We start from the raw sequence: 115,343 nt of genomic DNA on the forward strand, positions 1-115,343 counted from the left end.
CGTACCTGGTCTTCCTGGCGCCGCCGTCCTGGGACGAGCTGGTCCGCCGGCTGGTCGGCCGGGGGACCGAGACCGAGGAGGAGCGCACCCGCCGGCTCGACACCGCGACGCGGGAGCTGGCCGCCGAGAGCGAGTTCGACACGACGGTGGTGAACCGCGACGTCGGCCGGGCGGTGGCGGACTTGGTAGCATTGCTGGGTCTGTAGTCCTACGGGCCCGGTTCGTCGTGCCCGCAGGACTTCCGCAGGCGCACTGCACACCCAAGCCAAAGGTTCACACTTGTCTGGAAACGTGATTGCCGAGGGGATCACCAACCCCCCGATCGACGAGCTCCTCACCCACTCCGACTCCAAGTACCGCCTGGTCCTGTTCGCGGCCAAGCGCGCGCGCCAGATCAACGCGTACTACTCCCAGCTCGGCGAGGGTCTGCTCGACCACGTCGGCCCGCTGGTGGAGACCGGTGTGCAGGAGAAGCCGCTGTCCATCGCGATGCGCGAGATCAACGCCGGCGTCCTCGCCTGCATCGACGAGAACCTCGAGGAGACCGAGCAGCCGGTCGCCGAGACCCCGACCTACGACAACCCCGCCTGACCGGTCCTCGTCCACCGCGATGAGCCGCGTCATCCTCGGTGTCGCCGGCGGGATCGCGGCGTACAAGGCCTGTGAGCTGCTCCGGCGGCTCCAGGCCGACGGTCACGACGTGACAGTGATCCCGACCGCGGCGGCGCTGGAGTTCGTCGGCGCCGCCACCTGGTCGGCTCTGTCGGGGAAGCCCGTGCACACGTCGGTCTTCGACGACGTGCACCAGGTGCCCCACGTCCGGCTCGGTCAGCAGGCCGACCTGGTCGTGGTCGCACCCGCCACCGCCGACCTGCTGGCCCGCGCCGCCTCCGGCCGGGCCGACGATCTGCTCGCCTCCACCTTGCTGACCGCGCACTGCCCGGTCGTCTTCGCCCCCGCGATGCACACCGAGATGTGGCTGCACGCCGCCACGCGGGCGAACGTCGCCACCCTGCGCTCGCGCGGCTGCGTGGTCATCGACCCCGACTCCGGACGGCTGACGGGTCCCGACTCGGGACCCGGGCGGTTGCCCGACCCCGCCGAGCTCGCGGCGGTCGCGGCGGCTGTCCTGAGCGATCCGTCGATCGCCCCCCGGGCCGCCGCCCAGGACCTGGCCGGGCTGCGGGTCGTGGTCAGCGCCGGTGGCACCCGTGAGCACCTCGACCCGGTCCGCTTCCTCGGCAACCGGTCCTCCGGGCTGATGGGCTGGGCCCTGGCCCGGGCGGCCGTGCTGCGCGGTGCCGAGGTCGACCTGGTCGCCGCCAACGTCACGCTGCCGGCCCCACCCGGCACCACCGTGCATCCCGTGACCTCGACCGCCGACCTCGCCGCGGCCATGGCCGAGCGGACGGCCTCCGCCGACCTGGTGGTGATGGCGGCCGCGCCGGCCGACTTCACCCCGACCGCCCGCAGCGACACCAAGATCAAGAAGGCCGGTGACGGCGGGCTGCACATCGACCTGGTGCAGACCACCGACGTGCTCGCCGCCCTGGTGCGGCACCGCTCGGACCCGCGGCAGGTGCTGATCGGCTTCGCCGCCGAGACCCCGACGGCGGACAGCCCGCTGCTGGAGCTCGGCCGGGCCAAGCTGGCCCGCAAGGGGTGCGACGTGCTGGTGCTGAACGAGGTCGGTGAGCACAAGGCGTTCGGCCGGCCCGACAACGAGATCGTGCTGCTCACCGCCGAGGGGGCCGACGGGCCGCACACGGGCAGCAAGGACCTTCTCGCGCATCTCATCTGGGACACGGGGCTGGCCCAGCGTTCCCACCGGTAGGTTGACCGGGGTCGTCGGGGACGCCGCCGACCCGTTGTCGAGAGCAGGATCCGAGGTATCACGATGGCAGGACGGTTGTTCACCTCCGAGTCGGTGACCGAGGGCCACCCGGACAAGATCGCCGACCAGATCAGCGACTCGGTGCTGGACGAGCTGCTCCGGCAGGACCCGAACAGCCGGGTCGCCGTGGAGACGCTGGTCACCACCGGTCTCGTCGTGGTGGCCGGCGAGGTGACCACCGAGGCGTACGCGGAGATCCCCACGATCGTCCGACGGCGGATCCTCGACATCGGCTACGACTCCTCGACCAAGGGCTTCGACGGGGCGTCGTGCGGGGTGTCGATCGCGATCGGCCAGCAGTCTCCCGACATCGCCCAGGGCGTCGACGACGCGTTCGAGAACCGCTCCGGTGAGTCCAAGGACGCCTACGACCACCAGGGCGCCGGCGACCAGGGTCTCATGTTCGGCTACGCCTGCAGCGAGACCGCGAGCCTGATGCCCCTGCCGATCGAGCTCGCCCACCGACTCGCCGAGCAGCTCTCGGCCGCCCGCAAGGACGGGACGATCCCGTACCTGCGTCCCGACGGCAAGACCCAGGTCACGGTGGAGTACGACGGCGAGCGGGCCGTCCGGCTGGACACCGTGGTGCTCTCCACCCAGCACGCCGCCGACATCGACCTGGCCAACCTGCTGACCCCGGACATCCGCAAGCACGTGGTGGAGCCGGTGCTCGACCGCTTCGACCTGGACACCTCCGACCACCGGCTGCTGGTCAACCCGACCGGTCGCTTCGAGATCGGCGGCCCGATGGGCGACGCCGGTCTGACCGGCCGGAAGATCATCGTCGACACCTACGGCGGCATGGCCCGGCACGGGGGCGGCGCCTTCTCCGGCAAGGACCCGTCGAAGGTCGACCGGAGTGCGGCGTACGCGATGCGCTGGGTGGCCAAGAACGTGGTTGCCGCCGGCCTGGCCGGACGCTGCGAGGTCCAGGTGGCGTACGCGATCGGCAAGGCGCACCCCGTCGGCTTCTACGTGGAGTGCTTCGGCACCGAGCGGGTGCCGGTGACCCAGATCCAGGACGCCGTGCTGGCCACCTTCGACCTGCGTCCGGCCGCCATCATCGCCGACCTCGACCTGAAGCGGCCCATCTACGCCCAGACAGCGGCGTACGGGCACTTCGGACGGGACCTGCCCGAGCTCACCTGGGAGCGCACCGACCGCGCCGAGGCCCTGGCCGCCGCCGTCAGGGGCTGACCGCCGCTCCACGCCGCAGGGCGGCGCGCAGCGACCTGGCCAGCACCGAGCCGACCAGCAGCCCCAGGGCGATGGCCCCGACCAGCTGCACCACCCCGAAGCCGGCCGAGGCCGCCCCCATCGGGCCCAGGGCGAGCTCGGTCACCGACAGCAGCCCGAGGCTGCCCGGCACGAGCATCCAGAACGCCGGCAGGAACAGCACCAGGCGAGGCAGCTGGGGCCGGACCAGCTCGACCAGGGCGGCGCCCAGACTGGCCGCCAGCCCGCCGAGGAACCCGCCCAGCTGGGCCCCGTAGAGCTGCTGACCGAGCGCCTGGGCACCGAAGGCGGCCAGCAGCACCAGCACCACCCAGGGCATCAGGGACAACCGGATGCTCTCCATCAGGCACAGCCCGGCGCTGACCAGCACCAGTCCCAGCGGCGCGGCCCACCAGCCGAGTCCGTCCACCCGGATGTTGCTCAACGCCTCCGGCGGCACCCGCAGCAGCGCCGCGGCGGCCAGGATGCCCAGCGCGAAGAGCAGCAGCTGGACGATGCCGTAGCCGACCCGGGAGACCCCGGCCACCATCGCACCGGCGGCGATCTCGGACAGCCCCGTGACCAGCACGGCTCCGGGCAGCAGGATGGCCAGCGGCGGCAGCAGGGTGCGGAGGGCGCCGTCGACCAAGCCGGCCGAGGCGGCACCGAACACCAGGCAGGCCACCACCAGCGCGGCCACACTGGGCAGCAGCGTGGCCAGGGCCCGGCTCCGGGCGCTCAGCCGGGCCAGACCCAGCACCAGCCCCGAGCCGATCGCGGTGAGGACCACGTTGGCCGCACCGGGCTGCAGGATCAGCCCGATGCCGACGGAGGCGATCACCCAGGCCAGCGCGGACAGCCACCCGGGGTAGCGCTGGGGCCGGCCGCGCAGCGACGTCAGCCGCGCGAGCGCCTGGGCCCGGTCGATCATCCCGGCCAGCAGCTGACCCCGGATCAGCCGGACCTCGTGCGCCTGGTCCAGCCGCAGCGACCCGTTGACCGTCTCGACCGTGGCCGGTTCGCCGGCGGCCAGCGCCAGGGTCACGCTGGTGGGGCCGGCGGCCACCTGCAGGTCCGGGTGCCCCAGCCGCCGCCCCACCGCGGCCAGCTCCTCGTCGATCTCGTGCACCGGCTGCCCGGTGGCGACCATGGCCACCGCCAGGTAGGTCAGCAGCAGCCGGTCGGCCTGCGGCTGGTCGGCGGGGTCGGGCAGGCCGGCGGGGTGGGACTGGTCGGGCTGGTCGGGCACGGCCCCACTCTGTCAGTCCAGCCACCCCGACCACGCCGACCACGTGCGTCAGCGGTGGAGTCGGGACCTGTCGGCGGCGGGTGCCATCATCGGCGGGTGCCCGAGACCCCGATCGTGACGCTGCCGGTGGCGCGGGTGGCGGTCGACGTGTCCCTGCCGCACCTGGATCGGCCCTTCGACTACCGGGTCGGGCCCGCCGAGGACGAGGCCGCGGTGCCCGGGGCACGGGTCCGGGTGCGGTTCGCCGGCCGGTTGCGGGACGGCTTCGTCCTCGAGCGGCTGGCCGCCAGCGACAGCGAGCGGGAGCTCAGCCCGCTGTCCAGGGTGACGTCCTCGGAGCCCGTGGTCACCCCCGAGATCGCGCGTCTGGTCCGGGCCGTGGCCGACCACTACGCCGGCTGCTTCGCCGACGTGCTGCGGCTGGCCGTCCCGCCCCGGCACGCGGCCACCGAGAAGGCGGAGCCGGCCCAGCGTCCGCCGCTGCCGGAGCTGGACCTGGCCGACGCCGGCGCGTGGGGGGAGTACGCGACGGGTCCGGCGCTGCTGGAGGCGCTGCGGCGCGGTGACCGACCCCGGGCGTACTGGCAGGTCGTCCCCGCCCACCACCGCAGCGGCGACTGGGCCGACGGGTTCGCGGCGGCGGCGCGGGCCACCGCGGACGGCGGCCGCGGGTCGGTGCTGGTGGTGCCGGACCAGCGCGACCTGGCCCGGCTCCGGGCTGCCTGCAACCGTGTGCTGGGACGCACCGGCTTCGTCGAACTCACGGCCGAGGCCGGACCGGCCGCCCGCTACCGGGCGTTCCTCGCCGCGCTGCGGGGGGATGTCCGGGTGGTGATCGGCAACCGGGCGGCCGCGTACGCACCGGTCCGGGATCTCGGTCTGGTCGCCGTCTGGGACGACGGTGACGACCTGCTGGCCGAGCAGCGTGCGCCCTACCCGCACACGCGGACGGTGCTGGCGCTGCGGGCCACCCAGCAGCAGTGCGCGTTCCTGGCCGCCGGCTACGGGCGCAGCTGCGAGGCCGAGCAGTGGGTGCAGCGCGGCTGGCTCCGGGAGCTGGCCGCCGACCGGACCCAGACCCGGCACACCGCCGCCCGGGTGCGGGCGGCGGTCGACTCCGACCTCGCGCTGGCCCGGGACCCGGCGGCCCGCTCGGCGCGGTTGCCGCACGAGGTGTTCGAGCTGGTCCGGGCGACCCTGCCGCAGGGTCCGGTGCTGTTCCAGGTGCCCCGCTCGGGCTACCTGGTCGCGCTGGTCTGTCAGGACTGCCGCGAGCCGGCCCGGTGCCGACGCTGCCACGGCCCGCTGCGGCAGCAGCAGCGCCAACAACGGCAGCGCGGCGCCGACGGTCGGGCGGCCGCGGTCGACCTCGGCTGCGTGTGGTGCGGGCTGCTGCACCCTGACTGGTCCTGCCCGATCTGTGAGAGCCGGTCGTTGCGCGCACCGGTGGTCGGAGCCGACCGGACCGCCGAGGAGCTCGGGCGCGCCTTCCCCAACACCGTGATCCGTCAGTCGTCGGGCAGCCAGGTGCTGCCGGAGGTGCCGGGCACACCCGCCCTCGTGGTCGCCACCCCCGGCGCGGAGCCGACCGCCGAGGGCGGGTACGCGGGGGCCGTCCTGCTGGACACCCAGCTGCTGCTGCTGCGGGTCGACCTGCGCGCTTCGGAGGAGGCCCTGCGCCGCTGGCTGGCCGTGGTGGCCCTGGTGCGACCGGGGGCCGACGGGGGTTCGGTGATCGCCGCCGGCGACAGCGCGGCGCGCGCCGTGCAGGCCCTGGTCCGGCTGGATCCGGCGGGCTTCGCGGCCCGCGAGCTGGCCGAGCGCGCCGAGGCGCACTTCCCGCCGGCGGCCAAGGTGGTGACCGTCGACGGCGCGGCCGGCACCCTGGCCGAGGTGGTCCAGCTCCTCCGCGCCCCCGAGCCGACCGAGGTCCTGGGCCCGGTGCCACTGCCGGGGGCGAGCCTGGCCGGCACCGAGGACCCCGTCGAGCGGCTCACCCTCCGCACCCCGCTGTCCACCGGGTCCGCACTGGTGCGCGCGCTCAAGGACGTCACCGCCGTGCGCAGCGCCAAGAAGAACGAGGGCGCACAACGGGTGCGAGTGGATCCGGTGGTGCTGGGCTGACTCCGTGGTGCTGGCTGGTCCGATGGTGCTGGCTGGTCCGATGGTGCTGGCTCGTCCGATGGTGCTGGCGGGGGTCGTCCGACGGCTACACTCCGGCCGGTGCGCATCGTCTTCGCCGGCACCCCTGAGGTCGCCCTGCCCAGCCTCGAGGCCCTGCTGGACTCCGACCACGAGGTGGTCGCCGTCCTCACCCGTCCCGACGCCCCGAGCGGGCGCGGCAAGAAGCTGACCCCGAGCCCCGTGGCCGCCCGCGCGGCCGAGCTGGGGATCGAGACCCTGAAGCCGGTCCGTCCGCGTGAGCCCGAGTTCCTGGACCGGCTGGCGGCGATCGCGCCGGACTGCTGTCCGGTGGTCGCCTACGGTGCGCTGCTGCCGCAGAACCTGCTGGACCTGGTTCCGCACGGCTTCATCAACCTGCACTTCTCGTTGCTCCCGGCCTGGCGCGGGGCGGCCCCGGTGCAGCACGCCGTGCTGGCCGGCGACGGGGTGACCGGGGCCACGACCTTCCGGATCGTCGCCGCCCTGGACGCCGGACCGGTCTTCGACACCGTGACCGAGCCGATCGGCCCCACCGACACCTCCGGTGACCTGCTGCAGCGGCTGTCGATCACCGGCGCCGCGCTGCTGGTGTCGACCCTGGACGGCATCGCCGACGGCAGTCTGACCCCCACCGAGCAGCCGGACGACGGCGTCACCCTGGCCCCCAAGATCAGCGTCGACGACGCCCGGCTCGACTGGACCCGACCGGCCGCCGAGCTCGACCGGGCGGTCCGGGGCTGCACCCCCGCGCCGGGCGCCTGGACGACCTTCCGCGGTGAGCGGCTGAAGATCGGCTCGGCGACTCCGGTGCCCGAGCACCCGGGGTCGCCGGGCGAGCTGACGGTGACCAAGCGCTCCGTGACGGTGGCCGCGGGCGAGGGCACTGGGCTGGAGCTCGGCCAGGTGCAGGCCCAGGGCAAGAAGCCGATGCCGGCTGCGGACTGGGCCCGCGGGCTCACCTTCACCACCACCGACGTCCTGGGCAGCTGAGGTGGCCGGCCGCCGACCGTCCGCTCGGCGGCGCACCGCCGACCCGGCCCGCCGGGCCGCCTTCGACGCCCTGCGCACCGTCCACGCCGACGACGCGTACGCCAACCTGGTCCTGCCGTCGCTGTTGACCCAGCGCCGGATCTCCGGTCGGGACGCGGCCTTCGCCACCGAGCTGCTGGCCGGGACGTGCCGGCTGGAGGGGACCTACGACCAGATCCTCGTCGCGGCCTCCGGACGCGCGCTCGGCTCGCTGCAGCCGGCCGTCGCCGACCTGCTCCGGCTGGGCTGCCACCAGCTGCTGGGCATGCGCGTGCCGACCCACGCGGCGGTGGCGGCCACGGTGGACCTGGCCGCGGCCACGGTGGGCGAGCGGGTGACCGGGCTGGTGAACGCGGTGCTGCGCAAGGTGGCGGCCCGCTCGTACGAGGAGTGGACCGACGACCTCGCCGTCGGACTGGACCCGGTCGACGCGCTCGCGTTGCGCACGGCCCATCCGCGCTGGATGGTGGAGGCCTACGCCGACCTGCTGCCCGCCGACGAGGTCGAGGACGCGCTGCTGGCCGACAACGTGTCCGCCCCGGTCAGCCTGGTCGTCCGTCCCGGTCTGGCCCGGGTGGACGATCTGCTCGACGCGGGTGCCGAGCCCGGGCGCTGGAGCCCCTACGCGGCGAGCTGGTCGGGCAACCCGTCCGACCTGGCCGCGGTCCGCGACGGGGTCGCCGGGGTGCAGGACGAGGGTTCGCAGCTGACCGCCTGGGGACTCAGCCGGGTCGCGTCCGGCCCGGACCTGGGCTGGTGGCTGGACCTGTGCGCCGGTCCGGGGGGCAAGTCCGCCCTGCTGGCCGGCCTGGCCGAGCGCGACGGGGCCCGGTTGCTGGCCGCGGAGCTGGCTCCGCACCGGGCCCGGCTGGTGGCCCAGGGGCTCCGCGCCTACCCCGACCCGCCCGCCGTGGTGGTGGCCGACGGCACCCGCCCGGCCTGGCGGGGCAGTGCCTTCGACCGGGTCCTGGCCGACGTGCCGTGCACCGGCCTCGGGGCGCTGCGACGGCGGTCGGAGTCCCGCTGGCGGCGGACGGCGGCCGACGTCGACCAGCTGCACCCGCTGCAGCGGAGCCTGCTCACGGCGGCGCTGGACGCGGCCGCGCCCGGCGGCGTCGTGGCGTACGTGACCTGCTCACCGCACCGGCGGGAGACCGCGGCGGTGGTCGGCGAGGTGCTGGCCGGGCGGGACGACGTCGAGGTCGTGCCCGCCGACGCGGTGCTGCCCGAGCTGCCGTCGGACGCGTTCGACGGTCCGTTCCTGCAGCTGTGGCCGCACCGGCACGGCACCGACGCGATGTTCGCCGCCTATCTGCGCCGAACGGCCTGAAACGTTTCTGCTCCGGCGGTGATCTGTGGCAGGCTTGTCTGCCGTGCGCATCCTCCAGGTCGGTTTAGGCGGTTTCGGACGGGACTGGGCGGCCCGGGTCATCCCCCAGGTGCCGGAGGTCGAGGTGGTGGGAACCGCCGACGTCTTCGCGGGCTCCCGGGAGCTGGCTCTCGCGGCCGGGCTGACCACGCCTGACCGCTGCTTCAGCTCCGTCGAGGAAGGGCTGGAAGCCACCGACCCGGACGCCGTCCTGGTCACGGCCAGCCTGATCGGCCACGTGCCGGCGGCGGAAGCCGCCCTCCGGAGCGGCCGTCACGTGCTGATCGAGAAGCCGTTCGCCCCCAGCGTGGCGGAGGCGGAGAACCTGGTCGCCCTGGCCGACCAGCAGCAGCGCGTCGTCGCCGTCAGCCAGAACTACCGGTTCTTCCCCGCCGTGCAGGCCGTCCGGCAGCTGGTGGCCGACCGCACGCTGGGTGACCTGCACGCCGTGGAGATCGACTTCCGTCAGTTCTCCGGCCGGGAGGGCATCGCGGGTCCGCACCACGCCCTGGCCGAGCCGCTGCTGGTGGACATGTCCATCCACCACTTCGACCTGCTGCGCTACGTGCTCGGTCGCGAGGTCACCGCGATCACCTGCCGGACCTGGGACCCCGAGTGGTCGCTGTTCACCGGTCCGTCGGAGGGGGTCGCCCTGATCGACTCCGGCGACGTGGTCACGTCGTACCGGGCCAGCTGGGTCAGCAGCGGCGCCAAGACCGCCTGGGCGGGGGAGTGGCGGATGGACTTCGCCGGCGGCGAGGTGTGGTGGACCAGCCGCGGCGACGGCCCCGAGGGCTGGAAGGCCGACCTGGTCACCGTGCGTCGGGGGCGCTTCCTGGAGACCCTCGAGCTGCCCGTCGTCGAGCGCGTCGACCGGGCAGGCAGTCTCACCGAGTTCGCGCAGGCCATCGCCGCGGGCCGGGAGCCGGGAGTCTCCGGTCGGAACAACCTCGGCAGCCTCGCCACCACGTACGCCGCTGTGGAGGCGGCGCAGACGCGAGCGACGGTGGAGCTCGCCGGCTGGCGCTGACCGCTAGGGTCGCCATCGTGACCAACCGGATCATGCCCAGCCTGCTGTCCGCGGACTTCGCCAACCTGCAGACCTCGATCGAGACCATCCCGGGCGCGGACGCGCTGCACGTGGACGTGATGGACTACCACTTCGTCCCGAACCTGACGATCGGTCTGCCGGTGATGGAGGCGATCCGTCGGATCACCGACAAGGTGCTCGACCTGCACCTGATGATCTCCGACCCCGACCGGTGGGCGCCGACCTACGCCGAGCAGGGCGCGGACTCGGTGACGTTCCACGTCGAAGCGGCCGCTGCCCCCGTCCGGCTGGCCCGCGAGCTGCGCAGCCGGGGCGCCCGGGCCGGCATGGCCCTCAAGCCGGCCACGCCGATCGAGCCGTACGCGGACCTGCTGCCGGAGCTGGACCTGGTGCTGATCATGACCGTCGAGCCCGGATTCGGGGGTCAGCAGTTCCTCGACCTCTGCCTGCCCAAGATCGAGCGGGCCCGAGCCCTGCTGGACCGCACCGGCGGCGACGTCTGGCTGCAGGTCGACGGCGGGGTGTCCGCCGAGACGATCGAGCGCTGTGCCGCTGCGGGGGCCGACTCGTTCGTGGCCGGCTCAGCGGTGTTCGGGGCCGACGATCCGGACGCGATGGTCGCCGAGCTGCGCAAGCTCGCCGACGCCGCTCGAGGACGACGGAGTCAGTCAGGCGCGCAGTGAACAGCGAGGGACGACGACACCGCCACTAGTTTCCCTGGCGCCGCTTGAGGTAGCGCTCGAACTCCGCCGCGATCGCGTCGCCGCTGGCCTCGGGCAGGTCGGCAGCGTCCTGCTGCTCCTCCAGCTGGGACACGTACTCCGCCACCTCGGTGTCCTCGGCCGCGAGCTCGTTCACGCCGCGCTCCCAGGCCCGGGCCAGCTCCGGCAGCTCGCCGAAGTCGAGCGGCACGTCCAGCAGGTGCTCCAGCTGGGACAGGATCGCCAGCGTCGCCTTGGGGCACGGCGGGTGCGACACGTAGTGCGGGATGGCCGCCCACACCGACATGGTGGGCAGCCCGGACCGGGCCAGCAGATCGGCCATCACCCCGACGATGCCGGTCGGTCCCTCGTAGGTGGACTCACCGATCCCGTACGTCTCCATCAGGGCGGCGTCGCGGGTGGTGGTGGTCACCGGCACCGGTCGGGTGTGCGGCGTGTCGGCCAACAGCGCCCCGAGCACGAACACCCGGGAGGGCCGGGCCGAGCGCAGGGCGGACGTGATCAACCCGCCGAACTGCCGCCAGCGGAGGTTCGGCTCGATGCCCTCGACCAGGATGAGGTCACGGTCACCGGCGAGCTGAGCGGTCTTGATCCGGGTCGTCGGCCAGGTGATCTCCCGCTCGCCGTCGACGGTCAACGTCACCTCGGGGCGGTTGACCTGGTAGTCGTAGAAGTCGTCGGGATCGAGCTCGAAGGCCAGCTCCGCCTGGTACGCCTCGGCGAGGTGCTCGACGGCGGCACTGGCCGCGTTGCCCGCATCGCTCCACCCGCTGAAGGCGGCGACGACCAGCGGGTCGCGCAGCCCGCGGAGTCCGGCGTTCAGCTGCTCGTTCGTGCCGGGCCCTGAATCGTTCATGACGAACACTGTAGACGCCGCCACCGACCGAGAACCGGGCTCGGCCGCCGGGCTCGCGGTCTATCCTCGTGGCGTGTCCGACCTGCGCAGCGAGCTGTCCCGACGCGTCGTCATCGGTGACGGTGCGATGGGGACGATGCTGCAGTCGTACGACCTGACGCTGGAGGACTTCGACGGCCTCGAGGGCTGCAACGAGATCCTCAGCGTGAAGCGGCCCGACGTGGTCCGGGCGATCCACGACGCCTACTTCGAGGTCGGCGTGGACTGCGTCGAGACGAACACCTTCGGGGCCAACCTGTCGGCCCTGAACGAGTACGACATCCCCGACCGGATCGGCGAGCTCGCGGAGGCGGCCGCCCGGATCGCCCGGGAGTCGGCCGACGCGTACAGCACCCCCGACCACCCACGCTGGGTCCTCGGCAGCGTCGGCCCGGGCACCAAGCTGCCCACGCTCGGCCACCTGCCGTACGCCGACCTGCGCGACGCGTACACCACCCAGGTCTCCGCCATGGTCGACGGCGGCATCGACGCCGTGCTGGTGGAGACGAGCCAGGACCTGCTGCAGACCAAGGCCGCCGTGCTGGGCGCCAAGCGGGCCATGCGGGCGGCGGGGGTGGACCTGCCGCTGATCGTGCACATCACCGTGGAGACGACCGGCACCATGCTGCTGGGCTCCGAGGTCGGCGCGGCGCTGACCGCGCTGGAGCCGCTCGGCATCGACTTCATCGGGCTGAACTGCGCGACCGGTCCGGCGGAGATGAGCGAGCACCTGCGCCACCTGGCCCGGCACGCCCAGATCGGGGTCAGCTGCATGCCCAACGCGGGACTGCCCCAGCTGACCTCGGACGGTGCGCACTACCCGCTGACCCCGGTGCAGCTGGCCGATGCGCTGGAGCAGTTCGTCGGCGAGTTCGGTCTCGGTCTGGTCGGCGGCTGCTGCGGCACCTCGCCCGAGCACCTGCGGCACGTGGTGGAGCGGCTGGGCAGGCACACGCCGGTGGATCGCACCCCCGTCCACGTCCCCGCCGCGGCGTCCCTCTACGCCGACGTGCCGTTCCGCCAGGACACCAGCTACCTGTCGATCGGGGAGCGCACCAACGCCAACGGCTCCAAGGCGTTCCGTGAGGCGCTGCTGGCCGAGCGCTGGGACGACTGCGTCGACATCGCCCGGGCCCAGATCCGCGACGGGGCGCACCTGCTGGACCTCAACATCGACTACGTCGGCCGTGACGGCGCCGCCGACATGAGCGAGCTGGCGTACCGGTTGGCCACGGCCTCGACGCTGCCGATCGTGCTGGACTCCACCGAGCCGCCCGTGCTGCAGGCCGGGCTGGAGCGACTCGGCGGCCGGGCGGTGATCAACTCGGTCAACTACGAGGACGGTGACGGGCCGACGTCGCGCTTCACCAAGATCATGGAGCTGGTGTCCGAGCACGGCGCCGCGGTGATGGCGCTGACCATCGACGAAGAGGGTCAGGCCCGGACGTGTGACTGGAAGGTGCGGGTCGCCGAGCGGCTGATCACCGACCTGACAAAGAACTGGGGGATGCGCACCTCCGACATCATCATCGACGCACTGACCTTCCCGATCGCCACCGGGCAGGAGGAGACGCGACGCGACGGGATCGAGACCATCGAGGCGATCCGGACGATCAAGGAGCGCTTCCCCGAGGTCCAGACCACCCTCGGTCTGTCCAACATCTCCTTCGGTCTCAACCCGGCCGCGCGGGTGGTGCTCAACTCGGTCTTCCTCAACGAGTGCATCGAGGCGGGTCTGGACTCCGCCATCGTGCACGCCGCCAAGATCATCCCGATGGCCCGGATCCCCGACGAGCAACGGGAGACCGCGCTCGACATGGTCTACGACCGGCGCCGCCCGGCCACCGAGGACGAGCCGGCGTACGACCCGCTGCAGCACTTCCTGGAGATCTTCGACGGGGTCACCACCGCCGACACCAAGGCCGAGCGCGCGGCCGAGCTGTTGAAGCTGCCCGTCAGCGAGCGGCTGCAGCGGCGGATCGTGGACGGCGAGGGCAAGGGTCTCACCGACGACCTCGAGCTCGCCCTGGCCGACGGCAAGCCGGCGCTGGAGATCATCAACACCGATCTGCTGGAGGGCATGAAGACCGTCGGCGTGCTGTTCGGCTCCGGCCAGATGCAGCTGCCCTTCGTGCTCCAGTCGGCCGAGGTGATGAAGACCGCTGTCGCCTACCTGGAGCCGCACCTGGAGAAGACCGACTCCGACGGCAAGGGGACCATCGTGCTGGCCACGGTCAAGGGCGACGTGCACGACATCGGCAAGAACCTCGTCGACATCATCCTCACCAACAACGGCTACACGGTGGTCAACCTCGGCATCAAGCAGCCCATCTCCACGATCCTGGAGGCCGCAGACGAGCACCGCGCCGACGCCATCGGGATGTCCGGTCTGCTGGTGAAGTCGACGGTGGTGATGCGGGAGAACCTCGAGGAGATGAACACCCGCGGGGTGGCGTCGTACCCGGTGTTCCTGGGCGGCGCGGCCCTGACCCGCGCGTACGTGGAGCAGGACCTGCGGGAGGTCTACGCCGGCGAGGTGCGCTACGCCCGTGACGCGTTCGAGGGTCTGCGGCTGATGGACGCGCTGATGGCGGTCAAGCGGGGTGAGGAGGGCGCGGCCCTGCCCGCGCCGCGCGAGCGACGGGTCAAGGCCAAGACCCCCGCGGCGGTCACCGAGGAGGGCCCGGAGCCGACCACCCGCTCCGACGTCGCGATCGACGTCGACGTCCCCACCCCGCCGTTCTGGGGTGACCGGATCGTCAAGGGCATCGCGCTGGCCGACGTGGCGGCGTACCTGGACGAGCGAGCCACGTTCATGGGCCAGTGGGGCCTGAAGGGGTCCCGACAGGGGCCGACGTACGAGGAGCTGATCGAGGTCGAGGGCCGGCCGCGGCTGCGGACCTGGCTGGACCGGATCCAGACCGAGGGCATCGCGGAGTTCGCCGTCGTGTACGGCTACTGGCCCTGCTACAGCGAGGGCAACGACCTGGTGGTCCTCGACCCGGGCGCCGAGGTCGGGGCGCCGGAGCGGCACCGGTTCACCTTCCCCCGGCAACGCCGCGGCCGGCACCTGTGCCTGGCCGACTTCTTCCGCTCCCGCGAGCTCGCGGCCGAGAAGGGGCCGGACGTGGTCGCCTTCCACCTGGTCACCATGGGGGCGGCGGTGGCCAAGGCGACAGCTGTGCTGTTCGAGAACAACGCCTACCGCGACTACCTGGAGCTGCACGGGCTGAGCGTGCAGCTCACCGAGGGCCTGGCCGAGATGTGGCACGACCGCGTCCGGGCCGACCTCGGCTTCGGCGCCGACAACGGCTCCATCGACGACATGATCCGCGACCAGGCCTACCGGGGCTCGCGCTACTCCTTCGGCTACCCGGCCTGCCCGGATCTGGAGGACCGGGCCAAGCTGGTCGACCTGCTGAAGCCGGAGCGGATCGGCGTCGAGCTGTCCGAGGAGCTGCAGCTGCACCCGGAGCAGTCCACCGACGCGCTGATCGTGCACCACCCGGAGGCGAAGTACTTCAACGCGCGGTGAGAGTGCGCGGTCCGATTCGTTCGTGACGGGAACCTGCACCTCACGCCACCCACCCCGGCGTGTCGGGCCCGATCACGGGCAGCCGCCTGGGCTTTCCGTCGGCAACGCGGAGAGCCGCCCGGGTGGCCCAGACGACGTAGTCGGGGTCCTCGGTCAGCATCCGCCAGGTGAACCGCAGCACCGTCCAGCCGGCCAGCACGAGGGCGTTCTGCCGCTCCCGGTCGGTCTCGAAGACGTCGGCCCGGTCGTGCGTCTCGCGGCCGTCGATCTCGCAGGCCAGCCGCTGCCGGACGAATGCGATGTCGAGGTAGTAGGTCGCCCAGTCCGGCACCGTGACCTTCAGGTTGCCCACCCACCCGGTGATCCCCGCCCGGCGGTAGACGCGGTGAGCCAGCCGCTCGGCCCGCGACCACGGCGCGGCCCGGGAGTCCAGCAGCACCCGCCAGCGCTCGGCGTTCCCACGCCGGTGCGGGGTCTGCTGCAGTGCGTCCCGGAGGCTGGCCAGGTCGGCCGCCTTCCGTCGCAGCGCGATGTCGATCGGGTCGGTGTCGTCCAGCGTGGCCAGCTCGACGGCGGTCAGCGGCGGCACGGTGAAGCCGAACGGTCCGCGCCGCTGGACCAGCTCGACCGGCACCCGCCGCTGCTCGAAGACGAACCCGGGCTGGGGCGCATGACGCTGCGGAGACGCCACCTGGAGGTCACCGACAGCGATCTCCGGCCAGTAGGACAGCGCGGCCGCGGCCCGTCCGGTGATGATCGCCCTGGGGTCCCAGCGTGACACCGCCACCACCCTGGTGAGCAGGTCGGTCGCGTTGCCCGGGTCGGCGTAGATGCCCGGGAGGGGCCGGACCAAGCGCCCGCCCACAGCGGCCCGGACCAGGGCGTTCTCCAGCGCCGGGTGCTCCCGCGCCACGATGACGCGCTCGTGGGCCAGGAGCTCTTCGATGATGTCGTCGTTTCTCACGTCCGCACACTGCGGACGCCGGACGGATTCGACCGGGGGTGCCGGACATCTGTGGACGACGGTGACGCGACCTGGTCTCCTGTGGACAACGACGGAAACCAGCGGTTCGCGGGCTCGCCCAGGCCCGACACGCCGGCTACCAACCCGAAGAGCGTCAGATTCCCGTCACGAACGAAGGCGCGGCCGCCGCAGCCGGTCGGACCAGAGGGCGGCGCGGGCGGCGTTGGCCCCGCCGGCACCGTGCACGGCACCGCCGGGGTGCGCCGAGGCCGACGCCAGGAAGAGCCCGCGGACCGGGGTGCCGGCCCGGCCGAGCCCCGGCACCGGCCGGAAGACCAGCTGCTGGTCCAGGGCCGAGGAGCCGCCCCCGACCGCCCCACCCACCAGGTTCGCGTCGCGCCGCTCCAGCTCCGTCGGGGACAGCACCCGTCGCGCCAGCACCCGCGCCCCGAAACCCGGCGCGTACGCCTCGAGCCGGGCCTGCATCCGGTCGGCGTACCGCTCGGCGTCGTCGCCGTCCCAGTCCCCGGTCAACCGGCCGCCGGCATCGCCGCGGACCCGCTGGGGGACGTGGGTGTACGCCCACAGGGACTCGGTGCCGGCGGGGGAGCGGGTGGGGTCGCTGGTGGTCATCTGCCCGATCAGCAGGAACGGGCTCTCCGGGATCAGGTCGGCGGCCAGCTGGCCCTCGTACGCACTCAGCTCGTCCAGGCTGTCGCACACGTGCACGGTGCCGGGGGCGTACGCCGGCTCGCCCCGCCAGGGCACCGGACCGGACAGGGCGAAGTCGACCTTGACCGTGGCCGGATCCATCCGGAAGCGGCGGACGCGGTCCAGGTGGCGCTGCGGCATGTCCTGCGGGCCGAGCAGGCGCTGGACCAGCTGGTGCACCCCGATCCCCGCGATCACGGCCCGGCGGGCCCGGACGGCGGTGCCGCCGATCACCACCCCGCAGGCCCGGCCCCGTTCGACCAGCACCCGGTCCACCGGCACCCCGGTGCTGACCAGGCCACCACGAGCCCGGAAACGCGCCGCCATCGCCTCGGTCAGGCGACCTGCACCGCCCTCGGGGACGGGGAAGCCGACCGTCTGGCCGAGCATGGCCAGCAGCAGCCCGATGACGCTCGATCCCGCACTGGTGGAGGCGAGGTCGGCGTGCGCCGCGTTCCCGGCGACCAGCATCCGGGCCCCCCGGCCCCCGAAGCCGTGGCCCGCCACGGGCGCGTCCAGGGTGTGCCGGGCGGGGGTCAGCAGCCGCTGCACGAAATCGAGGCCGCCGACGCGCGGCAGGGTCAGGGCGACCCGCAGACCGTGCCGGACGGGCGGCATCGGTGACAGCAGGGCGGCCACGAGCGCCGGCCCGATCCGCCGCCACTGCTCGACCAGGGCCAACCAGGCGTCGCCGTCACCCGGGTGCTCGCGGTCCAGCAGGGCCGCCGTCACTTCGACGTCGCGGTGCAGCAACGTCCACGAGCCGTCCGGCCAGGGGTGGCCCAGCACCGCGGGCGCCTGGCACCAGCGCAACCCGTACGCCTCCAGCCCGAGAGCGGTGATCACGGGGGAGGCGGCGGCCATCGGGTAGAAGGCGCTGAAGGTGTCGTGCACGAAGTCGGGGTGCACCTCGCGGTCGCTGCGCACGGCCCCGCCGAGATCGGTCTGGGCCTCGACCAGCAGCACCTCCCAGCCGGCGTCGGCCAGCCGGTTGGCGGCGACGAGGCCGTTCGGTCCGGCGCCGACCACGACGGCGTCCACCGTCGCGGGGACCGGGGCGATCATGGTCACACCCTCTCACCGGCCCGGACGGCGATCCCGGTTGCCCGGGGCTGCGAGAATGGCCGGGCCATGAACGACGTCGACCTCTCCGTGCCCGCGCCCGCCGCCCGCCCCCAGGCCGTCCTGTGGGACTTCGACGGCACCCTGGCCGACACGGAGCCGCTGTGGATCGCTGCGGAGTTCGAGGTGATCGAGGGGACGCTCGGCAAGTCGTGGTCGATGGCGCACGCCGAGCAGCTGGTGGGCAGCGACCTGATCGACTCGGCGTCCTACATCCTCGCCACCATCGGTCGCAGCGACCTGCCGCCCATCTGGATGGTCGAGCAGCTGCTGGGGCGGGTGGTCGCCCAGCTGAAGACCGCCGACGACCTGCCCTGGCGCCCGGGTGCCCTGGAGCTGCTCGCCGCCCTGCGCGCCGACGGGATGCCGTGCGCGCTCGTGTCGGCCTCCTACCGGGTGCTGCTCGACGCCGTGCTCGAGCGCCTGCCCGAGGGCTCGTTCGCCGTCTCCGTCGGGGGCGACGAGGTCACCCAGGGCAAGCCGCACCCGGAGCCGTACGAGCGCGCGTGCGCGCTCCTCGGGGTCGACGCCCGCTCGTGCGTGGTGCTGGAGGACTCGGCCACCGGTGCCCGGTCCGGCAACGCGGCCGGTGCCGTCGTGGTGGGCATCCCGCACGTGGTCGCCATCCCGCCCGCCCCACGCCGGGTCACGGTCCCGTCGCTGGACGGACTCGATCCGGACCGGCTCGCGACCCTGTTCACCCAGGCCGGTAGTGCGGCGTAAGCGGCGGGCGCCGGCCCGGCTGGGGACGGCGCTGATGGCCGTGCTGGCCGTGCTGGCCGTGCTGGCCGCCGGGTGCACCCCCTCCGACGTCGATCCCCAACCCGGGCCGTCGCAGAGCACGCCGACGGCGACGCCGCTGACCGTGCTCTCCACCGACCCCGTCCGACAGACCGACCCGGCCGCGATGACCGACCCGGGTTCGGTGGTCCTCTCGCTCAACGTGTTCCAGCGGCTGATGACGGCGGAGCCGGGTCAGGCCGTGCTGAAGCCCGACGCCGCCAAGGACTGCCTGTTCACCGCGGACACCGTCTACACCTGCACGCTGAACCCGAACCTGGTCTTCCACAACGGTCACGAGCTGACGTCCAGCGACGTGAAGTTCAGCATCCAGCGAGCCCTGCGCCTGGACGTGCCGGGCTCGTCCGCCCCGTTGCTGTCCACCCTGCGGCGGATCGACACCCCCGACCCGTCGACCGTCAGGTTCGTGCTGAGCCGCGTCGACACCCAGTTCGGCTGGGCCCTCGCCTCTCCGGCCGCGTCGATCGTGGACGAAGAGGTCTACGACGCCGACGAGGTGCGCCCGCGCGACCAGCCGATCGTCGGCTCCGGCCCCTTCGCCGTCACCAGCCTCGCCGACGACGAGCTCCGGTTGCAGCGGAACGCGACCTACGTCGGACGCACCCCGGCCCGGATGGACGTGGTGCTCTACCGGACGGTCGCCGACTCCGCGGCCCTGGAGGACGCGGTGAACACCGGCACGGCGGACGTGGTCTGGCGCGGTCTCAGTGCGGCCGCGATCACCCGCTACACCCGGCAGGTGACCGTCAACGGCGACGGCACCACCGACGCCGGCTACGGGATGCAGACGCAGACGGGCACCCGGGTGCTGATGCTGGCCTGGTCGGCGCAGGCGAAGCGGCGCACCGACGGGGACCTGCGTAACGCCATCGCGGTGTCGCTGCAGGGCGACCGGACGCTGGACTCCCTGGTGCCCGGCGGGATCCCCAACCACATCAGCGCCTTCCCGCTGGGGGGCAGCACCAAGCCCGACGTGACCTGGTCGAACCAGATCCGGCTCACCCTCGGCTACGACCCGACCATGCCCGACGGGCGCGACATCGCCACCCAGGTCCGGACCCGGCTGGAGGACAGCGGCGGGATGAGCGTGCGGCTGCGCGCCGTCGACCCCACCGCCGACGCCGATCCGCCCGATCTGATGGTGCTGGACCGCAAGGCCTGGACGTCGACGGGACTGGCGTGGCTGCAGCCCTATCTGCAGGCCCCGCTGCCGGCGAGCGCGGGCGACGTCGCCGAGCTGGAGCGCCAGTACCGGGGCGCGGGGATCGGCGAGGAGGCCGACGCCACGAGGGCGATGGCCAGCCTGCAGCGCCAGGCCGCCAGCGACCTGGTGCTGCTGCCGCTGACCCAGTCCGACGAGTACGTGTTCACCGCACCGAAGGTGGAGGTCCCGGCGAACTCGTTCGGGCCCGGGTGGCAGCTGGGATTGTGGGGGATGTTCCGTGCAGGATGAGACCGAGTTCGATCAGGACCCGCGGGCGTACGCCGGTGTGGGGTCGGGCCCGCTGCGGCCCGGGGAGCGGGTCACGCTGACCGACGCCAAGGGACGCAAGCACTCCGTGCTGCTGGCCGAGGGTGGGGTGTTCCACACCAGCAAGGGCGGCATCCCGCACGACGACCTGCTCGGGGGCCCCGAGGGCGTGGTGGTCCACTCCCACGGCGGCACCGCGTACCTGGCGCTGCGACCGCTGTTGGCCGACGTGACGGTGGCCATGCCCCGCGGCGCCGCCGTGGTCTACCCGAAGGACGCGGCCCAGATCGTCGGCGGGGCGGACGTCTTCCCCGGGGCCCGGGTGATCGAGGCCGGCGTCGGCTCGGGGGCTCTGACCATCTCCCTGCTGCGGGCCATCGGCCCCACCGGTCGGCTGATCTCGTACGAACGCCGCGACGACTTCGCCGCCATCGCCGCCACGAACGTGCAGAACTTCATCGGCGGTCCGCACCCGGGCTGGGACCTGCGGGTGGGCGACCTGGTGGAGCGACTGGCCGCCGACCCGCCGGGTCAGGTCGACCGGGTCGTGCTCGACATGCTCGCGCCGTGGGACTGCGTCGACGCCGTCGCCGAGGTGCTGGTGCCCGGCGGCGTGCTCTGCGCGTACGTGGCCACCACCACCCAGCTGGCCCGCACGGTGGAGACCATCCGCATCCACACGGGCTTCACCGAGCCGGAGGCGACGGAGTCGCTGGTCCGGGGGTGGCACGCCGAGGGGCTGGCCGTCCGACCGCAGCACGCCATGGTCGGCCACACCGGCTTCCTGATCTTCGCCCGGCGGCTGGCGCCCGGGGTCGTGGCCCCGGCCCGGCGGCGCCGCCCGGCGCCCGGCGCGTATGGCGAGGATTACACGGGACCGCGTGGTGATCGCGGGTAGGGTCATGCGTCTAGGAGGTGCTCGATGACATCGACCGACCGTCCCGACGACCGTGAGTCGACGCTGGCCCTGCTCCGCGCTGAGCTGGAGCGGATGCGGGAGCGTACGGCTTCCCACCCCCACGACATCGCCGTGCTGGAGAGACGCCTGGCCGACGCCCGGACCGACGCCCGCACCACCGCCGCCAACAACGAACGGCTCGCCGCCACGTTGCGGGAGGCCCGTGACCAGATCGTGTCGCTCAAGACCGAGGTGGACCGGCTCGCCCAGCCGCCGGCCAGCTTCGGCGTCTTCGTGGCCGAGGCGCCGGACAAGACCGCCGACATCTACACCTCCGGCCGCAAGATGCGGGTCAGCGTGAGTCCCGACGTGGAGCTGGACGGTCTCGAGCCCGGTCGCGAGCTGCTCATCAACGAGGCGCTGAACGTGGTCGGGGTCCAGGAGTTCACCGACGTCGGCGAGGTGGTGCTCCTGAAGGAGATCCTCGAGGACGGCGACCGGGCCCTGGTCATCGGGCACGGCGACGAGGAGCAGATCGTCCGGCTGGCGACCAGGCTGAAGCAGCAGCCGATCCGGTCCGGTGACTCGCTGCTGGTGGACCGCCGGGTGTCGTTCGCCTTCGAGCGGGTGCCCAAGCTGGAGGTCGAGGAGCTGGTGCTGGAGGAGGTGCCGGACATCGACTACTCGGTGATCGGCGGCCTCGGGAACCAGATCGAGGCCATCCGGGACGCGGTCGAGCTGCCGTTCCTGCACAAGGAGCTGTTCGCCGAGCACGAGCTCAAGGCGCCGAAGGGGATCCTGCTCTACGGTCCGCCCGGGTGCGGCAAGACCCTGATCGCCAAGGCCGTGGCCAACTCGCTGGCCCAGAAGGTCACCGAGCACACCGGTCAGGAAGGACGCAGCTTCTTCCTGAACATCAAGGGCCCAGAGCTGCTGAACAAGTACGTCGGTGAGACCGAGCGGCACATCCGCCTGGTCTTCCAGCGGGCCCGGGAGAAGGCGTCCGACGGGATGCCGGTGATCGTCTTCTTCGACGAGATGGACTCGCTGTTCCGGACCCGCGGCTCGGGGGTGTCCTCGGACGTGGAGAACACCATCGTGCCGCAGCTGCTGAGCGAGATCGACGGCGTCGAGGGACTCGACAACGTGATCATCATCGGCGCCTCCAACCGCGAGGACATGATCGACCCGGCCATCCTGCGACCGGGCCGGCTGGACGTGAAGATCAAGATCGAGCGCCCCGACGCCGAGGCCGCCCGGGAGATCTTCAGCAAGTACCTCACACCCACGCTTCCCTTGCACCACGAGGACCTGGACGAGTTCGGCGGCGATCGACAGGCCACCGTGCGGGGCATGATCGACCGCACCGTCGAGCGCATGTACGACGAGTCGGACGAGAACCAGTTCCTCGAGGTCACCTACGCCGGAGGCGACAAGGAGGTCCTCTACTTCAAGGACTTCAACTCCGGCGCGATGATCCAGAACATCGTCGACCGGGCCAAGAAGACCGCGATCAAGGACCTGCTCGACACGGGGGTCAAGGGCATCCGCGTCGGCCACCTGCTGCAGGCGTGCGTGGACGAGTTCGCCGAGAACGAGGACCTGCCCAACACCACCAACCCCGACGACTGGGCCAAGATCAGCGGCAAGAAGGGTGAGCGGATCGTGTTCATCCGGACCTTGATCAGCACGAAGAAGGGCAACCACCCCGGTCGCTCCATCGACACGGTCTCCAACACCGGGCAGTATCTCTAGAACCCAGAGCGCTGCTCGGTCGCGCTCTGGACGACTCGTTCGTCAGTTGCGGTTCGGGACGAAAAGCGTGTCCCGGACCGCGTCCTCCTGCACTCCTCGTCGCGCGACCTTCCGCTGCGCTGGGTCCATGGCAGTCCGAAGGTTGCGGGTTCCGCTGCTTTCGCTGAGGCTCCGGGCTTAGACCGAGGCGGTGCTGCGGGTGCGGGCGCGACGGATCAGGCGGAGGACTGTGCGCCAGCCGAGCAGGAAGACGGCGAGGACGATGGACGCCACGATGACGAAGGACCAGGCGGCGGTGTCGCCGGAGGCGACGCGCAGGAGCATGCCGAGGACCAGGGTGCCGGCCCAGACCGCCAGGCCCGGACGCCAGCCCGTCGGGTCACCACGGAGCCCGGCCACCACCTGGCAGACCGCGTGCCCGATGACAGCACCCGCCAGGAACGGCCAGGCGGTCCCGAGCACGCCGAGGAACGTGTCGGCCTCGTCGTGGCTGCTGCGACCCAGGATCGCGAACACCACGACGGCGACCACGTCGACCACCAGGGCGGGAAGTGCCTTCACGGCGTTGAAGACTACGCGCCCGGCGCGCCTCGGTGAACCGATTCAGAAAACTCGCCCAACTAGGCTGGCCCGATGACTGCCTCGGCCGGGTCGACACCCGGGTTGCCGCCGGTCCTGCGGGTGATGGGGATCGAGACCGAGTACGGGATCTCCGCCCTCGGTCAGGCGCCCGGCGAGGATCTGCACCCGATGCAGCTGTCCAACCACGTGGTGAAGGGCTACGGCTGGGCCACCACCGCCCAGCCGGCCGGCTGGGACTACGAGACCGAGACCCCGCTGCGGGACATCAGGGGGTACGAGATCAGTCGCCACCAGGCCCATCCCGACCAGCTCACCGACGCCGACCTGGGCATGGCGAACGTGATCTTGACCAACGGCGCGCGGCTCTACGTCGACCACGCGCACCCGGAGTACTCGGGGCCCGAGGTCACCAACGCCCTCGACGCGGTCCGCTACGACAAGGCGGGCGACGCGGTGATGGCGATCGCCGCGGAGCAGGCCGGCCAGAGCCTCGGCCGCCCGGTCCGGCTTTACAAGAACAACACCGACGGCAAGGGCGCCTCGTACGGGACGCACGAGAACTACCTGCTGGAGCGCAGCACGCCGTTCGACCGGGTGGTGACCCAGTTCACCGGGTTCCTGGTCTCCCGCCAGGTGGTCACCGGCGCCGGTCGCGTCGGGGTGGGCCAGTCCAGCCAGCAGGCGGGCTTCCAGATCAGCCAGCGCGCCGACTTCTTCGAGGCCGAGGTGGGCCTGGAGACGACCCTGAACCGGCCGATCATCAACACCCGCGACGAACCGCACGCGGACGCCGCCCGGCACCGCCGGCTGCACGTGATCACCGGCGACGCGAACCTGTCGGAGATCTCGACCTACCTGAAGGTCGGCACGGCGGCCTGGGTGCTGCGGGCCATCGAGGCCGGTCTGGTGCCGGCCACCGTCCGGGTCGACCAGCCCGTGCCGACGATGCGGGCGATCAGCCACGACCCGACCTGCCGTCACCTGCTGACGCTGGTCGACGGTCGCCGGATGACCGCCATGGACCTGCAGGAGACCTACCTCGAGGCGGCTCGGGCCTGCTTCGAGCTGCGGGCCGGCGACCTGCCCGAGCCGGCGCAGATCGAGGCCAAGGACCTGTTCACCCGCTGGCAGGACACGCTCGACGCCCTGCGCCGGGACCCGGCCGAGCTGGCCGACCAGCTCGACTGGGTGGCCAAGCTGCAGCTGATGGAGTCCTATCGCGACCGGGACGGCCTCGGCTGGGCCTCGCCGAAGCTGGCCCTGATCGACCTGCAGTACTGCGACGTCGACCCCCGGCGGAGTCTGTTCGCCGCCTTGGTGCGCAAGGGTCGGATGCGCCGGCTGATCACCGACGACGAGGTCGAGCGGGCGCGGCTGCAGCCGCCGACCGACACCCGGGCGTACTTCCGGGGCCGGGTGATGGAGAAGTACGGGCCCGCCGTGGTCGCCGCCTCCTGGGACTCGGTGATCTTCGAGGTGCCCGGCAAACCCGCGCTGCAACGGCTCCCGCTGCTCGACCCCCTGAAGGGCACCCGGGCCCAGGTCGGGGCGATCATCGACGCCAGCGCGGACGTGGTCGAGCTGTTCGAGAACCTGGACCGCTGACCGTCCGGGCCGCCGGGCGGCCCGCCCTCCCGCGACGGCCCGTCTCACTTCCCGATCCCTGTCAGACCGCCGCACTAGGCTGGGGACATCGGTCGACCGCCGACCTCATCGACGGTCGCAACAGCCCCATCGAGGCGCAGGAGGTGCGCGATGCCTGAGTCGGAGCAGAGCCGGAGCAGGACCCGTCAGTCGCAGACCGAGACCGACGAGGAGCTGACCCCCGCCGACACCGCCCACAAGGCCGAGCTGGACGCCGACGTGGACTCCCTGCTGGACGAGATCGACTCCGTCCTGGAGAGCAACGCCGAGGAGTTCGTGCGCTCCTTCGTGCAGAAGGGCGGGCAGTGACCGACCGTCTGACGCCCCCGCACGGCCACGCCCCGCTTCACGGCGCTGGTCTTCCGCCGGCCTTCCTCCAGGCCGGCACGTCCTCGTTCTCCGACTTCGCCGAAGCGGTCGCGCCCAATGTGCTGCCCGGCTCCCGCACCGGTGTCGGCGGCACCGTGCCCACAGACCTGGCGCCGCACGGCACGACGATCGTGGCCGCGACGTTCCCCGGTGGCGTCGTCGTCGCCGGCGACCGCCGGGCCACGATGGGCAACATGATCGCCCAGCGCGACATCGAGAAGGTCTACCCGGCCGACGAGTTCTCGATCATCGGCATCGCCGGGTCGGCCGGTCTGGCGGTGGAGATGGTGCGCCTGTTCCAGCTGGAGCTGGAGCACTACGAGAAGATCGAGGGCGCCCCGCTGTCCCTGGTCGGCAAGGCCAACCGGCTGGCCACGATGATCCGGCAGAACCTGGGGCTGGCCATGCAGGGTCTCGTCGTGGTCCCGCTCTTCGCCGGCTGGGACCTGGCCCGCGAGGAGGGACGGATCTTCTCCTACGACGCCACCGGCGGTCGCTACGAGGAGCAGGCCTTCTTCTCGGTCGGCTCCGGGTCGGTCTTCGCCCGCGGCTCGCTCAAGAAGCTCTACCGGCCCGACCTCACTGCCGCCGAGGCGGCGACCGCTGTCATCCAGGCGCTGTACGACGCGTCGGACGACGACTCGGCCACCGGCGGCCCGGACCTCACCCGGCGGATCTTCCCGATCGTGATGACCGCGACCGCCGTCGGCGTGCAGCGGGTGGCCGACGACCAGATCGCCGCCATCGTCGACCAGGTGGTCGCCGCCCGGATGCAGCGCCCCGACGGACCAGGAGCACCACTGCTGTGAGCATGCCGTTCTACGTCGCCCCCGAGCAGCAGATGAAGGACCGGGCGGACTTCGCCCGGAAGGGGATCGCCCGCGGTCGCTCGGTCATCGTGCTGCGCTACGCCGACGGCATCCTGTTCGTCGCCGAGAACCGGTCGCAGGCCCTGCACAAGGTGAGCGAGATCTACGACCGGCTCGGGTTCGCCGCGGTCGGTCGCTACAACGAGTTCGAGAACCTGCGGACCGCCGGCATCCGGTACGCGGACCTGCGCGGCTACAGCTACGACCGGACCGACGTCACCGGGCGGGGGCTGGCCAACGCGTACGCGCAGCTGCTGGGCACCATCTTCTCCTCCGGCGGCGAGAAGCCGTACGAGGTGGAGATCGTCGTCGCCGAGCTGGGTCCGACCGCGGAGACCGACCAGATCTACCGGCTGACCTACGACGGCTCGGTGGCCGACGAGAACGGCTACGCCGTGATGGGTGGCTCGGCCGAGGCGATCACCGAGACGGTCCGCGCGGGCTACCGGGCGGGCCTAGGGCTCGCCGCCGCCGTCCAGCTGGCCGTGCGGTCCCTCGCCACCGACGGCGGGCCCAACGCGGCCCCGCGCGAGCTGGGGGCCTCGGCCCTGGAGGTCGCCGTCCTCGACCGCAGCCGAGCCCTGCCGCGCAAGTTCCGGCGGATCAAGGGCGACTGGCTGACCCGGCTGCTCACCGACGGGACCGTCCCGCCCGATCCCGGCCCCGAGGCCCCGCCGGCCGTCCCGCCGGCCGAGCTGCACGAGACCGACCTCAGGCAGCCCGAGGGGTGACCACCGGCCGACCCGACCGGCCGGCGCCCCCCACGGACCACCCCCGCGTGATGGTGGTCGGGGTCGGCCTCATCGGTGCCTCCATCGGCAGCGCCCTGACCGCCCGGGGCTGGCCGGTCCACCTCCGCGACGCCAAGTCGAGCCACGCCCGGGTGGCGGAGACCCTCGGCTCCGGCTCGCTCACCCCGCCGCCGGTGGAGCACGTGGACCTCGTGGTGGTGGCGGTGCCGCCGCGGGCCCTGTCGGTCGTCGTCCGCGAGGCCCTGGAGACCTACCCGAACGCCACGGTCACCGACGTGGGCTCGGTCAAGGCGGAGGTGCTGGCCACCGTCTGGGGTCACCGCGACCTGCACCGCTACGTGGGCTCGCACCCGATGGCCGGCACCCAGCACTCCGGCCCGACCGGCGCCCGGGGCGACCTCTTCGCCGACCGGACCTGGGTGATCACCCCGCACCGGCGCTCCGACCCGGACGCCGTCCGCGCCGTCACCGCGCTGGCCCTGGCCTGTGGTGCCCGCACGGTGACCATGGACGTCGACGACCACGACGCCGCGGTGGCGCGCGTGTCGCACCTGCCGCACCTGATGTCGGTGCTGACCGCCGGCCACCTGACCACCGTCGGCGAGCAGGATCTGGCCCTGGCCGGTCCCGGGCTGCGCGACGTGACCCGGATCGCCGGCAGCGACCCGGGACTGTGGGAGCAGATCCTGACCGCCAACGCCACAGCGGTCCTGGCCGAGCTCCAGCAGGTGCGCGACGACCTCGCCGCCCTGATCGGCGCGATCGAGCAGGGAGCGGCCACCCCGCCGGACGGCCACCGCGACGCCGCAGCGCTGCGCACCCGCCTGGCCCGTGGGGTGGCCGGCACCCGACGGATCCCCGGCAAGCACGGAGCCCCTTCGGTCGCCTACCGTCAGGTGGTCATCGAGATCCCGGACGCCCCCGGTGCCCTGGCCCGGTTGTTCGCCGACGTCGACCGGGCCGGGGTCAACGTCGAGGACGTGACCATCGACCACGACCAGAACCGGCAGGTCGGCTACCTGGCGCTGTCGGTCGAGCCCGGGGCTGCCGCCGGGCTGTCCGACCTGATGACCGCCCAGGGATGGGACGTCCAGCCCTGACTCACCTCACTAGCGCCCGCACTCCGGCGCGTAGTGAGCAGCGAGTGAGGACGACCCCCTGGCGAGCGACCGCGAGCGAAGCGCCCGGCTCTCTCTGGACCGACGAGCGAGCAGACACGCTTTTCGTCTGCGAGCCGAGGAGGGAAGTGAGAGCCATCCGGCGCGTAGTGAGCAGCGAGTGAGGACGACACAGGCCCGGTAGTCTGGCGGGATGCCCGACCGTCATGCCCCTTCCGTTGCCCCCGAACGCCCTGAGGCGGTGACGACCCCGCTGGTGGTCGCGATCGACGGCCCGAGCGGGTCGGGCAAGTCGAGCACCGCGCGAGGAGTGGCACAGAAGCTCGGCCTCGCCTTCCTCGACACCGGCGCGATGTACCGCGCCGCCACCTGGCTGGTGCTGCACTCCGACGTCGAGGCGGGCGACACCGACGCCGTCGCCGCCCTGGTCGGGTCCGCCGACATCGCCATCGCGCTGGATCCCGCCCGGCCGACCATCAGCATCAACGGCACCGACGTCACCGAGGCGATCCGTGAGCCGGTCGTGTCCGCCGCAGTCAGCGCCGTGGCCACCAACCTCGCTGTCCGGGCCGACCTGGTCGCCCGGCAGCAGTCGATCATCGGCTCCGCCGCGCAGGGGATCGTGGCCGAGGGTCGCGACATCACCACCGTGGTGGCACCCGAGGCCCCCGTACGGGTGCTGCTGGTCGCCGATCCCCAGGCCCGGGTGGCGCGCCGCCAGGCCGAGCTGGGGGAGCGGGTGACCAGCTCCGAGGTGACCGACCAGGTGATCCGACGTGATCGGGACGACTCGACGGTGGCCCAGTTCACCGAGGCCGCCGACGGCGTGGTGGTCGTCGACTCCACCCACCTCACGCTGTCGGAGGTGATCGACCGGATCGCCGACCTGGCGCCGACGTCGCGACCGACCGTGTCGACCGGCGCGAGCTCCTCGGCGGTGTCCCGATGACCGCCGACGAGGTCGGCACCGCCACCCACGAGATCCCGCCGGTGGTCGCCGTGGTCGGCCGCCCGAACGTGGGCAAGTCGACGCTGGTGAACCGCATCCTCGGCCGCCGCGAGGCGGTCGTCCAGGACGTGCCCGGGGTGACACGGGACCGGGTGAGCTACGACGCGCTGTGGAACGGCCGCCAGTTCGTGGTGGTCGACACCGGGGGCTGGGCCTCGGACGCGACCGGGATGGCGGCCCAGATCGCCGGACAGGCCGAGATCGCCATCGAGCTGGCCGACGCCGTCGTGTTCGTGGTGGACGCCACCGTCGGCGTGATGGATGAGGACGAGGCCGTGGTCCGCGTCCTCCGGCGCAGCCAGAAGCCCGTGGTGCTCGCCGCCAACAAGGTCGACGACCCGCGGACCGAGGCCGAGGCGGCCAAGATGTGGAACCTGGGGCTGGGCGAGCCGTATGCGGTCTCGGCTCTGCACGGCCGGGGCAGCGGCGACCTGCTCGACGCCATCCTGGAGTCCCTGCCCACCGCCCCGAAGGAGACCGACGAGGAGGTCGGCGGTCCTCGTCGGGTCGCCATCGTCGGCAAGCCCAACGTCGGCAAGTCGAGCCTGCTGAACACCCTGGCCGGACGGCAGCGGGTGGTGGTCGACAACGCGGCGGGCACCACGGTGGACCCGGTCGACGAGCTCGTGGAGGTCAACGGCACCGTCTACCGCTTCATCGACACCGCGGGGATCCGCCGTCGGGTCAAGGAGGCGACGGGTCACGAGTACTACGCCAGTCTGCGCACGCACGGCGCGATCGAACGGGCCGAGGTCTGTGTCGTCGTCATCGACGCCAGCGAGCCCGTCACCGAGCAGGACCTGCGCATCCTCACCTCCGTGGAGGAGGCGGGTCGGGCCCTGCTGATCGCCTTCAACAAGTGGGACCTGACCGACGAGGAACGCCGCCGCTACCTGACCCGGGAGATCGAACGGGACCTCGTCCAGTTCGCCTGGTCGTCGCGGGTGAACATCTCCGCCGGGACCGGTCGGCACGTGGACCGGCTGCAGCCGGCCATCGACGAGGCGCTCGGGAACTGGGAGAAGCGGATCTCCACCGGCAAGCTGAACGCGTTCCTCGGTCGGATCGTGGCCGCCCACCCGCACCCGGTCCGGGGCGGGAAGCAGCCCCGCATCCTGTTCGGCACCCAGGCCCAGGCCGGTCCGCCCACCTTCATCCTGTTCACCTCGGGTCAGATCGAGGCCGGCTACCTCCGCTTCGTGGAGCGCCGGTTGCGGGAGGAGTTCGACTTCACCGGGACTCCTGTCCACCTGCAGGTGCGGGCGCGCGAGAAGAGGGGCAAGAAGAGCCGCTGACACCGGCGCGTTCTCGTCAGCGGTCGGGCAGGATGACCGCGTGAGCGACCCCACGGCGACGCAGCACGAGACCGATGACCAGCACGGCGTGGTCTTCCCCCGGGACGCGCAGGGCCGTCGCAGCACCACGGCCGTTGGTCGGGCGGTGGTCGCCGACGCCCTGCGTCCGGTCGATCCCGCCGGCGCCCGGGCCGCCGGGCAGGAGACCGCCTGGCGCAGCGACTACCTGGTGCACTTCCGGCGGCTGGTCGAGGCCGGCGTCGGGGGCGACGCGGTCACGATCGCCCGGGCCGGACTGGACAGCCTGACCTCCCGGCTGGTGTGTCGTCAGCACGACGGCGAGGTGCCGCTGGCCGACTGGCCGATCGACGACGAGCGTCCCGCCACGACCGAGGTGGTCGGGGCGGGGGAGCCCGAGCCTGCGCTCTCCCTGCCCTTCCGGGGTGGGCGCCTGCACGGCGATGCGCTGCGACGGCAGATCGACCGGTGGATCGTCGCCGGGGTGGTGGAGCCCTCCGTGGCCGACGCCGTCGGAGCCGTGCTGGACCACCCGGACTGGCTGCGCCTGGAGGGTCGGACGGTCGCGGTGCTCGGCGCCGGGGCCGAGATGGGACCCCTGGTGCCGATGCTCAGGTGGGGCGCCCGGGTGGCTGCGGTCGACCTGCCTCGGCCGGCGATCTGGACCCGGCTGCTGGACCAGGCGCACCGACGAGCCGGTCGCCTCCTGCTGCCGACGCTCGTCGAGGGGACGGCCGATCCCGGGACCGCCGGCGCCGACCTGCTGGCCGACGCACCGACCCTCGCAGCCTGGCTCGCCGAGGTGGCCGGCGCCGACCAGCTCGTGGTCGGCAACTACGTCTACGCCGACGGCGCGACCAACGTGCGCGTGGCGACGGCCGTGGACGTGCTGAGCACCCGGCTGCTGGCGGAGCGACCCGACACGGCGCTGGCGTTCCTGGCCACCCCCACCGACGTGTTCGCGGTGCCGTCGGCGGCGGTGCGGGCCTCCACCCGCGCGTACGACGACAGGTCCGGCACCGCCAAGCTGGTGGGGCGGCCGCTGCGCACCCTCAGCGGCGGCCGCTTGCTGCGTCGGTCCTACGTGGCGGGCGCCGACCCCGGCATCAACGACAGCCTGATCCCGCAGCAGGGCCCCAACTACGCGCTGGCCAAACGACTCCAGCGCTGGCGCGCGACGGTGGCCCGCCACGATGGCGGGCTGGTGTCCCTGAACGTGGCCCCGCCCACCCGGACCCGCTCCGTGGTCAAGAACCGAGCACTGGCGGCGGCGTACGCCGGGGCGCACCGGTTCGGGGTCGAGGTGTTCGAGCCGGCCACCGCGAACGTGCTGATGGCCGCTCTGCTCGTCCACGACCTGCACACCGGCGGCGGACCCGCTCACGCCGAGCCCTGGCAGGACGAGGCCTACGCGGCCGTGCACGGGGGTCTGTGGCGCACCGCGTACGCGCCCCGGAGCATCCTCGGGATGGCCGCACTGTTCGGTTGGGGCGCGGCGCGACGCTGACGGACGCCGTTGTGGACGTGATCGTCACCGATGTCGGAGACAACTGCGTCCGATAGCCCGTGACCACGGCGTGTTCGGATTCCGCCCTCGGCGGTTCGGCATAGTAGAGTTCCCCCTCGTGGCCGGGCCCGTCCGGACGGCCGCAGCGGGCTGTGGCGCAGCTTGGTAGCGCACGTGACTGGGGGTCACGGGGTCGCAGGTTCAAATCCTGTCAGCCCGACGTCGTGGTGTCTCAGGACATCGACAGGGGTCGGACCCACGAGTTGTGGGTTCGACCCTTCTTCCTGGGTGGTCCGGCCCGCGGGCACCAGGGCCGGAGCCGCCGTCGCCATCAGCACCTGCCGGCGGCGACCCTAGCTTCGCGCGGAGACCACGTGTGAGGACTTCGTCACGAGGCTCCGAAAGAGCTTGACCGACCTCGGCCCTGCTCCAGGTGGGTAGGAATCGGTGAGGTAGACGAGGACAGCACGCGTGTGGGACACCAGCACGATGGTGAGCACGATCGTGACCAGCCAGGTGGCGGACAGAAGCACGAAGGTCGGGCTCACCACACCGGTGGCGGTCCAGGACGCGACGACGGTCGGGGCCGCGATGACGATGAACATCACGAGCCAGCCGGTGAGGAGCAAGCCTCCGCCCAGGAGGTACCAGCCTTTCCGAGGGTCGCGCTCGGTCTTGGCGAGCGTCGAAGCCAAGAAGCCGAGGAGAGCAGCGACGCCGAAGATCGACGGGCCCCCCGCGAGCGTGATCAGGTCTTTGGCCACATCTGCCGTGCTCACTGAGAGCTCGCCGTGGGTAGTTTCGCGGCGGGGAACTCATCCCCTACGAGCAGGAGCCAAGGCCTGCTGGCTTCGCCGAGAACGACGTCGACGTGGATGCCAACCCGTTGAGCGGATGCGAGGAAAGCATCGCGACGATCTTCGGTGGTGAACTCGACGGCGGTTCCGACGAAGGTGTCCCCACGTCGGCGCCCGCGGTTCTTTGCGCCCGTGAGTGACCAGTCGATCGTCAGGTCGTCGGCATCGTCGCTGTAGGTTGCCAGGAGAGTCGTGCGCATGGATCTCGCCTGCGCTGCAGTCACCCTGAACAGGGCCTGGATCTCGAAGTCTTCGATGACGCGATGGAGTTGCCGGCTGATCTCGATCAGGACCGCTGACCTTTCGGCGGTCAGACTCGTCGGGACGGGTCCGACCTGCACGGTGCGAGCGAAGGCGTTCCGCTCCATGGCGGCGAGGTAGGCGGCGACGAGCGCCTTCGCGTCGGCGCGATAGCCGATGCGCCGCCCGACGACGTCCTCGAGGATCTGTCTTTCCTCAGCGCCCAGGCCTGCCATACCCGTGAAGATACTGTGGCCCGGAGATTGATACGTGCTCGGACGCTCGCGCACCACTGTGTCGCCGTGGAACCTCTATGACATCCCTCGGCCCAGGGGCCTAGGAACTCGACGAGCACAACGGAGAACGACTCACGTCAGACGATGGTGAAAGACATGAACGTCGAGGTCCTTGTGGCCCGGACGGCGGCTCAGCCATAGGTCAGCCCGGCGCCGTGGGGGAAGAGCGGGTCCTGACTGTCGTCGGCCACATCGGACTGCGAGGCGCGGACGGCCGCGGTCGAACGTGGGATCTCGAACGGCAGCCGACCCTGGGGGGCGACCGTCCCGGAGAGAACGTCGACGAGGGCGGCGGGCGAGGCGCCGACGTCGGTCAGGATCGCCGCCGCGAACTCGGTGAACGGGGTCAGGATCGCCGGCCGTTCGAGGTTGGCGTCGATCACCAGAGGAGCCACCGCGGCGATGGCCCGGAGCCGTGCCACCAGTCCCGGTCGGTACTCCAGCGAGCCCTGGTGGAAGAAACCCTCCAGGAAGAGGTCGTCGCGCGGGTCGAACGGGGCGGGCAGCCGGACCACGGCTACGTCCGCCTCGGCCGGGTCGGTGACGACCTCGCCGAGCCGGGCGGCCTCCTCGGCGGGCACTCCCTCGACGTAGACCGCCAGGGGCGTGGTCACCGGCAGGGTCGGGACGCCGTCCACGGTGCCGTTGTGCAGCAGCACCATCGACTCCGCCTGCGCGCGCAACCCGGCCCGCACGAAGTCCTCGCGCCCGATGACCTCGGTGGCCACGTCGGGATCCACGAACGGGTTGTCGAACAGACCCAGCTGGAACTTCACCAGCAGCAGCCGCCGGACGGACGCGTCCACCCTCTCGGGGCTGATCAGTCCCTGGTCGACAGCCTGCTGCAGCAGCTCGGTCCGGGCTTCACCGCCGAGCTGGTCGGCGCCCGCGTCGATGATCTTCACCAGCCGGTCCAGCTCGTCGAGGTGCTCCACACCCCAGGCCCGCGCCGGCAGGGGCCGGCCGAAGACGGTGGTGCCGGTGACCAGACCCCAGTCGGTGCAGATCACGCCGTCGAAACCGAGCTGCTCGCGCAGCAAACCGGTCAGGATCTGCCGGTTGAAGCCGAAGCCGACCTCCTCGACCGCCTCGCCGTCCAGCTCCAGACCGATCGGCATGCCGTAGTAGGGCATCAGCGCCGAGGTTCCGGCCTCGAGGGCCCGACGGAACGGCACCAGGTGGTCGTCGAACCGCCCTCCGGGATAGACCTGTTCCCGCCCGTACGGGAAGTGGGCATCCTCCCCGTCGAGCTGGGGACCGCCACCGGGGAAGTGCTTCGCCATGGTGGCCACCGAGGTCGGCCCGAGCCCACGGTCGAGCTGGAAGCCCTCGATGTAGGCCGCCGCCACCTCGGCGACGAACGAGCTGTCGTTGCCGAACGTGTGGAACTGCCGACCCCAGCGCGGCTCGGTGCCGAGGTCGATCTGGGGGTGCAACGAGGAACGGATGCCGACGGCCACGTACTCCTGGCGGGCGATCTCGGCGAACTCCCGGACGCGCTCGGGGTCGTCCAGGGCAGCCAGTCCGAGCGGCTCCGGCCAGGCCGACATCGCCCCGGCCGCGAACGCTGCGCCGCTGTTCTCGACGAACGAGTGGCGTGGGTCGGTGCTGACCGTCACCGGGATCGAGTGCGGGGTGGTGGCCGCCAGCTCCTGGAGGGCGTTGGACCACTCCGCGGACTCCCGGGGCGACGGCAGCGCGTGCACGTTGACGTGGTTGATGAGCTTGTCCAGCACCAGCCGCCGGGTCGAGGAGCGGGCCACCGCACCGTCGCCTTCCATCAGCGTGCCCTGGGGGCCCACCTCGATGATGTCGTGGAAGAAGAGGCCGACCTTCTCCGCCGGCGACAACCGGCCCAGCAGGTCCTCGGCCCGTTCGGCCGGCGTCAGGCGCGCGTCCTCGAACGGCGCCATCCGCTGATCATGGTCGAGATCCCGGAAGACGGTCCCGTCCTCGGCGGTCAGGGTCTTCAGCTGTGGCACAGGCATGTCGTCGTCCTTGTCGGGTGAGGATCTGAGGGGTTCGGCTGAGGATCTGAGCGGAGTGTCACCGTGATCCGAGGGTCGCCGCGATCTCGGTCTCCAGGGCGAACGCCGGTCCGATGGCGGGCTCGTGGTCGAAGATCGCGGCCAGCCGGTCCGGCCCCCAGGTCGGCCAGGGGGCCCGATGATCATGGATGAAGGCGACCCAGCCGCGGTGCATCAGGTCGGCCAGCTGCTGAGGGGGTTCCGGGTGGCAGGACTCCTTCACCTGCGGCGCGTCCAGCAGGTCCCAGGCGAACGGCAGCTCGGCGCAGTGGGCGGCCAGCCCGGTGTCGCGGTGTCGCAGGCGGAAGTCGTACACCCAGGTCGGCGCGTCCCCCCGCAGGTCAGCCCAGGTGACCAGGGGGACCCGGAAGGTGAGCTCGGTGATCAGCTGCGCCAGCACCGACGCCGGGCCGGCGGGGAGGTCCCCGTACGCCGTCAGGATCGGCTGCGTCAGGGGACCGAGGCGCGATGCCTCCAGCACGCGGACCAGGTCGCCGGTGGCCAGCAGCGGCGCGAGCTGGGGACCGGCGCCGGTGAACTCGTGCGCGGTCGTCCCGGTGATCACCGGGACGTCGGTGGCGACCCCGGCGGCCAGCGCCCCGGGCACGCTGCGGTCCAGGACGTCGCCGTCGACGTAGGGCAGGTAGGCCAGACCGACACCGCCGGTGGTGAGGATGCCGTCCACCGCCGCGGCCAGGTCGCTCGGGGGTGGTGCCACCGCGATCGTGTCCTGCAGATCGAGGATCTGGTCCTCGGTCAGCGTGGCCAGACCCGCCCGCGTCCAGGGCACGCCGGCGGCCTCCGCCAGTGCCCGGCCGTTGGCCTCGGCGACGGCGCGCGGCTGGACGTCCAGGGCCCCGGAGTGGCTGATGCCCGCCGCGAAGAGACCCCGGGCCCGGGGCGAGACCAGCAGGGCCCACACCGAGCCGCCCCCGGCGGACTGGCCGCCGATCGTCACCCGGTCCGGGTCGCCGCCGAAGTCGGCGATGTGGCGCCGCACCCAGCGCAGCGCCTCGATCTGGTCCAGCAGCCCGCGGTTGTGCGGGGCGTCGGGGATCCAGCCGAAGCCGTCGAAGCCCAACCGGTAGGACAGCGTCACCGTCACCACGCCGTCCCGGTTGAACGCCCGACCGTCGTACCACGGGCTGGCGGGGGACCCGGCCTTGTAGCCACCGCCGTGGATCCAGACGAAGACCGGCAACCGCGCGTCACGATCGCCGGGGGCGGGGGTGAACACGTCGACGTTCAGGGTGGCATCACCCGGGAGGGAGGGCTCTGGGATCGCGGTCACCTCGGCGAGCTGCCGCCGCTGGGCGGTGGGACCGTGCGCGGTCGCGTCCCGCACACCCGACCAGGTCCCGGCCGGGACGGGGACACCGAACCGGAGCGGTCCCACCGGCGGTTCGGCGAAGGGCAGTCCGAGGAAGGCGGCCGAGCGGGCGTACGGCCCGCCGGGTCCGGTGTCGCGCCAGACACCCCGGGCCGTGCCCTGGACGTAGCTGACGAGGGGATCGGAGACGTCGGTGCCAGTCATCGCTGGCAGCGTACCGGCCCCGGCCGTGCGCTGCAGGTCACACCAGATCAACATTGCGCACAACTGAATTGTGCGCAATCATTCAGACGTGACGACATCGCGGGTGGACGAGCTGATCTGCTTCGCGCTCTACTCGGCCGCCAACGCGACGACACAGGCCTACCGCCAGGTGCTCGGCCCGTGGGACCTGACCTACACCCAGTTCCTGGTGCTGGTCGTGCTCGCCGGGGACGCGCGAACGGTGTCGGTTATCGGCCAGGAGCTCGGTCTGGACTCGGGCACGCTGTCGCCCGTGCTCACACGGATGGAGAGCCGTGGGCTGGTGACCCGACGGCGTCGGGTCGACGACGAGCGATCGGTCACCGTCGCCCTCACCGAGGACGGTCGTCGTACGCACGACGCGGTGGCCGCAGCGGTCGGCTGCCTGACGCCGAGCTTCCTCGGCGCCGTCCCGGATCCGGCCGAGCTGATCCGTCAGCTCCAGGGCCTCACGCGGAACATGAAGCAGCTCACCCACGAGCGACGGGCGTCCTGACCGGGCCCGAACCGTCACACCGAGCACCATCACGTCGATCACGATCAAGATCACGACCACCACCATCACCACGCACGAGGAGAACACCATGGAGACCCTGTACACCGCTGAGGCCCTGTCGACCGGAGGCGGCCGCAACGGTCACGTCCGTTCCACCGACGGCCGCATCGACCTCGACCTGGCCACCCCCACGACGATGGGCGGCTCCGGTGCGGGCAGCAACCCCGAGCAGCTGTTCGCCTCGGGCTACGCGGCCTGCTTCCACGGGGCGCTGCAGGCCGTGGCCCGGGCCAAGAAGGTCGACATCCACGACTCGTCCGTCGGCGCCCTCGTGCACATCGGTCCGAACGGACAGGGTGGCTTCCAGCTGGGCGTCGAGCTCGAGGTCGTCCTCCCCGATGTCGACCCGACAGTGGCCCAGGAGCTGGCCGACGCCGCTCACCAGGTCTGCCCCTACTCCAACGCGACCCGCGGCAACATCGAGGTCAAGGTCAGCGTCTCCGACGACTGAGGACGGCCACCGGTGACCGGGGCGGGTGGCGGTGCGAGAGCACCGCTGCCCGCCCCGTCGCCATCCCCGGCGGCCACAGTGATCATCACCTCGGGTGATCAGACGACGAGACCGATGACCAGGGCGATGATGGCCAGGGCGGGCACGGTCAGCTGCTTGAGGGCCGCCGACGCCTTGGCCGGACTGGAGATCAGCAGCACCAGCCCGGCGGCCACCATCGACCCGGTGCCGACGAAGATCATTGTCAGGCCGACGGTCGGCTCACCGGCCGCGGTCGCCACGACCCCGATGAGGGTGATCACCGCCAGGAACAGGTTGTAGAAGCCCTGGTTGAAGGCCAGCTCCTTGAGGGGCTCGGCCTGCTCGGGCGAGCCGGTGCCGAAGGTGGCCCGCGCTCGCGCACCCGTCCAGGCGAGGGACTCGAGGAAGAAGATGTAGACGTGCACGCCGGCGGCGAGGCAGGCGAGGACGAGTCCGATGACGGTCACGCCAGAATGCTGCCATGCCGATCCTCCACAAGGACATGACGCTCTGCATCTCGCTGGCCGGCCGGCCGTCGAATCTGGGCACGCGCTTCCACAACTTCCTCTACGACGAGCTCGGTCTGCCGTTCGTCTACAAGGCGTTCACCACCGACGACCTCGAGGGGGCCGTCCGCGGCGTGCGAGCGCTGGGCATCCGCGGCTGCTCGGTGTCGATGCCGTACAAGGAGGACGTGATCGCCCTGATCGACGAGCTGGAGGAGTCGGCGGCCGCGATCGAGTCGGTCAACACGATCGTCAACGACGGTGGCCGGCTGTCCGGCTCCAACACCGACTACGAGGCCGTGGCCCAGCTGCTCACCGAGCAGGCCGTCGATCCGCGGTCGTCGGTGCTGGTCCGAGGCTCGGGCGGCATGGCCAAGGCGGTGGTCGCGGCCTTCCGTGGCTCGGGGTTCACGGACCTGACCGTGCTGGCCCGCAACGCCGACGCCGGGTCGGCGCTGGCTGAGAAGTACGGCTACCGGTGGCGGGACACGGAGCCGGCACCGGGCACCGCGGTGCTGGTCAACGTCACACCACTCGGCATGCACGGGTCCGACGCCGCCGCCCAGTCCTTCGACGACGAGCAGGTGGCCGCGGCCGAGGTCGTCTTCGACGTGGTCGCCTTCCCGGCCGAGACCCCGTTGATCACCGCCGGCCGGGCGGCCGGCAAGCAGGTGATCAGCGGCGCAGAGGTGATCGCTCTGCAGGCCGCCCGCCAGTTCGAGCGCTACACGGGGGTGGCGATCAGCCCCGAGCAGGTCGCCCGAGCCTCAGCCTTCTCCCGCCAGGAATGACGCGACTCCCGGGCGCCGAAGGGCACCCGGGAGTCGTCGACGAGGATCAGACCGTGGTCAGCGGGAGCGGACCCGGCGGCTGAAGCTGCTGGCGCTGTGACCCGAACCCGCAGCCGAGCCGGCGGCCGCAGGAGCGCGGTTGCCGTCCCGCGCGGGACGACGGCCACGGCCGGAGCTCTGTCCGCCCGACGCGGCGCCGCCCTGGCTGCCGGCGCCGCCGGCCCGCGGTGCCGACGCCGGTCCCGAGCGGGAGCGTCCGCCGGAGCGACGCCCGCCGCCGTTGCCCGCGCCGCGCCCGTTGCCACGACCGGAGGTGTCGGCCACCGGCGGGGCGATAGGAGCTTCGAAGACGCGCTCGCCGGCGGCGAGCTCCTGCAGGACTGGATGGGCGATGGTGTCCACCACGGTCATGGTCGGCTTGATGCCGGCGGCCCGGGTCAGCGCCCGGACGTCACGCACCTGCTCGTCGGTCATCAGCGTGACCACGGTGCCGGCCTTGCCCGCGCGGGCGGTCCGACCGGAGCGGTGCACGTACGCCTTGTGCTCGGCCGGCGGGTCGGCGTGCACGACCAGCTCGATGTCGTCGACGTGGATGCCGCGGGCGGCGATGTCGGTCGCCACCAGCGTCTGCACCTGGCCCGAGTGGAACGCGTCCATGCTGCGGGTCCGGGCGTTCTGGCTGAGGTTGCCGTGCAGCTCGGTGGCGCGGACGCCGCGGGCGTTGAGCTGCCGGGTCAGCGTCTTGGCCCGGGACTTGGTCCTGGTGAAGATCACGGTGCGACCCGGCGCCGCCGCCAGGTCGACCAGCACCTCGGTGCGGGTGCCGGCGCTGACGTGCAGGACGTGGTGCTCCATGCTGGCCACCGGTGCCTCGGCCGAGTCGGCCTGGTGGATCGCGGGCCGGGTGAGGAACTTGCGGACCAGACCGTCCACGCCGCTGTCGAGGGTGGCGGAGAAGAACATCCGCTGACCGTCCTTGGGCGTCTGCGACAGCAGCCGGGTGACCCCGGGCAGGAAGCCCAGGTCGGCCATGTGGTCGGCCTCGTCGAGGACGGTGATCTGGACCTGGTCGAGGCGGCAGTGGCCCTGCTTGACCAGGTCCTCCAGCCGGCCGGGGCAGGCCACGAGGACGTCGACGCCGCGACGCAGGGCGGCGACCTGGGGCTGCTGCCCGACACCACCGAAGATGGTCCGGCTGGTCAGCTTGGCCACTGCGGCCAGCGGCTGGAGCGCGGTGTCGATCTGCACGGCGAGCTCACGGGTCGGCGCGAGGATGACCGCGCGGGGCCGGTTGGGCTGCGGACGGCGACCGTCGGCGCTCAGCCGGGCCACCAGGGGGAGCAGGAACGCGTACGTCTTGCCGGAGCCGGTGCGACCGCGACCGAGGACGTCCCGGCCCCCGATGGCGTCGGCCAGGGTGGCGGCCTGGATGGGGGTGGGGGTGATGATGCCGCGGTCGGCGAGGACCTGGGACAGGCTCGCGGGCAGGCCGAGGCCGGTGAAGGTGGAACTGGACATGAAGGTGGTCACTCTCGTGGGTGTCTCACCGGATGAATCCGAACGTCGCGGTCGCCATCGACCACGCGAAGAAAACTGGGAGGGGAGGAGCGGAGCTCAACGTCACCGGCAGCGCGGGGTGAGACCAGTGCGCACTGCTGAGGTCCACTCTACGTCATCGCCGCTGCCGCCCCCGCATCCGCGCTCGCGGTGAGCCGCCGGTGGAGCCCGGACCGCGATGGGTGAGGATGAGGCGATCCCCGACCAGAGGAGTTCGTCGATGCCCACGGTGCCCACGGTGTTCGGAGCCGAGATCACGCTGCCCGCCATCGGGTTCGGCACCGGCGGCCTGTCCGGCGCGGCCGGCGTGGACGCGATCGGCCGGGCGCTCGAGGTCGGCTACCGGCTGCTCGACTCGGCGGTGAACTACGAGAACGAGGGCGCCGTGGGGCGTGCGGTACGGCAGTCGTCGGTCCCCCGGGAGGAGATCATCGTCACCTCCAAGCTCCCCGGCCGCCGGCACGGCTACGACGCAGCGATCGCGACCATCGAGGAGAGTCTCTACCGCACCGGACTCGACCACCTGGACCTCTACCTGATCCACTGGCCCAACCCACGGGTGGACCAGTACGTCGAGGCGTGGCAGGCGCTGATCACGGCGCGCGACCGGGGACTGGTGCGGGCGATCGGGGTGAGCAACTTCCTGCCCGAGCACCTCGACCGGCTGATCGACGAGACCGGTGTGACCCCGTCGGTCAACCAGGTCGAGCTGCACCCGTTCTTCCCGCAGACCGAGCAGCGGGCCGCCAACGCCGACCGGGGGATCATCACCCAGGCCTGGTGCCCGATCTACCGCGGTGGGGAGCTGCTCGACCACCTGCTGCTCCGGTCCATCGGCGACCGGCACGGTGTGTCGGCGGCGCAGGTCGTCCTGCGCTGGCACCTGCAGCTCGGCGTGGTGCCGATCCCCAAGTCGGCCGACGACGAGCGCCAGTACGAGAACCTCGACCTGTTCGGCTTCGCCCTGACCGACGAGGAGATGGTCCAGATCTCGGCCCTGGGACGCGAGGACGGCCGGTTGCGCGGACTCGACCCGGCGACCCACGAGGAGCTCTGAGGGCGCGAGCGACCCGCGGGGGAGCCCTGCCACCCGGGCGTTGCGGTGCCGGAGCGCACCGCCGCTGTCGACCGGCGATCAGCCGAGGGCGAACTCCGCCCGCACCTGCACGGGCCGCTGGGGATCCGGCTGCACCAACAGCGTCACCCCCCTCGCCCTGCCACGCACCGGAGGGAAGCCGGCCAGCTGGGTCTCGGCCGCCCGGAGCTCCTCGGCCGGTGCCTCGTGGCCGACCGTGAGGTGCGGCACGGGATCGGGGAACGCACCGCCGAACGGTGGGTACGACGGGAACGCGGTGTGCACCAGTCTCGTCAGCTCCCGGAACGGACGGTCCTCGTCGGGGGCCAGCCACAGGACCCGGTCGTCGAACCACGCCGTCCGGGCGAAGGTGTAGCCGAAGCCGGGAACCCCGGCGAAGAGGTCTCGCAGGGTCGCCAGCACCGTGGTGTCGATGGCCGACGGCGGCAGGAAGGGGTAGAGCACGGTCACGTGCGCGCCCACGCCCCAGGCGGCGTTGGCGTCCCATCGGCGGCGGAGGGGACCGACCACCCGCTCGGCCTCCGGCACCAGCACGACCAGACCGCTGGTCGGGACGTCGGGGAGCATGGGCGGCAGCGTACGGACACCGGCCTGCCGCGGGCGCGCGAGGGGCGATGATGTCGGCGTGAGTGCTCTGCAGGCCGCCCCGGCGACCCGTCGTCAGATCCGTCGCTGGCGTCGCTACCTCGCCGACGAACGGGCGGAGGCGTCCGTCTACCGCACCCTGTCCGGCCGCAAGGAGGGCACCGAGCACCAGATCCTCAGCGCCCTGGCCGAGGCCGAGGGCCGGCACGAGAACCACTGGCTCGACCTGTTGGGACCGGCGGCCGAACCTCCGCCGAGGACCAGCCTGCGGACCCGGATCATGGTCTTCCTGGCCGCCCACTTCGGCACCGTGTTCGTGCTGGCGCTGATGCAGCGGGCCGAGGGTCGGACACCGTACGACGACGATGCGGACGCCACCGACCAGATGGCCGCCGACGAGCGGATCCACGGCGAGGTGCTGCGTGGGCTGGCGGCGCGGGGTCGCGAGCAGCTGTCAGGGTCGTTCCGGGCTGCGGTGTTCGGGGCCAACGACGGTCTGGTCTCCAACCTCGCGCTGGTCCTCGGCATCGGAGCCACCGGGGTCTCGACCCAGACCGTGCTGTTCACCGGGGTCGCCGGTCTGCTGGCCGGGGCGCTGTCGATGGGCGCGGGGGAGTACGTCTCGGTCCGTTCGCAGCGGGAGCTGCTCCAGTCGACGCGTCCCGATCCGGGGGCGCAGGCCGCGCTGCCGCACCTCGATCTCGACGCCAACGAGCTCGCGCTGGTCTACCGGGCGCGGGGGATGGATCCGACCGCGGCGCAGGAACGGGCCGGTGCGGTGCTGGCCAGCCAGGTGCTGGACGCCGACTCGCCGGACGCCGCCGGCGTCGACCCGCACGAGGCGGTGGGCAACGCGTGGTCGGCGGCCCTGTCCAGCTTCTGCTTCTTCGCCTCGGGCGCGCTCATCCCGGTGCTGCCCTACCTGCTCGGCGCCACCGGACTGGTCGCCATCGCCGTCGCCGCCGTGCTGGTGGGTCTGGCCCTGCTGGGCACGGGCGCGGTGGTCGGTGTCCTCTCCGGCGCCTCGCCACTCAAGCGCGCGCTCCGCCAGCTGGCCATCGGCTACGGCGCCGCCGGGGCCACCTACCTGCTGGGCCTGGCCTTCGGGGCCTCGCTCGGCTGAGCCGCCCGAGCCGTCCGAGCCGCCCGTCGGCGGCTCAGCCGCCGCCGACCTCGGGTCGCCGGATCACGTACCCGTCGGCCGCGGCGATCACCGGCCAGCCCTTCAGGGTCTCCGCGGTGCGGCGGCTGAAGCCGCTCGCGGTGCTGAACCGGACGGAGATGACGGCGTCACCGGAGCGGTAGTACTCCAGGGCCAGCGCCTGCCAGTCCTCGTTCTTGCGCCGGGACTCCTGGTGGTACGGGCTGTCGACCAGGTAGTAGCTGTAGCCGCCCAGGTCCACCACGAAGCGACAGCCCCGGTCGATGTCGGTCTGCACCAGATCCATCTGGATCAGCGTCATCGGCCAGTCCGTGGTGGTGCAGCCACCGAAGTCGGCGGCCACCGTCCCCAGCTGCGCGCCCGGGAACTGCTTGTCGCCCAGATGGACATCACGGAGCGGCCAGGCCAGCACGAGCGTGCCGAGCACCGCCGACGCCGCCAGGGCGGGCGGCAACCACCGGACCGGACGGGTCCGGGCCATCACCACCGCCAGGGCCCCGCCGACCGTCAGGGCCATCGGCGCCGCCGTCAACCCCGCGTAGTGCAGGAACCACATCGGGGTGGTCATCACCAGCGCCCCGTGCGAGATCATCAACGCCGCGACCACGCGCAGCTCGGAGCGGAGCAGGCAGAGTGCTGTGGAACCGAGCACGATCAGCAGCACAGCCAGCAGCACGGCGGTCCACTGGCCGCCGGCCGCGCTCCAGCCGCGAACCCCCAGCACGTCGTCGAGGCGGCCCGGGACGGGCTCGATCGTCCGTCGCCGGCCCAGCTGGGCGACCACGACCATCCGCCACATCTCGCCCGGCGCCGTCAGGAAGAACGGCAGGCAGAGCGCCGTGCAGGACGCCAGGGCAGCACCGAGGGTGAGCGCGGCCGGCCGCCGGCCCCGCCGGGCGGCGACGGCCAGCACCACGACCAGGACGGCGACCACGCCCCAGATCTTCAGCGCCGGCGACAGCCCGAGCAGCGCCCCGGCCACCAGGTAGTGCCGGTCGCGGATCCCCGAACCAGAGCCGAGCAGCCGGGTGAGCACCAGCCCGAGCAGCAGGACGGTGGTGGCCGGAGCCTCCAGCAGGGTGGTGTGCTCGACGTACATCGCGCCGAACGACAGCGCGTAGAACAGCGCCGCCACCGCCGCGGCCACCCGGCTCAGCGGTCTCAGGGTCAGCCCACACAGCACCGCGTTCGCCCCGCCGAGCACGATCCAGGACAGCCGGGCCGCGGCCATCGCGTTCGGCTCTCCGACCCACCAGGACAAGGCGGCGAACGGGGCGAGGGCGAGCACCACCCCGGGCGGGTGGAGAAGCAGGAAGTCGCGGTACGGCAGCAACCCGTTGACCAGGCCCAGCGCCGCCGCGAAGTGCACGCCGTCGTCGTAGTTGCCCAGACCGTAGAGCCCGCTGCCGCGGAGGGTCCCACCCAGCCGGGCAGCGACCGCGAGCCCGAAGGCCGCGGCGAGAGCGCACGGGAACCACAGGTGCCGTCGGACGACGGGGCCGGCGTGATCGATCTCGCGGGCGATGGTCACGGTGTGTCCTCCCTGATGTCATGAGGACATACGTGCGACGAGCCTCGGAGGTTACCCGGGGCGGGTGGCCGATCGAAGAGAGACGCCGGGCCGGTATCTGAGCGACCGCCGGCGCCTCCTGTCGTCGTCGGGACCTGCCGGCGGTGGCGTGCCGACGCCTGGCCGGGTCGCGAGGTGGGTCGGATTTCTCGTTGCCGCGCAGCCACAGCAGGTCCACAGTAGGAACAGGCACGCCGTCGGGGTGGCGGCGCTCACACGAGGGGGCTCGGGTATGAGGATGGTCTACACGGTGCTGGCGTTCGCGGTCGCCGGCCTGGTGGTGGTGCAGGCGGCGGCGATCGCCTTTGCGGTGTTCGGGCTGAGCGCCTGGATCGAGCAGGGCGGCACGCTGGACGCGGCCGCCATGCAGAACGAGGTCACCTTCCCCGGTGTCGTCGGTTTCATGATCCACGGCATGTTCGGCTCCATGGTGATCCCGGCGGTGGCCCTGTTGCTGCTGATCAGCTCGTTCTTCGCCAGGACCGCGGGTGCGGTGCGGTGGGGGCTGATCGTGTTCGTGACCACGGCGGTGCAGGTGGCGCTCGGCATCTTCGCGCACGGCGTCCCGCAGCTCGGGATCCTGCACGGGATCCTGGCCCTGGTCCTCTTCGGCGCCGCCGTCATGGCCGGACTGCAGGGGCGGCGGAAGGGTGCGGCAGTGACGACCTCGGTCGGAGTCGAGACCGCCGCAGCTCCCGTCGCCCACGCCTGACCCGCTCACGCCGGTGGGTGCCCGCAGGACGACGGTGCTGCGGAGGTGGGTCCCGGTCCTGGCCACCGCGCTGGTGATCGCCCCGCTGGCCGTGCTCTGGCAGGCCAGCCGAGTCCCCTCGGCCTACTCGGTGATGGACATGGGCTACCTCGACCACGGCGGCGGTGCCCAGCCCGGGGCGTCGACGGCGAGCCATGCCGACCACGCCAGCCCGCACGTCGGTCACGTCCTGCGTCCGATCACCGACCTGGTCGTCGACCCCGCCCGGCGGGCCGACGTCCGCGTCGACCTCACCGCCGCAGCAGCGACGGTCGAGGTCGGGGACCAGCGGCTGGCCGGCTTCACGCTCAACGGCGCCACACCGGGGCCGACGATCACTGCGGCCGAGGGCCAGCTGGTCGAGGTGCGGCTGCACAACGCCTCGGTGGCCGAGGGTGTCAGCCTCCACTGGCACGGAGTCGATGTGCCCAACGCGATGGACGGGGTCGCGGGCGTGACCCAGGACGCGGTGCCGGTGGGTGGCAGCTTCACCTACCGGTTCGTGGCCGACCGGGCGGGCAGCTTCTGGTACCACTCGCACCAGGTGTCGGACCCCCAGGTGCGGGGTGGGCTCTTCGGGGGACTGGTCATCCTGCCCCGAGGCCAGCGCAGCGGTCCCCACGATGTTCTCGCCCTGGCCCACACGTACGGCGCTGTCCGCACCGTCAACGGCCGACCGGGTGACCTCACGGTGCCGGCGGCGCCCGGTGAGGTCGTGCGGGTGCGGGTGGTCAACACCGACAACGCGCCGATGCCGCTGTGGACGGACGCGCCGTACCGGCTGCTGGCCGTCGACGGGTCGCCGGTGCACGAGCCGACTGCCGTCCGGGACCAGGGTCTGCTGCTGACCGCCGGCGGGCGCCTCGACGTCGAGGTCACGGCGCCGGCCGTCGGAGCGACCCGGTGGCAGCTCAGCCGGGGCACGGCCGTGGTGATCGGCACGGGCGACGGAGGCGGGCCACCGCCCCAGCCCGTCACCTCCCTGGACCTGCTGACCTACGGCACCCCGGCGCCGGCGGGCTTCGAGCCCGGCGACGCGGTCCGTCACTTCGCCTACCGGATCGGACGGCGTCCTGGTTTCGTGAAGGGTCGTCCCGGGCTCTTCTGGTCGGTCAACGGTCACCTCTACCCGAACGTGCCGATGTACGTGGTGCGGGAGGGCGAGGTGGTGACCATGAGGATCGAGAACTCCAGCGGGCAGGTGCACCCGATGCACCTGCACGGTCACCGGGCCCTGGTGCTGAGCCGCAACGGGGTCGCGGCGACCGGCAGCCCCTGGTGGGTGGACTCACTCGACGTGGCGGACGGCCAGACGTACGAGATCGCCTTCCTGGCCGACAACCCGGGGGTGTGGATGGACCACTGTCACAACCTGCAGCACGCCGCCGACGGCATGGTCGCCCATCTGATGTACGAGGGCTGGGACACCCCGTTCCGGATCGGTGGTGAGCGGCCCAACCGACCGGAGTGATTCCTGTCGACGGCGCACAATAGAACTCGACTCACCGATGGCCGGGGAGCGACACGCCGACTCCGATAACGAAAAGTCTCGACCCTTACTCAACCTGAGCAACAACTAACACTCTCGTAACAGTTGTATCTATGTCGGCGGGTCGACTAGTCTCCGGCGCAGCGCGTGCATCCATCGCACGACCGGGGGGCAAGACCATCAAGGCCGAGGTGCAAGTCACCGCGGTCCGTTCGAGGAGTGTCATGCTTCGTCGCCGTCTCATTGCCCTGTCCGTGAGCCCTGTGCTGGCTCTGGGTCTGGTGTCCGCCGCGCAGCCCGCCGGGGCCGTCAGCACCCCGTCGTCGATCAGCAACGTGGTGGCCGTGCCCGGGGCCAAACCCGGGGAGGTGCGCTTCAGCTGGAGCACCTCGGGCAGCCACACCGACTACTTCCTGCTGGAGACCGGTCTCACCGCGTTCAGCAAGTCCAGCGACTCGTCGCTGCCCACATCGGGCCGCAACGCCAAGACCTTCGTCATCTCCGCGGGGGCGCGGTCCTACACGCTGACCGCGGCCCAGGCCGCCAGCGCGGGGGCTCCGCTCGGTTCGGCCAACTACCTCTACTACCGCCTCTTCGCGGTCAACAAGGAGGGGTCGAAGACGGTCACCAAGGCGTACCCCAACCTGCAGGCGGTGATGCCGCAGGCCCTGGGCACCGACCAGTCCCGGAGCGGGACGGACCTGCGGGTCGCCACCTTCAACGTCAGGACCGTCAAGGCCACCAAGGACAAGCGGAACTGGCTGCTGCGGGTCGACGACGTGGCCAAGGAGATCCTCACCTCGCGTGCTGGGGTGGTCCTGCTCCAGGAGATCTCCCCCGGGCGCGCGGACGGCAAGGGCGGGTCCACCGCCAAGGTCGGCCGCCAGACCACCACGCTGCTGGCCCAGCTCGCCAAGCAGGGCGGCAAGTCGTACGACTACCGGATGAACCGGACCACCCTGCTGGTGAAGACCGGGGAGAAGCGCGGCACCCAGGGCGGTCGGGTGCTCTACGACAACAAGCGCTACAAGATGCTCAGCTCGTGCCCGGAGAAGACCGGCAAGACGACGTACAACGCGTCCTGCTCGTTCGCCCTGCCCATCGCCTCCGGGGACAGCGAAAGCAAGCGTCGCCGCGGCAGCTACGCGCTGCTGCAGAACCGCAAGACAGGCCAGAAGTTCTGGGCCTTCTCGGCGCACCTGGACGAGCGGCACAGCTCGAGCAAGACCACCGGGGCCAAGTACGACAAGCTGCGTGGCGACCAGGCGCGCTACCTGGTGAGCCTGATCAACAGACTGAACACCAAGAAGTACCCGGTGGTGTTCGGCGCCGACATCAACACCTGGCAGAGCGACAAGTCCGGCTACTCCGGGCACAACGTCCTGGTCGCCGGCGGCTTCTACGACACCGCCGCCGCGAAGGTGAAGGTCAACGCCGACTACAACACCTCCAACGGCTTCGCGACCACGCTCGGCCGCTCGTCCCACGGCTACGGACCGCACCTCGACGTGGTGATGGTGCAGCGCGGCAAGGGCGGCGCCGACCGCTGGGTCAACATGCTGCAGAACCCGGATGCGGACCGTCCGTCCGACCACAACCTGGTGTGGGCGGACGTCAGGATCTGAGTCAGGTCGAGTAGCAGGCCTGGTCGGCGCGTGGTGCCTGTCGGACGATGCGGAGGGCGAGGCCGGTAACCTTTGCAGTCAGCCCGGCCGAGCCTTCTCGACCTCCTCGCGCAGCTCGGGTGCGAGGTAGGCGGCGAACGTCGCCGTCAGGTGGTTGACGTCGCGGTAGACGAGCAGGTTCCCGACGATGATCGGACACGTACGGGTGTCACACAGCGCGGGAGTCAGGTCCACGTACGCGGCACCGGCCGACACCGTGACGGTCCTCTCCGCCATCGTGAGCGTCGGATCTCGAGCCGATGCGGGGTCTCCGGCGCAAGGCCTGGTGTCCTGGACGTGGCTCGAGAGACAGATTGGCGGGGCGGTCGGGAACCGCGGTGTGTCGGCCACCACGAGCACGGAGCTCCCCGCCGCCAGAACCTGATCGATGGTGCGTCGCAGCCCAACGCTCCACTCGTTCCTGCGGTCGGCGCCGGTGGCGCCGCTGGCAAGCGGGTGAAAGGCGTACGACGACACGACCACGAGATCAGCGGGTGCCGATGTCAACGTCGCCAGCACCTTGGTCCGCCATGTGTCGCAGGTGGCATAGGGCTGGTTGTTGAGGGAGATGGTGACTGAAGCGGCCGGGCAGGAACTTTTCGTGTAGCTGGCGATCGCCAGGTCGCCGTCTTCCCGAGAGAGGCGCTCGAGGGCCGGCAGCCATTGAGCCGCGTGGGAATCCCCGAAGACGGCGACCCGGAACGCCCCGTTCACATCCCCGAAGCGGCAGTCCTGGACTTCGGTGCTGAGCGTGTCCAGGTGGCATCCAGGGCGGTCGTACACGCCCGGGACGTCGCGCTCGACGGCGGTCAGCGCAGGTGTCAGGTTCGTCGGCACCTCCGTCGTGGCCACCGGGGGGTGCGCCGGACGATCGGGGGTGCGGGCGCTTCGCCCCCCGCCGTGATCGTCCGGCTACTGGACCAGGTGAGTCCGGCGACCGCGCCGAGAGTCATGAGCACGGTAGCCAGCGCGGCCGCGATCAGAGTCAGCCGTGGTGGCCGTGACGTGAGCCCTCGCGGCGAACGCGTGGGCTCTTCGACGAAGCGGTGGAGCAACCACCCTGCGGGCACCGCCAGCACGATGCCCAGACCGAGGCGCTGCCAGAGCGGAAGGCCCCCGACTCCTCCCGGCACCGACATGGACGGCAGCGCGAGCAGGGGCCAGTGGACGAGGTAGAGGGCGTAGGACATCAGACCGATGCGCTGAACCGGTTCGATCGACAGCAGCTTGGTAGGTCCGAGCGGTCCACGGACGGAACCGAAGTAGATGACGGCAGCGGTCCCGAGGACCGGTACGGCGGCCGCGGTACCGGGGAAGACGGTACGCCCGTCGAACATGACGGCGGCGGCGACCACAGCGAGCAGACCGACCCAACCACCGGCCACGACGATCCATCGGGGTGCCCGGGGCGGGCGATCAAGGACCAGCGCAGCGACAAGACCGCCCACCAGGAGCTCCCACGCTCGGGTCGGCAGCCAGAAGAAGGCGAGCGGTTGGTTCCAGGGCGTGGCGATGAGACCGAGGACGAAGCTGGTCACGGCGAGTCCGGCGATTCCCGCCACGACCAGGGCGCGCCGCCCACGCGCCAACAGGACCAGACCCAGCAGAGCCAGCGGCCACAGAAGATAGAACTGTTCCTCGACGCCCAGAGACCAGTAGTGCTGAAAGGGCGAGGCGGCGTGATCGGCGAGGTAGTCGGTGTCCTGGGCGGCGAACCAGAGGTTGGGCACGTACAGGGCCGTGGCGATGGCCGCCTTGAACTGCCCGGCCAGCGACAACGGAGGAGCGAAGATCGGCAGGGCCAGGGCGGTGAGCGTGAGCACGACGAGCGCAGCCGGCAGGATGCGGCGGGCCCGCCGGGCATAGAAGTCAGCGAAATGAGGGCGCCCGTCGCGCTCGATCGAGGTGAGCAGGTGGCCGGTGATGAGAAAGCCGGAGATCACAAAGAAGACGTCCACGCCGACGTAGCCGCCGCTGAACGGAACCACGCCCGCGTGGTACAGGAGCACCAGACCGACAGCAACCGCTCGGAGACCCTGCACGTCAGGCCGGAAGGAACCGGACCGACTCGCCCCGGCCTGCCGCGTCGTCTTCGAGTGCTCCAGCGTCCTCATCCGTTGGCGAGGGCGGCTGGACCTTCTTCGCGACGGATGTCGATGATGTGTCCGGTCTGCCCGGACAGCAGCACATCGAGGGACTGCTTCGCCACCTCGGGCGAGGACAGCAGGGTGCCGGGCGGCTCCGCGCCGAACGCCTTCGTCCTCATCGGGGTCCCGGTGCGTTCGGGGTTGATGCAGTTGACCCGGACCCCGGTGCCCGCCCACTCGTCGGCCAGCGCCTGGGTCAGGTTCACCACGGCGGCCTTGGCCGAGGAGTAGAGGGAGTAGCCCGAACGTCCGCGGGTGTAGGACGACGACGTGAAGAGCAGCAGCGAACCCTGGGTCTCCACCAGGTGAGGGTAGAACTCCTGGGCGATGAAGATCGGCGCCAGATAGTTCACCTCGGTAGCCGCGTAGATCGTCTCCTCAGTCGACTCCGCCAGCTCGCCCCGGGGGAGCACTCCGGCGGTGTTGACGACGAAGTCGATCCGACCGGTCTCGGCCAGCACCTCACGGCAGGCGGCGACAACGTCCTCGCGACGCTGGACGTGGGTGTTGGTGGCGGAGCGCGAGAACGTCTTCACCGTCGCGCCGTAGGACCTGGCCAGGTCGGCGATGTCCCCGCCGATCCCGTACGACCCACCGAAGACGACGAATGTCTTGCCCTCAAGACGCTCGTGGTAGTCCTGCTCGGACAGCGGGGCGGGGTGGTCGGCGGAGGTCAGCTGGAAGAGCTTGTCGGCGATGTAGACGTCGATCGGCTCGGTGACCTTCATGTTGCGCTCGTGTCCCTGGACGACGGCGATGGGCACCTCGGGCAGGTAGCGCAGGACGACCGTGCAGTCGTCGGTGGCCTGGAAGTCGGGATCCTCGGCCGCCTTGGCGTACGCGGCCCGGATGGTGGAGAGCCGGAACGACTGCGGGGTCTGCCCCCGACGGAGCAGGTGCCGGGGCAGGACGTCGGTCATCCGCGGTTTCCCGTCCTCGCCGGAGACGGCGTCCACCTGGATCACCGTGTCGGCCGAGGGGATGGCGGTGTCGACGGCCTGGTAGGTCTCCAGCGCCTCCACGTTTGCGGCGATGATCGTCTGGGAGACCAGCGGCCGGACGGCGTCGTGCAGCAGCACGTTGCAGTCGTCCTCGCCCAGCGCAGATAGTGCGAGCGCGGTGGTGTCGTTCCGGGTGGCGCCCGGACCGCCGGCGCCCTCGAGGATATGGGTGACCTTGTCGTAGTCGCCCTTCTTGACCACGGCACGCACGTCGTCGAGGTAGCCGGGAGCCATCATCACGATGATCTCGTCGATCAGCGGTGAGGCCTGCATCGTCGCGATGGTGTGCTCGATGATGGGCTTTCCGGCGATCTTGATCAGCTGCTTCGGGATGTTCAGACCGACTCGGGTGCCGGTACCCCCGGCCAGGATCACGGCGACATTACGCAGGCGAGACACGCGCGGAATTCTAGTTGTTCACGTGCTGTCGCGCCGGTCTGACATGCGGCCCTTGGTGACGAAGGCGCACGCAATGGCCGACGGCCGCTGATGCGATGGGTTTCACAGCACTGCGCGGACGATCGGCACATCGCGTCACTGCACACGCCCTGGCCCCGTGCAGCGTCGGTGCGGCAAGGGCCCGAAGATAGTGGTTCCGCCCCGAACGAGAACGAGAGCGCACACGTCAGCGCGGCAGGTCGATCTCGGTCGCCAGGAACTGGCCCATCAGGCGCGAGTACTCCTGCGACATGTGTGACCGGTCTCGGAAGACGGGGATACCGCCGACCTGCGCATAGCAGGTCCGGCGGTCACAGAACGACTCGGTGAGATCGACGACGTCGACTCCCTCGACCCCGTCGTCGACAAGTGCTCGAGCCGTCGCTGCCTGGATGTCGGGGGTGAGCGCCTCCGAGCGTGGCCAGTTGCACGCCGTCGCATCTGCTTCAGCTTCGAGGCAACTCGGGACCGACCGCTGCGGCGTGGGTGTGTCCCGGACGACGTGCACACGCTTGCCCTGCTCGAGCAGTGGCCGCCACACCTCGGTGAACCCGTCCGAGGCAGGGTCAGCGAGCTCCTGGCCGTCTGGCACGGACTGCCAGGTGTAGGAGCTGCTGAATGCGCTCGTCACCACGTCGCGGATATCGGTGTCCTGTCGAAGTCGCTGCATCACGTCCTGGCGCCACCGCTCGCACGACAGCTGGCGAGCGTCGCTGGTCTCGCTGGCCAACACGCGGCGAGCCTGAGTCAGCGGGCAGCCGCTCTTGGCGTAGATCCGTACCGAGAAGCCCTCGGCCCTGCCCTGCGCGTCCATAGCATCGCGCCACATGCCTGCATGTGAGTCGCCGACCAGGGCGACGGTGGCCTTCCCACCAGGTTGGCCGACAACACAGTCGAGCACGGTGACCATGGTCAGGTTGGTCTGGCAGTCGAACAGTCGCGCAGCCGAGGCCTGGGCCTTCAGGGACTCAGGCGCCACGAGCGTGCGGGCCCCCTCGACGCCGCCGCACGCCGCGGGATCCGCGAGGGCTCGCGGGCCAAGACATGGATCGCCACTCTCGAGGACAGATACAGCAGCCGCGTCCGCTAGATCGAGACGTTTCTGGTGGACGGCGCTCGTGACGCCCACCCCACCAACGACGAACGCCATCCCGACGACTGCGAACACGTAGGCCCGGCGGGGGCTGGCGGCGAGCATCGGTCGCTGGCGCAGAGGGTCTTCGACGTAGGTCTTCGACACCCAGGCGAGCACGACCGTGGCCGCGAGGATCGCCACCTTCTGCAGCAGTGTCAGCGAAGACCCGGTCACAGCAGGAACGAGCACGATCAGCGGCCAGTGAATGAGGTAGACCGAATACGAGATGTCGCCGACGAAGGTCGCAGGACGCCGGGCCAGCCACCAGCCGGCAGTACGAGGTCCACCGTGACCGGCGAGGATAACGGCCACCGTCCCGAGCACGGGGACCAAAGCGATCCACCCGGGGAAGGCGCTGCTGTCGGTGTAGGACCAGCCGGCCCACAGCATGGCCACCACACCGAGCCAGCCGAGGGCGATTCGGGCTCGAGCCCCCAGCCGGACGGTGACGAGCGCGGCCACCGCTCCGGCGGAGAACTCCCAGGCTCGGGTGAACGTGGACAGATAAGCGATCGGCTGATCCTGACTGGTGGCGTACACGGACCAGGTGAGGGACACCAGGCCGAGGAGGCCGAGACCGACGAGCAAGATACGTCGTCGTTCTTCCGGTGAGGTCGCCGGGGATCGCCTTCCGGCCAGGGCGGTGCTCCGCCGGTACGCCCATCGCTGGAACTGCAGCAGACCGACGATGAGCAGCGGCCAGACGAGGTAGAACTGCTCCTCCACCGACAGCGACCAGTAGTGCTGGGCGACGGTCGGCACGTTGTCGGCCGCCATGTAGTCGACGGCGGCGGCGGCAAGGGCCCAGTTCTCGACGTACAGGGCGCTGGCCACAACCTGGCGGAACGTTGTCGCCCACTGAGTGGACGGGAGCCACAGAATGACGGCGACCGACGACAGTGCCAGCACCAGCAGGCTGGCTGGAAGCAGGCGGCGGATGCGTCGGGCCCAGAATCGGGTCACCTGCAAGCGGCCGGAGACGGCCGACTCTCGGAAGATGTGCGAGGTGATCAAGAAACCTGAGATGACGAAGAAGACGTCGACCCCGACGAATCCGCCGGTGAGCCGGTTCGGCCACAGGTGATAGAAGACCACCAGCCCCACCGCCAGCGCTCGCAAACCCTGGACCTCGGGACGGAAGGGCGTCTCGGTCGCCGCTTCGGCAGAACTCACCGCATCGGGCCCCCAACGAGCGCGCTCGACAAGAGGTCGGACAGCGGTGCTCATCCCGGCTGAGTTTACCAGCGCGGGGCGGCCGGTTGGTCGCCTGCTCCGGCTGTGCATAGGCGTCGATACACTGAGGCGGGCCTCGTCGGGGGCGACACGGAAGTGGCTTGAGGGCGGAGGACCGACGGTGCGGGAGAGGGTACGTCGGCTCACCTCTGCGCTGGTCTCTCGGATCAGCCGCAACCGACAGCTCGGTCCGTCGGGGGTCTCGGCGCCGGAGCCGCCGAACGACAGCCCTCTGCTCAGTGTGGTCGTCGTCGGCGTCGGCTCCGCCGCAGCTCAGCACCTCGCCGAGTGCATGGACAGCCTGAAGCGGCAGAAGTTGCGACGTCTCGAGATCATCTTGGTGGCGGACGCGCTCGGCGCAAGCAGCCCTGAAGTGGGTGTCTTCGCGGCTCGAGATCCGCGGGTGGTGGTGCTCACGGCACCGTCGGTGACCGTGGGAGCCGCACGGAACGCCGGGGCTGCGGGCGCAACCGCTCCGTACCTCGCCTTCCTGGACGCGGCCGACACCGTCCCGGCCGACGGTTACCAGCTCCTGGTGGATGTGCTGACGCTCACCGGGTCGGACTTCGCGGCCGGTGCCGTCCGTCGAGACCGGAACGGCCGCCGCTCCACCCCGGCCTGGAGCAGCTCAGCGCACCGGGAGCCACGGCTGGCCACAACGGTCGAGGCGACACCCGTGGCCCTGCAGGATCTGTTCCTGGGCAACCGGGTCTTCCGTCGCGACTTCTGGCGTGACGCGGTGGGTCCGGTGCCGTTGGTCGTCTTCGACGACAGGGTGCCGAGACCTTTCTGGAACGAGCGGATGGCCCCGTACGGCGAGGGCGTCGCCTACGACGACCACGTCCCGGCCCTGGCGGCCTCGCTGCGGGCCAGCACCTTCGACCTCATCACGCCGGTCACCTGCATCTGGCGGGTGAGTGAGCGCGCCGGGCACGTTGGCACCAGCCCGGAAGAGCTCGGTGAGCTGACGGCACGCGCGACCGTCCTGCACGAGGCTCGTCAGCTCGTCGAGGCGCAGGGCACCGCACGCGCCGCCTCCGCCTGGACCGCCCGGGTGCTGGGAGTCGAGCTGCCGGTTCTCGTCCGTCACGCTCTGGCGGCGGGCGACACCTATCGATCGATCGTCAGTGGGGAGGCCACGGACCTCCTCGCCCGGGCCGATGCATCCGCGTTGGCCAGCACACCGGTCGACCGCAAGCTCCTGGTGGCGCTCGCCGCGGCCGGTCGCTGGGACGAGGCCGACCGGCTGCTCGAGACCGTCCGCCTGGACGGGCCTATCCCGCCGACCTCAGTCGTCGACGGTCGCGTGTACGCCGACCTGCCGTTCGGCTCCGGGTTCGCGTCAGAGCTCTACGAGCTGAGCCAGGATCAGACCCGGTTGGCTGTGGTGATCGACGGCGTCAGCTGGGACCGGGCCGGCACGTTGACGATCGACGGCTTCGCTCTCGTCCGCGGTGTCGATCAGGAGGATGCCTGTCCGGACGTTGAGATCGTGCTGGTCCCGGTGGGGGACAGCGAGGACATCATCCGGCTCGATGTCGCACCGCGGGCCGCTCCCGATGCGACCCTCTGGGCCGACCATCCCTGGCAGTCCTACGACCGGGCCGGTTTCCGCGTCCACGTCCCGGCGACCGCGATCCACCCGACGGAGCCCGCTGGGCCTCGCTCGGCTGCGCGCCGGTGGCAGCTCCGGGTCAGGGTGCGGGTGCGCGACGTGGAGCGCGAGGGTGTGGCGCGAACCCTGACCCGGTTCGGCACCGCGGACAGGATGCCGTCCTCGCCGGTCACCGATCCGTTCGATCCCTGGCGCATCTTCCCCTCGTTCGACGATGACGAGGGCTTCACCCTCCAGGTCCGATCCGACGTGGCGCGGGCGGTCACCCTGGCGTCGACGCCGGACGGCGCTCTGTCCGGTGTGATCCGACTTTTGAGTCCGCTGACGAAGGCGCCGGCTGGCGTGGCGCTGGCGGACGCTCGCGGCAGCGACTGGGCGCCCGTGATCGAGGGTGCCGATGGCACCTTCGCCTTCAGCTTCGCCACGCCACCCACCGGACCTGGCACCCGTAGCCTGCGGCTGATCACCGAGCGCGGCCGAGCTCATCGGGTCGGCTGGCCCCAGGACGACACGACTCCGCCGCTCGTGCGCGCCGGTGACCGTGATCCCGGCTGGCAGCGGTCCCCACGGGGCAACGTCCAGGTGCTGGCTCCCCGGCCACGCTGCCAGCTCCAGGGCATCGAGCTGACGGGCGAGCATCTCCGGCTGACGGTGACGACCGAACAGCTGACCGCGGCTGACCTGCAGACCGCCGCGTTGGTCACGTCGGTCACGACGATCGCGGCGAGCAGCGTCGAAGGGCAGGACGGTCGCTGGCTGATCGAGTTCGCCCTGAGCGCTCCCGCTTGGCCGCGGGGGTCCGTCCGTCCGCTCCCCAGCGGCCGGTACGACCTGACGGTGCAGCGGGGCGGTCGGGCGTTGGCGGTCACGGCCGGGATCGAGCTGCTGAATCGGCTGCCGATCGAGCAGCTCGGCGCGTGGCACGGTCTGACCGTCCACCGAGCCCCCCGCTCCACCAGGATCCACCTCAGCGTGCGCGCACCGCTCGCCGAGGGCGAACGAGCCCGAGTGGATCAGCACCGGCTGCAGCGGCGGTACGCCGGCACCGAGCACGAGCTGGTCGAACAGGCTTTCTTCCAGTGCTACCGAGGCGAGTCCGTGACCGACAGCCAGCTGGCGCTCCACACAGAGCTGCGCCGGCGGGACGCAGCGGTGGAGGTGGTCTGGGGGATCGCCGACTGGTCGGTCGAGCTACCGGACGGGGCACGGGGCGTCATCGTCGGTAGCCGCGAGTGGTACGAAGCCCTAGGGTCCTCGCGGTACCTGTGCAGCAACATCGAGTTCGACCGCTTCCTCCGCCGCCGACCGCACCAGCGCTACCTGCAGACGTTCCACGGCTACCCCTTCAAGTCGATGGGCATCCCTTTCTGGCGCAGCAAGGGCTTCAGCGAGCGCGCGATCTCCGAGGAGTGCGACCGGCGGAACCGGGCCTGGACCTCGATCGTGGTGCCGGCGCCCTTCTGCGTGGACCTGTACCGCGAGTGCTACCGCTACGAGGGCGAGATCCTGGTGACGGGCTACCCCCGCGATGACGCGCTGGTGCGACCCGATCCCGGAGTCCGTGACCAGGTGCTGACCCGCCTCGGGGTCCCCGCGGGACGACGGGTCGTGCTCTACGCACCGACGTGGCGCGAGTCCGACGCCATCACCGCTCGCAAGGCCAAGCTGTTCGACGAGCTGGAGGTCGATCGCCTGGCCGACGCGCTCGGAGCCGATCACACCATCCTGCTCCGCGGTCACACCCGTACCCGGCACACCAGCGGCGCCGGGCCGGCTGGCCGCGCCGAGATCCTCGACGTCACCCGCTACCCCGAGATCAACGACCTCATCCTGGCGGCCGACGTGGCCGTCCTGGACTACTCGTCCCTGCGCTTCGACTGGCTGCTCACCGGCAAGCCTGTGCTCTTCTTCGTGCCAGACCTGGAGTCCTACCTCGCTCAGCGGACGGCGTTGTTCGACTTCGGCCCCACCGCCCCCGGACCCCTGCTGGGGACCACCGCCGAGGTGATCGACGCGTTGCGCGACCTCGAGCGGGTCTCGGCCGCGTTCGTCGCGCAGCGGACCGAGGCCAACGCGCGGTTCAATGCCTTGAACGACGGGTTCGCGGCCGCCCGCGTCGCGGACGCGTTCTTCGCCGATACGGTCTCGACCAGCGACTGATCCCGAGCAACCAAGCCCGACCGAGAGTGAGACAAGCAGTGTCAGCAGTCATCAAGCCCACCGCCCAAGTGGCCGACAGTGCGACCCTCGGGGAGGGCACCACAGTTTGGGAGCTCGCCCAGGTGCGCGAGGACGCCGTCCTGGGGGAGGGCTGCATCATCGGCCGCGGTGCCTACGTCGGCACCGGCGTGCAGATCGGCGACAACGTCAAGCTGCAGAACTACGCGCTCGTGTACGAGCCTGCGGTCCTGGGTGACGGCGTCTTCGTCGGACCGGCGGTGGTGCTGACCAACGACCTCAACCCGCGCAGCGTGGATCCGTCGGGGCGGCGGAAGTCCGGGCACGACTGGGAAGCCGTCGGCGTGACGGTGGAGACAGGAGCGTCCCTGGGCGCTCGCTCGGTGTGCGTGGCTCCGGTCCGCATCGGCCGATGGGCCATGGTGGCTGCCGGCGCCGTGGTGACCAAGGACGTGCCGGACCACGCCCTCGTCGTGGGTGTCCCGGCTCGCCAGATCGGCTGGGTGGGACGGGCCGGCGTACGACTCACGGAGTCCGGCGACGAGTGGACCTGCCCGCAGACCGGCGAGCGCTACCTGACCGGTGAGGGCAGCGGGCTCGAGTTGGTGACGTCCGACTGACGCCGGCTGCCCTGCGGAGATGCCTCGGGCCGCCGCCGGGTCAGCCGCCGATGACCACCCGTCGCACGTCGGTCCAGGCGGCCGGGTCGGTCACCCGACGACCGTCGACGAGGGTCCGCACCCCTGGCACGTCCGCCGGCTTCAGGGTGCGGTACTCCGCGTGGTCCGCCTGGATCACGGCCGCGTCCACCGGTCCGCCGTCCCAGCCGGGCAGGCCCAGAGCCTCCAGCTCGGAGGCGGTGTAGAGCGGGTCGGTCACGGCCACCGAGGCGCCGCGCGCCAGCAGCTCCGTCACGGTCGGGAACACCCCGGAGAAGGCCGTCTCCTTCACGCCGCCCCGGTAGGCGGCGCCCAGCACGAGGACCCGCGCTCCGGTGAGGTCACCGTGGGCAGCGGCGAGCAGGTCGACAGCGTAAACGGGCATCGCCCCGTTGGCGGCCCGCGCGGCCTGGACCACCGTCGCGTCCGGGTCGTTCCAGAGATAGATCTGGGGGTAGATCGGGATGCAGTGCCCCCCGACGGCGATACCTGGCCGGTGGATGTGGCTGTACGGCTGGGAGTTGCAGGCCTCGATGACCTTGAGGACGTCGACGCCGATGGTGTCGGCGAACCGGGCGAACTGGTTGGCCAGGCCGATGTTGACGTCGCGGTAGGTGGTCTCGGCCAGCTTGGCCATCTCCGCCGCCTCGGAGGAGCCGAGGTTCCACACGCCGTTCGGCCGGGGCAGGTCGTCGCGCTCGTCGAAGTCCAGCACCGCCTCGTAGAACTCCTCGGCGTGAACCCCCGAGGGCTCGTCGATGCCGCCGACGAGCTTGGGGTACTTGCGCAGGTCCGCAAACACCCGTCCGGTGAGCACCCGCTCCGGGCTGAAGGCCAGGTGAAAGTCGCTGCCGGCTTTGAGACCGGAGGCCTCTTCGAGCATCGGTGCCCACCGGGTCCGGGTCGTTCCCACTGGGAGCGTCGTCTCGTAGCTGACCAAGGTCCCCGGTGTGAGACCGGCGCCGATCGACCTGGTTGCCGCATCCATCCAGCCGAAGTCGGGGACCGCGTGCGCGTCTACAAACAGCGGGACGACTACGACCACCGCCTCGGCGGAAGCCACAGCCGTGGTGGTGTCGGTCGTCGCCGCCAGCAGTCCGGCTCCGACCACCTCGGCGAGTGCTTCCTCGAGCCCCGCCTCGTTCGGGAACGGCGCGACCCCGGCATTGACCAGCTCGACGGTCCGCATGTCCACGTCACAACCGATCACCTGGTGACCCTTGCGAGCGAACTGGACCGCCAGCGGAAGTCCGATCTTTCCCAGTGCTACGACGCAGATCTGCATCAGTGCTCACTCCTCAAGGCGGTGGATGGTGGTGCTTCGCGCGGCGACCGCGTCCGGCTCCCGGCGTAGACGTCTCGTCCAGGCGCGGACTGCCCGCGCGACCGGCAGCCGCTCGATGGACAGGACGAGCGCGCCGGTCCGGTCGGACCGCAGAGTCGTCTGCCAGACGTGTAGGGCGGATCTCACGATCCGCTGCTGACCGCGGTCTCCTGCCGGGACGGGGAGGTCGTAGCAGCCAGTCGTCACTGGGACCCTGAGACGCACGGAGTACCGCTGCTCTCCCTCGTCGATGCGAGTGGTACGGAGAGTCGGCACGAGCGGCAGCCGGACGGCGAACTCCGAGGCGGTGCCGTCGTCGCCCGCGGTCAGCGTCGCGGCGACCTCGGCCGGCGGGTCGGGCTCGTCGGTGAGAATGCGCGTTCCTGGGGGCCCGTCCCGGTCGTCGGCGAGCGGCATCAATGCAAGCCGCAGACCGTCAGCCCGATCGGTGGTCAGCCCGATCCGACCCACCAGCTCCAGCTCGTCGGCGATGACCTGGGCTGCGGTCAGCTCCAGGGAGGCAGCCAGGTAAAGGTGCGGCTTGCCAGGACTGAACACGTACCATCGCGGGTCGACCGACCAGGACCCGAGACCCGGTGACCACAGGTGGACGACGCCATCCCGCACCGCCAACGGTGGTTTGCGATGCATTCTCTGGTAGCCGACCACCTTGAGAAGCAACTCCAGTTGCCCCGTCTGCGCCAGCCGGAGCCGGAGCCGAGTCCGAGGTCCGAGACGTGCGTCCAGACCGGGGGTGTCGTAGAGCTCGAACAAGGCAGTCACGCTGGTCAGTAGATCGTATTGCTCGGTCCCAGCGAGGGTGGGTAGATCGCGGGTCAGCAGCTTGCTGATCTCCCAGGTGAAGTGACGGGTGTAGACGGCATCGCGGAGCGGACCCGGCTCGACCACGTCGGCGATGTGGGCCATCACGTCAGCGATGTCGGCCAGTCGCGTACGCCAGTCCATGGTGTAGGTGATGTTGCTGGCGTCGTCGCGCTTGACGGCGTGGTAGTACACCTGATCATTGAGCACCGAGACCCGTCGAGCGTGGATCAACGCCTCGACTGTGAAGGGCTGGTCGCTGCCGACTCGCAGATCGAGGGCGTACCTGATCTGGTGCTCGTCCAGCAACGAGCGGCGGAAGAGCTTCGTGTTCGACAGCGCGTAGGGCAGCGGAGAATCGAGAAAAGTGATGTCTCGGCGAGTGCGACGGTACATCCGCTGATCCACGAACCGGCCGCTCTCCCCACGCATCGTGCCGAAGATGACGTCGGACCCCCAGGCGTCACCCCGGTCCACCAGACGAGCCAGGGACGTGGGGGACAGGTAGTCGTCTGCTCCGAGGAAGTAGACCCAGCGTCCGGTGGCCAGCTCGAGGCCACGGTTGCAGGGCAGCGCAGGCCCACCTGAGTTGGGCTGGTGCAGGACGGTGAAGACGTCCGGGCAGGCGGCGGCGACGTCGTCGAGCAGGTCGCCGCCCCCGTCAGAGGATCCGTCGTCGACGGCGACAACCTGGAGGCGGTCGAGCCCGATGGTCTGGCCCAGGACCGAGTCCAGACACCGCCGGAGGTAAGGCATCGCGTTGTAGACCGGGATGACCACCGTCACGTCGGGAGCCGTCCGGTCCGGGTCGGGCTCGCTCACACCGACATCAGCGACTCGTCGAGATGGTCACGCCCTGATCCGCGGAAGCCAGGATCGCCGTCGAGATCTCGACCGTCCGCAGTCCTTCACGAAGCGTGACGATGTCGTCGCTGGTGCCCAGCAGCGCGTCGCGAAAGTGCTCGTGCTCGACCATCAGCGGTTCGCGGCGGGGGATCGCGAACCGGGTGACATCGCCCTCGGACACGCCACGGAAGTTGCGGACAGCCTCCCACTCGCTGCTGACGGCGCCGTTGGCGTAGAACGAGAGGTCGGCGGTGAGGGTGTCGGCGACGAACGCGCCCCGCGCCCCGGTGACCACCGTCTGGCGCTCCTTGAGCGGGCTCAGCCAGTTCACGAGGTGGTTGGCCACGCTGCCGTCGGAGAGCTCGGCCACCACGGCGACCAGGTCCTCGTGCGCGCGTCCGCTCCGTCGTGACGTCTGCGCCGCGACCGAGACGTAGTCCTGCTTGGTCACCCAGGCGGTGAGGTCGATGTCGTGGGTGGCCAGGTCCTTGACGACGCCGACGTCGGCGATCCGGGCGGGGAACGGGCCCTGGCGCCGGGTCACCACCTGGTAGACCTCACCAAGGTCACCGTTGGCCAACCGTGACTTCAGGCTGCGCAGGGCTGGGTTGTAGCGCTCGATGTGACCGACACCGGCCACCAGTCCCTCCGCCTCGAACGCCTCCGCGAGTCGTCTAGCAGCCTCGTCGGAGTGGGCCAGCGGCTTCTCGATCAGCGCGGACACCCCGGCGGCGGCCAGCTGTAGGCCGACCTCCTCGTGCAGTCCGGTCGGGCAGGCGACCACCGCGTAGTCGATGCCCAGAGCGATCAGCTCCTCGACCGTCCGGACCACCGGGGCCGAGCTGTGGGCGCTGCCCTCGATCATCGGGTCGGCGATGCCGACCAGATCGACACCGGCGAGCTGACCCAGCACGCGGGCGTGGTTCCGCCCCATCGAGCCCAGGCCGATCATCCCGGCTCGCAGGTGAGCGCCGCTCACGCCCGGCTCCCGACGGCAGCAGCCACGGACCCGACGATGCGGTCGATGTCGCTCTCGCCCAGGGCGGGGTGCACCGGCAGTGACAGAGCCTCCGCCGCCGCCCGCTCGGTCTCCGGAAGATCCCAGCGCGGGTCCGGCGCCCCGTCGGCAAGGAACGGACTCAGCCGGTGCACCGGGGTCGGGTAGTAGACGGCGTTGCCGATGCCCAGCTCGGTCAGCTTCGCCGAGACGGCATCGCGGTCGTGGGGCACCCGGATCGTGTACTGGTGGTAGACGTGTCGCAACCCCTCGCCCACCAGGGGCACCACGACCCCGTCGATCTCGGCCAGGCCGGCGTCGAGGGCGGCCGCGTTGGCCCGGCGCTGCTCGGTCCACCCGTGCAGGCGCTGCAGCTGGGACCGTCCGATGGCGGCTGCCACGTCGGTGAGTCGGGTGTTCGTGCCCACGACCTCGTTGGCGTACCGCTGCTCCATCCCCTGGTTCCGGAGCAGCCGGAGCTGCCGGGCGAGCTCGGCGTCGTCGGTGCTCACCATGCCACCCTCGAGCGAGTGCATGTTCTTGGTGGGGTAGAAGCTGAAGCAGCCCGCCTTGCCCCAGGAACCGACGGGGCGATCGCCGATCGCCGCTCCGTGGGCCTGCGCGGCATCCTCGACAATGGCCAGCCCGTGCCGGTCGGCGATCGCGGTCAGGGTGACCAGATCGGCGGGCAACCCGTAGAGGTGGACGGGCATGATCGCGGCCGTGCGCGGTCCCACCAGCGCCTCGACCGCCGCGGGGTCGAGGTTGAACGAGTCGCGCCGGATGTCGGCGAAGACGGGCTCCGCACCGACCAGTCGGACGGCGTTGGCGGTGGCGGCGAAGGTGAAGGACGGTACTATCACCTCGTCACCGGGGCCGAGCCCGAGCGCCAGCAGAGAGAGATGGAGCGCCGAAGTGCCGGAGTTGACCGCGACGCAGTGCGCGGCTCCGGTCACCGGGGCGAACTCCTCCTCGAAGGCCTTCACCTCGGGGCCCTGCACTACCATGCCGCTGCGCAGCACGCGCACGGCCGCCTCGATGTCGGCCTCGGAGATCTCCGGCTTGGCCGCCGGGATGCGCGCGAGATCCTGAGTTGTCATCACTTCTCCTCCATCAGACGTGCGTAGACAGCATCGAGTCGATCCGCCGCCGCGTCCCAGGTCCAGCCGTCCAGGAGACCAGGTGCCCCGTACGCCTGCCGGTAGCGAGCGGGGTCCGCGAGCACGGCAGACACGGCAGTGGCGAACGATGCCACATCATCAGCGACGAACACCTCACCTTGCCCGGTCTGTCGCACCATCGCCGACATCGCCTTCACGTCGCTGACCACGATCGGCAGCCGGGCGTGAGAGTACTCGTAGAACTTGGTGATCAACGAGATCTCGTGGTTCGGGTAGTGCTGGATCGGGATCAGGCCCACGTCGGCGCTGGACAGGAACGCAACGATCTGATCGACCTCGACGTACGGCAGCAGATGGAGGCGGTCGTCGACGCCGAGCGTGGCGGCGAGGGCCCGGAGCTCGAGAACGTGAGGATCGGTGTGCTTGGCCTGCGATATCACCAGCGCGAGATGCACGTCGGGCAGCCGCCGGAGTGCTTCGACCGCAGTCATCAGCCCGCGGGCAGGGTTCACGGCGCCGCTGTAGACCAGCAGCGGCTGTTCGGACGTCAGTCTGCATGACCGCCGGACGCTCGGCTCGTCGGCGTGGGTCAGGTCAACGGGCGTCACGGCGAGCTGCGGCGTGTTCGGTACCACCGTGGGCTGGGTGGTCAACCCGTGCTCGGCCACCAGCAGGTCGGCCAGGTCCCCGGACACGGTCACCACCGCATCCGCCGAGGACACGAACTCCTGCTCCAACGCCACCTGCGCGCGGTGCCACCGGGGGTGGGTGTTCCAGGGACGGATGCCGGGCAGGAACTCGTGCGCGTCCCACACGAGCCGGACCTCGCGACCTTGCGCGCGGGCCCGCAGCTTGGCCCGAGCACCCACTGACAGCATCCGGAAGTCGTTGGCGTGGATGAGGTCGGGCCGGAGCTTGTCGATCACCGGACCGTAGGCCAGCTCCCACTCCCAGAGCCCGGGATCCAGCACGCGCCACGAACGAGAGCCCAGCACCGCGCCCCAGACGCCGGTGGTGAAGCGGTCCAGGAGAGTAGTCATCGACTTCCGTCGCGCGAGCAGCTCGGTCGTCCGCCGCACCCGCAACCGGGTCCAACGACGCTGTCCGGCCAGCAGGACGCGCAGCGTCCACAGCCGACCCGCGGCCCACGGCCGAGCGACGCCCGACGGCGGATCCGCAACCAGGGCAGCGCGGGCGGTACGAACGTCGACCGCCTTCGCCTTCATCAGCTGCTCGCGAAAGGCGGCCTGGGCAGGGCGGGAGTAGGCCAGCGGCGACCGGAACCGGCCACTCCGCCGGGCGTCGTGCCGTCGCGACAGCACTTTGTCGACCTCGAGCAGTCGCACCTGGGCGTCGCCGATGCGCCAGCGACGCTTCGTCCCGGCGCGTTGCTGGCCGAGCAGGATGACGTCCCAGCCGTGAGCAGCAGCGGATCGAGCTTGCTTCTGCACCCGCGAGTCGGCAACCACATTGTTGTCGACCAGCATTACGACCCGACCGCGAGGAGCCATGTCGTCGGTGCTGCCGTCGCCTTCGGGTCGGACGCCACCGTCAGACTCCCCGGACAGCCCACAAGCCGACGGGGTGAACGTCACGCTGAAATCTCCTGAGCAAAGCGGCGATGTTGCCGGGGCCGACAACGACCGTCACATTACTATCGTGCAGGCCGTAGACCGCTGAACGACAGCACCGCTGTCGCTCACTTCGCTAGGAGTCACCCTTGTCCTCCCGCCCTCCGCGTCTCGCGGTGATCGTCGCGAACGGCATCACCGGCGACTCACGGGTCCAAAAGATCGCCCTGTCCGCCGCCCACGACGGCTGGGAAGTGCTATTGATCGGCCGCTCGCTGACCGCGAAGCTCCAGCGATCGCGCATCGGCGAGGTGAAGGTGGTTCGTGTGCCCGTCGGAAACGACATGATCCGGGCAGAGAATCAACGCCGCAAGAGCGGCACGGGGATCTTGCAACCGGGAGCAGCCTTCCCTCGCGGAGCAGAGGCCTGGCAGGCGACCTACGAATCGCGCGGTCGGATGCGTTCGGAGCGGGTCAGCCGGCTCGGCGAAGTTGGAGGTCCATTGGCCTCGGCCGCGCGCCTGGGCTTGCGGGGGGTGTCGTACCTCGATCGGATGTCTCATCGGGCCCGCAGCAAAGCGGCTACCTGGGATCTCGAGCGGCTGCCAGACCCGACGCAGCCGGTCGGCGACTGGCGCCACGACCAACCGAACCTGGTGGACCTCGACCTGGCGTTCGGGCCTGTCATCGAACGGTTTCGTCCGGACGTCATCCACGTGAACGACATCACCATGCTGAACACGGGGGCCATCGCCGCCGCGCGCCTGCGGCGTCGGGGCCACCCGGTCAAGTGGATCTATGACGCGCACGAGTATGTCGCCGGGGTCGACTGGCCGACGGCGCGGACCATGAGTGCGTATCCGCAGCTCGAGCGCGAGTTCATCCGGCGGGCGGACGCAGTGGTGACGGTGTCGCCCGAGATCGCCGAGATCATCCGCGACGACCACGGGCTACCGGCAACGCCGTTGGTAGTGCGCAACACGCCCGTACGCGAAGCTGTCGGCCGAGGAACCGGAGTATCGGTGCGTGCGGCCGCCGAACTCACCGATGAGACACCGCTCATGGTCTACTCGGGCTACATCCACGCGGAACGTGGTCTAGACACCGCGATCGATGCACTGCCCCTGATGCCTGAGGTGCACCTCGCCATCGTGGCTGATCAGAACAACGCGCTCCTGGCGAAGCTCCTACGTCAGGCGAACAGGGTGGGGGTTGCCGATCGTGTGCACCCGGTGCCCTATGTCGCGCCGCAGGACGTGGCTGACTATCTCGCTTCGGCGGATCTCGGCATCATCTGTTCCAAGAAGACGATCAACTACGAGCTGTCGCTGCCAACCAAGTTGGCTGAGTACCTGCACGCTGGGCTCCCCGTGGTGGTCAGCGACGTCAAGACGCTCAGCGCCTACGTGCGACAGCACAAGATCGGCGACGTGTTCGAGGCGGGAGATCCGGGGTCCTTCGTAGACGCGGTACGTTCCGTGCTGAGCGACCGAGTGGCCGCCAAAGCCAACATCACCAACGATATCCTGGACGATCTGTCCTGGGAGCATCAGACGGTCGGGTTGCTGGCGCTCTATCGGAGTCTCAGTGGCTTGGAGCCGACCCCCCGCCCAGAGCTGGGCTGGGACGTCTCGGAGACCGTGCGTCCGCCGCGGCGACCGACGGCCTCCGTCGGCCGAGACCCCTCTATTGGCGACGATCTCCCCTGGCGTCCGCTGGGCAACACCAGGATCAAGCTCGGGCTGGGTATGGCCAACAGCGCGGGCCAACTGGCGGCCTTGGCGCAGGCCGTCACGACAGCGGACCTGAATGTCTCGGCCGAGGTGCTCACCCGGAGTAGCGGTCACGGCTTCGGGTACCCCTCGGATGTGTACGTTTCGAGCAAGGCGCTCCGCACGCTCAACGTGCAACTCGATCTGGTGAGACGGGTGCTCCCGCGGTACACCCACTATCTCTGCGACGCGTTCACCCCGGTCTTCGGGCAGCTCAACGGTTCTAGCATCTCAGGTGACCTGCCCGCGTTGGCCAAGGCGGGAATCAAGACAGGCCTGCTGTGCCACGGCTCCGAGATCCGGGACCCGGACCGGCACCTTGAGCGGATGCCGTACTCGCACTTCCGGCAGGCGCCGGCGGATGTGCTCCAGTCGCTGAGAAAGCAGGCACACGACAACGCCAAGATCATCGATGAGGTCGAACTCCCCGTCTTCGTGACGACTCCAGACCTGTTGGCCGACGTCCCCCGAGCGACCTGGATCCCACTCGTGGTGGATGTCGACGCCTGGAACAGCGATCAGCCGGTCCTGGCACGATCGCGCCCAGTCGTGCTGCACGCACCTTCCAAGCGATGGACTAAGGGCACTGATCTCTTCTTGGCTGATCTGGAGGAAATGGACTCTCGCGGTCTCATCGAGCTCCGGGTGATCGAGGGTGTGCCGTGGGCTGAGATGCGGGACGAGGTGAAGTCCGCCGACATAGTGGTCGACCAGGTCGCCATCGGCTCCTACGGCACGCTGGCCTGTGAGGCGATGGCGGCAGGCAGGCCGGTGGTGGCTCATCTGACGGATACCGTGATTGCTGCCTTCGACGGCCCGCCTCCGCTCGTGAACACGGATCCCACAGGGGTCAGGGCCACGATCGAACGACTGCTCGATGACCGGCCAGGAACCGCGGAGATCGGAAGGCAAGCGCGCGACTTCGCCCGCCGAGTGCACGACGGCCGTCGGAGTGCAGAGATCCTGCTGCCGTTCCTTCAGGAGTGATGGCCGCCGGCCGGGTCGACATGCGGACGAGTGGGGACACGATTCAATATCGTCAGCATCCGAGGAGAAGCCCTCAAATGCCGTGAGGCGAGGTCACTACGTGAGGGCTACATGGCTCTCAAGTTCCCGGACCACGGCCTCGGCAGCTCGTCCTGTCCCATAGGGGGCGGCAGCCGTCTCCGGACACGATCGCGTCGGCGTGTCCAACCATTCCTGATGTCCGAGCAGGTGCGGGTCCGGTACCAAGGAGTTCCAGCCCTCCCGTACGGTCTCAGACCACTCGGTCTCCGTCCGCAGGGTCGTGCACGGGCGGCGCAGCAGGAAAGCCTCTTTCTGGAGTCCACCGGAGTCGGTCACCACCCCGGAGCTCCCGAGCACGGCAGCAACCAGTTCCCGGTACGGAAGAGGTCGCTCGATGGTGATCGAACCGCGCTCGAGCACGACCCCTGCCGCGGCCGCTCGCGCAAGCAGGCGAGGGTGTGCAAGCAACCGAACCGACAACGGCAGCTCGGCGAGGGCAGAGACCAGATCCTCGAGCCGACGTGGGTCGTCGGTGTTGTCCGGTCGGTGCATCGTGGCAAGCAGGTACGGCTGATCGCTGGCCGGGACCTCGTCGGCCTCGAGCACCTGATCGCGGACACGGAAACACACGTCGACCATGACGTCACCGACGAGGCGCGTTCGAGCCACCAGGCCCTCGCGCTCGAGGTGACCCACAGCGATGTCGGAAGGCGCGAGAAGCAGGTCGGCGGCGTGGTCGGTGACGACACGATTGTGTTCTTCGGGCATCCGCCGATTGAACGAGCGCAGCCCGGCCTCGAGATGCGCCACCGGAAGATGTTGCTTCACCGCCGAGAGCGTGGCTGCCAGGGTCGAGTTCGTGTCACCGTAAACCAGCACCCAGTTCGGCTGCTGGGCTTCCAGAATGGGATCGAGCGCAGTCAGCATGGCACCGGTCTGGCTGCCGTGACTGCCTGATCCGATTCCGAGATGCACCTCGGCTGCTGGAATGTCCAGACCACTGAAGAACACGTCGGACAGATCAGGGTCGTAATGCTGACCGGTGTGAACGATGACGTGCTCATGCGACGTGCCGGCCAGTGCGGCAGCGATGGGAGCCAACTTCACGAACTGTGGTCGAGCCCCGACCACACTGAGAACCTTCATACTCACACTCCAAGATCTTGTCGACCGGGCGGTACCCGGGCCCGGGTGACCCGACACCGGTCCTAGTTTCGGGTGCCCGGCACGGTATCAATCCCTCGCCGCGCCAGATCCGATCAGCCGAGCGTGTCGGTAGACCCAATCCGGGCCCGAGGTGCGTCCTCAGGTCTATCGTGCGTTGCACCGTTCACCGGGGGTGCTGCATGGACTACTCATACAAGGACTACTGGCGCGATTTGCACGAGCGTGCCGACCTCAGTACGGTCGGCCACTCTGCGCTGCCACCGAACATCAACAAGTGGATCTACCGATCGCTTCGGAGGAACCTCCGCCACTTCGTCAGACGTCATGGCCTCATCGGTGGCGCCGGTGGCCGACTCTTGGAGGTCGGAGTCGGAACTGGCTACTGGGTTGACTTCTGGACCGGACTCGGTTGGACCGTGGACGGGTGCGATCTCGTTCCGTCCGCGATCACCCGTCTCCGTGCAGCACGCCCAGGATCTCGCTTCTGGGTTGCGGACGTCAGCGCCGAAGCGGGAATCCTCGCCGACTCGGGCGGTGCGGCCTACGACCTGGTGACGGTCCTCAGTGTTCTGCTGCATGTGACACGCGATGATGCCTTCGAACAAGCGCTCGCTAATGTTGCCGCCGCCACCAAGCCCGGCGGTCATCTCCTTCTCATGGAGCCGGCACTGACTGTCAAGAAGACGCAATCACCATTCGATCCGACTCGTAGCTCCAGGGCGCGGGTTGTACGCACGTACGTCACGCCGCTCCGGAAGGCGGGGTTCGAACTGATTGCCCTCGAGGCTACGACAGTCCTGGCTGCGAATCCGATCGAGGGCGGGTCGCCCCGCCGCCGAGCGGTCTACGGCAGGTGGTGGCAGATCGTGTCGGCAACGCGGCAGCGTCCGGGCCTCGCCCGATTCGTCGGCCCGGCGATGTACATCGGCGATGCGCTGCTGATGCGAACCAAAGACATGCCGACGTCGAAGCTCCTGCTGTTCCGGAAGACTGAGGCGGTCACCTAGGTACGCAGGATCGATGCTGCATCACGTGAGGACCTGACCCTAGATGTCCGTCGGAGGAGAGAGGAAGACCTCTAGACTCGGGCCGCCCGAAGGGCTTCCGAACACGTTCCCACCGCGAGGACCCGACTGATCCATGGCTGACCCCGAGCAGACCCAGGCGTACCGGTTGATCGTCAGTGAGCTGGCGGTGGACCTCACTGCCATCGCCGCTGGAGCGACGGGCTTGGGGACGCTGCTGCTCGGTGCTCGAATCCCGGGACTGGTCTTGCTCGTGATCACCCTGGTGGCGATCATCGTCCGGGAGGTCTGGCGCGGCCGTGAGGCGGTCCCGCCGGGCTGGCAGCTGGGACTCGTCCTCGTTCCCCGGACCCTGCTGGTGGTCGGAGTCGCGATCGCCCTGACCCCGCCCCGTGCGCCCACTTCCGCAGGCCTCGCGGCCGGGATCGGTGCTGCCTTGCTGGTGGCCGTGCTGGCCAGCGAGCCGGTGCTGCGGCGGGCCGCCAGCCATCGGGTCCGCTTCGTCGCCCATCTACCCGGGGTCCCGGCCGATCGCCCGCAACGAGACCTGGTCACGCCGACCATCGGCGCCAACCTGGCAGCGGCGGGCGCCGGCTGGCTCCTCGCCCTGCTGGGCGTCTCGCCGTGGTGGTGGACGGTGCTCTGCGTCGTGGCGCTGGTCCCGGCGGCAGTGCTGGCTCTCGACGGTCGACGCAAGATCCTGGAATCGCGCCGGCTGCGGGACAGCGTGCCCTCCGCCGTGGCCGCGTACGCGCCGGAGTTCGTGGTCTACACCTCCAGACCAGACGACGCGTCTTACCAGATCACCATGTGGCTGCCGTACCTGCAGCGGGCAGGACGGCGGTTCGTGATCATCACCCGTGACCGGGTGCCGGCCGAGGCCCTCGCCGGTCTGACCGACGTACCGGTGATCGAGTCCCGGCGGATCTCCGACCTCGACCCCATGGTCGTACCGTCGCTGCGGGCCGCGTTCTACGTCAACGCCTCCTCCGGCAACGGCGCCTTCGTCCGGTACCACCAGCTGACTCACGTGTACCTGGGCCATGGTGACTCCGACAAGCCACCGTCGTACAACCCGACGCACGCCATGTACGACCAGGTGTTCGCCGCCGGTCCCGCAGCCACGCGCCGCTACGCCGCCCACGGGGTGCGGATCCCGCCGGAGAAGTTCCGCGTGGTCGGGCGCCCGCAGGCCGAGGACGTCACGCCGGCGACCCGCGCCATCAGCGAGGCCGAGCAGCCGGTGGTGCTCTACGCACCCACCTGGAAGGGCCACGTCGAGGAGACGATGCTCTACTCCCTGCCGGTGGGGGAGACGATCGTGTCGGCTCTGCTGGCCCGGGGTGCGTCGGTGATCTTCCGGGCCCATCCGTTCAGCTACGAGGACCCGACCGACGCGGCGACCATAGTGAGGATCCAGTCGCTGCTCGCCGCCGACGCCGCCCGCAGCGGTCGCCCGCACCGCTGGGGGCCGGCAGCCGAATCCGAGCTCGGCGTGCTGGACTGCATGAACATCTCCGACGCGATGGTCACCGACGTCTCCAGTGTGGTGTCGGACTACCTGTTCTCCGGCAAGCCCTTCGCGATGATCGCCGTGCCGTCGGAACCGGAAGCGTTCCGCGGCGAGTACCCCGTCTCCCGCGCCTCGTACGTCGTCCGGGGCGACCTCGCCGACCTCGAACCGACGCTGGACCAGATGCTCGGGGCGGATCCCGTCGCTCCGGAGCGTCTGGCCACCCGCTCGGACTACCTCGGTGACTTCCCGGCCGAGACGTACGCCGACGCGTTCGTGAACGCGGTGCGCGAGGTCGCCACGCAGCACGCCGGCGGCTCCGGTCCGGCCGACGACGAGGAGGTGCGCGACGCCTCGGAGTCCGAGATCTCGGGAACTGGCGAGCCGGACGCCGAGGACGCCCCCACCGCTGAGGTGCGGGCGGGGCTGGCGACACGGCTGGCCGGCTACCGACGCGCCCTCGAGTCGATCGTGCTCAACCTGGCTGGCACCGGGTTCGCTCTGATCGCTCTGCTCTGTGCCCTGGTCGGAGCACCGGTCCTCCTGGTGGGTCTCCTCGGGCTGGCCGGTCTGGTCATCGGCTTCGCAGCATCACGCAAGGACCTGGGCGACCGAGCCCGGTGGGAGCGCCTGCTGGGACGGGCCGGGGTCACCCGGGCCGTGCTCCTCGGGCTGCTGCTCGTCGTCGCCCACCGAGAGGAGTCGGGTCTCGTCGTCGTCGTCGCCGTCGTCATGCTGACCGCAGCGTTGGTGGCGGAGAGCTTCATCGCCCGTTGCTGGGGTCGGCTGGGGCTGGAGGTCCGCGACTTCCCCCAGGTGGAGGCCGAGGTGACGGAGAAGCTCCCCCGGGGGTGGGTCATGGTCAGCGGCACCGGCGCGCTCGCCCTCGGCCTGGTCTTCATCACCCTCGGACTCCCGGCGCTGATCACCGGGTTGCTCGCCCTCGCCGCCTTCGTGATCGCCGTCGAGGCCCTGACCCGTGGTCTCACCCGAGCGGGTCTCGTGGTCAGCGCCGACGAGCGGCTCCCCGCCGCTCTGCGGGCGTACGCTCCGGAGTTCGTCGTCTACTTCTCCTCCACGGTGGGGGCCGCTTACCAGGTCGACATGTGGCTGCCGTACTTCCAGCGCATCGGTCGGCCCTACATCTTCGTGACCCGCACCGTTCCCATGCTGCGCGAGATCGCCCAGATCACCGCTGCTGCAGGTGTGCAGGTGCCGATCATCTTCCGACCCACGCTGCGGAGTGTGGAGGAGATCGTGGTGCCGTCCCTGAGCACGGCCTTCTACGTCAACAACGCAGCCAGGAACAGCCACCTGGTCGAGCGGCGCGAGCTGACCCACGTCTGGCTCAACCACGGCGACTCGGAAAAGCCCGCCTGCTACAACCCCGTGCACGCGATCTACGACCTGCTGTTCGCCGCCGGTCAGGCTGGCGTCGACCGCTACGCCCGTCACGGCGTGACCATCCCGATGGAGAAGTTCCGGGTGGTGGGCCGGCCGCAGGTCGAGGTCATCACGCCGGCCCGTAGGCCGGTCGAGGCAGCGCAGCCACCGACCGTCCTGTACGCCCCGACGTGGCAGGGACCGTTCTCGGACAGCCGGGTTTTCTCACTGCCTTTGGGACGCCAGATCGTCGAGGCGCTGCTGACGCGCGGCGCCCGGGTGGTGTTCCGGGCGCACCCCTTCAACTACCGCTACCGGGAGTGCGTGGCCATGATCGAGGAGATCGGCCGGATCCTCGCCGCCGACCGGGCAGCGACGGGGCGCGACCACGTGTGGGGCGCGGCAGCGGAGCAGGAGATGACGGTGGAGGACTGCTTCAACGTCTCGGACGCGATGATCTCCGACGTGTCCGCAGTCGTCTCCGACTACCTGCGCTCGGACAAGCCGTTCGCGATCGTCTCGGTCGGCCGGACTCCCGACCAGCTGCTGGCCGAAGCCCCCGCGGCGCGGGCCGCCTACGTCCTCCAAGAGGACCTGAGCAACCTCGCCGACGTCTGCGACAAGCTGCTGGGCGTTGACCCTCTGGCCGACGTACGTCAGGAGACGAAGGTCTACTACCTGGGTGACTTCCCGGAGCCGTACGCAGACGGCTTCCTCGACGCGGCTCGCGCCGTGGTCGACCGTCGTGACGGCATCTCGACCGGCCTCTGACGTCGTTCCGCGGGCGGCGTCAGAGGCGCGTCAGTCGAACCCCAGCCAGCCCGCCCAGACCCCGGCCTGCGGCCCGACGTCCAGCTGACGACCGTCCAGCTCGGTGACCGCGACCACCCCGCTCAGGCTGCTCGTCCAGACCACCGACCGCGCCGCAACCAGGTCCGCCGGCGTCAGCGGCGTGATCTCGATCGGCACGCCATGGTCTGCCACGACGTCCAGCAGAGCTCGCCGGGTCACGCCGGGCAGCAGGTCCTCGCCAGCGGGAGGTGTCCGCCAGACGTCGTCGGCGCCCAGGACGGCCAGGTTCCCGCGGCTGGTCTCGGCCAACCGGCCGGACGCGTCCAGGAAGTAAGGCAGCGCGGGTTCGGTCTGCTCCTCGGCGGCGGACAGCTCGGTGCGGTCGGCCCACTTGTGCCGCCACGCGACCACGCTGCGGGCGGCCAGGGCGAGGGTGCAGCTGGCCAGCCGGGGCCCCAGCAGTCGGGCGCTCACGGCGACCTCTACGCCATCGAGGCCGGCTGGCCGGACCACCACCCGCACCGCCGACCGCGCCTCGCCGGCCCGCTCCTGGGCGGCCGCGGTCACCCGGGCCGGCAGATCGTCGGGCAGGTCGACGTCGTACAGCTCCCGCACCGAACGGGACAGCCGGGCCAGGTGGTCGGCCAGCCGCAGCGGACGCCCGTGCTGGGCCAGGATGCTCTCGAAGACACCGCCGGCCAGCAGCTCCGGCGGCACCGGGGCGGGCCGGTCGTGCAGCCCGGCCACCAGTGCCGACCCGGCGGCCCGGGCCAGCGGCTCGGCCTTGTGCAGGCACTCCCACCACTCCCGGACCGGCACGCTGTCCACCGTGATCCCGCCACCGACACCGAGTTCGACCGCTCCTTCGGAGGCCTCGAAGGTGCGGATCAGCACACTGAGCTCGGCCCGGCCGTCGGGTGTCAACAGCCCGGCGGCTCCGGTGTAGGCCCCGCGCGGCTGCCGCTCCTCCACGGCGATGGCCCGCACGGCGCTCGACTTCGGTGCCCCGGTCACCGAACCGGGCGGGAAGGTGGCCGCCAGCAGGTCCGCCGCCGCCACCCCGGGGGCCAGCTCGCCGGTCACGGTGGAGACCAGGTGCCACACCCCCGGGTGCGGCCGAACCTCCAGCAGACCGGTCACGGCCACGCTGCCCGGCGTGCACACCCGCGACAGGTCGTTGCGCATCAGGTCGGTGATCATGACGTTCTCGGCCGCGTCCTTGGCCGAACGCCGCAGCCGCGAACCGTCGGGATCCTCGCTGCGCTTGGTCGTTCCCTTGATCGGCGAGGTCGTGACCCGGCCATGCTGCAGGGTCACGAACCGCTCCGGACTGAGACTGATCAAGCTCGTCCCGGCGCCTGTGGGCAGAGAAGCACCGTACGCCGGCCGGGTCGCGCTGACGGTCCGGACGAACAGCTCCAGCGGCTCCACCAGCAGCTCGCCGGTCAGCCGGGTGCACAGGTTGAGCTGGTAGACCTCGCCCGCCCGGATCCGTCCGATCACCCGTTCCACCCCGGCCAGCTGCTCGTCGGCGGCGGCGACAGGTGAGCCGCCGACCGGGGCGAGGGGACCGATCGCGGGTTCGCTCGGGACCGGCCTCAGACCCTGGCCCGCCTGCTCCAGGGCCGCCTGCTCCAGGGCCGCCCGGGCGCGCACGAGAGCGGCGGCAGTGGCGTCCTCGCGTCCGGTCAGACCGAGGCTCTCGAACACCCAGGTCCCGTCCGGACGACCCCGCAGCACGGCGTCGGCGAAGGCCAGCCACGACGTCCCGGGGTCGTAGCCCAGCGCGACGAACCAGCCGCCGCCGACGCTGACGGTGAGCGGGCGGCTCAGGTGGGGCCAGGTGCGCAGCGGGTCCCAGCAGTCGGCGGCGCTCAGCCCATCCCGTTCGACCAGGGGATCGACGGCGATGATCACCTCGTCACCGAGCCAGGATCCCCAGAGCACGATCGGCCGACTCCCGGTGCCGTAGGCGGAGATCAACGTCGCCGGATCGAGACGAGGCCGGTCTGCCCCCGGATCGCTCGCCGGGGTCAGCTCGATCGCGTACGGCTGCCCGCGCGCCGTCCGCAGCCGGTCGAGCTCAGGCCAGTCCGGCAAGGACTCAGGCCAGTCCGGCAAGACTCGCCACGACCCGGTCCGCGCTGCCGCCCAGGCCGTACCGCTCGGTCAGCGCGGCGAAGCCGTCGGCGTCGACAGGGGCGGTGGGCAGCCGCAGCTCGTCGACCTGAACCCCGAGGTCGATGTCGGTGGCCACCCGCACCACCGTCGGCGCCACGGCCAGGTAGTCGATGGCCTGACCGAGCTTGGACCGCACGCTCGGGCTGATCGCGGTCGACGACTCGCTGGCCGCGGCCAGGATGTCGTCGAGACCGCCGTAGGAGTTGATCAACGACGCGGCCGTCTTCTCCCCGATCCCGGCCACGCCGGGCAGACCGTCCGAGGCGTCCCCGCGCAGCACGGCGAAGTCCACGTAGTGCGCCGCCGGGATCTGGTACTTCGCCCGCACCCAGGCGTCATCGACCCGTTCGTGCTTGCCCACACCGCGGGCGATGTAGAGCACCCGGACCTCGCGGTCGTCGTCGACCACCTGGAACAGGTCACGGTCGCCGGTGACCACGTCGACCGGCATCGTCGCCGTGGCGGCGAGGGTGCCGATCACGTCGTCGGCCTCGTAGCCGTCCGCGCCGACCACGGCCAGCCCCAGGGCCCGCAGCACGTCGACGATCACCGGCACCTGCACGGCGAGGTCGTCGGGCGCTTGCTCTCCCGCCGTCGAGGCCGAGGACGCCATCTCGTCGACGACGGTGTCGCCGGCCCCGGCCACCCGGTGCGCCTTGTAGCTGGGGATCAGCTCGACCCGCCACTCCGGTCGCCAGTCGTTGTCCCAGCAGCAGACCAGGTGGGTCGGCTGGTAGGTCTCGACCAGTCGGGCGATGAAGTCCAGCAGCCCACGGACCGCGTTGACCGGTGTGCCGTCGGGAGCCCGGAAGCTGTCGGGCACCCCGAAGAAGGCCCGGAAGTACAACGACGCCGTATCAAGAAGCAACAATCTTTGCGATGCCACGAGGAGATCCTGGCACGATACGTGCCATGGAGCCCTTGGACCGCCGCATTCTCTCGCTTCTCGCGCGCGACGGCCGGATGTCCTACACCGACATCGGCAAGGAGACCGGCCTGTCCACCTCCGCGGCGCAGCAGCGCGTACGACGGTTGGAGCAGCGCGGCGTGATCAAGGGCTACCGCGCCGTGCTGGACCCGGCGCAGCTCGGTCAGCTGGTCACCGCGTTCGTGGCCATCAAGCCGTTCGACCCGAGTCAGGCCGACGACGCGCCCGACCGGCTGCAGCACATCGAGGAGATCATCTCCTGCTACTCGGTGGCGGGGGAGCCGAGCTACCTGCTCAAGGTGCAGGTGTCGACGATGGCGGCCCTGGAGTCGCTGCTGGCCCGGATCCGCGGCGAGGCGAAGTGCTCGACGCACACCACCACGGTGCTGTCCACCGCGTACGAGAACCGCCCCGAGATCATCTGAGCATCAGCACGTACGGCGTTTCGGGCTAGTGACCTGGTGGCGAGGTCTAGAAGATACGCCGCAGGACGGGAGTGCGCCGCGCGACCAAGCTGATCAGGAACGAGACCACGACGACGGCAACGTACATGAGGGTCTTGGCCACGGGGGCCGGATCGGCATAGAAATCAGGGAACGTCACCCGGATGACGGCGATGACCAGCAGATGCACAAGAAACACCCCGAATGTCGCCTCGCCGAGTGCCCGCAGGGCGAACTGGACCTGGCTGGAGGGGCTGCGGCGAGCACACAGGTCCACCACGCACACGAAGAGGCAGATCGAGCAGATCATCACGAGCGCACCCAGATAGCTGACCGGCGACAGAGCCTGAAGGAGCCGAGGATCCGGGCGAGCGGTGTACTGCCAGATCTGCGCGGCTAGCAGGAGGATCGCCAGCGTCCCGGTCCAGATCCAGCGATGTGACCGGCTCGAGGCCTCACGCCACGCGTAGCCGGCCACGAACAGACCGACGTACGAGACCCACATGGTCAAGGCTCCGTCGGACCGCGGCCGGGGAGTCCCGAGCAGGGCAGTCACTCCCGGAACAGCGATGACGGTCGCCGTCCAGGCGCACGCAGCAAGGGCTGTGACTCGTGCGCGCGTGGCGCCTCCGCCGGCGAGGAACGCAGCGAGCACCGGAGCCACGCAGTAGAGGCCGAGGATCAGCCACAGGAAGTACAGGGCGGTGTAGACCCTGGCGTCGACGAAGTTCACGAATACCGCTGCGGGCTCGAGACGACCTCCCAGGAGCAGCCAGCGCACCCCGAACAGGTAGACCAGGTGCCAGACGACGAGGGCCGGCAGCAACCTCAGCACCCGGCGACGCAAGAAGGGTCCCGGTCCAGCAGCATGGGTGCGCGGGCCGAGCAGCAAGGCCCCGCTGATCATGACGAAGATCGGTACGCACCAGATGCTGCCGATATCGAGGATGACGCCGAAGTACCAGGTGGCTGTGCCCTGAAGTCCCTTCTCGCCGAGGATGAGCCCGAAGACGTGGACGGCGACGACGCCGAGGATCGCCATGATCCGCAACACATCGAGGTCCCAGCGATAGCTCTTGGGAGGCTGGACCGACGAGGGTGGGGGCGACTCGGACACCGAGCGCAGCCTAATGCCTGTCGGCGGTTTGGCGGGCAGGCGAAACGCTCTGATTGATCGCGGCGCCTGAAGTCGGCTCGATCGAGGGACTGACCAGCCCAGGCTTGCTCCGGGCCCACGACGGCGTCATTCCCGGTTCGACGACGGGCGGCAGCCTGCATTCCCGCCGGATCGCCACACCTGAGTGATTCGATGCCAACTCTGGCCGGTCTCGGGCGGCTTCCACTGCATCGGTGGCGCCGCCGTCCCTGGACCGTCTCGTCCTCGCTGCCGCCTTTGAGCTCGGGACCGCGGCCCGTACATGAACGTGATCAACCTAGGCTCACCCTTCGCTGACCCCCACACCAGCGCGAGCGCCCCGGGATCCCGTTGTCCCCGATAGCGTTGTCAGGTGCGAGGTGAGCAGGCGAGCCGGCGAGCCGTCTGCCGGGTGCTCAGACCGTCGCTCAGCAGCTGGAGCACCGCTAACGCGACCGGTCAACCCCAGGTCCTGGCCCTTACACGGGGTGGAACCCGAACGGCCCTGCAGCGCCACGGTCTGGCGGTCCAGCGTAACCCGGGACCACAGGACGTAGGGCGCGACCGCCAGGTCGTCGTCGTCGAAGGGCCGCCGGTCCGCGCCGCCACGAAAGACTGACCGCCGACCCTGGTCCGGCCCCAGCTCGGTCTCGTTCACCGTGAAGGTCTCCTGAGCCGCATCAGCACCCGGTCGACCGGCATCGCGGTGAGCGCTTCGCGGAGCCAGGTCAAGACGTCGTCCAACCAGTCACCACCTGCGACGTCGAAGCCGTCCCGGTAGACCTCCGACTTGATCAGGACCCTTCTGAGCCAGGTGACCGCAATTCTTCAGGATCCGCATCTACGGGATGCCCGAGGCTGGGGCGATGACACGACGCGCACTGGTGACCGGGGTGGGACGGCTGCGGGGGATCGGCGCCGGCGTTGCGGCCGGGTTGGCCGAGGACGGCTGGGACCTCGTCCTGTCCTCCTGGCAGCCGTACGACGCCCGGCTCGGTCTGGTCGGCGAACCCGACGACCCCGAGCAGCTGGCCGACCGGTTACGGGCCGGCGGGCGACGGGTCGAGCTGCTCGAGGCCGACCTCGAGCAGCCCGATCAGGCGGCCGGACTGGTGGACCGGGCGGCCGGCCTGCTCGGACCTCTCGACGCGCTGGTCATGTCGCACTGCGAGAGCGTCGACTCAGGTGTCCTGGACACCACCGTCGAGAGCTTCGACCGGCACTACGCCGTCAACGTCAGGGCCACCTGGTTGCTGACCGCCGCCTTCGCGCGCCAGCTGCCGGACAGCGGCGGCAGCGTCATCGCCCTGACCAGCGACCACACCGTGAACAACCTCCCGTACGGCGCGACCAAAGGTGCCCTGGACCGCCTGGTCCTCGCCGCCGCCCACGAGCTCGGCGACCGTGGCCTGCGGGCCAACGTGATCAACCCCGGCCCGGTCGACACCGGCTGGATGGACGACGCGATCCGGGCCAGCGGTCTGGCCTCCCAACCCCTCGGCCGCCTGGGCACCCCCACCGACGTGGCCAACCTGATCCGCTTCCTGCTGTCCGACCAGGGCAGCTGGATCAACGGCCAGCTCCTCTACAGCAACGGAGGCTTCCCGAAAGGCCACATCCCCGTCTGAGGGGTGTTCCGCGATGCGGCCCTTAGTTCAACGGGTCCGCCCTTGCTCCTGTCACTGGGACCGGGCGTCCTGGACACGCACGTCGGCAGCAGAGCGGTGGGCGTGGGTGGGTGCGTCGAAGGGCCGTGGATGGGTCTGGCGGGAGCCCGAGCTTGCGAGGGCGGATGGTTGGCCCGAGACCTCCCACCCACCCCCACCGCGAACCGGACCACCGCAGAACCGGTCACCGCAGTCGAACAGCACGCCGGTCATCGACGTCCCGTCGCCACTGGTCCCGGCCAGTAGGATCTCGGGGTGTCCACCGCCCGTGCCGACGTGCTCGATCCGGGTCCGGTCGACATCCCTGATCGCTTCGGCTGGCGGCACAACCGCTGGCTGCGGGGCCTGGCCGCCGTGCTCGCCGGGGCGGTCACCGGGCTCGCCTGGCAGCCGTACGGGCTGTGGCCGCTGCTGCTCATCGGTGTTCCCGCGCTGACCCTGCTGGTCCGGGACGGCGACACCACCCGTCCGCGGCGGTCGGCGTTCGGGGTCGGCTACCTGTACGGACTCGGCCTGCTCGGCGTGTCGATCAGCTGGATCCACGTCCTCGGCAGCTGGGTCGCCGTCCTGCTGATCGCGTTCGAGGCGCTCTTCCTCGGTCTGCTCGGCCTTCTGCTGCACCTGACCTCGGCGCTGCGCTGGTGGCCGCTGGCCGCTGCGCTGTGCTGGTCGCTGATCGAGTTCCTGTACTCGCGGATGCCGTTCGGTGGCTTCGGCTGGGTCCGGCTCGCGTACGCGGCGGTGGACACCCCGTTGGCCGGCTTCCTGCCGCTGATCGGGGTAGCCGGCGTGTCCTTCCTGGTGGCCGCGGTCGCCCAGACGGTCGCGTACGCGGTCCAGCTGACCCTCCACCGGACCGCCGGGCTGACCCGTCGCCTGATCCCGCTCGGCGTCGGTCTGCTGGTGCTGGTGCTGCTCGGGGTCGGCGTCCGCGCCGTCCCCCTCAGCGCCCCTCCCGCCGACGGCTCCGTCCGGGTCGGCATCGTGCAGGGCAACGTGCCCGGCAAGGGGATCGAGGCGCTGGGCCGAGCCCGCTCGGTCACCAACAACCACCTCAGCGAGACCGTGAACCTGATGGTGAAGGCCCGCCTCGGCCTCGTGCCGATGCCGGACTTCATCCTCTGGCCGGAGAACTCGACCGACATCGACCCGACCCTGGACCCGACCACCGGCCGCACCGTCCAGGCGGCGGCCACCATCGCCGGCCGGCCGATCCTGGTCGGCGCCGTGATGGAGGGACCCGGCGTCGACGAGCGGCAGACGGCCGCTCTGTGGTGGGACCCGGTGGCCGGCATCCTGGCCCGCTACAACAAGCAGAACCTGGTGCCCTTCGGGGAGTGGATCCCGTTCCGGACCCAGCTGCTGCCGTTGGTCCCGATCCTGGCCGAGGTCGGCGCCCAGTCGGTGCCCGGCACCTCTCCGGGGGTGCTGACCGTCCCGCTGAACGGCCGCACGATCAAGGTCGGCGACATCATCTGCTTCGAGCTGGCCTACGACTCCACGATCTACTCCACCCTGGCCAACGGCGCCCAGGTGCTGGTCGTGCAGAGCAACAACGCCACCTACGGCGGCACCGGTCAGATCGAGCAGCAGTTCGCCATCACCCGGGCCCGGGCGATGGAGAGCCGCCGGGAGATCGCCGTGGCCACCACCAACAGCGTCTCGGGTTTCATCGACGCCGACGGGCGGGTGGTCCGCCGGACCACCGAGTTCACCGCCGCCTCGCTGGTGGTCGACATGCCGCTGCGCAGTGGGCTCACCCCCGCCGTGGTGGTGGCCCCGTGGCTGGACCGGGGGCTGGCGCTGGGCGGTCTGCTGGCGGTCGTCCTGGGGCTGGCCGCACTCGCCGGCCGGGCTCGTGGGCGGACAGCGACGGCCCGCGTACGGCAGGATGAGTCGTCCTGGCCGGCCGGTCAGGGGAGTCCGGACCCGGAGGCAGCAGGCAGATGAGCGACGACCTCGGTCGGGTGTTGGTGATCATCCCGACGTACGACGAGCGGGAGAACATCGACATGATCACCTCCCGGCTGCGGGCCTCCGTGCCGGATGCGCACATCCTGGTCGCCGACGACAACTCACCCGACGGGACCGGACAGCGGGCCGACGAGCTGGCCGCCGCCGACGACCACATCCACGTGCTGCACCGGCTCGGCAAGGAGGGTCTCGGTGCGGCCTACCTGGCCGGCTTCGCGTGGGGACTCGAGCAGGGGTACGGCGTGCTGGTCGAGCACGACGCCGACGGCTCCCACCAGCCCGAGCAGCTACCGCTGCTGCTGGAGGCGCTGCGGGACGCCGACATGGTCAAGGGCTCCCGCTGGGTCCCCGGTGGGAAGGTCGTCAACTGGCCGAAGTCGCGCGAGATCCTGTCGCGGGGCGGCAGCCTGTGGACCCGGATGATGCTCGGTGTCCCGCTGCGCGACGCCACCGGTGGGTTCAACGCGTTCCGCGCGGCGACGCTGCGGGGGATCAGGGTGGACGAGATCGCCTCGGCCGGCTACTGCTTCCAGATCGACCTCGGCTGGCGTGCCCTCAAGGCCGGTTTCCGCGTCGTCGAGGTGCCGATCACCTTTGTCGAGCGGGAGTACGGTCAGTCCAAGATGAGCCAGAAGATCGTGGCCGAGGCCCTCGTCCGCACCACCTGGTGGGGTGTCAAGCACCGCGCCGGGCAGCTCCGGGAGCTCGTCGGCCGACGACGGCGGGAGCTGACCTGAGATGGCGACGGTGACGCAGCCACGGCCCCGCGGCGGCGGGTGGATCCTGCCGCTGGTGATGGTGGGCATGGTGGCGCTGCCGTTCCTGGAGATCTACCTGATCATCCAGGTCGGCCAGCTCATCGGCGTCTGGTGGACGCTGGCCATCCTCGTCGGCGAGGCCCTGCTCGGCGCGTGGTTGATGCGTCGCGAGGGGACGCGCGCCTGGAAGGCGCTGAACGGGGCGTTCGCCAGCGGCAAGATGCCGACCGGTGAGCTCGCCGACACCGCCTTGATCCTGGTCGGCGGCGTGCTGCTGGTGATGCCCGGCTTCGTCACCGACGTCTTCGGGTTGCTGTTCCTGCTGCCGTTCACCCGGCCGCTGGCCAGGAAGGTGCTGGCCTACGCGGTCGCCCGGCGGATGAGCCGACTCGGCATGCCGACCGGGTACGCCCGCCGGGACGGCTCGGTGATCGAGGGGGAGACCGTGCCCGATCCCTCGACCGGTACCGCCGAGGGACCGGTGGTCATCTCCGGCGAGATCGAGGACGGCCCCGGCCGGCCGCCCGGTCAGCAGCGCTGAGCTCGCGTCCCCGGTCACGGGCAGGTCCTGGTCGGGGCGGAATGCCGTGGCGGCCACCCGGGCCCAGACACACGTCTGGCACCTGATCCGGTGGGATCACGTGCCAGGGACGTGCTCGAGCGGGCCGACCCGGTGCGGGTCAGCCGTGCTCAGGCGCTCTTGCGGGAACGGTTCGAGGACGCGTAGTTCGGACCCAGCGCGCCCGACCGCAGGAGGTCGAGCCGCTCGGCCAGGAGATCCTCGAGCTCGGCGATGCTACGACGCTCCCGGAGCATGTCCCAGTGCGTCCGCACGGGCTTCTCCTCCTTGGCCTCGGCCCGCACACCGTCGGAGCGCAACGACTCGGCACCACAGCGGGGGCACTCCCACGCCGCCGGCGTGTCCGCCTCCGCGGCGAACATCAAGGTGAAGTGGTGGCCGCGAGAGCAGTCGAAACCGACTTCCTGGCGCGCCGCGAACTCGACACCCGCTTCGTCCTCGAAGCTCTTCGCACCGAGACCGGTGCCTCGCAAAGAACGATCTGCCATGTCTGCCTCCCGACTGCTGTCAACCTGTGTGGTTTCTTTTCCCCGAGAGGTTCAACTATCGATGCATCGTGAATGTTCCGCCCCACGCTAGCGAAGATCCGCCGTCTCCGCAGAGCGGCGCCCGGCGGGGGGACGGACGAAGACCAGGCAGGCACCACCGGCGAGAAGCACGACCGCGATCCCGAGGATACCCATCCGGTCACTGGCGAAGATGCCGCTGAACAGCGCGAACAGCCCCGGGGCCAGAAAGGACACCGCGCGGCCGGTGGTTGCGTACAGGCCGAACAGCTGGCCCTCCTGCCCCGGCCGGGCGAGCTGGGCCAGGAACGAGCGGGAGCTGGCTTGGGCCGGTCCGACCCACAGGCACAGGGCGAGACCGAAGATCCAGAACATGGTCGGTCCCGACCCGAACAGCAGCACGACGGCGGCCACGACCAGCCCGATGAGCGACACCAGGATGATGGGCTTGGGTCCGACCCGGTCCTCCAGCAGCCCGCCGGCGAACGCCCCGACGGCGGCCACCACGTTGGCCGCGACCCCGAAGATCACCACTCCGGACGCGCTCAGGCCGTACACCGACACCGCCAGGACCGCCCCGAAGCTGAAGACCGCGGCCAGGCCGTCGCGGTAGATGGCGCTGGCCAGCAGGAACCACACCACGTGCCGGTCGGTGCGGAACAGCGTCCGGACGTCGGCGATCAGCTTCTGGTACGAGGCGAGGTAGCTCAGTCGTGTCGACCGGGTCGCCGGCACCTCCGGCACGGTGACCAGGACAGGGATCGCGAACACGGCGAACCAGACGGCGACCACCACCGCGAGCGCCCGGTAGCGCAGTCCGTCGGCATCGGTCACGCCGAACAGGCCCACCTCCGGGGAGATGAAGAGCAGGTAGGACGCCAGCAGCACCACGATCCCGCCCAGGTAGCCGCTGCCCCAGCCGAACCCGGAGATCCGGCCGATGGTCGCCGGTGTGGAGATCTGGTGCAGCATCGCGTTGTAGGAGACGTACGCGAACTCCATGAACACCGACCCCGCCGCCATCAGCACCAGCCCCAGCCACAGGTAGGCCGGCGCGTCGCGGACGAAGAACAGTCCCAGGGTGCTGACGATCACCAGCGCGGTGAAGACGCCCAGGCTGGCGCGACGGCGGCCGCCCTCGTCGGCCCGCTGACCGGTCACCGGCGCCAGGACGGCGATCAGCACGCCCGCCACGGTCGTCGAGATGCCCAACCAGGTCGCCCCGGACAGCCCGAGAGCGGCGTCGGGTCCGCCGACGGTGTTGGCCAGGTACGGCGCGAACACGAAGCTGACCACGATGGTCGAGTACGCCGACGACCCCCAGTCCCACGAGGCCCAGGCGACGACGGCCCGACGGCGGTGCGTCGTGACCGCGGAGCGTGGAGCGCGACCATCGGACACGGTCACCGGCGGAGCCTCTCGGGAGTGCAGGAGCGATTCCGGGCGACACGCTCCTCGTCGTCCGGAATCGTGACGAACGAGCGAGACGTCGCGGAGCTGGTGACCGCAGAGCGCGGAGCGCGACCAAAGAGCACGGTCACCGGCGGAGCCTCTCGGGAGTGCAGGAGCGATTCCGGGCGACACGCTCTTCGTCGTCCGGAAGCGTGACGAACGAGCGAGACGTCGCGGAGCTGGTGACCGCAGAGCGCGGAGCGCGACCAAAGAGCACGGTCACGAGCCGACCTCCGGGGTCTGGTCGCTCGTCCAACGTCCGTGGCGCTGCAGCACGCTCCTGAGCGTGTCAGGTCGATCGGTGAAGATGCCGTCGACACCCGCAGCGAGGAGCTGTTCGATCTGCGCCGCGTCGTCCACGGTCCAGATGTGCACCTGCTTGCCGTGCCGGTGGACGGTGGCGACGAGCCGTTCGGTGAGGATGCGCAGGTCGCGGCCGAAGACGCGCCGGTCGATCGGCATCTGGAGCACCGGGGCGGGGGAGTCCAGGACGGCGGTGAGCCACGGGCCGAAGCGGTTGATCGCGATGCCGGCCGACGACGCCGCCGAGGCGGTCCGCGGTCCGAGCAGCCGCCGCAGGCGATGCAGGCGTCGGATCCCGAACGAGCTGACACAGACCCGGTCGTACGCGTCGTGCTCGGCGATGGTCCGGGCCAGTGCGGCCACGGCGGCGGCGGACTTCGCGTCGATGTTGAAGCGGGCCCGGGGGAAGTCCTCGAACAGCTCCGAGAGCAACGGGATCGGGTCCTGCCCGCCGATCCTGGCTCGGGACACGACCTCGTACGGCAGCTCGGCGATCCGCCCGGTCCTGTCGGTCACCCGGTCGAGCGCCTCGTCGTGGAACGCGACCAGCACCCCGTCGGCGGTCAGGTGGACGTCGGTCTCCAGGTAGCGGTAGCCGAGCGCCACCGCCTGGGCGAAGGCGTGCCGGCTGTTCTCCCGGTGGAGGTTGGGCGGGTAATGGGCGCCACCCCGGTGGGCGAAGGCGAGGAAGTCGGCGTCGAGGAAGGCGTACTCAGCGGCGCGCATGCCGTCATTCCAGCAGACCGGGGCGTGCCGTGCGCGGACCGGCGCCGCGGGATCAGCCCGCCTCGACCCCGGGCAGGTGCTCGAGCAGGTTGGCCCCCACGGCCGGCATCCAGAAGGGGGGACCGAGGACGACGAGGTAGGTGTAGCCGAACCCGGCGCAGACCACGAAGAAGACGAGCCAGAAGGCGACCTTCCGGCTGGTCGGCCAGGCGCGGAACTTCTTGATCTCGGCCTTGAACCGCTGTCGCAGCCGATAGGCCCACTCGAACTCGCTGGACCAGATGGCCAGCCCCAGCAGCACCAGCGGGATGCCCCCGGGGCCCGGCAGCGGGCCGGTGACCAGGCCGAGGCAGATCAGCAGCAGACCGGCGAACCCGACCCCGACCCGGTACACGCGGAGCTGGTGGGGGTTCTGCCGGATCCGGCGCCGCCAGGCCCAGCGGTCTTCCTCCGACTCGATCAGGACGTGGTGATGATGCTTCTCCGTCGAGCCCGAGGCGCCGCCTTCGACCCCGTCGTCGGCGGCCGCGGGACCGGCATCGGCGGCGGCGGGACCGGCATCGGCGGCGGCGGGACCGGCGGGGCGGTCCGTGGAGGGCGTCCGGCCGGTGTCGACGGGGCCGGGATCGGGCTCGGCGGGAGCGGCGGTCACGGGCGACGTCGGGATCCGGAGCGGCGTCCGAACAGCTGCGTGGCGCGGGTGGCCGTGGGCCAGACCGGTGCCGCTACGCACATCGCGGCTGCTCCTGTCCTCGACGCCGGCCGACATGGGCACAACTCTAGGGGGACGGGTCAAGGCCCGGGAGTGGCCCCGGTCACACGCTGTTGGTCGTCGTCGAGCCGTCTGGGGCCGGCGTCCCGGGTGCCAGAATGACCACCGTGACCACCATCTTGTCCATCCAGTCCTCGGTCGCGTACGGCCACGTCGGCAACAGCGCGGCCACGTTCCCGTTGATGAGGATGGGGGTGGAGGTCTACCCCGTGCTGACCGTGCACTTCTCCAACCACACCGGGTACGGCCAGTGGCGCGGCCCCCTGCTCAGCGCCGCCGACGTCACCGAGGTCATCACCGGGATCGACGAGCGTGGCGCCCTGGACCGGGTGGAGGCGGTCCTCTCGGGCTACCAGGGCGGCGAGGACGTGGGCGCCGCGATCCTGGACGCCGTGGCGCTGGTGAAGACCCGCAACCCCGCGGCCGTGTACTGCTGCGACCCGGTGATGGGTGACGTCGGCCGCGGGTTCTTCGTCCGGCCCGGCATCCCCGAGCTGATGCGCGACACCGTCGTGCCGGCGGCGCAGATCATCACGCCGAACCAGTTCGAGCTGGAGTACCTGACCGGCCGGTCCACCGGCACCCTGGCCGAGGTGCTGGCCGCTGCCGACACCGCCCGGGCCCTGGGACCGGAGACGGTGCTGGTGACCTCGGTGGTCCACGACCAGGCTGCCGAGGGCACCATCGACATGCTGGCGGTGACGGGGGAGGGCGCCTGGTCGGTGACCACCCCGCTGCTGCCGCGGACCTTCACCGGCGCCGGCGACCTGACCGCGGCCACCTTCCTGGCCTCGCTGTTGGCCACCGGCTCGGTGGAGACGGCGGTCGGCCGGACGGCAGCTGTGGTCTACGGGGTGCTGAAGACCACCGTCGAGTCCGGGCTGTCCGAGCTGCAGCTGGTGGCCGCCCAGGACGAGATCGCGTCGCCGACGACCACGTTCGAGGTCCGCCGGCTCCGGTGACCGGCGGCGGGGCCGGTGCCGGTGCCGGTGACGGGCGGCGGGCGGCGGGCCGGGTTTCCCGACCACGGACGACTTCCACCGGGCGGGCTGCGACGCCCCCGCCAGCTGACGCCCCCGCCGGCTGCCGCCAGCTGCTGGCGAGGTCGGCGCCGATCAGTCCCGGAACACCTCGATGTTCGCGCCCAGGGCGTTGAGCCGGTTGGCCAGGTCCTCGTAGCCACGGTTGATGACGTAGACGTCGCGCAGCACGGACTCACCGCGCGCGGCGAGCATGCAGATCAGGATGCAGACGGCCGGACGCAGGGCCGGCGGGCAGACGACCTGCTGGCCCCGCCAGCGGGTCGGGCCCTCGACGATGATCCGGTGCGGGTCGAGCAGCTGCACGTGCGCGCCCAACCGGTTCAGCTCGGTCAGGTAGATCGCGCGGTTCTCGTAGACCCAGTCGTGGATGACGGTCTTGCCCTGCGCGGTGGCCGCGATCACGGCGAAGAACGGCAGGTTGTCGATGTTGAGCCCGGGGAACGGCATCGGGTGGATCTTGTCGATCGGCGACGCGAGCCGCGAGGGGCGGACGACCAGGTCGACCAGGCGGGTGTGGCCGTTGGCGGCCGTGTACTCCTCGCCGAGGGTGAAGTCCAGACCCATCTCCTCCAGGATGGCCAGCTCGATCTCGAGGAACTCGATCGGTGCCCGCCGGATCTCGACCTCGGAAGAGGTGACGATGGCCGCGGTGATCAGGCTCATGGCCTCGATCGGGTCCTCCGACGGCGCGAACTCCACGTCGGTGTTGATCTGCCGCGCGCCGCGGATCCGCAGCGTCGTGGTGCCGATGCCGTCGATCTCCACGCCCAGCCGGGTGAGGAAGACGCACAGGTCCTGGACCATGTAGTTGGGGCTGGCGTTGCGCAGCACCGTCACCCCGGGGGACAACGCAGCGGCCAGCAGCGCGTTCTCGGTCACGGTGTCGCCGCGCTCGGTCAGGATGATCGGCCGCTCCGGCTCGACCGCCGGATCGACCTTGCACAGGTAGAAGCCGTCGGTCGCGGTGACGTCCAGACCGAAGCGGCGCAGCACCTGCAGGTGCGGTTCGATGGTCCGGGCCCCGAGGTCGCAGCCGCCGGCGTACGGGAGCTGGAAGTTGTCGTAGCTGTGCAGCAGCGGGCCGAGGAACATGATCACGCTGCGGGTCCGCCGCGCGGCTTCCAGGTTCATCCGGTCGAGATTCAGCTCGTGCGGGCGGATGAGCTCGAGGTCGGCGCCACCGTTGAGCCAGTTGGCCTCCACCCCGATGCTCACCAGCACCTCGAGGATCCGGTTGACCTCCTCGATCCGGGCGATGCCCCGGATCACCGTACGGCCGCGGTTCAGCAGGCTCGCGCACAGCAGCGCGACGGCCGCGTTCTTCGACGAACGGACCTCGATGCTGCCGTTCAGCTTGGCCCCGCCGCGCACCCGCAGGTGCACCGGGCCGCTCGGGCCGACCGAGATCAACGGCGAGTCCAGGGCCGCCGCGATCCGGTTGACCATCTCCAGACTGACGTTCTGGTTACCGGCCTCGATCCGGTGCACCGCGCTCTGGCTGGTGCCGAGGACGCTCGCGAGCTGGGTCTGGGTGAGACCACGGTGCTTGCGGGCATCGCGAATAAGGGAGCCGATCCGATCCAGTGAAGTATCCGTCACGCGAACGACAGTAACTCATCGGTGAGATATTTTCGGTATCGAGGGCGTGTCGTGTTCCACACACCGGCCGGTGGCATGGCCCTCCACGGCTTCTCTAGAGTAGCGGCATGAGTGACCACTATGACGTCGTCGTGCTCGGTGCCGGTCCCGGCGGCTATGTCGCCGCGGTGCGCGCGGCCCAGCTCGGCTTGAAGACCGCGATCATCGAGCTCAAGTACTGGGGCGGGGTGTGCAACAACGTGGGCTGCATCCCCACGAAGTCGCTGCTGCGCAACGCCGAGGTCGCCCACCTGTTCACCCACGAGGCGAAGACGTTCGGCATCAACGGCGACGTCAGCTTCGACTTCGGCGTGGCCTTCAAGCGCAGCCGCACGGTGGCCGACCGGATGGCCAAGGGCGTGCACTTCCTGATGAAGAAGAACAAGGTCACCGAGATCGACGGGTGGGGGACCTTCAAGGACGCCACGTCGATCAGCGTCGAGGGACCCAAGGGCACCACCGAGGTCACCTTCGACAAGTGCATCCTGTCGGTCGGCGCCACCACCCGGCTGCTGCCGGGCACCTCGCTCAGCGACCGCGTGGTGACCTACGAGGAGCAGATCCTGACCGAGGAGCTGCCGAAGTCGATCATCATCGCCGGCTCCGGCGCCATCGGGGTCGAGTTCGCGTACGTGCTGGCCAACTACGGCGTCGACGTCACCATCGTGGAGTTCCTGGACCGGATGGTCCCGCTGGAGGACCCCGAGATCAGCGCGGAGCTGGCCAAGGCGTACAAGAAGCTGGGTGTGAAGGTCCTGACCGGCACCAAGGTCGAGTCGATCGACGACAGCGGCGACAAGGTGAAGGTCACCGTGTCCCCGGCCAAGGGCGACGGCGACAAGGGCGTGCTCGAGGCCGACAAGGTCATGCAGGCGATCGGCTTCGCCCCGCGGACCCAGGGGTACGGCCTGGAGAACACCGGCGTGGAGCTGACCGAGCGGGGGGCGGTGGCCATCGACGACTACATGCGCACCAACGTGCCGAGCATCCTCGCCATCGGCGACTGCACCGGGAAGCTGCTGCTGGCCCACACGGCCGAGGCCCAGGGCGTGGTCGCCGCCGAGACGATCGCCGGTGCCGAGACCATGCCCGTGAACTACGACATGATCCCGCGGGCGACCTACTGCCAGCCGCAGATCGGCTCGTTCGGCTACACCGAGCAGCAGGCCAAGGACAAGGGCTACGACGTCAAGACGGCCAAGTTCCCCTTCACCGCCAACGGCAAGGCGCACGGCCTGGGGGAGGCGACCGGCTTCGTCAAGCTCGTCGCGGACGCCAAGCACGGCGAGATCCTCGGCCTGCACATGATCGGCCCGGAGGTCACCGAGCTGCTGCCCGAGCTCGTTCTGGCCCAGCAGTGGGAGCTCACCGCCGAAGAGGTCGCCCGCACCGTGCACGCCCACCCGACGCTGTCCGAGGCCCTCAAGGAGGTTGCCCACGGCATCTCGGGTCACATGATCAACATGTGAGGAACGTCTGATCGGCGGCGGCCGGGCCCTTCGGGACCCGGCCGTTCTGCGTCCCGGTCAGCCGGTCTCGCGGACGACCAGGGTGGTGGGCAGCAGGGGCGGTGGCTCGACCTCGTCGCCGTGCAGCAGGGCCAGCAGCAGCTCCGCCATCCGGCGGCCCATCGTCTCCGACGGCTGGGCGACAGTGGTCAGCTCCGGGCGCATCGCGGTGGCGGCGGGGGAGTCGTCGTAGCCGACCACGGCCACGTCGTCGGGCACCGCCCGACCGGACTCGGCCAGCACCCGGAGCGCTCCACGGGCCATCAGGTCGTTGGCCACGAACACCGCGTCGAGGTCCGGCCAGCGCGACAGCAGGGTCCGTACGGCCGCCGCCCCGCCGTCCTCGGTGAAGTCGCCGACGGCGATCGCGTCGGCGCGCTGGCCGGCGGCCTGGAGGGCGTGGAGCCAGCCCGTCCGCCGGTCGACCGCGGCCAGCATGTCGTCCGGACCGGTGATGGTGGCGATCCGTCGCCGCCCCGAGACGACCAGGTGCTCGACCGCCGTCCGGGCGCCCTGCACGTTGTCGATGTCGACGTAGTGGCAGGCTGCGAGGTCGGGGAGCGCCGGTCGGCCGCCGAAGACCACCGGCATGATGTCGCAGAGGTCGGCCAGGTCCCGGTCGGCGGCGTGGTGGGACACCACGAAGGCCCCGTCCACGTTGCCGCCGCGCAGGTAGCGACGGGTCTTCCGGGTCGGGTCGGAGCTGGAGACGAGCAGGTTCAGGATGTAGTCGCTGTCCTCCATCCCGGCGGTGATGCCCTGCACCACCGAGGCGAAGAACGGGTCGTTGAAGAACGTCATCACCCGCTCCGGGACCAGCAGCGCGATCGCGTACGTCTGCCGGCTGGCCAGCGAGCGCGCGGCCCGGTTGGGCACGTAGTTCAGCCGCTCGATCGCCGCGTTGACCGCCTCCACCACCTCCGGCCGCACTTTCGGTGACCCGTTCACGACCCGGGACACGGTGGAGCGGCTCACCCCGGACTCCGCCGCGACCCGCTCCAGGGTCGGAGCACCGGAGAGCTTCGTCCGGGGGACTGTGGTCTCGGTGTCGCTCGCGGTCTTCTCCTCGTCCTCCACGGCCGTCACCGCCTCCTGCACAGGCATCGGTCTACCTCTGTCCTACCTCAACCGCGGTCTCGGCGTGGTCGAGACTGCGGGCGGCGATGATGTTGGCGTACTCCCAGCCGGACGCCTTGACCGTGCGCCGCTGCGTCTCGTAGTCGACGGCGACGATGCCGAAGCGCTTCGCATAGCCCCAGGCCCACTCGAAGTTGTCCATCAGCGACCAGTAGAAGTAGCCCTTCACCGGGACACCCTCGGCGATGGCGCGGTGCACGGCCCCCAGGTGCGATCGCAGGTAGGCCACCCGGTCGCCGTCGTCCACGCTGCCGTCGGGAGCCACCCGGTCGGCGAAGGCGACGCCGTTCTCGGTGACGTAGAGGTCGGTGCCGGCCGGCGCCGCGTACTCGTCGTGGATCCGGTGCAGCAGCTGCCGGAGGCCGTCGGGGGAGATCACCCAGCCCATGTCCGTCCGGGGCACGTCCTGCTCGACCGGGTAGACGTCCCGGACCGCCGGGAACGGGGACCCGGTCACCCGGTCGGTCGGCGCCTCGGTGGCGGTGACCGGTCCGGTCGGCGAGCCGCTGACCACCGCGTCCTGGTAGTAGTTCACTCCGAGCACGTCGATCGGCGTCGAGATGATCTCCAGGTCCCCGTCGTGGATCACGTCCTCCAGACCCAGACCGGCGACGTCGGCCAGCACGTCGTCGGGGTAGCGGCCCCTGAAGATCGGGTCCAGGAAGATCCGGTTGGCCTGCCCGTCCAGCTGGCGTACGGCCTCGAGGTCGGCCGGATCTCGGGGGTCTGCCGGACGGAAGGGGGTGAGGTTCACGGTGAGGCCGAGCCGGAGCTCCTCGTCCGCGGCGCGGAGCTGCTGCACCACCAGGCCGTGGCCGAGCATCAGGTGGTGGGCGGCCGCGAGGCTCTGACCGGCGTCCTGGAGGCCAGGGGCGTGCACCCCGGCGGCGTACCCGAGGAAGGCCGAGCACCACGGTTCGTTCAGCGTGGTCCAGACCCGGACCCGGTCGCCGAGACGGTCGTGGACCAGGCGGGCGTAGTCGACGAACCGGTAGGCGGTGTCCCGGTTCGCCCAGCCGCCGTCGTCCTGCAGCGTCTGCGGCAGGTCCCAGTGGTAGAGCGTCAGCCAGGGCAGGATGTCCCGCTCCAGCAGCTCGTCCACCAGCCGGGAGTAGAAGTCGAGACCCTTCGGGTTGGCCGCCCGGGCGTCGGGCTGGACCCGGGCCCAGGAGGTGGAGAACCGGTAGCTCTGCAACCCGAGGGACGCCATCAGGGCCACGTCGTCGTCGTGGCGGTGGTAGTGGTCGCAGGCGACCGACCCGTCGTCGCCGTTGATCACCGCACCCTCGACCCGGCAGAAGACGTCCCAGATCGAGTCCGTCCGACCGTCGGTGTGGTTCGCTCCCTCGATCTGGAAGGCCGCGGTCGCCGCCCCGAAGAGGAAGCGGTCATCGAATCGGCGCTCGGCCATCAGAAGGCTCCTTGCGTTCGTCGTCGAACCCGTCACTCCCAGGTGAGAGCGCTCTCAACGTAGGAGTGGGCCGATCGACTGTCAATTGTTAGTCGCGTGCAGCCGCTCACGACGGGTCAGGAGCTGACGTACTCCTGCAGCCGGTCGCGCTCGTACTGCAGCGTGGTGATGGTGGACTTGACCACGTCGCCGATGCTGACGATGCCGCTGAGGTGGCCGTCGGCGTCGAGCACCGGCAGGTGCCGGATCCGGTGGTCGGTCATCGTCGCCATCAGCGAGTCGACGGAGTCCTGCGGACTGCAGGTGTGCACCACGTCGGTCATCACGTCGGCCACCCGCGCGGACAGGACGTCGGCATCGGTGGCCAGTCGACGGACCACGTCGCGTTCGGAGACGATCCCCGTCATCGTCGTCCCGTCGGTCGAGACGATCACGGCGCCGAGGTTGTGCTGACGCAGGAGCGTCACCAGGTCGCGCACCGAGGAGTCCGGGGCGATCACCACCACGTCGGATCCCTTGGTCTGGAGAATGTCGCGGATACGCATGACAGACCTCCTTGAGCCCTAGGGGCAGGCTATCGGTCCCGGCTCCGCCTGACCAGGGCGAACGCCTCTACCGCAGGCTGCGTCAGAATGGCGCCATGGCCACCTACCTGACCGGCAACGCCACCGCCGACGCGCTCCTCGACGCCGACCTGAACGCCCTGCTGATCGGCATGGTGCTGGATCAGCAGGTGCCGATGGAGAAGGCGTTCGTGGGTCCCGCGGTGATCGCCGAGCGGATGGGCGGCACGCTCGACGTCGCCGCCATCGCGGCGATGCCCGAGGACGAGTTCGTGGCCCTCTGCGCCGCCAAGCCGGCGATCCACCGCTTCCCCGGGTCGATGGGCAAGCGCGTCCACCAGGTCTGCCGCACCCTGGTCGAGCGGTTCGACGGGCGGGCCGAGAACGTCTGGGCCGATGCCGAGAGCGGTGAGGACGTCAAGCAGGGTCTGCTCGCGCTGCCCGGCTTCGGGGAGGAGAAGGCGACCATCTTCACCGCCCTGCTGGGCAAGCAGCGCGGAGTCACCCCCCTCGGTTGGCGCGACGCGGCGGCCCCGTTCGGGGAGGAAGGGGTGTTCCGGTCCGTCGCCGACATCGTCGACGACGAGTCCCTGCAGCGCGTACGCGACACCAAGCGGGCCCTCAAGGCGGCCAAGAAGGCAACCGCCACCCCCACCGACTGAGCCCCCGCCTGAGCCCCCGCTCCCAACCACCGCCCCCATCCGCCCGCTCTCGCTCGGGATCCTGCGTCCTGCACCAGGTGCAACCCGAGCGAACGGCTCGATCCCGAGCGAGAAGGGACGGGACTCAGGCGGTGAGGGAGAGCCAGGGGGAGATGGGCCGTGGGTCGCGGACCTGGTCGGTCCAGGCGGCGACGAGCCGATCCACCGCCCGGTCGGCGACCTCGGGCCGCTGCGTGTACGGCAGCCGGAGATGCCGTTCCCCACCACCGCCCACGAAGAAGCGGGGCCCCGGGGTGAGCAGCAGCCCGTGGCGCTCCGCGGCCATGGCCAGCCGGGTGGAGGACTCGGTGGGCAGCTCGGACCACAGCACGAGCCCGCCGGCCGGGGTCGGCACCCGCAGGTCGGGCAGCCGCTCGGCGAGGTCGGCGACCAGCCGGTCGCGCTGGCTCAGCAAGCGCAGGCGCTGCTCCGCCAGCAGCGGCTCGGGATCGGCCAGCACGTCGGCCAGGACCAGCTGCTCGAACACCGGAGACGCCACGTCGAGAACGGCCCGCTGCTCGACCAACGGCCGGACGAGCTCGCGCGGGGCGCGGATCCAGCCGATCCGCAGCCCACCCCAGTACGCCTTGCTGGCGGATCCGATGGTGATCGCCTCGGGCGCGGCGACGGCGAACGGCACCTCGACCCGACCCTCCAGCCTCAGCTCGGCGGTGGATTCGTCGATCACCGGCCGCACACCGTGTCGCCGGAGCAGCCGCGCGGTGGCCGCCCGCTGCTCGCCGGGCATCAGCGCCCCGGTCGGGTTGTGGTAGTCCGGCATCAGGTACGCCATCCGCGGCGCCGACTGACGCAGCACCACCTCGAGCCGCTCCGGGTCCCACCCTCCCTCGGTGAGGGGCCACGGCACGCCACGACCCCCCGAGCGCTGGATCGCGTCGACCGCGCCCGGGTACGTCGGCGACTCACACACCACCCGGTCACCGGTGGTCAGCACCGTGCGCAGCACCACGTTGAGGGCGGCCACCGCTCCGGAGGTGACGACGATCTGGTCCGGTCGGGTCGCCAACCCGCGGGCCACGTACCGGTCGGCGATCCTGGCCCGCAGCTCCGGGAGCCCCTCGGGGAGGTAGCCGGGGTCGGCCAGCAGGGGACCCATCCGCTCCAGGGCACGACCGAAGGCGGTGGCCACCTGGGTCGGTGCGGGACCGGCGGCGTACGTCAGGCTGATCACCCCCTCCGGCAACGGGGACGCCGTGGTGGTGGTCGGGACGTTCACCCGGCCGGTGGTCACGTGCCCGGAGCCCCGCCGAGCCTCGACGTACCCCGCGTCGCGGAGCCGCGCGTACGCCGCCGCGATCGTCGTGCGACTCAGCGCGAGGGCCTCGGCCAGGCTGCGCTCGCTGGGCAGCCGGGTGCTCGCCGCCAGTCGTCCGTCGACCAGCAGCATCCGGACCCGGGCCGCCAGGTCCTCGTACCGGGGGTGCGTGAGCGGGGGGGCACCGAGCAGACGGGCCAGCTGCTGGGCGGTCACTCGGGAGGCGATCACCAGGCCAATTCTGGCCCGAACAGGCCACATGCGCGAGAGGCGACCCGAAGATCAGTCCACTTCGTCATGGGTGGCCATGGTTCGGAGACCGCTCCGACACCATGCTGGGCCCGTGACCACGACGACCCTCCGCAGCGGCCTGACCACCCTCGGCCCTGTGGAGCAGCTGCGGGCCGGCCGCCTCGGCCGGCGGTTGCCGCAGCTGTTCTTCGGACTGGTGCTGTACGGGATGTCGATGGCGCTGCTGGTGCGCGCCGGCCTCGGGCTGGACCCGTGGGACGTGCTGCACCAGGGGCTCAGCCACTACCTGCCGCTGAGCTTCGGGACCGTCACCATCGTGGTCGGCGCCGTCGTGCTGCTGCTCTGGATCCCGTTGCGGCAGAAGCCCGGTCTGGGGACCGTGAGCAACGTGGTGGTGGTCGGGGTCGCGGCCGACGTCGGCCTCTGGCTGATCCCGGCGCCGGACCACCTCGCCGTCCAGATCGTGATGATGATCAGCGCGGTGGTGGTGAACGGCCTGGCGGGGGCGATCTACATCGGCAGCCAGCTCGGGCCCGGGCCCCGCGACGGTCTGATGACCGGTCTCGCCGCCAGCACGGGCCGCAGCCTGCGCCTGGTGCGGATCGGGATCGAGCTGACCGTCCTGGTGATCGGCGTGCTGCTGGGCGGCACGATCGGGGTCGGCACCGTCCTCTACGCCGTCTCCATCGGCCCGCTGGTCCAGTTCTTCCTCCGGTTCACCGTGGTCCGGCTCCCGGTGGACCAGCCAGACCTGCGCTGACCGACCCCGCGGGGGGAACGGCGGCGCAGCCGAACGCCGACGGTGGACGGTCCGGACGTTGACGTCGGGCCGGTGGCGGTGTCGGATGGGCGCGTGCCCTCCGCCGAGCTCGCCAGCCGTCACGGCTATCAGGTCCTGGTCCGCGTCGGGTTGGTGAGCTACGGCCTGGTGCACGTGGTGCTGGCCTGGATCTCCGCCCAGGTGGCGCTCGGCGGCGGTGGCGGCGACGACGCCTCGACCACCGGTGCCCTGCAGCAGCTGGGCCAGCAGCCGTTCGGCCAGGTGCTGCTCTGGGTGATGGCTGCCGGGTTGCTGGCTCTGGTGCTGTGGCAGGGCCTCGAGGCCGTGGCCGGGAAACCCGGGGCCGACGTCAAGGACCAGGTGAAGAACCGCGGTCGGGCGGCCGGCAAGGCGGTCGTCTACCTGCTGCTCGCCCTCACCGCGATCCGGATCGCCACCGGGACCGGGGCGAACTCGGGATCGGGTGAGGCCGAGGAGACGCTGTCGGCCCGGCTGATGAGCGTGCCGTTCGGCCGGGTGCTGGTGGTGGCGGTCGGCCTGATCGTGCTGGCCGTGGGCGTCAGCCAGATCGTCAAAGGCGTCCGGCAGAAGTTCGTCACCCGCGACCTGGCCGGCGGGGTGAGTCGCTCCGTGGTGGTGCTCGGCACCCTCGGTTGGATCGCGAAGGGCGTCGCGCTGAGCCTGGTCGGGGTGCTCTTCGGCTGGGCGGCGGCCAAGCACGACCCGAAGAAGGCAGGCGGCATGGACGCTGCCCTGAGCACGCTGCGGGACCAGCCGTTCGGCCCGGTGCTGCTGCTGGCCATGGCCGCCGGCTTCGCCGCCTTCGGCATCTACTGCCTGGCCTGGGCCCGGAACGCCAAGACCTAGGCGGCCGGCGTACGACCCCGCGCGAAGACCAGATGTCGGTGAGGGCTGCTTGAGTGGCTGCCATGGATGACGAGGCCGGTGCCCTGCTGGCGCGCCTGATGGGCTGGGCCAGGGCCAAGACCAACCAGTCCGGCTTCTCCCGGCTGGTCGGGCGCGAGCTGAGCGGCGTGCCGGACGATCTGCTGGCCGGGCTGGACGCGCTGGTCAGCGCCGACCTCCTCGCCACGGTCGGCCGGCTGTGGGAGCACGGCTGGCAACCGCGGGACCTGCTGCACGTGGCCGGTCGGCTGGACACGTGGTCCTCGGCGCTGGCTGCGGACGTCGCCCTCGAGCAGGTCCGGCGGTCGCCTCGGGCCGGGCTGGCGCCGCCGGCCTGGCGGGAGCAGCTCGACGCGGCCGCCGACCAGGCCCGGGCGGCCGATCTCGGGCGCTGGCCGACCGGGGGCGACTGGCGTGCGGTCGACCGGCTGGTCGCGGCCGGTGTCCCGTCGCTGTCGGCCTGGGCGGGTGCCCTGCGCCTGCTCGTCCGCCTCGGCGAGCTGCCGCCGCTGACCCGCACCCTGCCACCGCCCTCCGCCTGGCGGACCGACCCGACCCCGACCACGACCTCCGGCACACCGCCCCCCGGCACACCGCCCCCCGGCACGCCACCGCCCCGCACCACCGGGTCGCCACCCGGGCCGGGTCCGAGCCGAGACAAAGTGCTCGGCACCATCCGCGCCCTGCTGGCCAAGGCGGAGTCGACCGAGTTCGCCGCCGAGGCCGAGGCCCTGTCGGGCAAGGCACAGGCGATGATGACGCGACACGCGATCGACGAGGCGCTGCTGCACGCGGGCGACCTGGATGACGTCGAGGTGGTCAGCCACCGGGTGCTGATCGACAGTCCCTACCCGGCCGAGAAGGTCCATCTGCTGTCCGCCGTCGGCCGCGCGAACCGGACGCGGGTGGTATGGGCCGACGAGCTCGCCATGGCCACCGTCGTGGGCACACCGGTCGACGTCGACCAGGTGGAGCTGCTGTTCGTGTCGCTGCTGATCCAGTCGACCCGGGCGATGGCGGAGGCCGGGACCGCCGACCCGGGGTCGTTCGACCGGTCCCCCCGGTTCCGGCGGGCGTTCCTCACCGCGTACGCGGTCCGGATCGGTGAGCGCCTAAATGTTGCCGACGCCGAGACGACGGCGGCGTACGGCTCCGAGCTGGTCCCGGTGCTGCGACGTCAGGAGGAGGCGGTCGCGGCCACGTACGAGCGGCTCTTCCCCCACACCCGGGAGATGTCCTCGACCCGCAGCTACGACCGGCAGGGGTGGGAGGCCGGGCGCCGGGCCGCCGATCGCGCCAGCTTCGTCGCGGGCCGCCTCACCGGCTGACGAGACGGCCCACGGCCAGCGGTGTCGACCGACCGGGCCAGGACCGCCCGGCCGGTCGACCCCCAGATCAGGGCACGCGGTCGAAGACGTCCGGGTCCGGCCCGGTCCGCTCGTCCTTGTTCAGCGCGCTGATCGCCGCCACGTCGGCGTCGGTGAGCTCGAAGTCGAACAGGGCGAAGTTCTCCCGCACGCGCGACTCGGTCACCGACTTGGGGAACACGATGTCGCCGCGCTGGAGGTGCCAACGCAGCGTCACCTGGGCCGGGGTCCGGTCCAGCCGCTCGGCGATGGTCACGATGGCGGGATCGTCCAGGACGCCGCCCTGGGCGATCGGGGACCACGCCTCGGTGGCGATCCCGTGGTCCGCCCCGTACGCCCGCACCGTCTCGTTGGTCAGGTAGGGGTGGACCTCGATCTGGTTGACGGCCGGCACCACGGTGCACTCGGCGGCCAGTCGGTTCAGGTGGTGGGTCTGGAAGTTGGAGACCCCGACCGCGCGGGCCCTGCCGCCGGCGTAGATCTCCTCCATCGCCTTCCACGTCTCGACGAAGTCGGTGACGGTGGGCAGCGGCCAGTGCACCAGGAACAGGTCCACGTAGCCGATGTCGAGGGTGCGCAGCGTCTCCTCGAACGCCGCCAGCGCGTCGTCGTGGGCGTGCGCGGCGTTGTTCAGCTTGCTGGTGACGAAGATCTCCGAGCGGTCGATCCCCGAGGCCCGGACGGCTTCACCGACACCGGCCTCGTTGCCGTACATCTCGGCGGTGTCGATGTGCCGGTAGCCGACCTGCAGCGCGAGCGCTGTCGCGTCAGCGGTCTGGTCGGGCGGGATCTGGAAGACCCCGAAGCCGAGCTGGGGGATGCTGCTGCCGTTGTTCAGGGCGATGTCGGGAACTGCTGAGGTCATGGGGGAGGGGAGTCCTTTCTCCGGTACGTTTACCTCTTAAACCGCCAGGCGGTGTTCAACGCCGAATCCCCGGTTCTCCCGAGCCGGCCCCGCCTGAGGTCAGTTCTCGACAGTACGCCACGCTTTGCTGCACCGGCTCTGTCTGCCTCCCGAAGGGGAAACCATGGGTACCCGACGCCTCGACCTCGGCTGCACCTTCGTCCAGTGGTCCCAGCGGCCCGTGCACGCCGTGTTCCAGGTGGAACCCGTGCTCGGCGACATCGCCACCATCGCCGACGAGCAGTGGCACACCGACCCGGCCATCCAGACCCGGAGCTACCGCGACAGCTACGGCAACCGGTGTCGTCGGCTGATGCTCCCGGCGGGCCGCTCGGAGATCACCTTCCGGGCCACGGCCGAGGTGCCGGACGCGACCGAGGAGATCGACCTGGACGCCCCGGAGATCGCTCCGGCCGATCTGCCGGACGAGGTGATGATCTACACGCTGCCGAGCCGGTTCTGCCTGCCCGACGTGCTGGCGAACGAGGCGTGGTCCCGGTTCGGTGGGGTGAAGCCGGGCTACGGCCGGGTGCAGGCGATCTGCGACTACGTCAACCAGCACCTCACCTTCCAGTACGGCACGACGACCGCGTGGAGCACCGCCGCCGACGTGCACGAGTCCGGGTACGGCGTGTGCCGGGACTTCACCCACCTCGGGGTCTCGCTGTGTCGGGCGATGAACATCCCGGCCCGCTACGTCTTCGGCTACCTGCCCGAGATCGAGGTCGAGGCCAAGGACGCGCCGATGGACTTCGCCGCGTGGATGCAGGTGTGGCTGGGTGACCGCTGGTACACCTTCGACCCGCGCAACAACACCCCGCGCAAGGGTCGGGTGCTGATCGGCGTCGGTCGCGACGCCGCGGACGTGGCGATGAGCACCGCCTTCGGAGCGCCGTGGCTGGAGTCGATGGTCGTGGTGGCGGAGGAGTCGACGTCGTAGTCGATCAGCGGGCGGGCCACGCCGGCGGACTCGTCACAGCCAGCCCTTGCGGCGGAAGACGGTGAACAGGATCAGGGCGAGAGCGACCATCATCGCGATCGCCATCGGGTAGCCGAACCGCCAGTCGAGCTCGGGCATGTGGGTGAAGTTCATCCCGTAGACGCCGCTGATCAGCGACGGTGCGAACAAGATGGCGGCCCAGGACGAGACCCGCTTCATCTGGTCACCCTGCTCCAGACTCGTCTGGGTGAGCAACCGGGTCTCCTCGCTCTGCCGCTGGGCGGTCAGGGTGGCGTCCACGCTCAGGGCGTTCTGCAGCAGGATCCGGAAGCTGTCCACCTGGTCGACGATCCGCAGCACGTGGTCCTGGACGTCGCGGAGGTTGCGCTGCAGCTCGATGTCCACCCGGTACTTCTCGAAGCCCCGTGCCAGGTTGTCCATCATGGCCACCAGCGGTTTGACCGCGCGCTGGAAGTCCATCACCTCGCTCATCAGCAGGTAGATGCGCTGGGAGACGTCCGGGTCACCGTCGAAGAGCTGCTTCTCGATCTCGTCGATGTCGTTCTCCAGACCGGCGACCACGGGGGAGTAGTCGTCCACGACCTGGTCGATGATGCTGTACAGGATGGCTTCGGGGCCCTGCACCAGCAGTCCCGGGTGGTTCTCCAACCGGAGCCGGACGCGCGCCAGATCGGGGCGCTCGGCGTGCCGGATGGTGACCACGAAGTCCGGTCCGGTGATCACGTGCAGCTCGCCGAACTCGACCTCCTCCTCGGCGTCGAGGTAGCGCGCCGGCCGCAGCACGGTGAACAGGGTCGTGCCGTAACGCTCCAGCTTCGGTCGCTGGTGCGCCGCGATCGCGTCCTCGACCATCAGGTAGTGCAGGTCGAACTCCTGCGCCACCGACTGGATCATCGTGTCGCTGGGCCGGTAGAGGCCGATCCAGGCCAGTCCCTCGCGACGCTTCTGCAGGTCGTAGGTCTGCTCCAGGGTCGGCGGGGAGTCGACCCGGTAGCCGTCGACGTAGACGGCGTTGTCGACCACCCCCGGCTTCGGCACGGCGTCAGCCTCGCACAGCCGGACGGGCGGTCGACGACACGTTGCCCGGCCGGAACAGGTACGACGTCAGCAGCGTGGCCAGCACCACGAACAGCACCCCGCAGAAGATGTGCAGACCCACGACGTCGAAGCGGGCCAGGGTGAGCTGGAGCGTCTCGACCACCAGCAGGATCGCCCCCGCCAGCACCGGCCAGCGTGGCCCTCCGGACCGACGGTGGGCGACGGCGGTGAGGATGATCGCCACCGTCACCGCGAGCAGCGCGTACGCGTTGACGCCGTGGACCGGTCTGAGTCCGCCCTGGCCGCCGAGGAAGCCGGCGGCCAGTCCGGCCTGGCCGATGGCCAGGCTCATCAGCACCGTGGCTTCGGTCTGCAGCGCCACCAGGAGGCGCGGCCGAGGGGGAGAGGTGACCATGAGGTCATTGTGCCCCCGGGGAGCGTGCGTCGGTCCGGGGCGTGGGGGCAGAGTGGTGCCATGACCGCGAGCCTCGATCCACGGGCGGGGGAGAGCCCGCCCGGCGCAGCCGTGATCGCCCGGCTCCGGCAGGCGGGGTGCGTCTTCGCCGAGGAGGAGGCAGCTCTGCTGCTGGAAGCGGCGGCGGGGCAGCCGAACCGTCTCGAGCGCCTGGTCGCGGCCCGGGCGGCCGGCGAGCCGCTGGAGCAGCTGCTGGGCTGGGTGGCTTTCTGCGGTCAGCGGATCGCCGTCGGACCCGGGGTCTTCGTTCCCCGCGTCCGCACCGAGCACCTGGCCGAGCAGGCGGTGGCCCGACTCACCGGAGCCGACGTGGTGGTGGAGCTGTGCTGCGGTGTCGCCGCCGTGGCCGCGGTGCTGCAGGCCACCGGCCGCGTGCAGGAGCTGTACGTCGTCGACATCGACCCGGCGGCGGTCGGCTGTGCCCGGCGCAACGTGGTCGCTCCCGGCATCGCCCTGGTCGGTGACCTCTACGACCCGTTGCCGGACCGGCTGCGGGGCCGGGTCGACGTGCTGGTGGCCAACGCCCCCTACGTCCCCTCCGCCGCCATCGCCCTGATGCCGCGTGAGGCGCGCGAGCACGAGCCGCTGGTCGCGCTGGACGGCGGAGGCGACGGGGTCGACGTCCAGCGCCGGATCATCGCCGCTGCCCCGGAGTGGCTGCGGCCCGGTGGCGCCCTGCTGATCGAGACCGGGCGCCAGCAGTCGGTGATCACGGCGGGGGAGATGCTCCGGGCCGGGCTCGACGTCTCGGTGCTCCCCGACGACGACCGGGAGGCGACCGTGGTGGTCGGCAGCACCCCGTGGCCGACCACCTGAGTCGCCCACTGGTGAACCGGCGCCGGCGGCGCCAGAATGGCGCCATGCCCACGTACGTGAGCGACAGGTCCTCGTCCGAGCGTGCCGCCGACGTGACCGACGACCAGCGTCAGCGGCTCCGGGACCTCGCCCTGCTCCGGCGGGTCCGCGACCGGATCGACCGGGAGTACGCCCAACCGCTCGACGTGGAGGCGCTGGCACGGGGGGTGCACCTGTCGGCCGGGCACCTGAGTCGACAGTTCAAGCTGGCCTACGGCGAACCCCCGTACAGCTACCTGATGACGAGGCGGATCGAGCGGGCGATGGCGCTGCTGCGGCGCGGGGACCTGAGCGTGACCGAGGTCTGCTTCGAGGTCGGCTGCTCGTCGTTGGGCTCCTTCACCACCCGCTTCACCGAGCTGGTCGGGGTCCCGCCCGGGACGTACCGGCAGCAGCAGCTCGACACGACCGCCGGGATCCCGTCGTGCGTGGAGAAGCAGGTGACGAGACCGATCAGGAATCGAGAAGGCCGGAGCGGGTAGGCGGCGCTAGCGTGGCCGTCATGGACGTCACCATCCACTCCAGCTTCCTGCCCCACGACGACCCCGACGCCGCCCTCGCCTTCTACCGCGACGTCCTCGGCTTCGAGGTCCGCCTCGACGTCGGCTACGGAGACCTGCGCTGGATCACCGTGGGTCCCGTCGGGCAGCCCAGCACGGCGATCGTGCTGCACCCGCCGGCCGTCGATCCCGGCATCACCGACCAGGAACGGCAGACGGTCCGGGAGATGATGGCCAAAGGCACCTTTGCCGGGCTCAACCTGGCCGCCGCCGATCTGGACGAGACCTTCGACCGCCTCCAGGCCAGCGGTGTCGAGGTGGTGCAGGAGCCGATCGACCAGCCGTACGGTCTGCGCGACTGCGCCATCCGGGATCCCGCCGGCAACCTGATCCGCATCCAGCAGTCCCGAGGCGCCTGAGATGGGTCGGGCCACACCCGCGCCCGCCGCCGGAGCGGCCCGGGGGAGTCGCGGCCCCGACCAGATCCGCGTGGTCGGCGCCCGGGTGAACAACCTCAAGGACGTCAGCGTCGAGATCGGCAAGCGCGAGCTGACGGTGTTCACCGGGGTGTCGGGCTCGGGCAAGAGCTCGCTGGTCTTCGGCACGATCGCCGCCGAGTCGCAGCGGTTGATCAACGAGACCTACAGCGCCTTCGTCCAGGGCTTCATGCCGACCCAGACCCGACCCGACGTCGACGTGCTGGAAGGGCTGACCACCGCGATCATCGTCGACCAGGAGCGGATGGGCGCCGACCCCCGGTCGACGGTCGGCACCGCCACCGACACCAACGCCCTGCTGCGGATCCTGTTCAGCCGGCTCGGCGACCCGCACATCGGCTCCCCGCAGGCCTTCTCCTTCAACGTGGCTTCGATCAGCGGTGCCGGGGCGGTGACCACGAAGCGGTCCGGTCAGACGATCAAGGAGCGCCGCAGCTTCAGCATCACCGGCGGCATGTGCCCGCGGTGCGAGGGCCGCGGCTCGGTGACCGACATCGACCTGACGGCGCTGTACGACGAGAACCTGTCCCTCAACGAGGGCGCGCTGACCATCCCGGGCTACAGCATGGAGGGCTGGTACGGCCGGATCTTCCGCGGCTCCGGCTTCTTCGACCCGGACAAGCCGATCCGCCGTTACACCAAGCGGGAGCTGCAGGACCTGCTGCACAAGGAGCCGACCAAGATCAAGGTCGACGGGATCAACCTGACGTACGCCGGCATCATCCCGTCGATCAGGAAGTCCTTCCTGGCCAAGGACGTGGACGCGATGCAGCCGCACATCCGGGCGTTCGTGGAGCGGGCGGTGACGTTCGCCACCTGCCCCGAGTGCGACGGCACCCGGTTGAGCGCCGAGGCACGGTCGTCGCGGATCAGGGGCGTCACCATCGCGGACGTGTGTGCGATGCAGATCAGTGATCTTGCTGTCTGGGTGGGGGAGCTGGACGAGCCGTCGGTGGCGCCGCTGCTCGGGACGCTCCGCCACACTCTCGACTCGTTCGTCGAGATCGGACTGGGCTACCTGAGCCTGGAGAGGCCCGCGGGCACGCTGTCCGGTGGCGAGGCGCAGCGGACCAAGATGATCCGGCACCTCGGCTCCAGCCTGACCGACGTCACCTACGTCTTCGACGAGCCCACGATCGGCCTGCACCCGCACGACATCCAGCGGATGAACGAGCTGCTGCTGCAGCTGCGGGACAAGGGGAACACCGTGCTGGTGGTGGAGCACAAGCCGGAGACCATCGTGATCGGTGATCATGTGGTCGACCTCGGTCCGGGGGCCGGGGCGGGCGGCGGCGAGATCGTGTTCGAGGGCACCGTCGACGGCCTGCGCACCAGCGGCACCCTCACCGGACGGCACCTCGACGATCGCGCCACGGTCAAGCCGTCGGTGCGGACCCCGACGGGGACGACCGAGATCCGTGGAGCCGCGACCCACAACCTGCGGGATGTCGACGTCGACATCCCGCGGGGGGTGCTGGTCGTGATCACCGGCGTGGCCGGCTCGGGCAAGAGCTCCCTGATCACCGGCTCGGTGGCCGGCCGCGACGGCGTGATCACGGTGGACCAGGGGGCGATCCGCGGTTCGCGACGCAGCAACCCGGCGACGTACACGGGGCTGCTGGAGCCCATCCGCAAGGCGTTCGCGAAGGCCAACGGCGTCAAGCCGGCCCTGTTCAGCGCCAACTCCGAGGGCGCCTGCCCGAGCTGCAACGGGGCGGGGGTGATCTTCACCGACCTGGGCATGATGGCCGGTGTGGCCACGGTCTGCGAGGTGTGCGACGGCAAGCGCTTCGATGCGGAGGTCCTCGAGTACACCTTCGGGGGCAGGGACATCAGCGAGGTGCTGGCGCTGTCGGTGGATGACGCTCTGGCCTTCTTCGCCCAGGGCGAGGCCGCGACGCCCGCGGCCCACAGGATCCTCGCGCGGCTCGCCGACGTCGGTCTGGGGTACCTGACCATCGGGCAGCCGCTGACCACGCTGTCCGGCGGCGAGCGCCAGCGGCTCAAGCTGGCCACGCACATGGGTGGCCGGGCCGACATGTACGTCCTGGACGAACCGACGTCGGGGCTGCACCTGGCCGACGTGGAGCAGCTGCTGGGTCTGCTGGACCGTCTCGTCGACGCGGGCACGTCGGTGGTCGTCATCGAGCACCACCAGGCCGTGATGGCGCACGCCGACTGGATCATCGACCTCGGCCCGGGTGCCGGTCGCGACGGCGGGCGGGTGGTCTTCGAGGGCACGCCTGCCGAACTCATTGCGTCCCGGGCGACACTGACCGGCGAGCACCTGGCGGCGTACGTGCGTGGATAGCGAGGTGGGGCGGTTCAGCCGGTGGACTCGGCGTCTTCGACCTCTGGTGAGAGTTGTCCGATAAGCGACATTATGTCAAGTAGTGGTGGTTGTGCCCGGCTAGGCCGCCATTGATCTCTCCCCGCCGAGATGGCGGCCCCCGGGCAGAGAGTCCACGCTCGCCTGTAGCCACCGGCGAACGTTCAGCGAGATGATGCGTGTCTGTGAACGCAACGCATCAGGAGCAGGTGGCATGACCGAATCCGATGGCGAGTCATCCGGCGCCGAGCCAACGCCTTCGGGACCGCGTCGTTCACGGCCAGACGCGACGGAGGCGGCGAGGCTAGCGATCCCGCTCGGCATCTCGCTGGTCATCGGCGTCTTCGTCGCGCTGGGCGTTCAGGGTGATGCCTTCGCCCGACTCATCAGGGATTCACCGACTGTGGTGGCGTGGTCCCTGGTGCTTGCCGTCGTCGCAGTAGTGGCCCCGCTCGTCGTTGGTCTTGTCGACGTGCCGAGGGCCGAGTTGTGGGGAGGCGTCGTCGGTGCAGTCATGCTGTGCGTCGCTGCGATCGTGGCGATCTCGGCCGGCACCACCGGTATCGCAGCCCGCGAGCAACCAGATATCGGCATCGTTCCTCAGGGAGTCGACAGCGCGAACCGCGCCTCGTTGACCGTCAAGTCCACGGGGCTGTCGTTGAGCTCGGGCGACCACATGCTGCTGAGGGTTATGACGTTTCCTCCGTCGACCTCGCCCGCAGCCGCGTTCAGAGCGTGCCGGGACACCAGGGGGGATCATGTGGTCACTCCCCCGCTGGAGGGCGAGCTCGCCAAGGCCGAGCTCATCTACTGGGGCGAGGGTGGACCGACAGCAACAGGAGCGGTCGAAGCGTCGGTTCCGCTCACCTTGGACAGGACCGCTGTTCGGTACGTGTGCGGGTTGGCCGTACTGAACGGTCGAACCGGGGGTCCGTCCGATCCGGCCCGCTTCAGCACAGTCCTCCTCGATCTCAGAACCGTGCCGGCGACGAAGTAGGCAGGCAGCGCGGCCTGGTCCGCGGATATCGCGCGATTGCTACGGTCTTCGGGTGAGCGGCAGCGAGGAACGGACCGAGTTGATGCGCGCGCTCGACGTGGGACGCCATCACGTGCTTGATCAGTTGGGGAGCCTGAACCGGGCTGACCAGTACCGCAGTCGCGTTCCGTCGGGATGGTCGCCGCTCGGACTGATTCGTCACCTCACGCTGTCCGATGAGCGGTACTGGTTCGAGGTGGTGGTCGCCGGGGAACCCCTCGACTTCTGGCCACCAGGAGACAACGGCGACTGGGTCGTCCCCGACGCGAGCGACCCCGAGCAGATCATCGACGACTACCGACTGGCCATCGCCAACTCCAACCGGATCATCGCCGCGACCGCTCTCGACGCGGCACCGCTCCGGCCCGAGCCGGGGTGGTCTGAGACCGGGGCCTTCGGGGACCTGCGGTCCATCCTGTTGCACACCATCGTCGAGACCAGCACTCATGCTGGGCAGCTGGATGTGGTTCGCGAGCTGGCAGACGGCGGCCAGCACATCGTCGTGTAGGACGGACGAGGAAACAGATTCGTCGAGCATGTCGAAGTCGGCGCTGGTGCTCCGACCTTGCCGTGGAGGCGACCACCGCCAGCCAATGACGCACAGGAGCTGACCATGACCGGACTGACGCCCTATCTCTCTTTTCCCGGCACCGCCCGCGAGGCCCTCACGTTCTACCAGAGCGTGTTCGGCGGCGAGCTGGTTCTGCACACCCTCGCCGACTTCGGCCGCCACGACGGCCCCGCGGACGCCGTTGCCCACGGCATGCTCCAGGGCCCTGTGGAGCTCTTCGGGTCCGACGCCGGTCCGGGTGAGACGACGCTTCGCCTCGACGGGGTGCTGTTCTCCTTGCTGGGCACGGCAGAGCCGTCGACCTTGGAGGCATGGTTCGCCGCCCTCGGCGTGGGCGGGCACGACGCCGATCCGCTCCAGAAGCGGCCCTGGGGCGACCACGACGGCCAGGTCACTGACCGGTTCGGCGTGCGCTGGCTGATCGGCTACCAGGGTTGATCCCTGTCCGGGCACCCCGATCTGGCGCCGTCTCCTGCGCCAGCTCGGCGGCTCAGGAGAGGGGCCCGGGCGCACGGCGGCCACGACGTCGCGGAAGGCCCTCCCCCACTTCCGCCGCCGTAGATCGGAATCGGCCCGCCTCCTCCACTCAGGCCCACTCAGGCGCCCCAGCCGTTGGCTAACTGTGCTAGCTTTATGACTAACGCCATACGCTGGTGCGTTGACACCACCCAGGGGGCAGACATGACCGAGTTCCTGACCATCACGGGGGGCACCCTCGCCTACGACCTGACCGGCACGACAGGTCCGCTCGTGGTGCTCGCCCACGGCATGGGCGACAGCCGGCAGGCTTACCGCTTCCTCATCCCTGCCCTGGTCGACGCCGGTTACCGCGTCGCCGCGGTGGATCTGCGCGGCTGCGGGGAGTCCAGTGCTGAGTGGACGTCCTACACCCGCACCGACATCGCCGGCGACATCGTCGCCCTGGTCCGCCACCTAGGCGGTCCGGCGGTCCTGGTCGGTCACTCCATCGCGGGCGGCGCGGTCACCATCGCCGCCGCGACAGCCCCGGAGCTGGTCACCGCCGTGGTCGAGCTGGCGCCCTTCACCCGTAAGCAGACGATGGGTCTCGGCGACCTGCGGGTGGCCTCCTTCCGCCGCGGCATGCGCCACCTCCTCGGGACCATGCTGCTCGGAAGCGCCAGGCAGTGGGCGAAGTACCTGGACGTGGCCTATCCCGGCACCAAGCCGGCCGACTGGGACCCGCGGATGAGTCAGATCACCACGATGCTCTCCGAGCCGGGGCGGATGAAGGCTCTCCAGGCGATGGGCAAGACCGCCCCCGTCGACGCCGGACAGCAGCTCGGCAACGTCCGCTGCCCAGTCCTGGTCGTGCAAGGCAGCGCCGACCCCGACTGGGCCGCACCCCGGGCCGAGGGTGAGGCCATCATCGCCGACCTACCCACCGGCTTGGGCCGCCTGGAGATGGTCGACGGTGCCGGGCACTACCCGCACGTCCAGTTCCCCGCCCAGGTGGCCACCGCCATGCTGACCTTCCTGGCCGGCGTCGATGCCTAGGGCGGGCCTGGGCACGGACACGGTCGTCGCGGCCGGCGCCGACCTCGCCGACGAGATCGGCTTCGCCGGCCTCAGCATGGGCCAGCTGGCCCAACGGGTCGGCGTGCGAACTCCCTCGCTCTACAAGCACGTCGCCAGCCAGGACGACCTCAACCGCCGCATCGCAGCCCTCGCCCTCACCGAGGCCGCCCAGGCGATCGGTGCGGCGACCCAGGGACGAGCCGGCCGCGACGCCCTCCGAGCCGCAGCCCGGGCGCTGCGCGACTTCGTCCTGGCCCACCCCGGCCGGTACGCCGCCACCATCGCCCTCGAGCCCACCGGCCCGGAGGACCCGATCGCCCTCGCCGCAACGCGGCTGCTCGAACCCTTCACCGCCGTGCTCCGCGGCTACGACATCGCCCCCGCCGACATGACCCACGCCCTGCGCGCACTGCGCAGCGTCTTCCACGGCTTCGCGACCATCGAAGCCGGCGGGGGCTTCCAGTGGTCCACCGACACCGACGAGAGCTTCGAGTGGCTCATCGACCTCGTCGACCACGGCCTGCGACACGGATCCCCCACGGGTTCGGCCGGACCAGCGAGCCGGCGGAGTTCCTGAGCGTGTCCGGGCCGCGGGGCGAGCGCGAGCGCCCGGTGGAGGGGGCGGGTCTGACACAGCCACTGATCGCCACCAAGCTGTACGTCCCCAGGCAGCGGAGGGGTCTGGTAGCACGCCCAAGACTGGTGGAGCGGCTCGAGAGCGGAGCCGAGGCACGGTTGATCCTGGTGTCCGCCCCGGCCGGGTTCGGCAAGACGACCGTTCTGGCGGCGTGGCTGCATGAGGTGACGGTGTCGCCTCGTTGCGTCGCCTGGCTCTCACTCGACACCGCGGACAACGAACCGTCCACGTTCTGGACCTACGTGTTGACCGCACTTCAGAGGGCCGTTCCGAGCCTGGGTGCGAGGGGGTTGCTGGAGCTCCTGGCGGCCACACCCGTGCCGTCTGAGCTGCTGCTCACCACGCTGCTCAACGAGCTGGGTGCCGTACCGGAGGACGTGTGGCTGGTCCTTGACGACTACCACCTGGTCGGCGATCCCGGGGTCGGCCAAGGGGTCGCCTTCTTGCTGGAGCATCTGCCGCCGAACGTCCATGTCGTCCTCAGCACCCGAGCCGACCCCGATCTGCCGCTGGCGCGGTGGCGGGCGCGGCGCGAGCTGGTCGAGATCCGGGCGAAGGACCTGCGGTTCACCTCCGCGGAAATCGCCGTCTACCTCGACGAAGCGAGCGGAAACGAGCTCACCCCCGGAGACGTCGAGGTCCTCGAGGAGCGCACCGAGGGATGGATCGCCGCTCTCCAGCTGGCCGCCCTCTCGTTGCAGGGCCGGGCGGACGTGAACGGCTTCATCACCCGCTTCGCCGGAGACGACCGCTACATCGTGGACTACCTGATCGAGGAGGTGCTGACCCAGCAACCAGCTGCCGTACGCGACTTTCTGATGCAGTCAGCGGTCCTCGACCGGCTCACCGGACCGCTGTGCGACGCGGTCACCGGTCGCCAGGACGGCACCGAGATGCTCCCGGCTCTGGAACGCGCCAACCTGTTCCTCGTCGCCTTGGACGACCGACGCGAGTGGTATCGCTACCACCACCTGTTCGCCGACGTGCTGCGGGCGCGGATGCTCAGCGACCATCCAGACCAGCTGCCGCTGCTGCACCAACGCGCCAGCCAGTGGTGCGAGGACCACGACCTGACCGAGGACGCGGTCACCCACGCCTTGGCGGCCCGGGACTTCGACCGCGCCGCCCACCTGATCGAACGGGCCGTGCCGGCCATCCGACGCCACCGGCAGGAAGCGGTGATGTACGGCTGGCTGCAGGCGCTGCCCGACGACACCCTCCGGCGCAGCCCCGTGCTCAGTGTCTTCTACGGAGATCTGCTGATGCACTCAGGCGACCTCGTGGCGGTCGGACCACGACTGGATGACGCGGAGCGCGCGCTGGCCGCCGTGCCTGACGGCGAAGCTCCGCCCTGGCCAGACACCGAGGAGCTCCGGACGTTGCCGGCGACCATCGCCATCTACCGCGCCTCGCTCGCCCAGGCCCGCGGCGATACGGCCGCCACGGCTGAACACGCCCAGCGCGCCCTCCACCTGGCCGGACCCGATGACCACCTGGCGCGCGGTGGTGCAGCCGGGTTCCTGGGGCTGGCCGCCTGGGCTGAGGGGGACGTACGCAGCGCCCTGGAGACCTTCGCCCAAGCGGTGGCCAGCCTGCACGCCGCTGGCAACCTGCTCGACGAGCTGAGCAGCACGATCCCGCTCGCCGACATGTGGTGTGCCTCAGGCCGACCCAGCAAGGCACGCAGGCTCTACGCGCGTGCGCTGTCGGCGGTCGAGTCCGGAGGCGACGCTTTCGCGAGGGCCGCCGCCGGCCTGCACGTGGGTCTGAGCGAGCTCGACGCCCAAGTCGGAGACCTCGAGAGCGCCAAGCGACACCTCGACGCCGCCGCGGCGCTCGCCGACCGGGCCGGGATGAACGAGGGGCGCTTCCGCTGGTTCGTGGCCAGAGCGCTCGTCGCTCGAGCGGACGGCGAGCCGGAGGCGGCCATCGCCTTCCTGGATCAGGCGGTCGAGCTCTACCGGCCGGGCTTCTCCCCGGAGGTGCGTCCCATCACAGCCATCAAGGCCCGGATCTGGATCGCACAGGGCAACCTGGCGGAGGCCGCGGACTGGGCCCGGGACCGAGGCGTGTCCGTCACCGACGACGCCAGCTATGTGCGGGAGTTCGACCACCTCACCCTCGTCCGGCTGGTCCTGGCCCGGTGCCGCGCACACCAGGACACCACCTCCCTCGTCCAAGCCGCAACTTTGTTGGACCGGCTGGGCGGGTCAGCCCGGACTGCACAGCGCGCCGGAAGCCTCCTCGAGATCCGCCTGCTTCAGGCGCTGGTCCAGGACGCTCAGGGACGTCGGGCGCGGGCTCTGGACACCTTGGTCCACGCCCTGGAGCTGGCCCCCGAGCCCGAGGGCTACCTCCGGCTGTTCCTGGACGAAGGTGCTGCCATGGTGAGCCTGCTGCGCGACGTCAAGCCCGATGGACCCGGCGGCCACCAGGCACGACGCCTGGCCAGCGTCGGCGCAGCGGTCGAGGCGGCTGGGGCAACGAACACAGTCAAGGGCATCACATACAAGGCCACCGAGTCGTTGAGCGACCGGGAGCTCCAGGTGCTGAGGTTGCTCGACAGCGAGCTGACCGGGCCGCAGATAGCTCGCGAGCTGTTCGTGTCGCACAACACGGTCCGCACCCACACCCAGCACATCTTCACCAAGCTCGCCGTCACCAACCGCCGGTCGGCGGTGCTCCTCGCCCGCGAACGCGGCCTCATCTGACGGCTCGGATCCACGAGCGCAAGCACCAACCGCTGCGGCGAGCAGGATCATCCCGTCGGTCACATCGTTGGATGACGCGCGCTCACCCAGCCCGTCCCTAGGTTCGAGTCATCCCGCGGCACCCCGCTCCGGACACTCAAACACCTCGGAGTCACCATGACCATCACCACCACCACACTCACCCGAGCGGCCGGCCTCGCCGCCGTCGCCGGGGGCTTGCTGTTCATCGCCGTGCAGTTCAAGCACCCCCTCCTGACGCCTGAGTTCACCACCACGACCGAGTACGCGGTCCGTGAGACAGCGAAGATCCTCATGGCCGTTCTCTCGCTGGTGGGCATC

Annotated in this window: 95 protein-coding genes, 1 tRNA gene and 1 pseudogene (2 of these 97 only partly in view); 59 read left to right on the forward strand and 38 right to left on the reverse strand. The window is 70.8% G+C overall.

What is annotated here, in order from left to right; all coding sequences use genetic code 11:
- The 4 genes from gmk to metK all read left to right on the forward strand — a co-directional run.
- Positions 1-206, forward strand: the 3' end of a protein-coding gene (gene gmk, locus ABD714_RS19960; protein WP_344814200.1) for a guanylate kinase. Its footprint begins 382 nt before the window's first position; 206 of the gene's 588 nt are visible here — the last part of the coding sequence; its start codon lies off the left edge, out of view; it ends in the stop codon at positions 204-206.
- Positions 207-279: 73 nt separating this feature from the next.
- The gene (gene rpoZ / locus ABD714_RS19965; protein ID WP_344814201.1) at positions 280-591 is read left to right on the forward strand and encodes a DNA-directed RNA polymerase subunit omega; all 312 of its coding nucleotides are present in this window, start codon (positions 280-282) and stop codon (positions 589-591) included.
- A 19-nt stretch (positions 592-610) separates the two neighbouring features.
- Positions 611-1,834 carry a bifunctional phosphopantothenoylcysteine decarboxylase/phosphopantothenate--cysteine ligase CoaBC gene (gene coaBC / locus ABD714_RS19970; protein ID WP_344814202.1) on the forward strand — a complete coding sequence of 408 codons (1,224 nt, stop codon included), beginning with the start codon at positions 611-613 and terminating at the stop codon, positions 1,832-1,834.
- A gap of 63 nt (positions 1,835-1,897) precedes the next feature.
- On the forward strand, positions 1,898-3,091 hold the full coding sequence (gene metK / locus ABD714_RS19975) for a methionine adenosyltransferase (RefSeq protein ID WP_344814203.1): 1,194 nt from the start codon (positions 1,898-1,900) through the stop codon (positions 3,089-3,091).
- Here the strand turns inward: metK and ABD714_RS19980 are convergent.
- Positions 3,081-4,358 carry a threonine/serine exporter family protein gene (locus ABD714_RS19980; RefSeq protein WP_344814204.1) on the reverse strand — a complete coding sequence of 426 codons (1,278 nt, stop codon included), beginning with the start codon at positions 4,356-4,358 and terminating at the stop codon, positions 3,081-3,083. The two genes, metK and ABD714_RS19980, sit on opposite strands and share 11 nt — an antisense overlap.
- A gap of 96 nt (positions 4,359-4,454) precedes the next feature.
- Here ABD714_RS19980 and ABD714_RS19985 point away from each other — a divergent pair, with 96 nt between their 5' ends.
- The 5 genes from ABD714_RS19985 (at position 4,455) to rpe (ending at position 10,653) form a co-directional block, all read left to right on the forward strand.
- Positions 4,455-6,482 (forward strand): primosomal protein N', encoded by a 2,028-nt coding sequence (locus tag ABD714_RS19985; protein WP_344814205.1) that lies wholly within the window; start codon positions 4,455-4,457, stop codon positions 6,480-6,482.
- Between the two features lie 99 nt (positions 6,483-6,581).
- The gene (gene fmt, locus ABD714_RS19990) at positions 6,582-7,511 is read left to right on the forward strand and encodes a methionyl-tRNA formyltransferase (RefSeq protein WP_344814206.1); all 930 of its coding nucleotides are present in this window, start codon (positions 6,582-6,584) and stop codon (positions 7,509-7,511) included.
- Position 7,512: 1 nt separating this feature from the next.
- The gene (locus ABD714_RS19995; RefSeq protein WP_344814207.1) at positions 7,513-8,880 is read left to right on the forward strand and encodes an RsmB/NOP family class I SAM-dependent RNA methyltransferase; all 1,368 of its coding nucleotides are present in this window, start codon (positions 7,513-7,515) and stop codon (positions 8,878-8,880) included.
- A gap of 43 nt (positions 8,881-8,923) precedes the next feature.
- Positions 8,924-9,949 carry a Gfo/Idh/MocA family protein gene (locus tag ABD714_RS20000; RefSeq protein ID WP_344814208.1) on the forward strand — a complete coding sequence of 342 codons (1,026 nt, stop codon included), beginning with the start codon at positions 8,924-8,926 and terminating at the stop codon, positions 9,947-9,949.
- A 17-nt stretch (positions 9,950-9,966) separates the two neighbouring features.
- Positions 9,967-10,653 carry a ribulose-phosphate 3-epimerase gene (gene rpe / locus ABD714_RS20005; protein WP_344814209.1) on the forward strand — a complete coding sequence of 229 codons (687 nt, stop codon included), beginning with the start codon at positions 9,967-9,969 and terminating at the stop codon, positions 10,651-10,653.
- A 25-nt stretch (positions 10,654-10,678) separates the two neighbouring features.
- On the opposite strand, the gene ABD714_RS20010 is transcribed toward rpe, so the two are convergent.
- Positions 10,679-11,548 carry a PAC2 family protein gene (locus ABD714_RS20010; RefSeq protein WP_344814210.1) on the reverse strand — a complete coding sequence of 290 codons (870 nt, stop codon included), beginning with the start codon at positions 11,546-11,548 and terminating at the stop codon, positions 10,679-10,681.
- 73 nt (positions 11,549-11,621) lie between these two features.
- Between ABD714_RS20010 and metH the strand changes: the two genes are divergently transcribed.
- Positions 11,622-15,122 (forward strand): methionine synthase, encoded by a 3,501-nt coding sequence (metH, locus tag ABD714_RS20015; protein WP_344814211.1) that lies wholly within the window; start codon positions 11,622-11,624, stop codon positions 15,120-15,122.
- 40 nt (positions 15,123-15,162) lie between these two features.
- Here metH and ABD714_RS20020 read toward each other — a convergent pair whose 3' ends face one another.
- Positions 15,163-16,086, reverse strand: coding sequence for an endonuclease domain-containing protein (locus ABD714_RS20020; RefSeq protein ID WP_344814212.1), 924 nt, complete (start codon positions 16,084-16,086; stop codon positions 15,163-15,165).
- A gap of 165 nt (positions 16,087-16,251) precedes the next feature.
- Positions 16,252-17,862, reverse strand: coding sequence for a phytoene desaturase family protein (locus ABD714_RS20025; protein WP_344814213.1), 1,611 nt, complete (start codon positions 17,860-17,862; stop codon positions 16,252-16,254).
- Positions 17,863-17,928: 66 nt separating this feature from the next.
- Between ABD714_RS20025 and ABD714_RS20030 the strand changes: the two genes are divergently transcribed.
- The 4 genes and pseudogenes from ABD714_RS20030 to arc all read left to right on the forward strand — a co-directional run bounded on the left by ABD714_RS20030 (position 17,929) and on the right by arc (position 22,844).
- Positions 17,929-18,642, forward strand: a complete 714-nt coding sequence (locus tag ABD714_RS20030; RefSeq protein ID WP_344814214.1) for an HAD family hydrolase — start codon at positions 17,929-17,931, stop codon at positions 18,640-18,642.
- A 235-nt stretch (positions 18,643-18,877) separates the two neighbouring features.
- Complete coding sequence (locus ABD714_RS20035) at positions 18,878-20,173, forward strand: ABC transporter substrate-binding protein (protein ID WP_425562426.1); 1,296 nt, start codon at positions 18,878-18,880, stop codon at positions 20,171-20,173.
- A pseudogene (locus ABD714_RS20040) lies at positions 20,145-21,089 on the forward strand (tRNA (adenine-N1)-methyltransferase); the annotation flags it as partial. The gene ABD714_RS20035 and the pseudogene ABD714_RS20040, both read left to right, overlap by 29 nt.
- Positions 21,090-21,113: 24 nt before the next feature.
- On the forward strand, positions 21,114-22,844 hold the full coding sequence (arc, locus tag ABD714_RS20045) for a proteasome ATPase (RefSeq protein ID WP_344814216.1): 1,731 nt from the start codon (positions 21,114-21,116) through the stop codon (positions 22,842-22,844).
- Between the two features lie 177 nt (positions 22,845-23,021).
- On the opposite strand, the gene ABD714_RS20050 is transcribed toward arc, so the two are convergent.
- Positions 23,022-23,405, reverse strand: a complete 384-nt coding sequence (locus ABD714_RS20050; protein WP_344814217.1) for a DUF3054 domain-containing protein — start codon at positions 23,403-23,405, stop codon at positions 23,022-23,024.
- Between the two features lie 72 nt (positions 23,406-23,477).
- Here ABD714_RS20050 and dop point away from each other — a divergent pair, with 72 nt between their 5' ends.
- The 9 genes from dop to ABD714_RS20095 all read left to right on the forward strand — a co-directional run bounded on the left by dop (position 23,478) and on the right by ABD714_RS20095 (position 32,227).
- Positions 23,478-25,031, forward strand: a complete 1,554-nt coding sequence (gene dop, locus ABD714_RS20055) for a depupylase/deamidase Dop (protein ID WP_344814218.1) — start codon at positions 23,478-23,480, stop codon at positions 25,029-25,031.
- Between the two features lie 150 nt (positions 25,032-25,181).
- The gene (locus ABD714_RS20060) at positions 25,182-25,379 is read left to right on the forward strand and encodes a ubiquitin-like protein Pup (RefSeq protein ID WP_344814219.1); all 198 of its coding nucleotides are present in this window, start codon (positions 25,182-25,184) and stop codon (positions 25,377-25,379) included.
- Positions 25,376-26,248 carry a proteasome subunit beta gene (prcB, locus tag ABD714_RS20065; protein ID WP_344814220.1) on the forward strand — a complete coding sequence of 291 codons (873 nt, stop codon included), beginning with the start codon at positions 25,376-25,378 and terminating at the stop codon, positions 26,246-26,248. Before ABD714_RS20060 ends, prcB begins: the two co-directional genes overlap by 4 nt.
- Complete coding sequence (gene prcA, locus ABD714_RS20070) at positions 26,245-27,039, forward strand: proteasome subunit alpha (RefSeq protein WP_344814221.1); 795 nt, start codon at positions 26,245-26,247, stop codon at positions 27,037-27,039. The genes prcB and prcA overlap by 4 nt, the downstream gene beginning before the upstream one ends.
- Positions 27,040-27,089: 50 nt before the next feature.
- Positions 27,090-28,160, forward strand: coding sequence for a prephenate dehydrogenase (locus ABD714_RS20075; RefSeq protein WP_344814222.1), 1,071 nt, complete (start codon positions 27,090-27,092; stop codon positions 28,158-28,160).
- Positions 28,161-28,371: 211 nt separating this feature from the next.
- A complete protein-coding gene (gene cmk, locus ABD714_RS20080) occupies positions 28,372-29,127 on the forward strand; it encodes a (d)CMP kinase (protein ID WP_344814223.1) in 756 nt (251 codons plus the stop codon).
- Positions 29,124-30,482 carry a ribosome biogenesis GTPase Der gene (gene der / locus ABD714_RS20085; RefSeq protein ID WP_344814224.1) on the forward strand — a complete coding sequence of 453 codons (1,359 nt, stop codon included), beginning with the start codon at positions 29,124-29,126 and terminating at the stop codon, positions 30,480-30,482. The genes cmk and der overlap by 4 nt, the downstream gene beginning before the upstream one ends.
- 40 nt (positions 30,483-30,522) lie before the next feature.
- Entirely contained in the window at positions 30,523-32,007 is a 1,485-nt protein-coding gene (locus ABD714_RS20090) for a hypothetical protein (RefSeq protein WP_344814225.1), read from the forward strand.
- A 146-nt stretch (positions 32,008-32,153) separates the two neighbouring features.
- Positions 32,154-32,227: transfer RNA gene (locus ABD714_RS20095), tRNA-Pro, on the forward strand.
- 133 nt (positions 32,228-32,360) lie between these two features.
- Here ABD714_RS20095 and ABD714_RS20100 read toward each other — a convergent pair.
- The 4 genes from ABD714_RS20100 to ABD714_RS20115 all read right to left on the reverse strand — a co-directional run bounded on the left by ABD714_RS20100 (position 32,361) and on the right by ABD714_RS20115 (position 36,961).
- The gene (locus tag ABD714_RS20100) at positions 32,361-32,786 is read right to left on the reverse strand and encodes a hypothetical protein (RefSeq protein ID WP_344814226.1); all 426 of its coding nucleotides are present in this window, start codon (positions 32,784-32,786) and stop codon (positions 32,361-32,363) included.
- Positions 32,783-33,340: a hypothetical protein gene (locus ABD714_RS20105; protein ID WP_344814227.1), complete on the reverse strand. Its 558-nt coding sequence runs from the start codon at positions 33,338-33,340 to the stop codon at positions 32,783-32,785. Before ABD714_RS20105 ends, ABD714_RS20100 begins: the two co-directional genes overlap by 4 nt.
- A 191-nt stretch (positions 33,341-33,531) precedes the next feature.
- Positions 33,532-35,388 (reverse strand): glycoside hydrolase family 3 protein, encoded by a 1,857-nt coding sequence (locus ABD714_RS20110; RefSeq protein ID WP_344814228.1) that lies wholly within the window; start codon positions 35,386-35,388, stop codon positions 33,532-33,534.
- A 58-nt stretch (positions 35,389-35,446) separates the two neighbouring features.
- Entirely contained in the window at positions 35,447-36,961 is a 1,515-nt protein-coding gene (locus ABD714_RS20115) for a carboxylesterase/lipase family protein (RefSeq protein ID WP_344814229.1), read from the reverse strand.
- Between the two features lie 88 nt (positions 36,962-37,049).
- Here ABD714_RS20115 and ABD714_RS20120 point away from each other — a divergent pair, with 88 nt between their 5' ends.
- Complete coding sequence (locus ABD714_RS20120) at positions 37,050-37,496, forward strand: MarR family winged helix-turn-helix transcriptional regulator (RefSeq protein WP_344814230.1); 447 nt, start codon at positions 37,050-37,052, stop codon at positions 37,494-37,496.
- 88 nt (positions 37,497-37,584) lie between these two features.
- Positions 37,585-38,007 carry an organic hydroperoxide resistance protein gene (locus ABD714_RS20125; protein ID WP_344814231.1) on the forward strand — a complete coding sequence of 141 codons (423 nt, stop codon included), beginning with the start codon at positions 37,585-37,587 and terminating at the stop codon, positions 38,005-38,007.
- Between the two features lie 98 nt (positions 38,008-38,105).
- Here ABD714_RS20125 and ABD714_RS20130 read toward each other — a convergent pair whose 3' ends face one another.
- Positions 38,106-38,495 carry a DUF1304 domain-containing protein gene (locus tag ABD714_RS20130; RefSeq protein ID WP_344814232.1) on the reverse strand — a complete coding sequence of 130 codons (390 nt, stop codon included), beginning with the start codon at positions 38,493-38,495 and terminating at the stop codon, positions 38,106-38,108.
- 14 nt (positions 38,496-38,509) lie between these two features.
- Here ABD714_RS20130 and ABD714_RS20135 point away from each other — a divergent pair, with 14 nt between their 5' ends.
- Positions 38,510-39,325 (forward strand): shikimate 5-dehydrogenase, encoded by an 816-nt coding sequence (locus ABD714_RS20135; protein ID WP_344814233.1) that lies wholly within the window; start codon positions 38,510-38,512, stop codon positions 39,323-39,325.
- Positions 39,326-39,382: 57 nt separating this feature from the next.
- On the opposite strand, the gene ABD714_RS20140 is transcribed toward ABD714_RS20135, so the two are convergent.
- Positions 39,383-40,843 (reverse strand): DEAD/DEAH box helicase, encoded by a 1,461-nt coding sequence (locus tag ABD714_RS20140; RefSeq protein ID WP_344814234.1) that lies wholly within the window; start codon positions 40,841-40,843, stop codon positions 39,383-39,385.
- A 259-nt stretch (positions 40,844-41,102) separates the two neighbouring features.
- Between ABD714_RS20140 and ABD714_RS20145 the strand changes: the two genes are divergently transcribed.
- Entirely contained in the window at positions 41,103-41,939 is an 837-nt protein-coding gene (locus ABD714_RS20145) for an aldo/keto reductase (protein WP_344814235.1), read from the forward strand.
- 78 nt (positions 41,940-42,017) lie between these two features.
- On the opposite strand, the gene ABD714_RS20150 is transcribed toward ABD714_RS20145, so the two are convergent.
- Entirely contained in the window at positions 42,018-42,545 is a 528-nt protein-coding gene (locus ABD714_RS20150) for a 2'-5' RNA ligase family protein (protein ID WP_344814236.1), read from the reverse strand.
- A gap of 58 nt (positions 42,546-42,603) precedes the next feature.
- Between ABD714_RS20150 and ABD714_RS20155 the strand changes: the two genes are divergently transcribed.
- Positions 42,604-43,686, forward strand: coding sequence for a VIT1/CCC1 transporter family protein (locus ABD714_RS20155; RefSeq protein WP_344814237.1), 1,083 nt, complete (start codon positions 42,604-42,606; stop codon positions 43,684-43,686).
- 34 nt (positions 43,687-43,720) lie between these two features.
- Here the strand turns inward: ABD714_RS20155 and ABD714_RS20160 are convergent, their stop codons facing one another.
- On the reverse strand, positions 43,721-45,256 hold the full coding sequence (locus tag ABD714_RS20160; protein WP_344814238.1) for a hypothetical protein: 1,536 nt from the start codon (positions 45,254-45,256) through the stop codon (positions 43,721-43,723).
- A gap of 271 nt (positions 45,257-45,527) precedes the next feature.
- On the opposite strand from ABD714_RS20160, the gene ABD714_RS20165 reads away from it, so the two are divergent.
- The 3 genes from ABD714_RS20165 to ABD714_RS20175 all read left to right on the forward strand — a co-directional run bounded on the left by ABD714_RS20165 (position 45,528) and on the right by ABD714_RS20175 (position 49,160).
- Entirely contained in the window at positions 45,528-46,007 is a 480-nt protein-coding gene (locus ABD714_RS20165; RefSeq protein WP_344814239.1) for a COX15/CtaA family protein, read from the forward strand.
- Between the two features lie 34 nt (positions 46,008-46,041).
- Positions 46,042-47,517: a multicopper oxidase family protein gene (locus tag ABD714_RS20170; RefSeq protein WP_344814240.1), complete on the forward strand. Its 1,476-nt coding sequence runs from the start codon at positions 46,042-46,044 to the stop codon at positions 47,515-47,517.
- Positions 47,518-47,789: 272 nt separating this feature from the next.
- Positions 47,790-49,160, forward strand: coding sequence for an endonuclease/exonuclease/phosphatase family protein (locus ABD714_RS20175; protein ID WP_344814241.1), 1,371 nt, complete (start codon positions 47,790-47,792; stop codon positions 49,158-49,160).
- A gap of 78 nt (positions 49,161-49,238) precedes the next feature.
- Here ABD714_RS20175 and ABD714_RS20180 read toward each other — a convergent pair whose 3' ends face one another.
- From ABD714_RS20180 to ABD714_RS20195, 4 genes are all read right to left on the reverse strand, one after another.
- Positions 49,239-50,051 (reverse strand): SGNH hydrolase domain-containing protein, encoded by an 813-nt coding sequence (locus ABD714_RS20180; protein ID WP_344814242.1) that lies wholly within the window; start codon positions 50,049-50,051, stop codon positions 49,239-49,241.
- Positions 50,021-51,313, reverse strand: coding sequence for an acyltransferase family protein (locus tag ABD714_RS20185; protein WP_344814243.1), 1,293 nt, complete (start codon positions 51,311-51,313; stop codon positions 50,021-50,023). Before ABD714_RS20185 ends, ABD714_RS20180 begins: the two co-directional genes overlap by 31 nt.
- A complete protein-coding gene (locus tag ABD714_RS20190) occupies positions 51,310-52,746 on the reverse strand; it encodes an SDR family NAD(P)-dependent oxidoreductase (RefSeq protein WP_344814244.1) in 1,437 nt (478 codons plus the stop codon). The genes ABD714_RS20185 and ABD714_RS20190 overlap by 4 nt, the downstream gene beginning before the upstream one ends.
- 226 nt (positions 52,747-52,972) lie before the next feature.
- The gene (locus ABD714_RS20195; RefSeq protein ID WP_344814245.1) at positions 52,973-55,147 is read right to left on the reverse strand and encodes an acyltransferase family protein; all 2,175 of its coding nucleotides are present in this window, start codon (positions 55,145-55,147) and stop codon (positions 52,973-52,975) included.
- A gap of 127 nt (positions 55,148-55,274) precedes the next feature.
- Here ABD714_RS20195 and ABD714_RS20200 point away from each other — a divergent pair, with 127 nt between their 5' ends.
- A complete protein-coding gene (locus ABD714_RS20200) occupies positions 55,275-58,928 on the forward strand; it encodes a CDP-glycerol glycerophosphotransferase family protein (protein ID WP_344814246.1) in 3,654 nt (1,217 codons plus the stop codon).
- Between the two features lie 38 nt (positions 58,929-58,966).
- A complete protein-coding gene (locus ABD714_RS20205) occupies positions 58,967-59,566 on the forward strand; it encodes an acyltransferase (RefSeq protein ID WP_344814247.1) in 600 nt (199 codons plus the stop codon).
- A gap of 40 nt (positions 59,567-59,606) precedes the next feature.
- On the opposite strand, the gene ABD714_RS20210 is transcribed toward ABD714_RS20205, so the two are convergent.
- From ABD714_RS20210 to ABD714_RS20230, 5 genes are read right to left on the reverse strand one after another with little or no spacing between them, the layout of a single operon-like run.
- Complete coding sequence (locus ABD714_RS20210; protein ID WP_344814248.1) at positions 59,607-60,890, reverse strand: nucleotide sugar dehydrogenase; 1,284 nt, start codon at positions 60,888-60,890, stop codon at positions 59,607-59,609.
- Between the two features lie 6 nt (positions 60,891-60,896).
- Positions 60,897-62,573, reverse strand: a complete 1,677-nt coding sequence (locus ABD714_RS20215; RefSeq protein ID WP_344814249.1) for a glycosyltransferase family 2 protein — start codon at positions 62,571-62,573, stop codon at positions 60,897-60,899.
- A gap of 7 nt (positions 62,574-62,580) precedes the next feature.
- Complete coding sequence (locus ABD714_RS20220; RefSeq protein ID WP_344814320.1) at positions 62,581-63,549, reverse strand: Gfo/Idh/MocA family protein; 969 nt, start codon at positions 63,547-63,549, stop codon at positions 62,581-62,583.
- 23 nt (positions 63,550-63,572) lie between these two features.
- Complete coding sequence (locus ABD714_RS20225) at positions 63,573-64,694, reverse strand: DegT/DnrJ/EryC1/StrS family aminotransferase (protein WP_344814250.1); 1,122 nt, start codon at positions 64,692-64,694, stop codon at positions 63,573-63,575.
- The gene (locus tag ABD714_RS20230; protein WP_344814251.1) at positions 64,694-66,310 is read right to left on the reverse strand and encodes a glycosyltransferase; all 1,617 of its coding nucleotides are present in this window, start codon (positions 66,308-66,310) and stop codon (positions 64,694-64,696) included. Before ABD714_RS20230 ends, ABD714_RS20225 begins: the two co-directional genes overlap by 1 nt.
- Positions 66,311-66,462: 152 nt before the next feature.
- On the opposite strand from ABD714_RS20230, the gene ABD714_RS20235 reads away from it, so the two are divergent.
- Entirely contained in the window at positions 66,463-69,045 is a 2,583-nt protein-coding gene (locus ABD714_RS20235) for a glycosyltransferase family 4 protein (RefSeq protein ID WP_344814252.1), read from the forward strand.
- 96 nt (positions 69,046-69,141) lie between these two features.
- Here the strand turns inward: ABD714_RS20235 and wecB are convergent, their stop codons facing one another.
- Positions 69,142-70,212 (reverse strand): non-hydrolyzing UDP-N-acetylglucosamine 2-epimerase, encoded by a 1,071-nt coding sequence (gene wecB, locus ABD714_RS20240; protein ID WP_344814253.1) that lies wholly within the window; start codon positions 70,210-70,212, stop codon positions 69,142-69,144.
- Between the two features lie 200 nt (positions 70,213-70,412).
- On the opposite strand from wecB, the gene ABD714_RS20245 reads away from it, so the two are divergent.
- Positions 70,413-71,240, forward strand: a complete 828-nt coding sequence (locus ABD714_RS20245; RefSeq protein WP_344814254.1) for a class I SAM-dependent methyltransferase — start codon at positions 70,413-70,415, stop codon at positions 71,238-71,240.
- 133 nt (positions 71,241-71,373) lie between these two features.
- Positions 71,374-74,925: a CDP-glycerol glycerophosphotransferase family protein gene (locus ABD714_RS20250; RefSeq protein WP_344814255.1), complete on the forward strand. Its 3,552-nt coding sequence runs from the start codon at positions 71,374-71,376 to the stop codon at positions 74,923-74,925.
- 30 nt (positions 74,926-74,955) lie between these two features.
- On the opposite strand, the gene ABD714_RS20255 is transcribed toward ABD714_RS20250, so the two are convergent.
- The gene (locus tag ABD714_RS20255; protein WP_344814256.1) at positions 74,956-77,046 is read right to left on the reverse strand and encodes a bifunctional chorismate-binding protein/class IV aminotransferase; all 2,091 of its coding nucleotides are present in this window, start codon (positions 77,044-77,046) and stop codon (positions 74,956-74,958) included.
- A gap of 4 nt (positions 77,047-77,050) precedes the next feature.
- Complete coding sequence (locus ABD714_RS20260) at positions 77,051-78,013, reverse strand: 5'-3' exonuclease (protein WP_344814257.1); 963 nt, start codon at positions 78,011-78,013, stop codon at positions 77,051-77,053.
- Positions 78,014-78,039: 26 nt separating this feature from the next.
- On the opposite strand from ABD714_RS20260, the gene ABD714_RS20265 reads away from it, so the two are divergent.
- A complete protein-coding gene (locus ABD714_RS20265; RefSeq protein ID WP_344814258.1) occupies positions 78,040-78,480 on the forward strand; it encodes an Lrp/AsnC family transcriptional regulator in 441 nt (146 codons plus the stop codon).
- A gap of 46 nt (positions 78,481-78,526) precedes the next feature.
- Here the strand turns inward: ABD714_RS20265 and ABD714_RS20270 are convergent, their stop codons facing one another.
- A complete protein-coding gene (locus tag ABD714_RS20270; RefSeq protein ID WP_344814259.1) occupies positions 78,527-79,615 on the reverse strand; it encodes an acyltransferase in 1,089 nt (362 codons plus the stop codon).
- 884 nt (positions 79,616-80,499) lie between these two features.
- On the opposite strand from ABD714_RS20270, the gene ABD714_RS20275 reads away from it, so the two are divergent.
- The 4 genes from ABD714_RS20275 to ABD714_RS20290 all read left to right on the forward strand — a co-directional run bounded on the left by ABD714_RS20275 (position 80,500) and on the right by ABD714_RS20290 (position 84,573).
- Positions 80,500-81,261 (forward strand): SDR family oxidoreductase, encoded by a 762-nt coding sequence (locus ABD714_RS20275; RefSeq protein ID WP_344814260.1) that lies wholly within the window; start codon positions 80,500-80,502, stop codon positions 81,259-81,261.
- A 294-nt stretch (positions 81,262-81,555) separates the two neighbouring features.
- Entirely contained in the window at positions 81,556-83,250 is a 1,695-nt protein-coding gene (gene lnt / locus ABD714_RS20280; RefSeq protein ID WP_344814261.1) for an apolipoprotein N-acyltransferase, read from the forward strand.
- The gene (locus ABD714_RS20285) at positions 83,247-84,011 is read left to right on the forward strand and encodes a polyprenol monophosphomannose synthase (protein ID WP_344814262.1); all 765 of its coding nucleotides are present in this window, start codon (positions 83,247-83,249) and stop codon (positions 84,009-84,011) included. Before lnt ends, ABD714_RS20285 begins: the two co-directional genes overlap by 4 nt.
- Positions 84,012-84,021: 10 nt before the next feature.
- Entirely contained in the window at positions 84,022-84,573 is a 552-nt protein-coding gene (locus tag ABD714_RS20290; RefSeq protein WP_344814263.1) for an FxsA family protein, read from the forward strand.
- Positions 84,574-84,722: 149 nt separating this feature from the next.
- Here the strand turns inward: ABD714_RS20290 and ABD714_RS20295 are convergent, their stop codons facing one another.
- The 4 genes from ABD714_RS20295 to ABD714_RS20310 form a co-directional block, all read right to left on the reverse strand.
- Positions 84,723-85,100: an RNA polymerase-binding protein RbpA gene (locus ABD714_RS20295; protein ID WP_344814264.1), complete on the reverse strand. Its 378-nt coding sequence runs from the start codon at positions 85,098-85,100 to the stop codon at positions 84,723-84,725.
- A gap of 87 nt (positions 85,101-85,187) precedes the next feature.
- On the reverse strand, positions 85,188-86,525 hold the full coding sequence (locus ABD714_RS20300) for an MFS transporter (protein WP_344814265.1): 1,338 nt from the start codon (positions 86,523-86,525) through the stop codon (positions 85,188-85,190).
- A gap of 264 nt (positions 86,526-86,789) precedes the next feature.
- The gene (locus ABD714_RS20305) at positions 86,790-87,599 is read right to left on the reverse strand and encodes a glycerophosphodiester phosphodiesterase family protein (protein WP_344814266.1); all 810 of its coding nucleotides are present in this window, start codon (positions 87,597-87,599) and stop codon (positions 86,790-86,792) included.
- Positions 87,600-87,651: 52 nt separating this feature from the next.
- Positions 87,652-88,368 carry a PGPGW domain-containing protein gene (locus tag ABD714_RS20310; RefSeq protein WP_344814267.1) on the reverse strand — a complete coding sequence of 239 codons (717 nt, stop codon included), beginning with the start codon at positions 88,366-88,368 and terminating at the stop codon, positions 87,652-87,654.
- 110 nt (positions 88,369-88,478) lie between these two features.
- On the opposite strand from ABD714_RS20310, the gene pdxY reads away from it, so the two are divergent.
- The gene (gene pdxY, locus ABD714_RS20315; RefSeq protein ID WP_344814268.1) at positions 88,479-89,333 is read left to right on the forward strand and encodes a pyridoxal kinase PdxY; all 855 of its coding nucleotides are present in this window, start codon (positions 88,479-88,481) and stop codon (positions 89,331-89,333) included.
- 153 nt (positions 89,334-89,486) lie between these two features.
- Here pdxY and ABD714_RS20320 read toward each other — a convergent pair whose 3' ends face one another.
- Entirely contained in the window at positions 89,487-91,013 is a 1,527-nt protein-coding gene (locus ABD714_RS20320; protein ID WP_344814269.1) for a helix-turn-helix domain-containing protein, read from the reverse strand.
- Between the two features lie 107 nt (positions 91,014-91,120).
- On the opposite strand from ABD714_RS20320, the gene lpdA reads away from it, so the two are divergent.
- Complete coding sequence (gene lpdA, locus ABD714_RS20325) at positions 91,121-92,521, forward strand: dihydrolipoyl dehydrogenase (RefSeq protein WP_344814270.1); 1,401 nt, start codon at positions 91,121-91,123, stop codon at positions 92,519-92,521.
- Positions 92,522-92,578: 57 nt separating this feature from the next.
- On the opposite strand, the gene ABD714_RS20330 is transcribed toward lpdA, so the two are convergent.
- From ABD714_RS20330 to ABD714_RS20340, 3 genes are all read right to left on the reverse strand, one after another.
- Entirely contained in the window at positions 92,579-93,664 is a 1,086-nt protein-coding gene (locus ABD714_RS20330; protein WP_344814271.1) for a LacI family DNA-binding transcriptional regulator, read from the reverse strand.
- A gap of 4 nt (positions 93,665-93,668) precedes the next feature.
- Positions 93,669-95,108: a GH1 family beta-glucosidase gene (locus ABD714_RS20335; protein ID WP_344814272.1), complete on the reverse strand. Its 1,440-nt coding sequence runs from the start codon at positions 95,106-95,108 to the stop codon at positions 93,669-93,671.
- A gap of 116 nt (positions 95,109-95,224) precedes the next feature.
- Positions 95,225-95,653, reverse strand: a complete 429-nt coding sequence (locus tag ABD714_RS20340) for a CBS domain-containing protein (protein ID WP_344814273.1) — start codon at positions 95,651-95,653, stop codon at positions 95,225-95,227.
- A 95-nt stretch (positions 95,654-95,748) separates the two neighbouring features.
- Here ABD714_RS20340 and ABD714_RS20345 point away from each other — a divergent pair, with 95 nt between their 5' ends.
- Positions 95,749-96,333, forward strand: a complete 585-nt coding sequence (locus ABD714_RS20345) for an HhH-GPD-type base excision DNA repair protein (protein ID WP_344814274.1) — start codon at positions 95,749-95,751, stop codon at positions 96,331-96,333.
- Between the two features lie 124 nt (positions 96,334-96,457).
- Here the strand turns inward: ABD714_RS20345 and yczR are convergent, their stop codons facing one another.
- On the reverse strand, positions 96,458-97,879 hold the full coding sequence (gene yczR, locus ABD714_RS20350; RefSeq protein ID WP_344814275.1) for a MocR-like transcription factor YczR: 1,422 nt from the start codon (positions 97,877-97,879) through the stop codon (positions 96,458-96,460).
- 112 nt (positions 97,880-97,991) lie between these two features.
- Between yczR and yczE the strand changes: the two genes are divergently transcribed.
- The 3 genes from yczE (at position 97,992) to ABD714_RS20365 (ending at position 100,915) form a co-directional block, all read left to right on the forward strand.
- Positions 97,992-98,660, forward strand: a complete 669-nt coding sequence (yczE, locus tag ABD714_RS20355) for a membrane protein YczE (protein ID WP_344814276.1) — start codon at positions 97,992-97,994, stop codon at positions 98,658-98,660.
- Positions 98,661-98,753: 93 nt separating this feature from the next.
- A complete protein-coding gene (locus ABD714_RS20360) occupies positions 98,754-99,548 on the forward strand; it encodes a DUF1206 domain-containing protein (protein WP_344814277.1) in 795 nt (264 codons plus the stop codon).
- Between the two features lie 62 nt (positions 99,549-99,610).
- Positions 99,611-100,915 (forward strand): DUF2786 domain-containing protein, encoded by a 1,305-nt coding sequence (locus ABD714_RS20365; protein WP_344814278.1) that lies wholly within the window; start codon positions 99,611-99,613, stop codon positions 100,913-100,915.
- A gap of 67 nt (positions 100,916-100,982) precedes the next feature.
- On the opposite strand, the gene ABD714_RS20370 is transcribed toward ABD714_RS20365, so the two are convergent.
- Positions 100,983-101,819, reverse strand: coding sequence for an aldo/keto reductase (locus tag ABD714_RS20370; RefSeq protein ID WP_344814279.1), 837 nt, complete (start codon positions 101,817-101,819; stop codon positions 100,983-100,985).
- A 163-nt stretch (positions 101,820-101,982) separates the two neighbouring features.
- Between ABD714_RS20370 and ABD714_RS20375 the strand changes: the two genes are divergently transcribed.
- Complete coding sequence (locus ABD714_RS20375; protein ID WP_344814280.1) at positions 101,983-102,798, forward strand: transglutaminase-like domain-containing protein; 816 nt, start codon at positions 101,983-101,985, stop codon at positions 102,796-102,798.
- Positions 102,799-102,831: 33 nt separating this feature from the next.
- Here the strand turns inward: ABD714_RS20375 and ABD714_RS20380 are convergent, their stop codons facing one another.
- Together ABD714_RS20380 and ABD714_RS20385 are read right to left on the reverse strand one after the other, a co-directional pair.
- Entirely contained in the window at positions 102,832-103,857 is a 1,026-nt protein-coding gene (locus tag ABD714_RS20380) for a magnesium and cobalt transport protein CorA (RefSeq protein WP_344814281.1), read from the reverse strand.
- A 4-nt stretch (positions 103,858-103,861) separates the two neighbouring features.
- Positions 103,862-104,272: a hypothetical protein gene (locus tag ABD714_RS20385; RefSeq protein WP_344814282.1), complete on the reverse strand. Its 411-nt coding sequence runs from the start codon at positions 104,270-104,272 to the stop codon at positions 103,862-103,864.
- 60 nt (positions 104,273-104,332) lie between these two features.
- Here ABD714_RS20385 and ABD714_RS20390 point away from each other — a divergent pair, with 60 nt between their 5' ends.
- The 11 genes from ABD714_RS20390 to ABD714_RS20440 form a co-directional block, all read left to right on the forward strand.
- A complete protein-coding gene (locus ABD714_RS20390) occupies positions 104,333-105,148 on the forward strand; it encodes a putative protein N(5)-glutamine methyltransferase (protein ID WP_344814283.1) in 816 nt (271 codons plus the stop codon).
- 44 nt (positions 105,149-105,192) lie between these two features.
- Positions 105,193-105,669, forward strand: a complete 477-nt coding sequence (locus ABD714_RS20395; RefSeq protein WP_344814284.1) for a helix-turn-helix transcriptional regulator — start codon at positions 105,193-105,195, stop codon at positions 105,667-105,669.
- A gap of 20 nt (positions 105,670-105,689) precedes the next feature.
- Entirely contained in the window at positions 105,690-106,106 is a 417-nt protein-coding gene (locus ABD714_RS20400) for a VOC family protein (RefSeq protein WP_344814285.1), read from the forward strand.
- Position 106,107: 1 nt separating this feature from the next.
- On the forward strand, positions 106,108-108,495 hold the full coding sequence (locus ABD714_RS20405; protein ID WP_344814286.1) for an ATP-binding cassette domain-containing protein: 2,388 nt from the start codon (positions 106,108-106,110) through the stop codon (positions 108,493-108,495).
- Positions 108,496-108,727: 232 nt separating this feature from the next.
- On the forward strand, positions 108,728-109,510 hold the full coding sequence (locus tag ABD714_RS20410; protein WP_344814287.1) for a hypothetical protein: 783 nt from the start codon (positions 108,728-108,730) through the stop codon (positions 109,508-109,510).
- Between the two features lie 52 nt (positions 109,511-109,562).
- Positions 109,563-110,057, forward strand: a complete 495-nt coding sequence (locus tag ABD714_RS20415) for a mycothiol transferase (protein WP_344814288.1) — start codon at positions 109,563-109,565, stop codon at positions 110,055-110,057.
- Positions 110,058-110,162: 105 nt separating this feature from the next.
- Entirely contained in the window at positions 110,163-110,558 is a 396-nt protein-coding gene (locus tag ABD714_RS20420; protein WP_344814289.1) for a VOC family protein, read from the forward strand.
- Positions 110,559-110,801: 243 nt separating this feature from the next.
- Complete coding sequence (locus ABD714_RS20425; protein ID WP_344814290.1) at positions 110,802-111,635, forward strand: alpha/beta fold hydrolase; 834 nt, start codon at positions 110,802-110,804, stop codon at positions 111,633-111,635.
- On the forward strand, positions 111,628-112,233 hold the full coding sequence (locus ABD714_RS20430; RefSeq protein WP_344814291.1) for a TetR/AcrR family transcriptional regulator: 606 nt from the start codon (positions 111,628-111,630) through the stop codon (positions 112,231-112,233). The genes ABD714_RS20425 and ABD714_RS20430 overlap by 8 nt, the downstream gene beginning before the upstream one ends.
- 125 nt (positions 112,234-112,358) lie before the next feature.
- Entirely contained in the window at positions 112,359-115,004 is a 2,646-nt protein-coding gene (locus tag ABD714_RS20435) for a winged helix-turn-helix domain-containing protein (RefSeq protein ID WP_344814292.1), read from the forward strand.
- A gap of 156 nt (positions 115,005-115,160) precedes the next feature.
- Positions 115,161-115,343, forward strand: the 5' end (the start) of a protein-coding gene (locus ABD714_RS20440) for a hypothetical protein (protein ID WP_344814293.1). It continues 504 nt past the right edge of the window; 183 of the gene's 687 nt are visible here — the first part of the coding sequence; it begins with the start codon at positions 115,161-115,163; its stop codon lies off the right edge, out of view.

Origin of the sequence: Microlunatus aurantiacus (assembly GCF_039536605.1) — a bacterium.
Classification (GTDB): Bacteria; Actinomycetota; Actinomycetes; order Propionibacteriales; family Propionibacteriaceae; genus Microlunatus; species Microlunatus aurantiacus.

Coding starts and splice junctions, on each gene's coding strand:
- coaBC (WP_344814202.1), top strand. CDS start 611: ATGAGCCGCGTCATCCTCGGTGTCGCCGGCGGGATCGCGGCGTACAAG.
- ABD714_RS20285 (WP_344814262.1), top strand. CDS start 83,247: ATGAGCGACGACCTCGGTCGGGTGTTGGTGATCATCCCGACGTACGAC.
- ABD714_RS20265 (WP_344814258.1), top strand. CDS start 78,040: ATGGAGCCCTTGGACCGCCGCATTCTCTCGCTTCTCGCGCGCGACGGC.
- ABD714_RS20145 (WP_344814235.1), top strand. CDS start 41,103: ATGCCCACGGTGCCCACGGTGTTCGGAGCCGAGATCACGCTGCCCGCC.
- ABD714_RS20345 (WP_344814274.1), top strand. CDS start 95,749: ATGGCCACCTACCTGACCGGCAACGCCACCGCCGACGCGCTCCTCGAC.
- ABD714_RS20310 (WP_344814267.1), bottom strand. CDS start 88,368: ATGTCGGCCGGCGTCGAGGACAGGAGCAGCCGCGATGTGCGTAGCGGC.
- ABD714_RS20335 (WP_344814272.1), bottom strand. CDS start 95,108: ATGGCCGAGCGCCGATTCGATGACCGCTTCCTCTTCGGGGCGGCGACC.
- ABD714_RS20220 (WP_344814320.1), bottom strand. CDS start 63,549: ATGATCGGCCTGGGCTCGATGGGGCGGAACCACGCCCGCGTGCTGGGT.
- ABD714_RS20165 (WP_344814239.1), top strand. CDS start 45,528: ATGAGGATGGTCTACACGGTGCTGGCGTTCGCGGTCGCCGGCCTGGTG.
- ABD714_RS20125 (WP_344814231.1), top strand. CDS start 37,585: ATGGAGACCCTGTACACCGCTGAGGCCCTGTCGACCGGAGGCGGCCGC.
- ABD714_RS20210 (WP_344814248.1), bottom strand. CDS start 60,890: ATGCAGATCTGCGTCGTAGCACTGGGAAAGATCGGACTTCCGCTGGCG.
- lpdA (WP_344814270.1), top strand. CDS start 91,121: ATGAGTGACCACTATGACGTCGTCGTGCTCGGTGCCGGTCCCGGCGGC.
- ABD714_RS20060 (WP_344814219.1), top strand. CDS start 25,182: ATGCCTGAGTCGGAGCAGAGCCGGAGCAGGACCCGTCAGTCGCAGACC.
- ABD714_RS20385 (WP_344814282.1), bottom strand. CDS start 104,272: ATGGTCACCTCTCCCCCTCGGCCGCGCCTCCTGGTGGCGCTGCAGACC.
- ABD714_RS20375 (WP_344814280.1), top strand. CDS start 101,983: ATGGGTACCCGACGCCTCGACCTCGGCTGCACCTTCGTCCAGTGGTCC.
- dop (WP_344814218.1), top strand. CDS start 23,478: ATGACTGCCTCGGCCGGGTCGACACCCGGGTTGCCGCCGGTCCTGCGG.
- ABD714_RS20330 (WP_344814271.1), bottom strand. CDS start 93,664: ATGCCTGTGCAGGAGGCGGTGACGGCCGTGGAGGACGAGGAGAAGACC.
- ABD714_RS20110 (WP_344814228.1), bottom strand. CDS start 35,388: ATGCCTGTGCCACAGCTGAAGACCCTGACCGCCGAGGACGGGACCGTC.
- ABD714_RS20400 (WP_344814285.1), top strand. CDS start 105,690: ATGGACGTCACCATCCACTCCAGCTTCCTGCCCCACGACGACCCCGAC.
- ABD714_RS20305 (WP_344814266.1), bottom strand. CDS start 87,599: ATGCGCGCCGCTGAGTACGCCTTCCTCGACGCCGACTTCCTCGCCTTC.
- ABD714_RS20245 (WP_344814254.1), top strand. CDS start 70,413: ATGGACTACTCATACAAGGACTACTGGCGCGATTTGCACGAGCGTGCC.
- ABD714_RS20390 (WP_344814283.1), top strand. CDS start 104,333: ATGACCGCGAGCCTCGATCCACGGGCGGGGGAGAGCCCGCCCGGCGCA.
- ABD714_RS20025 (WP_344814213.1), bottom strand. CDS start 17,862: ATGATCGCCCCGGTCCCCGCGACGGTGGACGCCGTCGTGGTCGGCGCC.
- ABD714_RS20295 (WP_344814264.1), bottom strand. CDS start 85,100: ATGGCAGATCGTTCTTTGCGAGGCACCGGTCTCGGTGCGAAGAGCTTC.
- arc (WP_344814216.1), top strand. CDS start 21,114: ATGACATCGACCGACCGTCCCGACGACCGTGAGTCGACGCTGGCCCTG.
- ABD714_RS20150 (WP_344814236.1), bottom strand. CDS start 42,545: ATGCTCCCCGACGTCCCGACCAGCGGTCTGGTCGTGCTGGTGCCGGAG.
- ABD714_RS20075 (WP_344814222.1), top strand. CDS start 27,090: ATGGTGGTCGGGGTCGGCCTCATCGGTGCCTCCATCGGCAGCGCCCTG.
- ABD714_RS20140 (WP_344814234.1), bottom strand. CDS start 40,843: ATGTCCAGTTCCACCTTCACCGGCCTCGGCCTGCCCGCGAGCCTGTCC.
- ABD714_RS20340 (WP_344814273.1), bottom strand. CDS start 95,653: ATGCGTATCCGCGACATTCTCCAGACCAAGGGATCCGACGTGGTGGTG.
- ABD714_RS20225 (WP_344814250.1), bottom strand. CDS start 64,694: ATGACAACTCAGGATCTCGCGCGCATCCCGGCGGCCAAGCCGGAGATC.
- ABD714_RS20010 (WP_344814210.1), bottom strand. CDS start 11,548: ATGAACGATTCAGGGCCCGGCACGAACGAGCAGCTGAACGCCGGACTC.
- ABD714_RS20250 (WP_344814255.1), top strand. CDS start 71,374: ATGGCTGACCCCGAGCAGACCCAGGCGTACCGGTTGATCGTCAGTGAG.
- ABD714_RS20425 (WP_344814290.1), top strand. CDS start 110,802: ATGACCGAGTTCCTGACCATCACGGGGGGCACCCTCGCCTACGACCTG.
- ABD714_RS20035 (WP_425562426.1), top strand. CDS start 18,878: ATGACGGCGGAGCCGGGTCAGGCCGTGCTGAAGCCCGACGCCGCCAAG.
- metK (WP_344814203.1), top strand. CDS start 1,898: ATGGCAGGACGGTTGTTCACCTCCGAGTCGGTGACCGAGGGCCACCCG.
- ABD714_RS20430 (WP_344814291.1), top strand. CDS start 111,628: ATGCCTAGGGCGGGCCTGGGCACGGACACGGTCGTCGCGGCCGGCGCC.
- ABD714_RS20115 (WP_344814229.1), bottom strand. CDS start 36,961: ATGACTGGCACCGACGTCTCCGATCCCCTCGTCAGCTACGTCCAGGGC.
- ABD714_RS20135 (WP_344814233.1), top strand. CDS start 38,510: ATGCCGATCCTCCACAAGGACATGACGCTCTGCATCTCGCTGGCCGGC.
- ABD714_RS20420 (WP_344814289.1), top strand. CDS start 110,163: ATGACCGGACTGACGCCCTATCTCTCTTTTCCCGGCACCGCCCGCGAG.
- ABD714_RS20030 (WP_344814214.1), top strand. CDS start 17,929: ATGAACGACGTCGACCTCTCCGTGCCCGCGCCCGCCGCCCGCCCCCAG.
- ABD714_RS20105 (WP_344814227.1), bottom strand. CDS start 33,340: ATGGCAGGCCTGGGCGCTGAGGAAAGACAGATCCTCGAGGACGTCGTC.
- ABD714_RS20405 (WP_344814286.1), top strand. CDS start 106,108: ATGGGTCGGGCCACACCCGCGCCCGCCGCCGGAGCGGCCCGGGGGAGT.
- ABD714_RS20185 (WP_344814243.1), bottom strand. CDS start 51,313: ATGAGGACGCTGGAGCACTCGAAGACGACGCGGCAGGCCGGGGCGAGT.
- ABD714_RS20395 (WP_344814284.1), top strand. CDS start 105,193: ATGCCCACGTACGTGAGCGACAGGTCCTCGTCCGAGCGTGCCGCCGAC.
- ABD714_RS20410 (WP_344814287.1), top strand. CDS start 108,728: ATGACCGAATCCGATGGCGAGTCATCCGGCGCCGAGCCAACGCCTTCG.
- ABD714_RS20365 (WP_344814278.1), top strand. CDS start 99,611: ATGGATGACGAGGCCGGTGCCCTGCTGGCGCGCCTGATGGGCTGGGCC.
- wecB (WP_344814253.1), bottom strand. CDS start 70,212: ATGAAGGTTCTCAGTGTGGTCGGGGCTCGACCACAGTTCGTGAAGTTG.
- cmk (WP_344814223.1), top strand. CDS start 28,372: ATGCCCGACCGTCATGCCCCTTCCGTTGCCCCCGAACGCCCTGAGGCG.
- ABD714_RS20370 (WP_344814279.1), bottom strand. CDS start 101,819: ATGACCTCAGCAGTTCCCGACATCGCCCTGAACAACGGCAGCAGCATC.
- ABD714_RS20195 (WP_344814245.1), bottom strand. CDS start 55,147: ATGAGCACCGCTGTCCGACCTCTTGTCGAGCGCGCTCGTTGGGGGCCC.
- der (WP_344814224.1), top strand. CDS start 29,124: ATGACCGCCGACGAGGTCGGCACCGCCACCCACGAGATCCCGCCGGTG.
- ABD714_RS20275 (WP_344814260.1), top strand. CDS start 80,500: ATGACACGACGCGCACTGGTGACCGGGGTGGGACGGCTGCGGGGGATC.